The organism is Parapedobacter soli (assembly GCF_025460835.1).
Classification (GTDB): domain Bacteria; phylum Bacteroidota; class Bacteroidia; order Sphingobacteriales; family Sphingobacteriaceae; genus Parapedobacter; species Parapedobacter soli.
Window position 1 is genome coordinate 1 of record NZ_JAMXAY010000001.1, and the last position, 115,343, is coordinate 115,343.

Genomic DNA, 115,343 nt, shown 5'->3' on the forward strand with positions numbered 1-115,343 from the left:
ATTTATTTAATAATCAAAATGTTATAATTTATCAGCAGACCCTAAAATAATCCGCACGTTTGCCGATTATAGCACGGTGCCGGTCGATCTTGCCGTTTCGCCCGATGGGAACACGATAGCCTATACCTTCAACAACCACATCTATACGCTGTTACTTGCGGAAGGCGCCGAGCACAAGCAGGTCACCGATTCCCGTTTCAATGAATGGGATACAGGGTGGAGCCCGGACGGGAAATACCTGGTATTGGGCTTCAGCGACCAAGCGGCCACCAACGATTGCAGCGAACTAAGAATCGTGCCCGCCGATCCTTCGTCGCCGGTGCAATTAGTACCGGGTTACAATAACGAGCCCGTTGACGACCTGCAGCCTACGGCGGCAGGAGGAAAAGTAATACACGGGTGCGCCATAGCGGGAATAAAGTGGTTCCCGGACGGATTTACAGATGGGCATTGATATGGCCAAGAAACCCTAACGCATATTGGGCTATGACACGATAAGCAGTCAACCAATTATGCTACCTGAGCCGTTCGTTCGTCTGCATTTTCGCTAAATCTGCTTTCACAAAAAATTTGTAAGCAATGATGAGCAGCACCCTCCCTAAGCCCGGTTCCGAAAACCATAAGTAAGTCTGTTGTTTGTCAGTCAAATTTCAACGTAAATTCATTGCGTGAGTCATTCTTCCATGCATTGGGCTGCGAGGTAGGCGAAATAGCAAACAGCGGCGAGAACGTTTTCACCTTGACCGTTTGGCCATCGGGGAAGAATTCCAATAGCCGCAACCAACCATCACCGCCATTACCGTTACGATGTCCGCCGCCCATGCTCTGGGCGTCAAAGAGCATTTGATGAACCGTTCGACTGGCACTATTTTTATCAGCGCGGTAACCCTCGCCCGGTACGTGGCCGGCAAGCACCAATTCGATATTGGATGCGGGCTGTACCAGTGTTTTCCATATCTGCTCTCCGCTGTTGGCATTGGGGAGCTTCACTTTCGCCGATTTCTGGATCTGGTTAGCTATGTTGTAAGGTTCCCAGTATATCCAAGAGGGCTCGCCAGAGATATAGTGATCTTTCGCGTTTAAATAGCTATGGGTGATTAGCACCACGCGGTGATCTTTGTATTGTTCCATCGCAACTACCCCCTTTGCCCAGGTAATCACTGTGTCTCTGGGAGCAAATTCGGTAGTTATAAACAAGTAGTCTCTACCATGCAGCCCCTTCATTTCGAGTGCTGAGTTCTCCAGTGTCGGCCGACCCTGTTCGTTGGTGCTGTTCTGTACGAGGAACTTCTGGATTAGATGGTTCCTTTCGGCGGTAAAAAACTCAGCATACCTAGAGGTCCGGTTCCCGTGGCGGTCGATACTGTAGTCGTGGTTTCCAGACGCCGCTATGTAGGGCAGCTTTCCATCCAATATACCAAATGCCCGGGAGGCAGCTTCCCATTGCTGCTGCGTGGTTTGGTTACCATCGTAGTCGTTGGTGATCTTCTCGTTGTTTTGCACCAGATCGCCCACGCAAACCACAAGCTTGATGTTGAGTGTGTCGATGTTTTCGTCAATCCATCGCATCATGAGATCCAAAATGGGCTGGTTACGCCCCCATTTTACGTAATTCTGGATATCGGGTATCATCACCATCGACCAAGAGTCTCTGTGCTCCAGGGCAGGCTTCTGATATTCTTGCTGCGCTATGGCGACGCTTCCAGAAAATAGTACGAATACAACATAGCTAACTATCTTTTTCACACTTATACACTTATTATCATCAAAGCTAAACATCATTTTGATACCACGCCCGTTTCGTCAGATGTCGGTTTGGCCGCTTTGACTTTCACGCCTGACAACATCCTACCTAACTCGACGGGATAATCGGATTCAAGAACCGAGATTCCGGATGCAATCACCTTTTTATAGGCCTCTTCCCGCTCCTCAAGAGTTTCCAGTCTGTCATACGTGGGTGCGGCAGATATAAGACTCCGAATGCCGTACTCACGCATAATCGCAGACATCTCATCTGTCTTTTCTGATATTTCAACGCCTATACAAGCGAGAATCTGTCTTTTCGGGATACCTAGCGCTAAATATGCGTCAAACGCTTCCGGTGCTCTATAAGAGACACCAAACATCCGCCTCGGTTCATCGTTAAAATAAAAAGCTGCATCTTCCGGCGAACGCACCAAGCTGAGTACGTAATTGTTGGCATCATGTTCCCGTATTAAATCCGCGATCATCGGCAAGGGTACGTCCTTTTTATCAAGCATTAATACGGTTTTGCCTCTAGCCCATTCCAGCACCTCCGACAAGGTTGGTATTTTGTGTTCCGTAACTTCCCCCTGCTTATTTTTCAAATTCAATTGCTGCAATTCCGCCCAAGTATAATCGATAACGTTACCGGTGCCATTGGTCGTCCGATCCAATGTGGCATCATGCATTAGGATGACCACGCTATCTTTTGTCAACCTCGGATCTATCTCAAATACGGCCGGCATGTGTTCCAATACATATTCGAATGCCGCAATGGAGTTTTCTGGTAAACCGTTTTCCTGGGTTCCTCTATGCCCCTGCAGGATCGGAGGCGCATCCTCCCGGTAGCTGTAGAAATCATACAAGGCCTCCGTATCAGCAAACGAGAGGTAGTTTTTCCCAGTGTCCTCCGTAGTAGTCGCACAGGAGAGAAAGTAAAACGATATGCAAAGCGTCAATCCGGAATATTTCATATCGAAGTTTATTAAGGTAAATAATTAATGTTTACTAATATGTTTAAACTGCTCTTTGATATCGCTGATGGCTTTCTTTGACACGTAAGTTTTGCCGGATAAAAGCAACTATCGATATCAATGACATCAAAGAGCAGTCGAGTGGTTACCAATTCGGGTTCTGTTCCAGATTGGGGTTGACCAAGATATCGGCATCTGGGATTGGCCACAAATAATCGCGATCAGCGGGAAACTGGCGATTATTCGCTACAACAATATAACCAGCATCGGCCATATAAGCAAGGTCAGCCATACCATTTTCATCAATTTCAGGGATACCTCCGATGGGATAATTTCCTTCTTTCCAATTCTGTATCAGCTTTCGGAAATCGCTTGAAACGGCATTTTCATCACCATTCCATGCAGTAGATCCCGACCATGTGCGATGCAGAAAGTATATGGGACGATTCAAATACTTTTCGGCCACCCGCCACCGGATTAAATCATCGAAACGATGGCCCTCGAAGGCAAGCTCTATATAACGTTCGGTCCGGAGTACCGTACGCATAGCAGCTTGAGTACCAAGCACGACTCTCGGATAGGTAAGCCCTGTCCCTGCGTAAGCCCGCTCACGAACTTTATTTATTGTTGCGTCCAATACTTCCTGCGTACACTGGTCTAATTCAATCATTGCTTCAGCATACATCAATAGCACATCGCCATAACGTAACATGGGATATGTTGTCGGCGCCCCTGCAAACCCATTTTCCATCCACGTGTGGTCAACAAACTTTTTGAAAGTAAGGCCGTTATAAGTGGAGTGTTCACTACGTGCTTTCGAATCCTGGTTACTGACCAATGCACCATCGGATGCACGGTGCACTGTCAGGCGTAATGGAGATGGTGAGTACTCAAAACCGAGCCACTCATAGTCCTCCCATTTATATGTCCCGTCAAGCACACTTTTGGTATATGCTGTGGCAAAGGGAACAACAGTCATAGCTAGACGGGGGTCACGGTTTTCGAAAAAGTCCTTTGGATTATAAAGTGGCGATTCGTCGATAGGTAAACCATCTATACAGGTATAGGCACATACTAGTTCGTAAGAGGGTGACTTCGCTTGGAACCCACCTGCAGTACGGTTGACATAGTTTTGTGGTTCATCAGCAGCCCAATAATATTGTCTCAGCGTAACGTCACCTCGAAAGAAGAAGATCCATTCATCCGACCAAGAAGCTGTAAATAAATCTTGATAATTGTCGTGCAACCGATAGACACCCAAATCCATACAAGCTTTTGCCGCCTGTGCAGCGACCTGATAATCGCCATTGTAAAGCGCTATACGCGCCTTGAATGCAAGGGCTGCACCTTTAGTTGCACGCTGTATACCTGAGTAACTATTCGGCAGACGCTTTGCTGCTTCCTCAAGACATTCGTAACTATACGCTAAAACATCCGATTTGGGAGAGCGCTCAGCCGTATAAGCTTCATTAAGTGTCATGCCGACTTTGTCAAGAATCACATCGCCCCAACGAAATGCTAAAAACCCATAGGCGTAACCTAAATAAAAATAGGCCTCCCCCTCGTATCGTGTAATATCGGCGTCCGATATCCCCATGGCCCGGGCCTTATCCATATTATTAAGAAGCCGTAAGGCACGTGCAATACCTTTATAATAATTTTCCCAAATTGTCGATATTGTCCCGTTCGTAGCCGTTAATGCACCGGTAAAAAAAGGTACTGTGTTAGTCCGGTTTGTTATATCGTCCCCGGCGATCCGATGCATAATGGGAAAGAAATCAGTACGATAAAAGTCGTTCAGCGACATTTCTATTTCCTGTTGTGAGGCGTACCACGTTTCGCTTGAACCTTCCGATAACGGGTTCAAATCAAGGTCGACACACGACGAAATCATAAACGCGGATATGAGGCAGGTAATGAATAATATCTTTTTCATTTGATTGCTTTTCTTAGAATTTAACATTAAGGCCTAAAATGAAAGATGTGGATATGAATTCAGATGTAGGCCCCACTTCAGGATCCCATCCTCTGGGATAATTGCTGACAGCAGGCAAGTCATTCATGCTGAGAAAGAGGCGCAGATTATTGACTCGTACTTTATTCATCAATTCAGAAGGTAACGTATAGCCCAAAGTAATGTTTTTTACACGGAAATACCCACCATTGAAAAGCCAATAGTCCGAACCCACATAGGTATTTGCTGTATTATTATAGGTTAGGCGTGGATACTTGGCCTTGAGGTTCTCTTCCTCAGAATTGTGTTGGCTCCAATAATTGCCTAATATAAGTGAGGGAACTGCTCCCCACTGCTCTTTCAAGGGCTGTATCCAAGACGAGTTAAACAACACCTTTTGTTGTCCTATACCTTGGAATGAAAGGTTGAAATCAAAGGCTTTCCAACCGAGCGAGATATTACCTCCGTAAAGGTATTCCGGCAACGAGTTACCCAACCGCACTTTGTCGTTGGAATTGATCGTTCCGTTCCCGTCGACATCGACATATTTAATATCTCCTGCTTTATCATTTGCTGAAAGAGTAGGGTATTTATTTCCAGCGGCATCGTTAAGGTCGGCACTCGTTTGAAATAAGCCCGCGCTCCGATACATAAACCATTCGTTGTAAAAAGACCCTTCCTCTATGATATAATTACCATTGATAGTACGTCTGTCACCCAAATAGCCCATTCTCGAACGGTAATCGGATAAATTTGCAGAAATGCTGTACCAAAAATCACCTATATTGTCAGACCAACCTAGTTCCAAATCCCAGCCCTTCGTGTGCATATCCCCAGCATTTTGAGAAGGTGCCGAAAACCCCGCATACGATGGAAAGCCTAGGGTAAGCAACATATTAGCAGTCTTTTTGTAATAATAATCACCCGTAACTCTCAGGCGTCTATTGAGAAAGGACAGGTCAAGGCCTGCACCATATGTAGTGCTCGTCTCCCAAGTAATATTCTCAAATGCATAATGAGTTTGGGCGGCTCTTTGCGTCGCTGTTACGGTTTGTGTCGATTTATCATACATGTAACTATTGCCGAATACCATGGCCGCCTGATAAGGAAATTCCGAACCGATACGTTCGTTACCAAGCTGGCCAATAGAACCGCGTATCTTTAAGAAATCCACAACATTATTTTTAAACCAAGATTCTTCCGATACTACCCATCCGGCGGATCCGGAATAGAACGTCCCCCACCGGTACTTTTTCGCGAAGCGGGAGGAACCGTCAGAGCGGATATTACCCTGAAGCATGTATTTATTTTTATAAGAATAAATTATACGGGAAAATACAGATTCATACGCGTTGTGTCCCGCGGCACTCGAGTTATATTGATAATCTTCAGGGCCAATGTTGAGATAGGGATAAGTATCAAGCAGATAGTTATTACGTGAGGCTCCCAGATCTTCCCACTTGTATGCGTATCCTTCGTAACCTGCCATTGCATTGAATGAATGGTCACCCCATTTATTTTGATAATTGCCATAAAGCTGGTACGTAGTACTACTGGTATTATCACGTGCCTCTGAGAGACTGGTCGCCTTATTATGTTCGGCATACGTAGTTGTCCCATTTTCATAAAAAACCGGAACGGCTCGAACAAAGTTTTTACGTTGAGAATAGGAGAATCTTGGTGCGAAAATAGCGGTCAATTTAAGACCTTTCAGCGGGGCGACATTGAGCTGTGCTTTCCCCCCAAGTCTATAGGAATGATCATTATGTTGCCCTCCTTCGTTTAGGCCTGCGAGGTGGTTAGACCCATCTTTAACATCAGCATACCGTCCATCTTCCCAAAAAGCATTGTAATAAGGCGAAATTTGATAAGCCCTGTACATGACATTCAATCCGGTAACTGCTGGGTTTATCGTTTCGGATTTAGAGAAATCAACATCTATATTAGCATCAAGCCAATCATTTATCTTATAGTCGTTGTTCAAACGACCTGAAAAACGTTCGTATGATCGCTTTGCGTAATAACCGTCGCCATCTTGGTAAGTAAAATTAAATTTACTTAGCAGTTTCTCCGTACCTCCGGTTACGCCTATTGAATGCTGTTGATGCGCCGTTGATTTCTTCAGCATCAAATCAACCCAGTCGGTATTGGGGTAGTGCCAGGGGTCTGCGGCATTGTTATCTAGCCAGGAATCGATGGTTTCTAACGAATAGACCGAATAGGGATCTGAAGAACCCGAGTCATTCCACCTTATTTCGTTGGTTACATTCATCCAGTCGATGACGTTGCCATTCGTAGGCTTTGCCGTAGGCCTGTCAAACGCGTACTCTGTGTTGTAGTCGAGCGAAAACTGTTGGCCCTTAGCCCGCTTAGTAGTAATCAAGATGACACCTGCCGCGGCGCGCGATCCGTAAATCGATGCTGACGCCGCATCCTTCAACACGGTCATGGTTTCCACATCGGCGGCAATCACGTCGTTGAGCGATGAAGGAACCCCATCTACAATTACCAACGGATCATTATTTGAAAGTGTCGTGATACCGCGTATACGTACGGTAGCTGCAGCGCCCGGACCGCCTGCTGAACGTGTTACTTGCACGCCGGCTATTTGACCCTGCATAGCAGTAGACAGTTGTTGTACCGAGCGGCTGGCTAAATCGGCTCCCTGTACACTCGAGATTGAGCCGGTAAGGTCGCCCTTGGCCACGGTTCCATAACCTACCACCACAACTTCTTCTAAATCACTGATTACTTCCGTTAATGAAACATTGATTATCGAGCGGCCGTCAATACTTGTTTCAAACGTTTCGAAACCCACAGCAGAAAAAGCAATGCTTTGACCTTTGTCTGTGATTTGGATCCGATACCCACCCCGATCATCGGTTACCGCCACGCGATTAGTCCCCACAATTCGTACCGTTACACCCGCCAGTGGAGCCCCATTTGCATCGGTAACGGTACCCGAAAGTACCTGCTCTTGTATGTCCCTCATGTTTGCGGGCTGTTCAAATATGTATTCATTGGTTTCTTTCTGCTGGAGTGCTATTGTTTTCCCTTTGATATGGTACGTCAATTGCTGTGGCCCCAATAGTTGGTCCAGCACATGCTCCAACGGTTGGTTATCTACATCAATCGATACCAACATCGTCGGTTTGACAAACCGATCGTTATACATGATTCGATAGCCAGTTTGCTTTTTGAGTGTGCTCAAAACATTTGCTAGTGGCTGCTTATCGACCTTCAAAGTGACAGTTTGTGATAGCGAAGCCGCACTCAGATGCAGACACGCCAAAAGCAACAAAAAAGACGTTAATTTCATAATACGCCATGCTTGATTGTACATTTCCGCGGGCAGCAAGGACGCAACCCGTTCGAAAAATCCATAATTTATCATTACGTTTGTATGTTTTTGGATAATGTGAAATAATTGGTTTATAAGACCCGTTTTACGAATTTAATTTGTCCAAACATGTAGGGGAGTGTTGGCAGCACTTCCCTTTGTTTTTACGGACAAGCGAATGGTACTATACTTTTTTCATACACATCTTAATTAAATAGTTATTTACTAAACAAAACTACCTCTTATCTCTCTTAATGGACAATTAGTTGATTACCCATTGCAATCTGTACCCGCACAGCAGAAACGTTCAATAACTCCAGCGCAGCGTTTAATGTCAACTCGCGACCCATTTCGCCAGAAAACGTATCTTGCGGGATGTCTCCCTTATAAACAATTTGTACATCATACCAACGTGCCAATTGGCGCATAACATCTTTGAACGCCGTGCGTCGAAAACAGAAATATCCATCTTTCCATGCGACATAAGGTTGGACATCTACTTCCATGATTTCTGTATTGGTTGGACGAACAACGCTCTGTTGATTTGGTACAAGGGAACTGACCTTTCCAGACGCGGTATTCTGCACCTGGACCTGACCTTTAACAAGGGTAGTCTTTATCACCTCCTCGTCTGCATAAGCGGAAATATTGAATTCCGTTCCCAGCACCGTCAATTCCTGCCCCTCTGCAATTAACTTGAATGGTTGATTGGCTCGTTTAGCAACCGAAAAATACGCCTCTCCGGTAATTTCTACCACCCGTTCTTTTCCCTCGAATACCGACGGATACTTTAACGTTGAGGCAGCATTAAGCCAAACCCGTGTCCCGTCTGATAACGTAACCTGGTAGGTACCACCCTTTGGTGTGGTAAGTTCCAGCCACATTGGACCTTCTTTTCTATCAACAACGACGAGTGGGGTCCTGTCACTATATGTGATTTCATCACTTCCAATAACAACACCGTCCCGACCTTCATCCAGATCGATCATACGCCCATCAGTCAAGGTAAGTGTAGCACGATTCCCTCCCGGTTGGATATCTTGTATGATTACGGTTTCGATTTGTTGACTATCAGTCTGACCCTGATTAACAAACCATATACTTGCTGAAGTAACCAGAAGAACCGCGGCTGCATAAGACATCCAACGGAACATACCTCTCTTCCGACTATCTCTGTTTACATGAACCGGTTTAATCGATTCCATGATGGTGTCTTCAATCCGCTGCAGCCGCCCCGATACTTCCTCATCATACATTGTACGATAATCCAGATAGCCAGTAAAAAAACTCTCTTCATCCGAAATACACTCTAGCAACGCCTTGTTGGCTGGATGCTGTTTAGACCAGCCGTTCAAAAGCTTGCGCTCCGCTTCTGTCAAATTACCAGCGACGTGTTTACGCAATAGGAGTAGGATGTCGTCAAGTTGTTCCATTTACTTATTAAAGACAAAAAAGGAAGGAAAACCTCAAGAAAAAAATAGAAAAACATAGTATCGATGCCCAAGAATGTTCACGAAGCCCCTTTCGAAGGGCTTTTATCGCTGCAGATCGATGAGTAAATACCGAACCAGGCGAAATTTGGAGGGCCTCACAGATCTCCTCGGTCCCCCTGCCTTCAATAACACTCAACCGAAATACCGCTTCTTGTTTCCGTGTCAAATAGGTTAGCTCACGATAAACAGCTTGGTAAAATTCGGCTTTGATAATTTTCACCAACGCCTCTGGCTCACTAACGACAACATGCTCTTCCAAGGGGGTATATTTGATGCGCTGTTGTACGGCCCGGGCATGATTAAGGCTAGCATTACGAATCAAGACATACAAATAGGCCCGGACACTGTTGATGTTATTGAACTGGCGGCGGGCCTCCCACAATTTCAGGAAACCATCGGACACAATCTCATCGGCCGTCTGTGTATCTTTGACAATGCCTTGGGTAACATAAAGCATTTGCCTACTTAGCGATTCGAAAAGCTTTTTGAAAGCCAACACATCACCGCGCTGGAATTTTACGACCACTTCATTTAATAATAGCTCCGTACTCATAGCCCAATACTAAAGATGTTATATTAACGATATCAAAAAATCACGTTAACTTTAATAATTCTTACATTTCGACACGTGTATTCATTAATTTACTTTCTCTCCTGTGTTTGGCCTCGTCGGTTTTACAACCTTCCACAAAATCCACAAGGCTATTGGGTGAAGTAAGGCCATGACGAAAAATATATTTTCGGCTCCGGGCGCATCCAGTGTCTCGCCGACGAAAAAATTAAAAATAACAGCTCCAGCTGCTCCAAACCCCCCTACAATTCCCTGTACACTAGCCACATTATGCACAGGAAAAGTCTCGGCGATAACCACTCCAACCGTAAAAAGCCAACTTACGCAAACAAGCGCCACCACACTGAAAATTGCTATCGTAATCGCGGCATGATTTATAAATGGTGTGAAGGCACAAAATGCCGTAAGGAAAGTAATCCAGGTCAGCATTTTCTTTCTTGCCATCAGGGGGGGTATCCCGTTACGAACGATCTTGTCCGACCACATGGAGGTACCAATTGCACCAAGATCAGCAATAAGAAAGGGAATCCAGCCGAACATACCCACTTGGACGAGCGATAGCCCCGACTCTTCCTGTAAATAGCCCGGTAGCCAAAAAAGGCAGAAGTACCATACCGGATCACTGACAAACCGGATCAAAATGACGCCCCAAAGGCTCCGCCGTGTCCAAAGCTGATTCCAAGAAAATGACACAGCGTCTTTTGAAACAGTACTCTGTAGAGCCTCATCTAATATTTCCTTAGGCGGGTCTTTATATACAAGCTTCCAGAGCACCGCAATGACGAGACCAACAACCCCCATTACCACAAAGGCCATGTGCCAAGAATAATTTATAGCCAGCCATGCCACCAGAGGGGGGGCCAGGATCGCACCAATGGAACCCCCGGCTTGGCAAATACCATTTGCTGTGGCCCTTATTTTCCCCGGGAACCAAATAGTGACGGCCTTCAATTGAGCAGGGAATATAGTCGGCTCTGATACACCCAATAATCCCCGGAAAAAACCAAATTGGCCCACGGTTTTTGAAATCCCACCGCCAATACAAGCAATAGACCAAACGATAATACCCCACCACATGGTTAGCTTCGGGCCGAGCCGATCGACTATCCACCCCGTAAAGGGATAGGATAAGGCATAACATACGGTGAAAATGTTAATGATAATGGCATAACCAGAATCGTCCAGATTGAACTCGGATTTCAACAACGGTTTCAATACAGACACAATTTGCCTGTCGATATAATTGCAAACAATAGCCAAGAAGATAATCGACACAATAATCCAACGTCTGAATTCAGGTTGTGTGAATCTATCATTCAAGCTGTTGCCCGTTGTGGAAAAGAATAACTTTTTCATCCGTACTCGTTTAGTGGGTAGCTAAAAAATATGACTAATTCGAAAGATTAGCTCCATACGCGATTAATATGCTTTGGAGTTTCTCAATATCAACAGCAGCGACGTCAGCTTCCGTCTGCGCACATAATGCAGCTGCGGCACCTGCTGCTTGCCCGAGTCCCATGACAGATGCTTGAACGCGGACCGACGCCGATGATATCCCGTCAGCAGAAAATGCCCGCCCCCCAACTAACAAATTGGGGAAACCTGGCGCGATGAGGCATCGATATGGGACAAATGCTGCATCTTTCAAAAACTCACACCGTTGGTTGCTTGATCCTGCCGAATGTATATCCACCGGATGGCAGCCCCGTGAAATGGTATCCGGAAAGTCCTGTGCTGCAATATACTCTTCGCCGGTAAGTGTATGCATCCCCTGAATACGACGTGTCTCCCGGGTACCCGTCTGCGGTGCGGTCATAACGAGAAACGCATTTTTAAAAGCCGGCACATGGTCCTTTAGGATATCCAAAAAGGTAAATACGTCCTCGCGAAGCAAACACTCAGTTTGGGTTGCTTGACGATTGTCCGCCATGTTGGCGTAGGTGCGGGTCATATTCACCAATACCAGCCCATGGTCAAGCACGCCACAGTACCATGGCCCTCCAAAACGGGGTAATTTCGTATGCTTATCCAGCTCCTCAAGCACTTGCCGCATATTTACATCGTGGTAATTTACCCCCTGCTGGCTATGGCGAAGCATTGGGAGCGAATCGGTATCGACACCTCCGAGCATGAAAATCAGTGTAGCTGGTTGAAGCTCGGACTTCATGGGCTGCATTGGTACACCCGCTTGGTAAGATAAATCTGCGTCGCCTGTACAATCGATAAAATATTTTGCAGCAATCGCTTCGGTACCATTCTTGTTGTCTATGATAACATGGGTTAACCGGTTATTGGATTTCCTGCATCCGGTAAGATAAGAATGAAAATAAAGCGACACTCCCGCTTCCAGTACCATTCGTTGGGCGATGAGCTTGTATTTTTCCGGAGAGAATGTAATATTACCAAGTGGTCTTTCTTCCCTGGCACCGCCGACCTCTGTCAACCTTTCAATAAATTCCCAGGGCAAGCCATCGATTACCCTACGGTCATTATAGTTAAACACGCTGATAGGGGCCACAAGACTCGCTGTGGCCATCCCACCAAGGAATCCGTGTCGCTCGATCAGCGCGGTGCGTGCACCTCCTCGTGCAGCGGCTATGGCTGCGATAAATCCCGAAGGCCCACCACCACAAACCACGACATCGTACTCATCGATTACGGGAATTTCTTTCGTTTGGGTTATCCATTCCCCTCGGGAACTATTTTCCTTCTGCTCATTTATTGATGATATTTTACTCATTATGACGTCTTCAATATAATGCTTGATCTAGAACTCTGGTCTTTTCTCTGGCTCAATAATGAGCACTAATTCATTTGTTTTATTTTTGTTACGTAGAACCTGGGCGATCGATTCGACAGTTTGCTTCTTGCATCGCCTGTGACCTGGATTAACCTTTTAGAGCAATCTGAATATTTAACCGGAACAGGGGCTCCCTACCACTGACCTGACAATTGAGGCGTAACCAGTTCCCGAAATGCTTAACACGTATGAAATGCAGCCCTAGGGTGTTAATCGGATCTGATACGGTTCCCTCACCAACCCAATTAACACCATCGTGCGAAATTTCCACTGCCGCCGTCAATGTGGGATCGGTACCGGCCAACCTTTCGACTGCGATGAAAAAAATACATTCAGTTGCCCAACCTGCCTCGTACGGATCAGTTTGGAAATCTTCCTTAAAATCTTTTTTTACTTCCAGATGGGAAGCGTTAAATAGTTTCATGGTTATGGTAATTGAGCGTTTACGTTTATTCTTGAGATATGACCACGGAATCCACGTAAAGGAACACACGTCTGTTCGTATCTGTTTCCAACCAAATAAGCGGGTTCATTAATCCGTCAATCCGATGGTACGGCTCTACACAATAAATAGGGTGTCCACCCAAATCAAAAGTCTTGTCCTGACATTGCATTTCAACATATTCTCGTTTTTCGGTATCAATCAACAGACGTGCATATTGCCAGTTGATTTTACAATCTGTTTCGTTATAACACAATGACTGACGACCATCCGGCACGTCCTTGAACGCATCATGTCTACCATCCGGATATCGTTTTCCGAACCAGAATGGATCAACACCCTTAATGCACCAATCGCCCTCCGTATCATAAGCCCAGTCTTTATCATCCACCGATGAGGGATATGTGAATTGCCATTTCTTTTGCAGTTTTCCATCCACGGCATTTAGGTATCTAACACCGACGTGATATCGGTTGCCACGCTCTTGCAAATCCCATCCAAAACCGAATGCACGGATAGAACTTTCGTGAAGGCCGGGTAATAGTCCATTCCCATCTACTTTATCCTGTTCAGCCGTGTAAGCAAACCACATCTCAAACTGAAGGTATTTACGTTTCAAGTGATGAAATGAAAGGCGCTTAATCGCATGCCCCATGGAGCCCGGTGCAGGTGGTGCACCATATGGATTAGCGACCGCACGTGTGGAAACCTTTAGGCTGTATTGGCCCGATAGTGCTCCATGAGAGCCGGGATAACGGAAAGTGGCAGTGCTTAACATCACCGGTGGCCACTGATCTTTTACCATAATACTGGGACTTTCCTCGAAATCGGGAGCTTCGCAAAAATTTGGCATGATTTCCATCCAACCGTTGTAACCGGTATTGAAAACATCATGAACCAATACTCGTTTCAGTGGTTGAAACAGAGACAAGAATGTCTTATCCATAATTCTACTGATAATTATTTTTCTATCCTAGGGGTTTACACTGTCCATGTCAACCCCTTTCTTACTCAACACTGGGTCGATACAGCCGCTATCACCGGATGTGTACCATTTACCTACAATCGGAGGCATGCTGGCCTTATGTTCTCAGAAATGCGCCTCTGTCCAATAACTCACCCCGCAATTCCCGTGTATCAACCTCAGCAGGTGTAATACCGTGCTTGACGGCTAGATAAGCAGCTCTGCCCGCAGCTTCCCCCATAGCCATGCATGGCCCCATTACCCGCGAAGAGGCCATTGCCTCATGCGATGCCGATATACATCGGCCGGCCATCAGCAGGTTATTTATTTTTTCCGGAACCAAGCTCCCGTAGGGGATATCATAACAGTCGCCACTCCACTCTAAGGAGAAACCATTTCCGTCAGGCTGGTGGATATCAAGCGGGTAGCTTACCACCGCAACCCCATCTTCAAATTGCCGACGAGATAAAATATCCTCTCTCTGGAGCGTATATTTACCAACAATACGGCGGGTCTCCCGGATACCAATGAATGGTGCTGTTCTGGAGACATAGCAGTTCTCAAAACCGGGGACATAACCGCGGAAATATTTTAATAAATGATCGATTTGCTTACGCGCTTCAAACTCTGCATTCGTTACACTAGCGGCGTCGGTACCATCCGTTCCAAGCACCCTGGTCATATTTACCCAGATTTCGTCTTCACCCAATCCAGTTACAATAACGGTAGTATCAACAGGCAATTCCAATCCATCTCTCTTGGCTTGTCTCATCTGTTCCTGCAGCCCTACGAGAATGAAGTACCTGTTTTCCCGATAATACTCGGCCGGTATAACCGTCGTGTCGTACGTCTCCGGATAGGTGTATACACTATACCTGAGTTTATCGATGTCGACATTTTTCAAGCAAAACTCAAGAGTTGCAGGTTGCATTAATCCTTTGCTGTTTCCTTTTTCGAATCGAGCACCAGCGCGGAACGCAATATCCCCATCACCACTGCAGTCGATGACTACCTTGGCCAAGACTGCCGATCTACCACCCTTATTTTCAATGATCACACCTTTAAGATCTGTACCTTCAACAATCGTATCTACACAAAAGGTATTCAATAGTACGCTGACATTATTCTCACGCATCACGTTGATGGCTGCCAATTTAGCTTCCTCGGGCTCAATAAACGTAATGCTCATATGAAGCGGGCAGCGTTGGATAGCACTTGCTCCGCCCATATTCGCTAATCTATCGACAAACTTTGCGGGAAGGCCTTTTATGATTTGATTACCTTTTTGACCATGGAAGTTCAGAATGGGCAAACCTATGGTGAGGTTGCCTCCTAAGAAACTTTTCCCTTCAATCAAAATGACGGACATCCCACTCTCGGCAGCTGCCTGAGCCGCCATAATACCCGAAGGTCCTCCACCCACAACCAATACGTCTACATGATCTAAGACTCTTGTCTTTCTCTCTGGTTCAATAATAAATTCTGAATTCATTTTCTTATTTTTTAGTTATATAATTAATTTCTTTTGACCCTATTTTCTCTTTAGTGGCTCTTACGTTATACCTATCGCCCCCCAGACTCTTAATCAGGCAGTGATGCACCAGACCATACGATCTGTTGCATAACACCCAATTCATTAGGCCCGTAAATCGGACATCCACCTTCCAGAGTAGCAACAACAGCACTCAGCAAAATCGCTTGCCGAAGGCTCTGGTCCACTGGCTTGCCTGCTAACTTGTGAGCTAAAAAGGCGGCTAAGAATGAATCTCCACAACCTACAGTATCTACTACCTTAACAGAGAGTCCGGGCAATGAAAGAAATTTCTGCCGGGAATAATACACGGCGCCTTTAACTCCCCGTGTGAGGATAATTTCCGACATTTTTGGGTAGGCTCGAAGCAAACCCGCCAACACATCCTCGGTTTGTCCACTCAACCCTCGCCAGCCAGCGATATGGTGAAGTTCCTCATCATTAATCTTCAATAGATGGCATTGTTCCATTAAATCCAAAATCAATCCTTTGTCGAAAAACGGTTGCCGGAGATTGACGTCGAAAACAGCCAATGAGGATAGCGGGAGATACCTAAACAGAGTGTCTCTGGATATTGTATTCCGGGCAGCCAAACTACCGTATACAAACGCGGCTGCACCTTTAATCGCAGCAGCCACTACAGGATCAAATGAAAGGTAGTCCCAAGCCACATTCTCCAAAATCTCATACGTGACCTGCCCATCGGGCAATGGGTTGACCACAACTTGCGACGTAGGGTAGCCCTGTGTCTTGGTTACGAAGGTGGTATCAACACCTAGTGATTGGATGGCTTCCAAAAGGTCTTTGCCTTCTCGGTCACCCCCAACCTGACTGACAATCTGACTATTTACTCCCTTTTTATGCAAATGGTAACAGACATTGAGCGGCGCACCGCCTACCCGACGTCCATTAATCAGATTATCCCAAAGGACTTCACCAAAACAAACAACACTTTTTTTGTTCATTACCTATGCTTACCTAAAACTTGATCTAGTAAATTTCTCATCTTTCCTTCTTTCAATAATGCGACATTGTCGTTATAGCGACCTATGAATAAGGCATTATCTTCCAAGATGCCGAAAATCGCACGGCATTGTAGAAACCGCCGTGCCGATGTCGATTCATCTTCAAAAATGGCCTTCAGTTCATCCCGCTTATTGTCTACTACGCTCTGCATGCCATCCCGCCGGTTAGCACGGTGGAGATAATACCACCAAGCTGCAACCACCAGGGCAGATATAGCCACGTGCGGGTCATCCCGCTTTAAATTCCTATTCACCACCGGAAGCAAAAACTTCGGGATCTTATCGGACGAGCCCGAGATGATCCGATCGGTGGAATCATTGATCATCGCGTTTGAAAAGCGTGAGCGGACCGTCTGGAAATAGGCGGGTAAGTCGACGCCGCCAGCCGGTGGCAACACCGGAATGGCTTCGTGCATCGCATATTGCTCGAATACCGCTGCTATCTGCCGGTCCTCTATAGCCTCATGTATTTTGGTATAGCCCATCGCGTCTCCCAATAGCCCTACCAATGAGTGGCCCGCATTGAGTATACCCAATTTCATGGCTTCGTAGGGACGCACATCATCCACCACCTGAACCCCCACTTCACCCAAAGGGGGGATACCAGCGAGGCCTTTATCTTCTAGCACCCATTGAAAATAATCTTCACTCACCACCAATACCTCATCGCGAATGCCGAAATCCGCCTCGAAACGGTCTCTGTCTGCAGGCGCCGAAACCGGCGTTATCCGGTCGACCATACTGTTCGGGAAAGACACGCTTTCAACTACCCAGCGCTTTAACTCAGGGTCATACCTTTCCAGGAAAGCCAGCAGCGCATGCCGCAGCACCTGGCCGTTTTCCTGAATGTTGTCGCACGACATCAGCACCAAGCCCCCCGCACCCCGTTCCTTGCGCTCGGCCAATCCCCGCGCCAAGTAACCGAATACTGTGATAGGGGCATTCGCTGGATGCAGGTCCTGCTGTACGGCGGCGTTAGACCAGATAAACTGATGGCCTTCGAAATCGATATTATACCCACCTTCCGTAATGGTAAAGCTGATGACTTTCGTGTCTGCATTGGCTATCGCCCGGATGACGGCGACCGGCTCTTCAGGGCCGTATAATACGTTCGTAATGGTATCGATTACCGTAATTTCGTCTTCACCGTCGGCTGGACACATCCGCAGGGCATACAGGTGGTCCTGTTCAGCGAATTGTTGTACAAATGCCTGATCGGATGGCATGAGGCAAACGCCCAGGATGGTCCAGTCGGCATATTGCTGCGGATACCGCTGCCGCAACTGGTACCAAGTATATGCCTGATGTGCCCGGTGGAAAGCGCCGACGCCAATATGGAGGATATGGCTCTTCCCTCCGTCTATTGCCGCTTGCGGGAGCTGCACCGATGCCGGTAACCGGTCTAACGTCTTCCTATCCAATTTCGCCATAGCTATTGTTGTGCCTTTTGAAAAATAACAGCCAAAATGATAATCACGCCTTTAATCAGCTGCTGCATATAAGAGGTGATATCGAGCAGGTTCATGATGTTGCCGATCATTCCTAGTATTAATACGCCGAGGAGGGTATTGAACACGGTACCTTTGCCGCCAAACAAACTGGCCCCACCGATGACCACTGCCGCGATGGCATCCAGCTCTAAACCGACCCCGATATTTGGGGTACCCACACCGGTACGGCCCACCATCATCAACCCCGCTAATGCGGTAAGGAAACCGGAAATGACATAAACAGAAAATTTGACGCGCTCTACCGATATACCCGATAAACGTACGGCCTCTTCATTGGAACCAATGGCGATAATCTGCCTGCCATACACATGATATTTGAGGACAATAAACACAATCACAAACACCAGCGCCAAGAGAATGGCCGATAGCGGTATGCCCAGCACACTACCCGTGCCCAGCTGCAGAATGGCCGACGAATGGGGCCCCACCGTAACGGGCGCTCCTTTAGACAATAGGAACCCAAGGCCCCTCACGATGGTCATCAATGCCAGCGTGGCGATAAAGGCGGCAACACCGCGGTAGGCCACCAGGTAACCCGACACGGCACCGATAACGACTCCCAATAGTAACGACAGCAGCAGCCCCGCACTGAAATACACTTCATAAGAGAGCAGCGCGAAGGCAACCCCCACACACGCTATAATAGAACCAACGGATAAATCGATCCCTCCCGTTAAAATGACCAGGAACATGCCGATGCTGATTAGTCCGATAGGTGCTACCTGGCGCAGTAAGTTGGTCACGTTGGTAATGGTCAAGAACGATTCAGAGGTGAAGCTCGAAACCAGAAGCAAGAGCAGAAATATAATCAGCGTATTATTTTTAAGCAGCCTTTCTTTCATTACATATCGACTTAATTGGCTCCGATGGCCATTCTCAGGATTTTTTCCTCGTTAAACTCAGCCCGGTCGAGTGTCCCTTGAAGCTCTCCGTTTTTCATGACCATGATGCGGTCTGACATGCCCAGCAGCTCTTCCATATCAGACGACACCATCACGATATACATCCCCTGATTTGCTAACTGCTGGATAATGTGATAGATTTCTGAACGTGCTCCCACATCCACACCTCGTGTAGGCTCATCGATTAACAGTACGTTTAGGTTTCGATTCAGCCACTTCGCCAACACGACTTTTTGCTGGTTGCCACCACTAAGCGTAGATAATGGGCTGTGGATATCGCCCACCTTTATACGGAGCCGGTCTACCAACTCCCGAACGACCTGTTCTTCTTTCCGGTGGTTGATGAACCCCCACTGATTGGCAACCTGGCCCAAACTGGCCAGGCTGATATTATCGCGTATGCTTAAACTCAGGATGCCCCCATGCTTTTTACGGTCTTCGGGAACCATACCCCACCCTCCGCGGATGGCCTCCCGTGGCGAGCGATAACTTACCGACCGCTCCTGCCAACGCAGGATAGCCGGTGGCCGATGGGTAACGCCGAATAGACTCTCCAGCACCTCCGTACGCCCCGCACCAACCAGTCCGCCCAAACCCAAGATCTCACCTTTCCTGATGTCAAATGCCATGGGTTGCCGCGAGGTACCGCTGCGTAATTCTTCAATCCCGATCTTTTCATCATCAGGGAACGCATCGGGCTTCTCCGGGTAGAGCTGCGTCAGCTCCCGTCCCACCATTAAGTTCACCAGTTTATCTTTATCGGCAGCAGCGGTCTCCAGGGTTGCCACCGTCTTACCGTCTTTCAATACCGTAATGCGGTCGGTCAGCTCCAACAGCTCGTCCAAATGGTGCGATATATAGATAATGGATACGCCCTGATCCCGGAGCGTATAGAGCAGATTGAACAGCTTCTTCACTTCCTTGGTGCCCAGTACCGCCGACGGTTCATCCAAGATTAACAGCTTCACATCCTGTGATAGTGCTTTGGCAATCTCTACAATTTGCTGCTGGGCAATAGACAACTGCGCTACACGCCTTTTTACATCGATCGCAAAGCCGAGCGAATGGATCAACGCCGAGGCATCGCTATCCATTTTCTTCCGGTTGAGCCATCCCGTTTTTTTACCGCTGCCAAACCAGATGTTTTCAGACACCGTGAGCTCTGGGATAAGCGAGAATTCCTGATAGATAATGCCGATACCGTGCACCTTTGCAAGGTGGGGGTCGTTGTGCTCAATAACTTCGCCATCGATGACGATTTGCCCGCTGTCTGCCTTATGGGCCCCCGAGATCACTTTCATCAGGGTAGACTTGCCTGCACCATTCTCGCCGAGAAGCGCGTGGATTTCGCCGGCACGGACCTCGAGGTTTACCGCTTTAAGCGCTTTGACGCCGCCGAACGACTTACTTATTTCTTTTAAAACCAGCATTTCAAAACAGTGCTTCGGGGTCGTAAAATTCATCCACGTTGTTCCCTGAAATCAATACAGAAGGCGTATAATTGGTTTTCTCGATACCCTCTTCATTGTTGAGGTACTTCACGGCAATTTGCACAACCATCTCTCCCAGTATTTTGGGGCTATTTTGTGCGGTGGCGGCAAACGTTCCGGCTTTGATCAGCTCGTATGCTTCTTTCTGGCCATCAAACCCCAGCACCGTAATCTGCTGCTCTTTCCCCATCTCGCGGATGGTCTTGAGTGCCCCGATGGCCATGGCATCGTTCTCTGCCAGCAACACATTGACATACGGGTGCGCAACCAGGATATCCTCCATGGCTTTCAGTCCGCCATTGTTATTCCATTGCCCCCAGCCATGCGCCACGATTGAGAAGTTGGTTTTGGCTTGCTTGTGCAGCTGGCCATCTGCCAAGCCACGCACAAACCCCAGCCGCTTTTCGCGGCCAACCGGATTCCCCTGGTTGCCGCTGATGATGGCTATCTTCAGCTCGTTACTACTATTTTCAGCCAGCCATAGCCCCAGCTTCTCGCCATTCATCGTGTTGTTTGCCACCACCGACGAGATGTAGGTAGCAGCATCATCGATCATCGAATCGACGATGAATACACGGACACCTTGTTGGACAGCACGATTAACAACCGGTACGGCCGCCTTGGGATCAAGTGGGTTCAATATCAACACATCGATCCCCTTCGAAAGCAGGTCCTCGATCGCCGCCACTTGTTTCGCAACATCCTCTTGCCCATCGGCCATGTAATACTGCATCCCATAATGCTGCACGCTCCGCTTCACGATAGTTTCCAGCGCCACGTAATAAGGCGCTATCATAGAAGGGCCGCAATAGCCGACCTTGATGCCGGACAAATCCGCGGCCGACACATACCGGAGGTCAGTCTTGCCCACGCCCTGGTCGTCATTGCCAGGCCGTTCTTTAGGCAAACAGCCAGCCAGCAACACCAATAGCAGTACGCCTAGCAGCGCCGGATTCCGACGGATATGGCAAATTACGGTATGCATAAATGACTCGTATAGGTTATTTCAGTGTAATCCACGGCGCATTCGCGCTTACCCATTCCGTAACCGCAACGGGGACATCCGAACACAGGTAATCGCTACCTAAAGAAACGCCGAGCAGAAAATCGGCAACGGATCGCCCCGGCCATAGGCTCACCTTAAACCCCTGCTTCTTTGCTTCCTTTACCATAGCACGGGTGGTACCGTCTATGTTACAGCCTACGCGGTCAATATTGAGTTCTTTTGCTTCATCAAGCACCGCCTGGCTCAACGGTTCTCCTTTGATAAACAGTAAATCAACCGAGGGGTATGTGGTCTTCAAATAACGGAGCGGACGCTTATCGAACGAGGTGAGCACATAATTCGATGTGGGCGGCATAGCGGCGTAGACTTTCTTATAAAGCTCGTCGCAATATCCTTCTAGGATTTGCTCATCATACATCGGGTTGTTGGTCTTCATTTCAAACTCAATGTAAACCCACGGTTTATCGCGGAAGAAATCAAGCACCTCATCAAGCGTCGGGATCTCGTTTCCTTTTTTCGTCCGCAGCTGCTTGATCTCCGCCAGCGTCAAATCTTCGATGGCCTCCTCTTTTCCCACGATCCGTTTGAGGTTTGCATCGTGGAAAATAACCAATTGGCCATCTTTGGTACGCCTCACATCGGTTTCATATCCCCGCAGCCCCTTGTTGTAGGTTTCTTGAAAAGCACCGATGGTGTTTTCGTCGTACTCATACGCACCGCCGCGGTGCGCGAATAGTTTTACTTCGGCTTGCTGCGCATAAGCCGTGGTGCCCAGCACTGCAAACAACAAGAGGGCAATTCGAGATTTAATAGTCACTTTCCGGAAATGTTTTATAAAACTCATCATACTTAATTTACATCGATTAATACTTTTAATGTTTTAGCCGGGTTTTCGGCGATAAACTGATAGGCCTCGTTATATGCGTCGAATGGGAATCGTTGCGTTATCAGTGGGGCGAGCTGCAGGTCGCCAGAAACCAACCATTCAATGGCTTGCACATAGTCTTGATGTTTATACATCATGCTGCCTTGCACTGTCAGCTCATGCTCACCGACAAAGCCCATATTCAACCGGGGGTGCTCTTCATAAACGCCTACAATGAGCACCTGTCCGCCTTTTTCTACATGATCCACCAAGTTATGGAGTGCCGGTTCTACACCTACCGCTTCGATACCAACCTGAAACGGCTCATCCCCCAGAATCCGGGATATACCCTGCTGGAAACTTTCTTCCGACAAGTTGATGGTGTCCATTATCCCCAACTTCTCCAGCAACTGCAATCTGAACGGATTGAAATCACTGACGACGACACGCTTCGCACCCCGGATCTTCGCAAACTGCGCGATAAGATTACCAATTGGGCCGGCACCAGCCACAACAACAGTTTTTTCACCGATGTTGTGTACCATCGACGTGGCATGCGCCGCCACCGCAGCCGGTTCTAAGAGCGCAATCTCGTCGAAGCTGACCGTGCCCGGAATAACGTAAGTACGGTCTTCCGGCAACACAAAGTAATCCTGCGCTACGCCGGGTGCCTGGAAACCTTCCACCTTGAGGTTCGCACAGACATTATACCGCCCCGCCTTGCACGGTCCGCAAGTACCGCACACCTGCTGTGGCCTTCCTGTCACCCGGTCTCCCACTTTCACGGTGGTTACTTGGCTGCCCACGGCCACCACTTCGCCACTGTATTCATGCCCCTGGACAACCGGGAGTGGTGTAAAAGGATGTTTGCCATTATATGCATGGATATCTGAGCCGCAGATACCAATTCTCCGGACATGGATTAAAACATCCATAGTGCCTAAGCTGTCTGGCACTTGTTCGTCAGAAAACCGAATATTCTTGGGCTCTGTTAATGTCGCTTGTTTCATATCTCTGGCAATCATCTGTCTATTAGCATTTATAACGTACGTAGTGATGACCTATTGACCACCAAGTCCGAATCGAATTTAATGTGATTGCCCCGCAGACGTTGTTCGCCATCCGTCAGGTAATCTACTGCTAAGCTACTCATGGCCTGCAGTGGTTGCCGCACATAGGTGAGTGGGCACGAAAACAACTTGTAGGCCTCTGCTTCGTCAAAGCAAACGACAGCGATGTCGTCTGGGACCTTCAGATTGAGCTTAACAATTATTGGAAGTGCCGCCATCGCTATTTTGTTGGTAAAAAAACAGATCGCATCCAGTTTGTCACGATTTACAGCCGTGGCCACTACCTCCTCTATTTCTTCATTCAACCGTTCCTCAATAATTTCGTAACTAAACACCGCGCCAGCCGGCAGACTCGCAGAAGCCGTCTCAACGAAGCCGCGCTTCCGTTCTTGGAGGTGATACAGGTTAGTCGATAAGCCTACGGCCCCCAATCGTTTATAACCCTGTGAGAGAAAATGGTCGGCAATACTTTTAGAAGATTTGAAATTATCGAGACCGATGGTGGTGATCTTGTCAAATTGCGGGAACTCCCGGTCGATAAGAACGAACGGGATTTCAATCTCCTGCAGGTAAGGGATGCAATGCTCTGCACCCTCCGGCACGGCCAAAATCAGGCCGTCTACCTGACGCCCGATCAACACATTGAGGATATTCTCAAAACGTTTGGGGTCTTCATAAGCGCTCCCAAATATCAAATTATAACCATGCGTGTTGGCCTCTTCTTCGATATACCTCGCCAAATGCGAATAAAAAAAATTGGATATATCAGCCACGATGAGGCCCATGGTATATGTTTTGCTATTCTTTAGGCTCTTGGCGATTTGATTAGGCCGGTAATTTAGCTTTTCCGCCAGATCCCGGATCCGTTTGGCCGTATCCTCATTGATTCGGTCGGTCATCTTCCCATTGAGCACATACGACACCAAGGCCACGGAAACCCCTAACTCGGTCGCAATACGCTTCATGGAAACTTTCTTTGACATCTTCGCTATAATTGATCACTACAAAGAAAGAAATATTTAATCGATTAAACAAAATATTTTATTTTTATTCTCTCTTGAACTGACTGCACAAAACAAATAGACTCATCTAAATATAATGTTAACAAACTGTAAATGTTTTTGTTATACTACATAATACTAATATATAGATAGCTTCTTATAAGAGGCAAGTATATCGAAAACCAACCCATATCACGTTAAATAGCTCAAAAAAGAACGCTAAAAGACGAAGAATCGTTTAAACGATTAAATTATTGTACTCGTATTAGATGTAAGACACTAGTTGAAGCAGTCCCGCAAAACCGTTACCTTAGTCACCATAAATCACTACGAAATGAATCTTTCCCTACATGGCAGGTACGCACTCGTGGGCGGCGGGTCACAAGGAATAGGCCTGGCCATCGCCCAGGAGCTCGCATTATTAGGTGCTTCCTGTGTGCTCGTGGCCCGCAACGAAAACCGCCTTCAGCAGGCCGTAAGCCAATTGGACACAGCAGTAAACCAACAGCACAGCTATCTAGTGGCCGACTACCAAGACACGGAAAGTACCGAAAGGGCAGTGACCACCTTGGTCGAAAAGCAACCCATCCATATCTTAATCAACAACAGCGGCGGGCCGGCCCCGGGCGATATCACCGATGCCGTTGCCACGCAGTTCATCAAAGCCTTTGAACAGCACCTCGTCGTCAACCAACTGGTTGCCCAGGCGGTACTGCCGGGGATGAAAATGGCGGCTTACGGCCGCATCATCAATGTGGTTTCCACATCGGTACGGATTCCCATAGCCGGACTGGGTGTAAGCAACACCATACGAGGGGCCGTAGCCTCGTGGGCCAAAACGTGGTCCAACGAAGTGGCGCAATACGGCATCACCGTAAACAACATCCTGCCGGGGGCCACCGAAACTGCCCGTCTACATCATCTCATTGAAAAAAGGGCCGCAGCTGCACGCACGGCCGTAAGTGAAATCATCGACGGCATGACCGGTGAAATCCCGGCCCGGCGGTTTGGCAAACCGGAAGAGATTGCAGCCGTGGCCGCATTCCTGGCATCGTCCGCCGCCGCGTACGTCACCGGCGCCAGCATCCCTGTGGATGGCGGGAAAATCGGGGCTATTTAATCACCTCAATACACCACCACCTCGTCGGTAAGCAATAGCGCATTGTGCACATTTGTGGCAACAACACGCACGTACCGTGCCGTCTGCTGGACATCGAAATCGATCGAAAAGGTTTTGACCTCACGGAATCCACTGTCCGTAGCTGCTCCGTTGGTCACCGTACCGGCTTCTCTGAAATTTTTGCCGTTGTCGGAAAAAAGTACCGTCACCTCGCCGGGCAAATAGGCGTTGGCCGCCGGATCGCGCAAGAAGTCAATCGCCACCGAGTTGATTGCCTCCCGGCGCTGGAAATCGATGGTTATATCAACGTTGTTGACAAAACCCTGCCACTGCCCACCGCCGGTATGCTCGCCTCCCTTTTGGCCATTGAGCAGGGTACTGTCTTTTTGCGCGGGATACGATGCATCCCACGCGGTTTGGTACACAATGTTTTTCCCGATTGCCTTATGGATGTCGGCTTTGGCCGTAGCAATGCCCCCCACACGTGCTGAATCTACAAAATAAGCTGCTTTGATGGTAGCCGGCACGGCCAATTCAATAGGCTTGGTGTACAGCGTAGAGCCCGCCACCGGGTCGCTCCCATCTGTGGTATAGTGGATGCCCAACTCGTTTTGCTCCGTCGTCAACGAAACGGTATTGGTCAATGTGTCGGGATTGAAGTCCACATGGATATCAACGGCGTACGACGGCCGGTAATAATTGACGTCCAACTGCTGCAATAGCCGGTAATGTGTTTGCAGCCGCTTATTGAAATCATCCCAATCGCGCCCCACGGGGTCGGACCACACCACCTCAGCGAGCGCGATAGCCCGCGGGAAGGCCATGTACTCCACCTGATCGGTAGTGGGCATGTATTCGGTCCAGATATTCCCTTGCGCACCTAGGATATGCTTCGCCTTGTCGGCAGCGAGCCCCGCAGGTATGGGATTGTAGCCATAAACTGCCTGCAACGGTATGTAACCCCCGATGGCTTCGGGCTCCGTACGCGGATTGCCTTGGTAATGATCGAAATAGAGGTGCGAATTGGGCGTCATTATCACATCATGCCCCGCATTGGCCGCTGCTAAGCCACTTTCTACATTCCGCCAACTCATCACAGTAGCATCTTTCGGCGCCCCGCCATCCAGGATCTCATCCCAGCCGATCAGCCTCCGCCCATTCGCCTGCAAAAAACTATCGATACGTGCTACGGCATAGTTCTGTAAGCCAGCTATACTGTCCACGCCCAATTGCTCCATGCGGGTCCTGCATTTAGCACATGTGCCCCAAGATGTCGTATCAACCTCGTCGCCACCGATATGGATGTATTTCGACGGGAATACAGCCATCACCTCCGTCAATACGTCCTTGAGGAACGTAAACGTTTTTTCATTTCCGATACAGAAAGCACTATGCTGGTAAGGCCGCCCCGTGCATGAAAGCTCGGGATAAACAGCCAGCACTTCTTCGGAGTGGCCGGGCATTTCGATTTCGGGAATGATGGTGATGCCCTTCCGCGCGGCGTAGGCAACCAATTGGCGCGCTTCTGCCTGTGTATAATAACCGCCGCTCGCGTTGGGCTCACCCATGTCGAGGTAACGCCGCCCATTGTGCCACCAATCTTTCCAAGCCGGATGGGTACGCCAAGCAGACCGCTGCGTCAATGCCGGATATTTATTGATTTGCAGCCGCCAACCCGCGCCATCCGTAAGGTGCCAATGGAATGTATTGAACTTGTAAAGCGCCATCAGGTCGATGAACTTTTCTAAAAAAGACACCGGGTAAAAGTGCCGGGAAACATCAAGGTGCAGACCCCGATAGCCAAACCGCGGCTTATCTTCGATAACCATAGCGGGCAATCGCCTCCCATCGGGTTGTGTATAGGCCAGCTGGAGCACCGTCAATATACCGTTGAGCATGGCGGGGGCTTGATGGGCCGTGATAACGATGCCCGATGTATCGACCACCAACCGATAGGCATCGTTGGTGAGCCGGTCTTCCGCCCGCGCCTGCACAAGCCTCACACCTGTTGCGGGTATACGCTTGTGTGACTTGATGCGCTCCACAGCCGTAAATTGGGCGAAGGGATGGTCATACAGCAGCGCAGCTACTTCCATAAAGGGCTCAAACGCGGCAAATGGCGTTGCGGAGGGGAATATATACCCCCCTTCATGCATCTCGACATGATTAGGTTTCGGGATAAGGGATACTTGATTTTGGGCGTAGGCAGGCGCCGCCAATAGCAGCGGTAAAACAAGCAATCCCAGTGAATATGGGGATACTTTTCGAGCCATGCGAATCTGTTTGTTATATATGTATCTGACACAAACTTAGTCAAAACACCCAAATTATCCAATTATCGTTACCTTTGCGTTTCGCGCAATTGTCCATGAAAAGAACCTTGCTCATTTGCTGTATTGTCGCCGCCTTTCTACATGGGTTCGCCCAACATCGGGTGGCTATTCCACAAATCATCAACTATAACAACAATGAGTACCGGGGCGGATTGCAGAATTGGGATATCGCTCAGGATTCACAGGGCATCATGTATTTCGGCAATAACGAAGGGCTCCTCACCTTCAATGGCCGGTATTGGCATATTTTCCCACTGCCCAACTCAACCGTCGTCCGTTCAGTGGCTATCGACAAAAACAACCGCGTATTTGTAGGCGGGCAAGACGAGTTGGGTTACTTTGAAGCCGATTCGATGGGAAGGCTACAATACCACTCCATGGTAGGCCTCATCCCCGAAACAGAACATAAATTCGCAGACGTGTGGAACATCGCCATAAGGGGCGATGAAGTATTCTTTAGAACCAACAACAAGATTTTCCATTACAAAGACGGCCGCATGACGGTAGATAAGGCCGCTACCGAATGGCAGTTTCTCGGCATGGCCGAGGGGGCGCTATATGCACATCTCATGCACCAGGGTATTATGCGGTATGACCAAGGTTTTTGGAAGCCGCTGACCAACCACCCCGACCTCGACGCAACTGTAATAACGGGTATCATGCCTTATAGCCAAGACACCTTATTGGTTACCACGCTGAAAAACGGCCTTTATTACCTCACCCATAATACGCTTATCCGCAAAGAAACACCGCTGGACGATTCGTTTATAGCAGACCGCATTTATTGCGGGTTACCGCTCAATGCAGATTGGTTTGTATTTGGCACCACATCGGCCGGCGTGCTTATTATGGACCGTGCAAACAAGCTGATACAACAATATGTGTATGGTGAGGGGCTTCAGAAAAACAACGTGCGTAAGGTGTTTGTAGACCGTAACCAAAACCTTTGGCTGGCCCTCGATGATGGTATTGACTTCATCGCCGTGAATAGCGCCGTGAAATACATCCAACCCGACAAAACCAACCCTACGAGCAGCTACGCCATCCGGCTTTTTAACGAGCATTTGTATATTGGTACATCCAATGGCCTATACGCGTCGCCCATCGATGGCTCCCAATCAGACCTGAGCCTCTCCAATGCCGATTTTGCTGAAGTGGAAAATACTGACGGGCAGGTATGGGGGCTCAATGAGATAAACAACCGGTTGCTGATGGCCCACGAAGACGGCGCGTTTGAGGTTGTGGGCGAAACGGCCCGCAACATTTACAGCATACCCGGTACCTGGTTGTTCCAACCGCTGTCCCGCGTTTTCCCCTCCGCACACGTCATCGCGGGGACTTACCTCGGCCTGCAACTGCTAACCTTCGGGGATAACCGCAATTTCCTGGATGCCGGACGGGTGGAAGGCCCCTATGAATCCCTGCGGTTTGCCCACTATGACGAAAGCAATAATAGTGTCTGGGCATCACACCCCTACCGGGGCATCTTCAAGTTGCAGCTATCAGAAGACTATACTGCAGTAAGCCAGCAGAAAACCTATACCGAAACGGACGGGCTGCCATCCACACTGTACAACTACCTCTTCCTGATCAAAAATAAAATTACCGTAGCCAGTAAAGACGGTATTTATGAATACGATGCCGAAACAGACACATTCATCCCATCACCGGTATTTTACGAACGATTCCGCGGTATAGAACTCCAATACCTCAAAGAGGATAATGACGGGAATGTATGGTTTATGAGCCACAAAAAATTGGGGGTAGCCGATTTTAGCCAACCCAATGGCGACGAACCATTTACCATTACCTATTTCCCGGAACTCAACGGTAAAGTGCTGGGCGGCTATGAAACCATTTATGCACTAAACGAGGAGAACATTTTCATCGGGGCCAATAAGGGTGCTATACACCTCAATTACAAACGGCACAAAGCAACGGTGAGCCGACCCGACATCCTACTTAGCCAGGTGACCGTGACAGCCGGCGACAAGCAGGAGCAGACACTGTATGGCGGGCACCATACAACTGATATCGCATCACCCGTGGTGGGTTATCAATCCAATTCATTCCAATTTTCGTTTTCTACCACACTGTATGACCAACAAGACAACGTGGAGTTCACCTATATGCTGGAAGGGTTTGATAAGGGGTGGTCTACGTGGAGCAACCGCAGTGAAAAGGAGTACACCAACCTACCTCCCGGGCATTACACGTTTAAGGTGAAATCGAGGAATACCAAGGGAAATGAATCGGCTGTTAACGATTATCACTTTGTGATAACACCACCTTGGTATGCCAACGCGATAAGTTATACCGTGTATGCCATGCTTATCTGCCTGTTGATTTTCCTCTTGTTTAAATGGCAGAAACGGAAGCTGCAGCAAAAGCACGAACGCGAACTGTACCTGAACCAACTGGAGCTTGACCAACGTGAAAAAGAGGTGGTAAGACTGAAAAATGAAAAGCTGGAAGCCGAAATAGATTTCAAAAACAAAGAACTGGCAAACATTACCATGCATTTGGTGCAGCGCGGCGAGGTGCTCGCCAAAATCAAAGAAACCATTCTGTCTGTAGTCAAGAAACACGACTTCAACGACAGTACCATCAACTTCAGGCAACTCATCCGCCTGATCCGCAATGCGGAGCGCACCGATGAGGATTGGGAACAATTCAGCGTACATTTCAACCACGTTAACGAAGGCTTCTTTACTAACCTGAAAGAGCAATACCCCGACCTCACACCCAATGAACTCAAGCTGTGCGCTTTTCTACGGATGAATTTATCTTCCAAGGAAATTGCGCAGCTGATGAACATCACCATAAAGGCGGTCGAAGTGGGCCGCTACCGGTTGCGCAAGAAGCTTCGGCTCGACCCCGAGCAGAACCTTTACGAATTTTTGCTGCGTATGGCCACCAAAACCTAACCTTTACAGGTAGAAATATTCACTATTTTACAATAACTTAATATTCAACTAATTACAAACCAGCTGTAGGGGTATTGTAGCGCTAAAACTACCTGTTTCCGGCTTTTTTTCACCGGCTTGTAGGGGTATTGTAGAATACCGTTATCTAGGTTTTCCTGTTCCAACAGCTAGTTTTGTCTCATGCTTCTGCCGCAGGTAGGCAGGATGTATTGAACCAATTTTTTTAACCCTTAATAATAGCAATTATTATGAAAGAAGGAGTTTTACATGCATTGATGGTGCTGTGTATGTGCTTTTTACCGTTTGCGCTTGCCGCGCAAACACCCCTCCAAGTAACGGGTACGGTGACCGCAGCGGCAGACGGTAGGCCCCTGCCGGGCGTAACCGTAACAGTGCAGGGCGCAAGCACAGCAACGGGTACGGACGATTCCGGCCACTACTCGATTACCGTGCCCGAAGCGGGCGCCACATTGGTATTCACCCAGCTGGGGATGGTCACACAACAACGGGTGGTGACCGCCGCCGGCATCGTCAGCGTGTCTATGGAAGAAGACCTGAGCACACTGGAAGAGGTGGTGGTCATTGGCTACGGCACACAGAAAAAAGCCGTGGTGACCGGGGCAATCACGAGCGTACGGGCAGATGACATCGAAAACCAGGTGGTGGGCCGCATCGAAACCGCACTGCAGGGACGTACATCGGGTGTTACCATCACCAGCAATTCGGGTGCTCCCGGGTCGGCTGCTACCATACGTGTTCGGGGGGTAACCACCCTGAACAACAACACTCCGCTTTATGTAGTAGACGGCGTAGTTGTTGACGCAGGCGGCATCGACTACCTTAACATGTCCGATATCGAATCGATCGACGTGCTGAAAGATGCGGCCTCCGCCGCCATATACGGTACACGTGCCGCCTCGGGCGTTATTCTGGTGACCACCAAAAAAGGCCGTTCAGGCGATATGGTAATCAATTACAACGGATACTACGGCACACAAGAACCCGCAAAAAAGCTGAATCTGCTCAATGCGACCGAATATGCGACCGTCCGCAACGAAGCATCGCTAAACGATGGCGGTGCCATCATCTACACAAACCCCGCCTCCTTGGGCGAAGGCACGGATTGGCAAAGTACCGTATTCGAAAACAATGCCCCCATTCAAAACCACGAGCTGAGTATCAGCGGTGGGGGTGAGAAATCGACTTTCTATACCTCTTTCGGCTATTATGGCCAGGACGGTGTAGTTACTCCCGAGATTTCAAACTACAACCGGTACAACGTACGTATCAATTCAGACCACAAGGTGAACAATTGGCTGCGGTTTGGCGAGAATCTGGGTTACTCGTTCATCAAAAGCCAGGGGTCTTTGAACCCCAATACCGAGTTTGGCGGGCCGCTGAGCTCAGCCATCAACCTCGACCCACTCACCCCGACGATCATCACTGACGAAAGCCTGCTTAACCAACCGCCGTACAGCAACCAACCCGTGGTACGCGATGCGGCGGGCAATCCTTATGGGATATCGCCCAATGTGGCCCAGGAAATGACCAACCCATTAGCCTACGTAGACACACGGCTGGGAAATTACGGCTGGTCGCACAACATCGTCGGCAATGTCTATGCCGAGATAGAACCCATCGAGGGGCTCCGCATACGGTCGACAGTAGGCTCTAAACTCGCCTGGTGGGGCGACGAGAGCTACAACGGCATTTACTACCTCAACGCGGCACAGAACCGATCCACCACCAACTTCAACCGGAGCCGCAACCAGGGGTTCAACTGGAATATCGAAAATACCGTATCATATAGCCGGGAAATTGAGGGCCACAACTTTACGGTATTGCTGGGCCAAGGTGCTTACCTGGAAAACCTCACCAGCGGAATCAATATCAGCTTCAATAACATCGCAGCCAGCAATTTTGATGAGGCAACATTCAACCTAAAAGTACCGACGAGCGACAGGCTAGCCGATGCGTACGACGGGATTACACACAACCTTTCGTCGCTGTTCGGCCGGGTCACCTATGATTACAAAGAGAAGTACCTGTTCACCGGTATCATCCGGCGCGATGGCTCATCCCGCTTCGGTGCCGACCGGAAGTATGGCGTATTCCCCTCGGCATCCGTGGGTTGGGTGCTGACCAACGAAGAATTCTGGACGCCCACAAACGCCCTGAATAACCTTAAAATCAGGGCATCTTACGGCGTAACCGGGAATGACAACATCGGCAACTTCCTTTATGTGCCTACCATCGGGATGGGTGGCGGCCGGAATTATATTTTCGGGGTAGACAACATGTATATCGGCGCAAGCCCTAATGCCCCCGCAAACCCTAGCCTGGGATGGGAAGAAACCAGCCAATTGGATATTGGCTTGGATGCCTCGCTCTTCAGCAACTGGAGCGCGACATTCGACTGGTTCGACAAAAAGACCACCGGTATCCTACGCCCGGTAGCTATACCGGGATACACCGGCCTGGGAACGCCGACGGCAAACCTTGCCGATCTGAAATCGACCGGTGTTGAGTTTGAACTGGGCTACCGGAAAAACATCGGCGACCTCAACCTAGGGATAAACGGTAACATCTCGCATACCACCAATACGGTAACCTTTCTTGGCGAAGACATCGCCTTTATCGAAGACGGGGCGGGCGGCGTGCAGAATTTCGTACACGGCTTGCAACGTACTACCGTAGGCCATTCCTACAACTCATTTTACGGATACCGGATCGCGGGCGTATTCCAAAACCAAGCGGAAATCGATGCTTATGTGGGCCCAGAAGGAACCCGCATACAGCCCGGTGCGGTGCCGGGCGACTTTAAATGGGCCGATCTCGACGGCGATGGCAGCATCACTTCAGAAGACCGGACATTTTTGGGCACCCCCATCCCAACCCTGACGTATGGCTTGACCATCAATGCAGCCTACAAAAATTTCGACCTGCTGGTATTTGGCCAGGGCGCAGCAGGCAATAAGATTTTCCAGGGCCTGCGTCGTCTGGACATTACCAACGCAAACTGGCACAATAAAATCCTAGGCCGATGGGTAGGCGAGGGAAGTACCAACGACCGCCCACGGGTTACACTGGCCGACCCGAACCAGAACTATTCGAAACCATCCGATTTCCACTTGGAAGACGGCTCATACCTGCGTATCAAAACGGTCCAACTGGGATATACCCTCCCCACGGCATTGACCGGGAAAATCGGCCTTCGCAAAGTCCGCGCCTATGTAAGCAGCAACAACCTGTTTACACTGACCAGCTACACCGGCTACGACCCGGAAGTCGGCGGCGGCTCTGACGTATGGGGGATCGACACCGGGGTATATCCCCAAGCGCGCTCATTCCTCTTTGGTTTAAATCTTTCGTTGTAACCCTCAAAATAAGTAAGATCATGAATAAGAATTCTCAATTATATGCAGCTGCTTTAGCAATGACACTGCTTCTTGCCAGCTCCTGTTCCAAAGAGTTCCTCTCGCCCGATCCGAAGGGCACGCTCATGGAAGAGACCTATTACAGCAACCCCGATGAGGCGTTTGCGGGCCTGGTGTCGGTATATGACCCCGTAGGGTGGCAAACCGCCGTTACCTATTTCAATTTCGGCGCCGTAAACGCGGCCTCCGATGACCACGTTGCCGGTGGCGGCGGCCCCAATGACATGGAGACCTGGCAACGCTGGAGCAACTATACGCTCAACGAGTCCATCGGCCCCCAAGAAGACTATTGGGACCGGAATTTCACCGGTGTATCGCGGGCCAATATCTTCATCAAAAAGATCGAAGCCGGCATACCGGGGCTCAGCGAGTCGCTTGCCGCCCGCTACATCGCGGAAGCGAAATTCCTTAGGGGCTACTACTATTTCGATTTGGTACGGTTGTTCCGCAACATCCCCTTCTATACCGAACCGCTGACAACAGACAACATGCGGGAACAAACACAGGTGGCACCTGAAGTAGTATATGCACAAATCGAACAAGACCTGAAAGATGCGATAGCCTCGCTGCCAACTACCGTACCCGGTGCAACGGAAGGTGGACGGGCTACCAAGGGGGCGGCCCAAGCGCTGCTCGGCAAGGTTTATATCTACCAGAAAAAGTGGAGCGACGCCGCTACCCAACTGGCCGAGGTGAACGGCACACCCGGCGGCACCAGCCAATACGGCTACCACCTGCTGGACGACTTCGATGACCTCTTCCGTCCAGATAATAAATTCCATTCCGAATCGATTTTTGAAATTGTGCATTCAGCCGTCGGTGCGCTGGACTGGGGTGCGTGGGGCGTGTTTTATGGCAACGTCGCAACGGTCATGTTCGGCCCGCGCGGCTATAGCGGCCCGTCTTATTATTCGGGATGGAGCTTCTGCCCCATCACGAAAGAGCTGTATGACTTGATGCACAGCGACCCGCGTTTTAAAGCAACGGTAGCCGACGTGGATAGCTTGGAAAAAATCGGTGAGGCACAATACGAAAAAGGATACATGAATACGGGCTGGTTTATCCAGAAATATGCCCCCCTCGCCGAGTTTGCAGCCACCAATGGCGTGCGCGAGCTGAACTATCCGCAAAATTACATCGAGATCCGGCTGGCCGACACATACCTCCTCGAGGCCGAAGCCCTCGTGGAAAGTGGCCAGGGTAGCGGTGCCGGCAGCCGTGCATACCAGCTGCTCAATGCCGTGCGCAACCGGGTAGGCCTCGGCCCCATCGAAGCTACGCTGGACAATATCTTCCTGGAGCGCCGCAAAGAGCTGGCAACCGAAGGCCATCGCTGGTACGACTTGGTAAGGTCTGGCCGCGCGCCCGCAGCATTGGCCGACCGCGGCTTCGTGGCCGGCAAGCACGAGGTGCTGCCCATCCCTTACAACGAACTGCTGAACACCCAGTTGGTACAGCACGAAGCGTATAAGTAGGATAATGAACAACGGACGATAGACATTAATCGAAACAACAATGACAAGGATAATAACTGGGCTCTTGATAGCCACCATTGCCATGTATGGCTGCAAGGAAGAAAGATATAATTTAGGGAATATCCCTACCCCCGATTTCGAAGTGCAGGCCGGCAATGATGCCAACACGCTGGTATTCGTAAACAAAACCCCCGGTAGCTCCATAGCATACTGGGAAACAAGCACCGGACAAAAATTCAAAGGCGACAATGTATCTGCACGGTTCACGTTTGAGGGCCAATACGATGTGACCTTGACAGCCGTAACAGCAGGTGGTACCGCTACCGTAACCAAGCAGGTCTCAATCGCCCAAAGCGACCCGACGGCCTGCAACGCCGACCGCCCGCTGGGGTTCATCGCCGGGTGTACCGAAAAAGTATGGATGCTCAATCCCGAGGCTGGTGCGTATAAAGTAGGCCCCAGTCCTGACAACGGCGAGTGGTGGCAAAATACGGGCGACGACGTAACCAGCCGCGCCTGCGAGTTCAACGATGAGTACACATTTGTATTCAATGCCGAAGGGACGTTTAATTACGACAATAAGGGTGACTTCTACGCCGATGGATACCTTGGCGCGGGCTCCAGCGGCTGCGAACCGAATAGCAACCTCCCCGCAGCCCAACAACCGTGGGCGTCGGGCAACTTTGCGTTCAACGTAGTGGAAAACGGCGGTGTCCGTGGCTTTGGCCAGCTAACGGTGACCGGCGTAGGCGCACACATCGGCCTTCAAAAAGTCCACAACACCGGTGAAACGACATCAGGACCGACTGCAAACTCAATTACCTACGATATCCTGGAAATGACCCAGAACGCAGGTGGGAAAGGATACGACATCTTGAAAGTAGGCGTTGATATTGGTGGTGGAACTTGGTGGACCTTCACCTTGCGTTCCGCAAATTAACTCTATTATGGCCAGCCGACAGCAATGCCGGCTTACCATTTGTCATTTTTTAAATACGTTACATGAACAATTATCGCATGACCAGCTTTTTCTTGATCCCATTGCTACTCGTGGCCTGCGGAAAGGAAACGAGAAAGCCGAATATCCCCGAACCCCACCCCCCACAGCAAAAGGAGTATACCTTTGGTGCGGCAGCCTCATGGGCTGATGAATTTGACTATGAGGGGCTGCCCGACGAAGACAAATGGGGATATGACGTCGGCACCGGAAGCAGCGGCTGGGGCAACAACGAGCTCCAGTACTATACGGAAAAGCGGATTGAAAATGCACGTGTAGGCAACGGTGTGCTGACAATCACGGCCATCAAGGAAGGCCACGAAGGGTCAGCCTATACCTCGGCCCGGTTGGTAAGCCGCGGAAAGGCCGATTTCTTGTATGGCCGCTTCGAGGTACGCGCCAAAGTGCCCCAAGGAGTGGGAACATGGCCCGCAGCTTGGATGCTGCCTACGGATTGGAAATACGGCGGGTGGCCCGCATCCGGCGAAATAGACGTCCTTGAGCATGTGGGGTACGACCAAGACCGGGTACACATCAGTGTGCATACCGAGGCGTACAACCACGTAATAGGCACACAGAAAACGGCCAGCAAAAAAATCGAAAAGGCAACGACCGAATTCCACCTTTATCGGGTAGACTGGACACCGGCATATATACGTGGTTATGTAGATGACGTGCAAATCTTCAACTTCCAGAATGAAGGGAGCGGCTACAAAGCCTGGCCTTTCGACCAAAAGTTCCATTGGTTACTCAACCTGGCCGTAGGCGGCAATTGGGGTGGCGTAGAGGGTGTCGATGAAGCAGCATTCCCAGCAAGGATGGAAGTAGATTACGTACGGGTATATCCGTTGATTGAAAATTGAAGCTTACTACCACGCAAATGACGACTGCCAAACGGATAATAGGCCTGTTGGGTATCTGCGCAACCCTTGCTTGCGGCGGCAGCGAACCGCGTGTACCCAACATCCAGCAACCCGAGCCGGACCCACCCAAAGCACGTATTTCGCTATCGTTCGATAACCTCTCGCGCCTCCGGGCCGACGGGAAGAAAGTGGTGAATACCCAAAACCAAGAAGTGGTATTACGCGCCGTGGGCCTCGGTTACTGGCTGCTACAAGAGGGTTATATGCTTAATCCGCACGACCAAAGCAAAGCGGCCAACCAGTGGCAGATGAAACGGATTTACTATAACGAAGGACTATCGGAAGCCGATGTTGAACATTTTTATGCCGAGTGGCGCGACAACTTTATCACCCGAAAAGATGTCGATTATATCGCCTCATTGGGCTTCAATTCGGTTCGGCTGCCCATGCATTACGATCTGTTTCTCACAAAGGAACAACGGGCGGTAAGACATGAGGTGATCCGCGGACAGATTACGCTTCTCGACTATACCAACACCTTGGCCACATGGTATGATGCGGGCAACTTGTTTGAACGCGACGACCTTGACGGATTTACAATCATCGACCAGCTGCTGGAATGGTGCGAAGCAAATAACCTTTACGTGGTGCTTGATCTCCACGCCGCCCCCGGCGGCCAGGGTACCGATGTGAACATTGCCGATGTGTTTGAGCCCAACCAATTCTGGCTGGGCCAAGATGGCCAAGGGAGATCCATCTACCAGGATATTACCGTAAAGTTGTGGGAGCACATTTCAAAGCGGTATATCGACGACGACCGCATTGCGTGGTACGACCTCATCAATGAGCCGAACAATGTGCCGCGGAACCAGTGGATACGCGATATCCACGATCGAATCGTCAACGCTATCCGTGCCAATGGCGATACCCACCTCATCATGATAGAGGGAAATGGATGGGGTAATAATTACAACGGCCTGCTGCCCGGCGACTTTACCAACAGCCAGAACCTGATATATAGTGCCCACCGGTATTGGATATCGGAGGCGGACGACCGGCAGGCCGACCCCGACCCTAACCAGATAAACCGCATCCTCAACTTGGTCAACTTCAGAGACCGTGTGAATGTACCGGTTTGGGTAGGGGAGACGGGCGAGAATACAAACGACTGGCTCCGCCAGAATATCCGTAAACTGGAAAATGCCGATATCGGATGGTGCCACTGGCCCCTCAAGCGGCACGATACCAACCCCAACGCGGCGCTCATGCGCATACACGGCAACTTCCCTACAGATGGTGCCACCGCTATGGATGTGGTGCTGGAAAGTATAAAGTTTGAGAATTGTATCGTGAATACGGGTGCCGTGGCAGCCGCCGCACCCATACATTATTAACTAACGATGATGGTTTCTGAAGCATTGGAAAAGCTCAATATTCTTTTTTTTGCTGCATTGGCATTGTTATCAACCGGATGCTCACCATCCCGACCGGAGGTGGAAAACTGGCTTACGAACACACGCAATGGGTCGGTATTGTTCGAAAAGCAACTGCCTATACCCTGGGATGCCTCCAACGATGTCGCCACCGTCACCATCGAAATAGATAGCAACCAACGCTACCAAACGATCGATGGCTTTGGCTTCACCCTCACCGGGGGCAGCGCCTATCATCTTATCCGGATGTCGCCCGACGTACGGGCAGCACTGCTCAAAGAGCTTTTCGATACCGAGGGCACCCACATTGGAGTGAGCTACTTACGCGTAAGCATCGGGGCATCAGACCTCAACGTATATCCGTTTTCTTATAATGACCTGCCCCACGGCGAGACCGACCCCGACATGGCGCGGTTTGATCTTGGACCCGACCGCGATGATGTCATCCCTATATTGAAAGAAATACTAGCCATCTATCCTGAGCTGAAGATTATGGGCTCACCATGGTCGCCCCCCAAATGGATGAAGACCAACAACGACACCCGCGGCGGAAGCCTGAGACCCATCTACTACCCGGCATACGCCAAATATTTCGTGCGATATATCGAGGAAATGCAGGCAGAAGGCATCCACATCGATGCGGTGACGGTACAGAACGAACCCCTCCACCCCGGCAACAATCCCAGCCTGCTGATGCTCGCCGACGAAATGGGCGACTTCGTGAAAAACCATTTAGGGCCCGCATTCGAGCAAGCCGGTATCACAACGAAAATCATCATTTATGACCATAATTGCGACCGCCCGGATTATCCAATCAGTATCCTGGATGACCCGGAAGCGAAAAAATACATCACCGGATCGGCGTTTCACCTTTATGGCGGCACCATCGACGCGCTCTCCGCAGTCCATGAGCGGCATCCCGACAAGGAGCTACACTTTACGGAGCAATGGATAGGTGCCCCGGGCGACCTCTCTACCGACATGCCTTACCACATCAAGCATCTTACCATCGGCGCCACGCGCAACTGGAGCAGAACGGTATTGGAGTGGAACCTGGCCAACGGCCCCGACCACCAACCCCATACCGACCGCGGCGGCTGCGACCGTTGCCTCGGCGGCATCACCATTGCAGGCAACAGCGTGACACGTAATCCTGCGTACTACGTGGTAGCCCACGCGGCCAAATTCGTGCGCCCCGGCTCCATACGCATCGCATCCAACGAAGTAGAAGGGCTACCAAATGTGGCATTCCGAACACCGGCGGGCAATACCGCGCTGATTGTATTGAACGAAGGCAATGTGAGCCAAACATTCAGCGTAAAAAATGGCAAAAAACAATTTAATGCAACGCTCCAGCAGGGAGCGGTGGCGACTTACATTTTTTAATACCGTATATACATGCAACAAAAGCTTTTCTTTATACTACCCCTCTTGGCGGCATTCGCATGGATGGCGTGCGACTCTAACCCCCATCCGAAAAATTTCCTTAAAGCCCAGGGCCACCACATCGTCAACGGACAAGGGGATACCGTCATCCTACGCGGCATGGGGCTGGGCGGCTGGATGCTCCAGGAAGGATATATGTTTAAGCTCGGCTTCATCGGGCAGCAATACCGCATCCGCGAGCATATCGAAGATGTGATCGGCACCGCCGAAACGGACCGGTTCTATGCGGAGTGGCTAGCCAACCACACCCGGCGGATAGACATCGACTCGATGGCAGCATGGGGATTTAACTCCATCCGGTTGCCGATGCACTACAACCTCTACACCCTGCCGGTGGAAGAAGAACCCGTGGCCGGCGAGCAAACGTGGTTGGATATCGGCTTTACCATGACCGACAGCCTGCTTGCATGGTGCAAGGCCAATAGCATGTACCTTATCCTCGACCTCCATGCCGCGCCCGGCGGCCAAGGCAACGACCTCAACATTTCGGACCGCGACCCGGCAAAACCTTCATTTTGGGAGAGCGAAGAAAACCGTACTAAGACAATCGCCCTCTGGCGCAAGCTGGCCGAACGTTACGCCCATGAAGAGTGGATAGGGGGGTATGATGTGCTCAATGAAACCAACTGGGGCTTTGAAGACTCCACGGATTTCCGCGGCATCGCCGAAAAAAGCAACGCTCCTCTACGCCAATTCCTCATCGATGTAACCCATGCTATCCGCGAGGTGGATACCAACCACATCATCTTCTTGGAGGGCAACGGCTTCGCCAACAACTACAACGGCATATTTCCCAAATGGGACAGCAACCTCGTGCTGAGCTTCCACAAATACGGCAACCCAAATGTACAAGAGGCTATCCAGCGTTTTCTAGACCTACGCGAGGAACATGATATACCGCTGTGGCTGGGCGAATCAGGCGAAAATTCCAACACTTGGTTTACCGAAGCCATCGAACTGTGCGAAACCAACGGCATCGGTTGGGCATGGTGGCAAAACAAAAAAATGGGCATCAACCAACCGTTGGAAATCAAACAGCCTGAAGGTTATGGAAAGCTACTGGACTATTGGGCAGGGGAAGGCGAGAAGCCTACCACGGCAGATGCGCTGCAAACACTGAATGAATGGCTGGAAAATCTTAAGCTAGAAAACAATATCTTCCACCGCGACGTGGTAGATGCCATGTTCCGCCAAATATATACACGCGACGCGATTCCCTTTGGCGAAAACCGGATTACAGCGGGCACCATCTTACCGGCAGTCGATTTCGATATGGGCCGGCAGGGGGCCGCATATTTCGATACCGACACTGCAAGTTACCACTACACACCGGGCATGAACACACAGGGCAACCGCGGCCGCAGCTACCGCAATGATGGAGTGGATATACAACCCGACTCGACAGGGCACCATATTTTCCATATTAAAGACGGCGAATGGCTGCAATACACCATAAACGTCATAGACGAAGCAATTACCAGTTTGTCGCTATGTGTAGCCAGCAAAACGGGAACCGGGCGCATTACGTTGCTTATCGACGGTCAAGTATTATCCGACCCTATCGCAGTGCCCGCCACCGGTGGCAGCCAGCAATGGGCCTATATACCGATAGACATCCCGGAACTGACAACAGGGAAACATGTATTGCGGGTGCGCGCCGATATTGGAGGTTTCAACTTCAAATCGATTGCGTTTGGGAAGCAGTACTAGTCGATCCTAAGGAAATCGCCGTTCTTGTCAAACTTCAGGTCCATTTTCAGGGCATCACTACCCGGCCGAGTATATCGATATACAGCCTGATACCTTCACCTATCTCATCAAGATGGATGAATTCGTCGGCCATGTGGGAACGAGCCGAGTCACCGGGGCCAAGCTTAAGTGACGGGATATCCAGCAGTGCCTGGTCGCTCGTGGTGGGAGAGCCGTATGTAGTGCGTCCCAATGCCAATCCAGCTTGCACAACGGGGTGGTCTTTGGGTATGGACGATGGCTTGAGCCTCACGGACCTGGGCTTCACTTCGCAGCTTACGTGTTGGCGGATAATATCCAGTACTTCTTCGTTCCTGTAGGCATCGGTAACCCGGATATCCACCACAAACTCGCATGTAGCCGGTACCACGTTGTGCTGTGAGCCGGCATGGATGACGGTGACACTCATCTTAATGGCACCAAACTCTTCAGACTCCTTAGGGAAGCGATAGGTGATAAACCACTCGATATCCTTCAACGCTTTATAAATGGCGTTATCGCCCTCTTCGCGGGCCGCGTGGCCGGCCTTGCCGTGGGCGGTGCAGTCGAGCACCATCAACCCGCGCTCGGCAACTGCCAGCTGCATCAACGTAGGTTCTCCCACAATCGCGAAATCTAGCGGGCCCAAGTCGGGGATTACCAATTCCAAGCCGTTGGTACCCGAAATCTCCTCTTCGGCGGTAGCGGCGATGCAGAAGTTATAACGGAGTCCCTCTTGTGGATAGAAATTCAGGAACGTCGCTATCAGCGACACAAGGCACCCACCGGCATCGTTGCTGCCAAGGCCATACAGCTTACCATCGGCGATATCGGGCGAAAACGGGTTTCGCGTGTATCCGGTATTGGGCTTAACCGTGTCATGGTGGGAGTTGAGCAGGATAGTCGGTTTATTAGCATCGAAAAACTTATTAAAGGCCCACACGTTGTTCATCTTCCGGAACGTGCGTACCCCCCGCTGCTGCAAAAACCGCTCTATCGTATCTGCCGTCTGGTTTTCCTCCTTACTGAACGAGGGGATACGGATGAGATCGCGTAGCAGGTTGGTACTATCCTGTATTAACTTTTCAATCATTATAGAGTCCTCCGGCTTTGCGTGCAGAGAGCTTGATCCCTTTGATGAAGGCCGAGCTGAATCCATTGTGCTCCATCTCATTCAATCCTGCAATGGTACAACCCTTGGGTGAGGTCACTTTGTCGATCTCCCCTTCAGGGTGGCTATTTGTCTGCAGCAGCAGGTCTGCTGCGCCTTTGGCCGTCTGTACTGCCATCTTCAATGCGTCGTGTGCATGGAACCCGATCTCTACACCTCCCTGTGACGCTGCCCGGATACCCCTCAGGAAAAATGCGATGCCGCATGCACACAGTGCTGTTGCCGAAGTCATCAAATCCTCATTGATTGTAACAACGGCACCCACCGTTTCGAAGAGTTTGGTTACACGCTCCAGCTGCTCGTCAGACGCATTGTCAGAGGCGATACACGTCATCGATTGGCCGATAGCGATTGCCGTGTTGGGCATTGCACGGATAACCTGGACGTTATTGCCCAGCTTATTGCGAACATCTGCGCAGGTAACTCCGGAAATAACCGACACCACCAGCTGCCTCTCGGGCGATATGGCCGGTGCGATTTCTTCGAGCACACCTTTTAGCTGCTGTGGCAAAACTGCGAGCACGACCACGTCGGCATCATAGATGGCTAACTTATTGTTATCACTCACGTTGAACCCTTTTGCAGCCTCTTCGCTCAGCGATTTAAGGTTACGCCTCGTCAATGTGATGTTTTCTGCCGGGCAATAAGCCTTGTTAACCAGTCCCCTGGCCAACGAAAGGCCGATGTTGCCACTCCCGATAATTGTTATTTTGTTCATTTTATCTATTGTCTATTGTCTCACGTCTCTTATCTCACGTCTCTTGTCTCACGTCTCTTGTCTCACGTCTCTCTTGTCTATACCAACCGCGTCCCGAAGCGCTGCTCGTGCAGCAATTGGAGGTTGTCGGCGTTACCGATGTACACCTCACGGACCCCTTTCCCGATGGCACCAAAAGCGTTATGCAGCTTGGGTATCATCCCGTCAGCAACCACTCCCTTTGCCACCAGCCCCTCAAATTCCGAAGCCCTTATTTCGGCAATGGCCGAGGAATTGTCATTCACATCACGAAGTACGCCCGGCTTCTCGAAGCAATACACCAATGAGGTATCATAGTGTGACGACAGCGCAACGGCCAACGCCGACGCAATGGTATCCGCATTGGTATTAAGTAACTGCCCCCGCCCGTCGTGGGTAATAGCTGAAAATACCGGAATAAACCCGGCGTTTATCAACGCCGTTATTGTCCCATCATCCACGGATGTAGGTAGGATGTCGCCAACAAAGCCATAATCAATCTCCTTGACAGGGCGTTTCACAGCTTTAATGCTATTGCCATCGGCGCCACTCAAGCCCAATGCATTGCAATCTCGGGCTTGCAATCCGGCGACCACCTGTTTATTGGTTAACCCCGCATAAACCATGGTGACCACACGTAGCATGGCCTCATCAGTGATGCGCCGCCCTGCCACCAGTGTAGCTTCTATACCTAGGTCGGCCGCCATCCGCGTAGCAATCTTTCCGCCACCATGCACAAGCACCTTCCGGCCTCGGAGGGTCGCAAAGCGATCCAGGAAACGGCTCAGACTTTCAGGGTCGTCGATAATATTACCACCAATTTTAATCACCCACAATTTATCCGCCATAGCCATTATCAGTTTTATCTCGTCCGTTAATTTCCTTCAAGCATACGTTTCAACACGGCTTGTGCTGCCCAGACGCGGTTGCCCGCCTCCTGGATCACCAGCGACTGCGGCCCATCCAGTACCTCACTTGCCAGCTCCAGATCACGGCGGACCGGCAGGCAATGCATCACTTTGGCACTATTCGTCACCGCCAACTTTTGATTATCCAGCATCCATTCCCCCTGAACCGGCAAAATCTGTCCATAATTATCATAAGATGACCAGTTTTTCACATACACGAAATCTGCTCCTACCAACGCTTCATCCAACGAATTTATCGTCGCTGCTCCCTTCGTAAACATCTCGGCCAGCGCATAGCCCTCGGGGTGGGCAATGGTAAAATCCACTATGCCTTCGGCTTGGGCCCTACACATCCACTCCGAAAACGAATTGGGAACTGCCTGCGGCAGTGCCTTCACATGGGGGGCCCATGCCAGCACGACCTTCGGCTTCTGTGTACGCTGCCAATGTTCGTGTATGGTAATCAAATCGGCGAAGCTCTGGAGGGGGTGCCGTGTGGCACTTTCCAGGCTGACGACTGGAACACCGCAATGTTTGGTGAACTTGCGGAACAGGTCTTCGCTGTAATCCTCGTCGCGATCCGCCAACTTCGGGAACGACCGTATCCCCAGCACGTCGCAATACTGCCCCATTACCGCCGCAGCCTCACGGATATGTTCTACGGTATTTCCATTCATGGCCACGCCGTCGCGCGTTTCGAGCGCCCAACCATCCTTGTCCATGTTCATCACCATCACATCCATCCCCAACTGCAGGGCCGCCTTTTGGGTGCTTAGGCGGGTGCGTAAACTGGGGTTGAGAAAAACAAGCCCCAACGTCTTGCGCTTACCCAAATGTTCATAGGCAAACGGTGCCCGTTTCAAGGCCAGCGCCTCTGCGAGCATGTCCGACAGGTCAGGTACGTCTGCTACCGAAAAAAATTGTTTCATTCGTCTATTCTAATTTATCTGTCGATGGCTCCAAAGAGCCGGCATCTTCCGCTTTTTTCAATTAAATTCCCTAAGCCGCTCATCCAATGCTTCAAGAAAACGATCTGCGTGACCGCGTGTCATCCCCAACGCCGGGAGCAGCCTAATCACATTCGGTTTCGCTTCGCCTGTGAAGATACGGTTTTTGACCAACAAATCTTTTTTAACGGTATCCAGCTCGGCAGGCAACTCGATTCCAATCATAAGCCCCCTGCCGCGTACCTCTTTTATCTGCTCAAATGCACGGAGTTCGCTGATGAGGTAGTTCCCTACGTCGGCGGCATTCTGCATGAGCTTTTCGACTTCCATCACCTCCAATACCGCCAATGCGGCCGCACAGGCTAGGTGGTTGCCCCCGAAAGTGGTTCCCAGCATACCGAACCATGGTCTGATCTCGGGTGAGATTACTATACCACCTATGGGAAAGCCGTTGCCCATCCCTTTGGCCATGCTGTAAATATCGGCGGAAATCCCGGCATAGTCGTGCGAATAAAACGTTCCCGTCCGGCCATAACCGCACTGCACCGAATCGGCGATAAAAATAGCTCCATACTGGCTTGTCAGTCTGCGGATGCATTGCAGGAACTCCACCGATGCCTCCCGGATTCCCCCGACCCCTTGAATACCTTCGATGATGACAGACGACACCTCGTCGCCATACGCCGCAAACGCTGCCTCCAGCGCTTCCACGTCGTTGAACGGCAGGAACGTAACGTTGTCGGTTTGGTTAACAGGAGCCACTATTTTCGGATTGTCTGTGGCCGCCACAGCCAACGAGGTACGGCCGTGAAAAGCCCCCTTAAACGCGATAACACGCTTACGGCCGTTATAAAACGACGCCAATTTAAGGGCATTCTCATTGGCTTCGGCACCCGAGTTGCACAAAAACAGCTGGTAGTCTGTTTTGCCTGAAATACGCCCAAGCAGATCTGCCAGCTGCCGCTGCAGCAAAATCTCGACGGAATTGGAGTAAAAGCCGATACGATTTAACTGCTCGGAGATGCGCTTCACGTAGTGTTCGTGGGTGTGGCCAATGGAAATAACGGCATGGCCGCCGTACAGGTCGAGGTATTCATTGCCATCCGCATCCCAAACGGTGGAACCCTTGGCCCTCACAATGGGGATGGGGTTGATTGGATATACATCAAAAAGGTTCATATCTATTCAATAAAAGTGTAAAATTATCGATTTCCCCGCTATAGCAGCATAAAAAAACCCGTTCTTTTCAACAAAAAACGGGTTCAACGTATTTGGCAATAATGCTGCCTAGCCTTCTTTCTCTTTATCTTCCGGTGTTTCGTCCGTTTTGCTCGCTTCGTCTGTCGCATCGGCCGCTTCGGTCGCTGCATCCGGCTCTCCTGCCGACTCAGCTTCCACATCAGCGGCAACCTCGGTGTCGGCAGCTTCTGCTGCTACTTCTTCAACCTCGGCCGCTGATTCTTCAGCAGCAGATGGGGTAGCAGCGCCGGCTTTCTTTTTACCGCCGCGTCGTCGGGTAGACTTGCGTTCTTTAGCTTCACCGTCTTTCTTATAGATCTCATTGTAGTCTACCAACTCGATGAAAGCCATTTCTGCATTATCACCCAATCGGTTTTCCAACTTGATGATGCGTGTATAACCGCCCGGACGGGTTGCCACCTTCTCTGAAATCTCACGGAAAAGTATCGTTACTGCTTCTTTATCTTGCAGGTAGCTGAATACCGTGCGGCGCGAATGCGTCGTATCGTTTTTCGACTTGGTGATCAATGGTTCTACGTATTGGCGCAGTGCTTTCGCTTTGGCCAATGTTGTGGTAATCCTTTTGTGCTTAATCAGCGAGGTCGCCATGTTAGACAACATCGCCTTGCGATGACTTGCTGTGCGCCCTAAGTGGTTGAATTTTTTTCCGTGTCTCATTTTCTTTTTAAAATTTGTGCATACCGTCCTTTTTTTGGAACAAGGGTTAACGGACAAAGGAACAAGGACATCATTTCACCTTGCGATCCAATAGTCTTTGTTCTTTTAATCTTTGTTCTTTGTTCCTAAATAAGGGGAATTATGCAACAGGTCGCTATTAATTAAATTTACTCTTCGTCGAGCTTATACTTAGATAAGTTCATTCCGAACGACAAGCCTTTCGATTTGACAAGTTCTTGGATTTCACTCAGAGATTTCTTTCCGAAGTTCCGGAACTTGAGCATATCGGCCACGTCGTAAGTTACCAATTCGGCCAGTGTGCGGATGTCGGCAGCTTTCAAGCAGTTCAATGCCCGCACAGACAGGTCCAAATCAACAAGCTCCGTTTTCAGCACTTTACGCATGTGGAGAATTTCTTCATCCACCACTTTAGTCTCTTCCTTGGCTTGCGATTCCAGCAACATATTCTCGTCGGAGAACAACATGAAGTGTTGGATCAGTATCTTGGCAGCCTCTTTCAAGGCATCCTCAGGGTGGATAGAACCGTCGGTAGAGATATCCAACAGCAGCTTTTCGTAGTCTGTTTTCTGCTCTACCCGATAGTTCTCAATCGTGTACTTGACGTTCTTTATCGGGGTAAAGATTGAATCAACAGCAATTATGCCAACCGGCCCGTCAACCACCTTGTTTTCCTCTGCATTCACATAGCCTCGGCCTTTACCGATATTAAGTTCGAGTTCCAACGTAACCGAACTCTCCATATTGCAGATCACCAAATCCGGATTCAATACGGTAAAGTTGTTTGAGAAGCTCGTAATATCACCGGCAGAAACCTGATCCTGTCCGTTGATTACCATGAAGACCTTTTCATTGTCGCCCATTTCGCCCGTTTTCTTGACGCGGACTTGCTTAAGGTTCAAAATGATTTCGGTAACGTCCTCCACAACACCCTTAATGGTGGAAAACTCATGCGATACACCCGAGAAACGAACCGACGTAATTGCATATCCTTCCAGCGAGGACAGTAGAATACGGCGTAAAGCATTACCGATTGTCACACCGAAACCCGGTTCCAATGGGCGGAATTCAAACGTGCCATCGAAATCTGTCGATTTCTGCATGATAACTTTATCAGGTCTTTGAAATGCTAAAATTGCCATTTATTTACTCTTAATGATTGTTTACAAAAAATGCTATACAACAAACGTAGCACCCCTAAACAGGTCGTGCTGCGCTCGTGTGTTACTTATTTGGAGTACAACTCCACAATTAAGTTTTCCTTGATGTTTTCCGGAATTTCAGTACGATCCGGATAGTTCAGGAATTTTCCAGACAATTCGTTTGCATCCCATTCCAACCAGCTGAACTTGTTGATCTTTCGCCCTGCAACAGCGTCGGTCACCGCTTCAAGTGATTTGGAACGTTCACGTACTGCTACAACATCACCCGGGCGAAGGCTGTATGAGGGGATATTTACCACATCACCATTTACAGTGATATGCTTGTGCCCAACCAGCTGGCGGGCGGCAGCACGTGTAGGAGCAATGCCTAACCGGTAAACGGTATTATCTAAGCGGGCTTCCAGCAATTTGAGGAAAATCTCACCGGTAATACCTTGTTTAGAAGAAGCTTTCGCAAACAAGTTAGCAAACTGACGCTCCAACACACCATAGGTATATTTCGCCTTTTGTTTCTCCAGCAATTGGATAGCGTATTCCGATTGCTTACCTCTACGCCTAGAGGAGCCGTGTTGCCCCGGCGGATAGTTCTTACGTTCTAACGCTTTGTCTGGCCCGAAAATAGGTTCCCTGAATTTACGGGCAATTTTTGACTTTGGTCCTGTATACCTTGCCATATAATGATTGGTTTTAAAGTATCATTCAGCCTCTAGCTGAAGAATCTTAGCTTTAAAAATTTAGTGTATTATACTCTTCTACGTTTGGGGGGGCGGCAGCCGTTGTGGGGCAAAGGTGTGATGTCCCGGATGGCAGTCACCTCAATTCCGGTGTTTTGCAACGTACGGATCGCAGACTCCCTGCCCGCTCCGGGGCCCTTAACGAAAACCTCCACTTTGCGTAATCCCAAATCGTGAGCAACCTTACCACAGTCTGAAGCCGCCTGAGATGCAGCATACGGGGTATTTTTCTTAGACCCCCTAAAGCCCATCTTGCCGGCGCTAGACCAAGAAATGGCTTGCCCTTGGTTGTTCGTAAGCGTAATGATGATATTATTGAAAGTCGCGTTGATATGTGCTTGCCCAACCGGCTCAATGGTAACAACGCGTTTTTTGCTTACTTTTTTACTTTTAGCCATTATATTCGTTCAATTATTATTTTGTAGCCTTTTTCTTGTTTGCAACTGTCTTCCGCTTGCCTTTACGGGTGCGTGAGTTGTTCTTGGTACGCTGACCGCGAACCGGCAGGTGCTTACGGTGACGCAGTCCACGGTAGCAACCGATATCCATCAGCCGCTTGATATTCAACTGGACTTCCGAACGGAGCGCGCCTTCTACTTTAATCTCCTCAGTGATGATACCGCGGATAGCGCCCAGCTGCTCATCGTTCCAATCCTGTACCTTCACATCATAATCGATACCAGCTTTATCTAAAATATGTTGCGCTGTGGAACGACCGATCCCGTAAATATAGGTGAGGCCTATCTCTCCTCTTTTGTTTTTAGGTAAATCTATACCTGCAATCCTTGCCATATAATATGTTAATAATTTACGATTTAGATACCCCTTATCCCTGACGTTGCTTGAACTTAGGGTTCTTCTTGTTGATTACAAAAATTTTACCCTTTCTACGGATAATCTTGCAATCTGCGCTACGCTTCTTTATGGACGCCCTGACTTTCATGATCTTATGTTATTTTATCAGTAGGATATTCCCACTCTATTTATACCGATATGTTATTCTTCCTTTTGTCAAATCATATGGAGACATCTCCAATTTCACCCGGTCGCCAGGTAAAATCTTAATGTAATGCATCCTCATTTTCCCCGAAATATGGGCAATAATTTCATGCCCATTTTCCAATTCCACGCGGAACATGGCGTTGGATAATGCTTCTTTAATGACTCCGTCTTGCTCAATCGAGGCTTGTTTAGCCATATAGTCTTGATTATTATCTAATTATACCCCTGCACAAACAGGGTTGCAAAGATAACCAAAAAAAGTTGAATGTCAATTCTTTTTCCCCAAAACTTCTTCAATATACGCGAACGACGTCAGCACATCGGGCGACCCCTTTTGGATAGCCACCATATGTTCATAATGTGCTGATGGTTTACCATCAACGGTGCTCACTGTCCACCCATCGTCCCAAAACTTCACCTGCGCTCGGCCCAGGTTAATCATTGGCTCGATACAGATCACCAGCCCTTCCTCAAGCTTGCTTCCGGTACCTCGCTTCCCATAGTTGGGGACCTCGGGCTTTTCATGCAACTTGAACCCAACGCCATGCCCTACCAACTCCCTTACAATACCGTATCCGTAATGCGTTACGTGATCTTGCACGGCATAAGCTATATCGCCTACGCGCTTGCCCGACACGGCTTGGGCAATGCCCAGATTGAGAGCCTCAAGGGTTACGCTGAGCAATTTGCTCACCTCCCCAGTCACTTCGCCAACCGCAAACGTGTAGGCTGAGTCGCTGATGTATCCGTTCAAATCCACGCCGCCATCGACAGAAACGATATCCCCATCGCTAAGCTCGTAATCGCTGGGAATACCGTGTACAACCTGATCGTTTACAGATATGCACAGCGAATTCGGAAATCCGTTATAGTTAAGGAATGCCGGGCGTCCACCGTGGTCGTGGATATAATCATGGGCTAGCTTATCTAACGATAAAGTGGTAATACCGGGCCGGATGACCTTGGCGATTTCACCGAGCAACTGCGAAAGTACGGTAGCCGACTTCCGCAGTTGTTCAATGTCTTCAGCAGATTTATAATATACCTTAGACATGTAAAACTAGATGACTGACTGCGTCGTGCCGGTATTTATCGCGGAGGCGCGCCCCTGGATCCGACCGGTTTTCATCAATCCGTCATAATGGCGCATCAACAAATGGCTTTCTATTTGCTGCAGCGTATCCAATACAACCCCAACTAAAATCAGCAACGATGTTCCGCCGTAGAAATGAGCAAATTGATTGTTCACCCCAAACAAGCTAGCTATTGCTGGAAATATAGCCACAATCGCCAAGAACAGTGACCCCGGGAACGTGATCTTTGAAACTACACCATCGATATAGTAGTTGGTGGCCTGTCCCGGCTTAATACCTGGGATAAACCCACCGTTTTTCTTCATGTCTTCCGACATCTGCTGCGGGTTAACCATAATCGCCGTGTAGAAGAATGTGAAGGCTATGATTAAAATGGCGAACACCACGTTGTACGCAACCGATGTATAGTTACTCAGGGATGTTAAAAAGGAAGACTGCAAATCGGGAAAGAACTGCCCAATGCTCATCGGCACAAACATGATAGCTTGTGCGAAGATAATAGGCATGACACCCGCCGCATTAACCTTTAACGGGATATATTGACGCACCCCTCCGTATTGTTTATTACCAACAATTTTCTTGGCATACTGAACGGGTATCTTACGCACGCCCTGCACAATGAGAATCGTAAAAATCACTACAAAGAACAAGGCGACAAACTCGAGCAGTAAAGGAATAGGTCCGCCACCACCGGTACTCATCCGTGAGAACCATTCAGCCGTAAGGCCGCTGGGCAATTGTGCGATGATACCTACCATGATGATCAGCGAAATACCGTTACCGATACCTTTATCAGTAATCTTCTCACCAAGCCACATCACAAACAGCGTACCCGCCGTCAACACGAATGCCGACAATATAGTAAACATTGGGTCGGCAATCATCTTGGCACCCGCATCAATCTGCGTGCGCACGTATGCGATTGATTGCACCAACGTAATAGCCAACGTAAGATAACGGGTAATTTGTGTCATCTTTTTACGGCCACTTTCACCCTCTTTCTGCAGCTTTTGGAAGTAAGGAACAGCTATACCAAGCAACTGAACAACAATGGAAGCCGAGATGTAAGGCATTACACCCAACGCGAAGATAGCCGACCTCGAAAACGATCCGCCCGCAAACATATCCAACAATCCCAATAACCCTTCCTTAGCCTCATGTTGAAGCGCCGCAGGATTAACACCTGGCAATACTATATGACATCCGATACGATAGATCAAGAGAAGTAACAGCGTATTCAGGATACGCGTCCTCAGATCGTCGATCTTCCAAATATTGGTCAAGGTTGTTATTAGCTTCTTCATGAATTAAAGTTTTACAACCGAGCCTCCTGCTGCTTCTATTGCTTGTTGTGCCGTAGCTGAAAATGCATGTGCTTTCACGTCCACCTTTGCGGTCAACTCTCCCCTGCCCAAGATTTTCACCAAATCCTTCTTTGAAACCAGGCCATGCGATGTGAGTGTATCAAAATCAATGGCCGACAGCTTAAACTTATCTGCCAGTTCTTGCAATACATCGAGGTTAACACCTACATACTCTACGCGGTTCCGGTTCTTGAATCCGAATTTCGGCACACGGCGCTGCAATGGCATCTGCCCGCCTTCAAACCCAACCTTTGTGCTGTGGCCCGACCGCGACTGCGCACCCTTGTGGCCGCGCGTTGACGTACCGCCACGACCCGAACCCGGGCCGCGCCCCACGCGTTTACGAGTCTTTACTGATCCTGCTGCTGGCTTTAGATTACTTAAGTCCATTCTTTCAAACTAATATTGTGTTGTACCTTCGCTTTCACTATACAGGTACAACGATTAAACGTATGTTATACCTGTTCTATTGCCACAAGATGATTCACCTTGCGTATCATTCCAACGATCGACGGCGTAGCTTCCACTTCTATGGTGTGGTTGATTTTACGCAACCCCAACGCTTGGATCGTCCGCTTCTGGCGCTCGCTCCGGTCGATGACGCTCTTAATTTGGGTAATTCTGATCTTTGCCATGTGATTATCCGTTAAATACCTTGTTTAAATCAACCCCGCGCTGCTGAGCTACGGTATATGCATCCCGCATTTTCAACAATGCGTCTATCGTTGCCTTAACCACGTTGTGCGGGTTGGATGATCCAAGTGACTTGGCCAATACATCCGTTATCCCGGCACTTTCCAGTACTGCACGCATTGCTCCACCGGCCAATACGCCGGTACCATGCACTGCTGGCTTAATCAACACATTACCGCCTGAATACTTGCCGTGCTGTTCGTGGGGTACCGTACCTTTGATGATGGGCACCTTAATCAGGTTCTTTTTCGCATCATCAATCCCTTTTGTAATGGCTTCGGTAACCTCCTTGGCTTTACCAAGACCGTATCCTACCACACCGTTTTCATCGCCTACAATTACGATGGCCGAAAAACTGAATGTACGGCCACCCTTGGTTACCTTGGCCACCCGCTGGATGCTCACCAAGCGATCCTTCAATTCAATTTCGCTTGACTTTACTCTTTTTATATTGCTCAATGACATGTTCTTGATTAATTAAAAATCCAAACCAGCTTCCCGGGCTCCCTCGGCTAGCGATTTCACACGGCCATGATATAGATACCCATTACGGTCAAAAACTACTTTATTAATCCCGGCTGCTATTGCTCTTTCAGCAACCAGCTTCCCAACCGCTTTGGATTGCTCTATTTTGCTTCCAGGTGAATCGAAATCTTTGCTGTGGGTCGACGCGGACACTAGTGTTGTTCCGGCTTTGTCGTCAATCACTTGAGCATAGATACCTTTATTACTCCGATATACTGACAAGCGTGGGCGCTCGGCCGATCCTGAAACACGTTTCCTGATCCCTTGTTTTATACGTGCCCTACGCGATACTTTATTTCCTGCCATGACGATTACTATTTTTTAGCTGCCGATTTACCTGCTTTCCTGCGCAGTTGCTCACCGGCGAATTTAATACCTTTTCCTTTATATGGCTCCGGTGCACGCAGTGACCGTATCTTGGCTGCAACCTGTCCCAACAACTGCTTGTCGATAGACTCCAGTGTAATGGTTGGGTTCTTTCCCTTTACTGCGGTGGTCGAAACCTTAACTTCCTTCGGTAGGATGAATACCACCTGGTGTGAAAATCCGAGGGTCAAATCGAGCGTGCTCCCCTGAGAGCTAGCACGGTAACCTACACCTACCAACTCTTGGGTGGTGCTGTAACCTTCGGTAACGCCTACGACCATATTGTTCAGCAGTGACCGGTACAAACCATGCAATGCTTTATGACGTTTCTGGTCTGTAGGACGCTTCACCAGTAACTGGCCGTCTTCCTGCGAAACCTTGATATCCGAATCCACCTGTTGCGTCAACTCGCCTTTCGGCCCTTTAACTGTCACCAGGTTCTTGTCAGACACGGTAATCGTCACCCCAGCTGGAATGGCGATCGGTGCTTTTCCTATTCTTGACATGCTGTGTGTTCCTCTCGATTAATATACGTAACATAAAACTTCACCACCGACATTCTGGACGCGAGCCTCCTTGTCTGTCATCACACCTTTAGAGGTAGACAAAATGGCGATTCCCAAGCCGTTCAACACACGTGGCATACTATCCACCCCAGCATACTTCCTCAGTCCGGGCTTACTCACACGTTTCAACGTGCGGATAGCCGATATTTTACTCACGGGATGGTACTTCAGTGCGATTTTGATAGTGCCCTGCAAGTTATCATCCTCGAATTTGTAATTGGTAATGTAACCCTTGTCAAAGAGTACTTTCGTAATCTCCTTCTTGAGGTTCGATGCAGGAATTTCAACAACCCTGTGGTTGGCCTTGATGGCATTCCTTACTCGGGTAAGGTAATCCGCTATTGGATCTGTATTCATTGATGTTATTTGTTATGATAACGGTTTCCGGGTGCCTTCCTGCCAACCGGACCTGCTATCGGTTAAAAAAATTCGTTACCAGGAAGCCTTCTTTACTCCCGGGATCTTTCCAGCTAATGCCATTTCGCGGAATGTTACCCGCGAAATGCCGAACTGCCGCATATAGCCCCTGGGTCTACCGGTCAGCTTGCAGCGATTGTGCAAACGAACAGGCGATGCGTTCTTGGGCAATTTATCAAGCGCGGCATAATCACCGGCTGCCTTCAGCGCGGCACGTTTCTCGGCGTATTTAGCTACCAACTTGGCACGCTTCAGTTCACGTGCCTTGATTCCTTCTTTAGCCATTAGTCGTCGTATTTTGATTTTTGAATGGTAATCCAAATTGCTTCAACAACTCCAATGCTTCAACATCCGTTTTGGCACTGGTTACAAAGGTAATGTCCATACCTTGTATTTTGTTGATCTTATCGATGTCGATTTCGGGGAAAATAATCTGCTCGGTAATACCCAGCGTATAGTTTCCACGGCCATCGAAGCCCTTATCGCTGATGCCACGGAAATCGCGGATACGCGGAAGCGCCACAGCCACCAAACGGTCCAGGAATTCGTACATCTTACTGTCACGTAGGGTTACGCGCACACCAATGGGCATCCCTTTACGCAGTTTGAAGTTAGACACGTCTTTCTTCGAGCGGGTCGCTATAGCCTTTTGGCCGGTAATAAGCGTCATCTCGCCGATGGCGTTGTCGATCAGCTTTTTATCTGCCGTAGCAGCACCTATACCCTGGCTCAGCGCAATCTTCTCCAAACGGGGAACCTGCATGATGCTCTTGTATTGGAATTTATCTTTCAGCGCTGTACGGATTTCATCCTTATACTTTGCTTTTAATCTTGGAATGTAAGCCATTAGTCAATCTCCTCCCCTGATTTTTTTGCTATACGTACAATTTTTTTCTTGCCGTTTACTTCCTTCACCTTACGCCCCACCCGGGTTGGTTTACCTGATTTCGGGTCGATAAGCGCGAGGTTGGAAATATGGATGGCAGCTTCCACTTCAACTATCCCCCCGTTGGGGTTGGCAGCACTTGGCTTGGTATGTTTCTTCACGATATTTACGCCTTCAACAATTGCCCTGTTTTCAGCTACCAATACCTGCAATACCTTTCCTTGCGACCCTCTGGAGTTGCCGGAGATGACCTTTACCAAATCCCCTGTGCGGATTTTCAGTTTATGCGTCGATGTCTTTGTCTGTCCCATGATTATAATACCTCCGGTGCTAATGATACAATTTTCATGAACTGCTTTTCACGCAATTCCCGTGCTACCGGGCCGAAGATACGCGTTCCCCGCGGCTCATCCTGATTATTCAACAATACGGCAGCATTGTCGTCAAACCGGATATAAGATCCATCCTTACGGCGGATTTCCTTCTTTGTGCGGACAACTACTGCTTTGGAAACCGTGCCTTTTTTCACGTTCCCTGATGGCAAAGCACTTTTCACGGTTACAACAACTTTATCACCGATCGATGCATAACGTTTGCCGGTACCGCCCAACACACGGATCACTAATACTTCTTTAGCTCCGCTGTTGTCGGCCACATTGAGTCTTGATTCCTGTTGTACCATGTTACTTAGCCCTCTCTAAAATTTCTACTAATCGCCAATTCTTGGTCTTGCTCAGCGGACGAGTTTCCATGATCAACACCGTATCGCCGATACCGCAGGTGTTTTCCTCGTCATGAGCCTTGAATTTGGTAGTCTTCTTTACGAATTTACCATAGATGGGGTGCTTTACTTTACGCTCAACAGCCACCACGATGGACTTATCCATTTTGTTGCTTACTACCAAGCCGATCCTTGTTTTCCTTAAATTTCTTTCCATTTTCCAATGTCAATTTATGCCTCAGCGGCTGTTTCGCTAGCGTCGTTGGCCGCTTTTTCGGCCTTCTTGCGTTTCGTCAATTCAGTCATCAACCGCGCAATGGTTTTGCGCGTATACTTGATGCGATTGGGATTCTCTATCGCCGAAACAGCGTGTGCAAACTTCAATTTAGTGAGGGCAGCCTTTTCTTCTGCGATTTGGGCTACTAAGTCCTCTGTTGACAATTCTACGATTTCTGAATTTTTCATGTCTATCAATTATAATACTGGATACCTCCATCAGCGAACTCCGCGGTTTGTTCCCCACGGCGGCTTGCCGGTAACGGCGGCAAAACCAAATGCAGGCAGCGCCAGCAGTTTATGTTTATACGTAGTCCCTACGTATCACAAACTTCGTTTGTACGGGCAGCTTCTGTGCGGCAAGTCGTAGTGCTTCTTTGGCTACCTCCAAAGGCACGCCTTCTGCTTCAAACAACATCCGCCCCGGGCGTACCACGGCCACCCAATATTCGGGTGCACCTTTACCCTTACCCATCCGCACCTCCGCAGGTTTTTTGGTAACGGGTTTATCAGGGAAAATACGGATCCATACCTGGCCTTCACGTTTCATATAACGGGTTACCGCAATACGTGCTGCCTCAATCTGGCGACTGGTGATCCAAGCGGGCTCCATTGATTTGATACCGAATGAGCCAAAGGCCAACTCCGCCCCACGGGTGGCGTTGCCTTTCATGCGGCCCTTTTGCATCTTCCTGAACTTTGTTCTTTTTGGCTGTAACATGTTCGTATCTTATAATCTCCCGACTCAGCGGGATTCTTCTTGTTAACTGTTAATTATTATCTTCCGCTACGATGGCCGCCACCACGGTTGCCACCACCACGTTGTTGACCATGGCCTCCACGGCGGTCACCTCCGCGGCGCTCACCGCCACCACGACGGTCCCGGTCGCCACCACGGAAATCTCCACTGCCTTCCCCACGTGGCTTCGCTCCCGAAGTCTGGCCTACGTTGGGCGACAGGTCGCGTTTCCCATACACCTCACCTTTACATATCCACACCTTTACTCCGATTTTACCGTATGTAGTCAGTGCTTCTACCAGTGCATAATCGATGTCTGCACGGAACGTGTGCAACGGGATTCGGCCTTCTTTATATTGTTCGGTACGGGCCATCTCAGCCCCGCCCAAACGGCCGGAGCACATGATCTTGATACCTTCAGCCCCCATACGCATGGTAGAGGCTATGGACGTCTTCATGGCACGGCGGAAAGAAATCCGCGCTTCCAGTTGCTTCGCCACACCTTCAGCTACCAAATGTGCTTCCAACTCAGGCCGCTTGATCTCGAAGATATTGATCTGTACATCCTTTTTCGTCAACTTTTTCAACTCTTCCTTGATTTTGTCGACTTCCTGTCCGCCCTTACCAATAACGATACCAGGGCGTGCGGTATGAATGGTAACCGTGATACGCTTCAACGTACGCTCGATAACCACCTTAGCCACACCGCCTTTGGCGATACGGACCGACAGGTACTTGCGGATTTTCTCATCCTCAACTAATTTATCGGAATAGTTCTTTCCGCCGAACCAATTGGAATCCCAACCTTTGATGATTCCTAATCTGTTACCTATTGGATTTGCTTTTTGTCCCATTACTTGATAAATTAGTTTTGTGCAATGTTGTTCTTGCTATCTACCACAAGCGTAACGTGGTTTGAGCGTTTACGGATACGGTAACCACGACCTTGCGGTGCTGGCCGTAACCTTTTCAATTGCCGACCACCGCCTACGAAGACTTCCTTAACGAACAACTCGCTTTCTTCCACAGATTTATCTTCATTCTTGGTTTCCCAGTTCTTGATCGCTGAAAGCAGCAGCTTCTCTACGCGGATGGCCGCTTCCTTATTGGTATGTTTCAGGATATACAGGGCATTTTCTACCTTTTCGCCACGGATCAGATCCACTACCAGCCGCATTTTACGTGGCGACGTAGGGCAATTCAATAATTTGGCAGTAGAAGCTCCTCCTACCTGAGCCTTTTCCTGCTCTTTGCGCTGTTTGATGATAACAGACTTCTTTAGTTTACGTGTTGCTTCCATTACCTATTATTTTTTCTTTTCTGCGTGGCCCCTGAATGTGCGCGTGGGCGCAAACTCACCAAGCTTATGACCAACCATATTCTCCGTCACATATACGGGGATGAATTTATTGCCGTTGTGTACAGCAAAGGTATGGCCTACAAAATCAGGTGAAATCATTGATCTGCGAGACCAGGTCTTGACCACTGATTTCTTGTTTGTTTCATTCATAGAAAGAACTTTTCTTTCTAAGTTATGGTCGATATAAGGACCTTTTTTAATTGAACGAGCCACTATTTCTTCCTTTTCTCAATGATGTAACGATTCGATGTTTTCTTCAAACTGCGGGTCTTGTAGCCTTTGGCCAGCAAGCCCTTGCGTGAGCGGGGATGTCCACCGGATGCACGGCCTTCACCACCACCCATCGGGTGATCCACAGGGTTCATGGCTACACCGCGTACGCGTGGCCTGCGGCCCAACCACCTTTTCCGCCCGGCTTTACCCAGTACCTCATTTGCTTTCTCAGCATTGGATACGGAGCCGATAGTTGCCAGGCAAGTGGCCAATATCATACGTGTTTCGCCCGAAGGCAGTTTGATAATCGCATATTTGCCATCGCGTGCCGAAAGCTGGGCATACGTACCCGCACTACGCGCAATGGTACCACCTTGGCCAGGGTTCAGCTCGATATTGTGGATGATGGAACCCAATGGAATCGACTGCAGCGGTAACGTGTTGCCGATTTCAGGGGCCACGGAATCGCCGGAAACAATCACCTGCCCCACCTTGAGCCCTTCAGGGGCAATGATGTAACGCTTTTCGCCGTCCACATAATGCAACAGCGCAATGCGTGCGGTACGATTGGGATCGTATTCTATCGTGGCAACTTTTGCGGGGACATCTTTTTTATCGCGTTTAAAATCTATCAGTCGGTATGATTTTTTGTGTCCCCCACCGAGGTAACGCATAGTCATTTTACCGGAGTTGTTTCTCCCGCCCGACTTTTTGATTTTTACAACCAACGACTTCTCAGGTACATTGGTGGTAATATCGGAATAGTCTCCACCTACTCTGAAGCGGGTGCCGGGGGTAACCGGTTTGAATCTTTTAACTGCCATCTCTTATTATATCGTACTGTAAAAGTCAATAGTTTCGCCATCTTTTATCGTGATGATGGCCTTCTTGTATTTCGGGGTCCTCCCGGATACAAACCCTGCCTTGGTATAGCGGTTCTTGGCCTTACCGGCTACCACAATAGTGTTGACAGCCAAAACGGTTACGCCAAACATCTGCTCCACAGCTTGTTTGATTTGTATCTTGTTTGCCTTAGGGTCTACCTTAAATGCATAGCGGTTCAGCTTTTCCGTGAGCAGCGATGCCTTTTCAGTCAATACGGGCTTCTTAATAATTTCCATGTTACTTGGCAAGTGCCTCCTCCAATGTTTTTACAGCATCCGTTGTCAACAAAAGTTTGCCCGCATTCAATACATCGTATGTATTCAATTCATTGGCGGTAATCACCTTTGCTTTCTTAAGGTTCCTGCTTGATAAATAAACGTTGTTGTTTTGAACGGGTAGTACCAATAAGGTCTTCTCGTTGGTCAAGTTCAGGCTGTTCACCAAATTCACGTAGTTCTTGGTTTTGACGCTATCGAAATTGACCTCATCCAATACCACGATGTTATTTTCCTTGGCTTTATAACTCAGCGCCGACTTACGGGCCAACGATTTGAGTTTCTTGTTCAGTTTGAAACTGTAATCGCGGGGTTGCGGACCGAAGATACGGCCACCGCCATTGAATAAAGGAGATTTGATGCTCCCCGCACGGGCACCACCGGTACCTTTTTGCTTATGGAGCTTGCGGGTAGAACCGGCAATCTCATTACGTTGCTTGGATTTATGCGTTCCCTGGCGCTGATTTGCCAGGTATTGCTTCACATCCAAATAAATCGCGTGGTCATTGGGCTCTACGCCGAATACCGACTCAGGAAGCTGCACCTTGGCACCTGTTTCTTTACCTGATATATTTAAAACGTTAACTTCCATCTCCTTATTTATCTACGATTACGTAAGAACCTTTGGCCCCGGGGATGGAACCACTTACCACGAGCAGGTTTTGCTCCTCGTAAACCTTCAACACTTGCAGGTTCTGCACCTTCACACGGTCGCCGCCGGTACGCCCTGCCATCTTCTTGCCCTTGAACACACGAGACGGCCATGATGCGGCACCAAGCGAACCCAACGCACGTTGGCGGTTGTGCTGTCCGTGGGTGGCCCCACCAACACCGCCGAAACCGTGGCGTTTCATTACACCCTGGAAACCTTTTCCTTTTGAAGTACCGACGACATCAATGTACTCGCCCTCTTCAAAAATGGAAACGGTTACCACCTCGCCGAGCTGTTTCTCATCGGGGAAGGTTTTAAATTCTACCAATTTACGCTTGGGCGTCGTTTTCGCTTTGGCGAAATGCCCTTTCAAAGGTGCCGATGTGTTCTTCTCTTTGGCTTCATCAAAAGCGAGTTGAACAGCGGAATAGCCATCCTTTTCTTCCGTGCGTATCTGCGTTACCACGCACGGGCCAGCTTCGATTACGGTACATGGGATATTCTTCCCGTCCGCATCAAAAATGCTGGTCATTCCTACTTTTTTTCCAATAATTCCAGACATGTTTTTATTATTCTATTAACGTCCATCGAAGCAGTAGGGCTTCGTTCAAGACATACCATCCCCTCAAAAGGGACGGCAAAGATAGGAAACTTACAGTAAGTATCAAACAGTTAGTAAATTATTTTTTTATTTTCCATATCTGCGCCCTTTTGTCTGCCCGCACCCCCTCCTATGCTTTGCCTACAGTAGTAATACTTCTCCCCATAGTTTCCCGATGGTCTCCCGTTGAAACGCCGTCTTTAGGCATTTTTGCCGAGGTATGGTGGGATATCATAGGGATATCCCACGGGGAACGCATGGATAGGACATAACGCTTGCTGCAGAGATCGGGCTATGGGGCGCCCCCAAGCAGGGGCTGCCCTTCTAGCAACCTTCTATAACGCATCAGCGCTTCGATATAGTAGTAATCGGCGTAGGTAAGTGGCACATCGATTTCGCTGCCATGTGGTATAGACCCCACACTATGCAGCAGGATGAAACCGCCATTTGTGCCGATTTCCGCTTTATAGGATGGAGATGAGAGGCTTTGAAGGATTTTTTCCGCTTGGGCCAGATAATCATGGCCTTCATCGCCTTTTATTTGGGTGCTGAATTCGATTAATGCCGAAGCCAATATTGATGCCGTCGAGGCATCCCGGTAGGTTTTATATGTTGTCGCATAAGGACTGTCCTCAGGGAGATCAGGCGCATTAAAATCCCAAAAAGGCACCAGGTCGGCGGGCATATTGGGATGGTCCAGGATAAACGACGCAATCTGCTTCGCGAAATCAAGGTACGTCTCATCACCCGTTTCGCGATACATCATTACATAGCCATACAATCCCCAGGCTTGCCCGCGTGCCCAGGCCGACTCATCAAACGCACCTTGGGCTGTTTTTCTACCCACGATACTGCCATCCACTGGATTGTAATCAATCACATGATACGAGCTGTGGTCCGGTCGGTAGTGATTTTTCATCGTCGTGTTGGCGTGCGTCACGGCGATATCACGGTACTTGGGGTCACCGCTCAGCTTGGATACTTGGGTAAGGAACTCCAAGTTCATCATGTTATCGATGATGACCGGGTAGGTCCACCCTTCCCACGAGCGTATGGCTTTGACCGTAGGGTTATACCGGCTAATCAATGACTCCGCACCGGTAAGCAATATTTCTTCATACGCGGCTGTATCACCGGTAAGCCGGAGTGCATTGCCAAAACTGCAATATAGCATGAAGCCCAGATCGTGGGTCCCTTTGTTATACTTTTCTTTCTCAAGGATAGCCAGCTTGTCTTTGGCTAACTGTAGCAATTCCTCATCCCCTGAATATTCATATAGGTATAGCAATGAGCCGGGATAGAAGCCCGATGTCCACCATTCTGTATTCGAAAACACGCTGGTATCGCCTTGGAAAGTCCGAGGCATTCGGTCGGTAGGCACGCTATCAGCCAAAACTTTTATCTGGGCAACGGCATCATCGAGCTGCTCATTGATAAATTCAGGGCTGAGCTGCAAACTATCACTGGGTTCCCTGGATTGACTCTGGCATGCCGAAGCAACCACCGTTACCACCACAAGGGCTAACATAACATATTTTAAAGAAGCGACCATCAGTTTATCACATAATATTGGTTAAGCGACCAAAAGTAGGCTTTTGCAGGCAAATGTGCAAACGTTTACGTCAGCTATCTTCGGCTGATGTCGCTTACGTAGCCACTTCACTGAGCATAATCGGTACGTTTTGTTCAAACGATCGCTGAGCAGCCACCGCAATCATCGCCGCTTTCAGCCCATCATCGCCCCTCACCGGTATCTCAAGGTCATCCCGCACGGCTTTGATGAAAGCCTGCATCTCCGTGAGGTATGATGTGGTATAGCGGTCCATAAAAAAGTGCAGCGGCAGTGATGATTGCGCCCCACCGCTATGGTAATACACATGGTTGTCCGGCTTGTTGTTATCTACCAACGCCATTCCCTCGGAGCCGAAAACTTCCAGCCGTTGGTCATACCCATATACCGCTTGCCGACTATTATCGATCACCGCCATGGAACCGTCTTCAAAGGTCAATGTCACTACGGTCGTATCTATATCGCCTGCAGTTGCCACTGCTCCTCCGGTGAGTGTAGCAGCCGCAGCATATACTTGCACTACCTCTTTACCCGTGATATACCGTGCCATGTCGAAATCATGGATAGCCATGTCCATAAACAGCCCCCCGGAACTTTGCAGATAGGCCAACGATGGTGGTGCCGGGTCGCGGCTGGTTATTTTTACCATATGTACAGTGCCAATTTTCCCTTCACAGACCAGCGAGCGCAACTTCATGAAATTCGCATCAAACCGCCGGTTGAAGCCCAGCATCAGTTTGATGCGACTTTGCTTTACGATGGTCAGCGTCTGCTCGATGCGCGTGAGCGAAAGGTCAAGTGGCTTTTCGCAGAATACATGCTTGCCCATGCGGGCACACCGCTCTACGTAATCGGCATGGGTGTCCGTGGGCGAACAGATAACGACTGCATCAACCCTTGGGTCGTCAATGAGTTTATCGGCCTCCGTGTGCCGCACGTGTGTCGGTAATGCATCATGGCATACATCAGCGACCATCACCACCTCAGCCTCTGGTATTTGCTGGGTGATATTGTTATAGTGTATTTTACCAATCCGGCCAAGGCCGATAATCCCGATTTTCAGTTGCATAAACTGTTTGTTTTAATGGCAATGTATTATAGTCCTAATTGTCTTAAATAAGCTCGATTATTATTGGCACATATTTTTGGTGCCCCCATCCCTGGCAATACATCCTGCTCCACCACAATCCATCCGTTATAGCCATCGGCACCAAGTGTTGCCAATATGGCACCGAAATCTACCACTCCCTTTCCCAATTCACAAAACACGCCCCGCTTCACCGATTCGAAATAATCCCACTCGTTTGCGCCCGATGCCGCACCGACTTGCGCGGCATAATCTTTGAAGTGCACGTGCCAAATACGATTTCCGTACTGATTGACCGCAGCCATGGGATTGCCACCGCCAAAGGCGTAATGCCCCGTATCGAAGCAGAGACCAAGCAGTTGCGGATCGGTCAATGACATCAGGGTGTCGAGTTCTTGGGGCGTTTCCACATAACCGCCACAATGGTGGTGGAATACTGTGCGCATCCCGTATTCTTCTTTCACCGCCTGTGCCACTTGCATTGCGCCTTGGGCGAACGTCTCCCATTGGCGCTCATCCAAACCCATTGCCGGGGTTATACGCCCCGCGTAGGCTGTACGTAAAGGAACCGTCCCATTATCATCGGCAAGCACAATAAAAGCATCCGTATAATCCGCGTCAGCCATCAATCCCGCTACCCGCAGGGCATTCGCCACACCTCTCTGGTGGGCACCCTTTTGTACCAACGGCACCGGTACAAATGCACCCACGAGATCCAACTGGAACCGGCTGACGACCTCCTTGAGCGCAGCGGGCTCCGTGGGCATAAATCCCCAGTCGCCCAATTCGGTTCCCACATAACCGGTTTCCCTGATTTCCCGCAACACCTGCAGATGGTCTGGTGCCTCCGCCTCGAGATCAAATTCCAATGCTCCCCAAGAACAAGGCGCGTTCGCTACTTTTATTCCTTCCATACCGTTAAAATTTTCGTGACCATTCTTTTGGCCACCGCTCGATGACTACCTTGGTCTGTGTGAAAAATTCGATGGCATGTCTTCCTTGACCATGCAGGTCGCCAAAGAAGCTATCGTTCCAACCACTGAAGGGGAATTGTGCCATCGGCGCAGCCACACCGATATTTATGCCGACATTCCCTGCGTTGACCTCGCTACGAAACTTCCGCGCATTGGCACCGCTGCTCGTAAACAAGCACGCCATGTTGCCGTAGTGGTTACGATTGATGAACTCCAGTGCAGCATCGACCGTAGGCAAGTTAATGAGGCTCATCACCGGTCCGAATATCTCGGTCTGTATGATTTCTCCACCCAGCGGCACATTTTCCAATATAGTGGGCTTAATGAAGTTACCCGTTTCAAAACCTTCGATCGCTGCATTCCGGCCGTCCAGCAGCAAATTCGCGCCTTCGTGCACCCCTTGTTCGATAAGCTGTTCGATCCGGGCTTTGCTCTCAGTAGAAATCACCGGCCCCATTTCCACGTCATCCAGTAGGCCATACCCTGTCTTCCTGCTTTTGGCCGCTTCGTACAAGGCGTCCTTCACACGTCCCTGCTCATCGCCTACCACCAAAATATTCGAAGCCGCCAGGCAACGTTGCCCTGCGCACCCGTACACACTATCGGTGACGATTCGGGAGGTTGTATCCAAATCCGCATCTGGAAGGACAACCACCGGATTTTTCGCTCCCCCTTGCGCCTGCACGCGCTTGCCATATTGTGCTCCCTTGGCATAAATATACCGGGCCACACGGGTGGAACCCACAAAACTGATTGCTTTTATCCCCGGATGTTCCAGTATTGCATCTACCGATGCCTTCCCGCCGTGCACCAAATTGACCACACCCGGGGGCAACCCGATTTGGTCGATTAACTGCATTACCTTCTGCATCGTTAGCGGCACCTTTTCCGACGGCTTAATGATAAAGCTGTTGCCGCATGCAATCGCATACGGCAGAAACCAAAAGGCGATCATTCCCGGGAAATTGAACGGTACGATACCCGCACACACACCCACTGGCTGGCGTATGACAAACTCATCAATGCCCCGCGTTATATTTTCCGAGAATTCACTTTGCAACAGCGTCGGTGCGGCACACGCCGTTTCTACATTTTCTATGGCACGCTGCAGTTCGCCAATCGACTCCGCTTTGGTCTTACCGCATTCATTCGTAATGGTCTCTGCCAGTTCGTCCAAATGCTGCTCTAATAATACCTTCAACCGGTACAAGGGTTGCACCCGCTGCATTACGGGCACAGCTGCCCAATCCGCTTGGGCACGCAATGCCGCTTCCACCGCATCCCCCACATCGGCAGCCGTATCGTCTCCGTGCGGCACTCGTCCCATTGGTGCCTGGGTAGCCGGATTTATGATATCGATGGCTTGGCGCTCCCGGCTTGCCTGCCAGTGCCCATTGATGTAATTCTGTAATATTTCCATGAACTATTCCTATTTTAAACATTTCCCAATAAGATGTAAATCACCAGCGTAATAACTACCAGCGTGATTGCAAAAGGCTTGGTATACCGCCACGCCTCCATCGGTACAGCTGTGGTATCCAGCGGAGCAACCGCCGTGGTCTGTGCCGGGTAAAGCCGGGATACCCCGAACATGACGCCCATATTCAGCAAAAACTCGATTCCCCAGATATGTATGAAGTGAATATCCACCTTTAAGATGAATGTGCACAACACGTAAAAAATTAACCCGGTAAACAGGGCCGCTTTGGCCCCGGCAGCCGAAATACGCTTGAAAAAAAAACCGCCGATCATGATGGACGCGATAGGGATAAAAAAGATACCGTTCAGTTCCTGCAGCAATTGGAACAGCCCCTCGGGTGCATTAGCCACAAAAGGTGCCGCCACGATAGAAGTTATGGCGAGTAAGGTCGCCACCATCCGCCCCATAGTCACCAGCTTCTTTTCCGGTGCCCCTGTTCTGATCATCCGCTTATATACATCGATACTGAAAATGGTCGACGCACTGTTGAGCACCGCATTGAACGTACTGAGTACGGCACCCATGATTACCGCAGCAAAAAGCCCCAAGAGCGGCATCGGCAGGATTCTTTTGACCAACTCGGGGTATACCATGTCTTGATTGTCATAAAAGGCATCGCTGAAATAATAATAACCGATTACACCGGGCAAGACAATAATGAAAGGAACGAGGATCTTCAGCAGGCCGGTATATAATAGCCCTTTTTGCGCTTCCTTAAGATTTTTCGCACCCAGCACCCGCTGAACAATCGTTTGATTCATGCACCAGAAGTATAGCTGGTTAATCACTAGTCCGGTGAAAAGCGTACTGAATGGCATCACCGAATCTTCTGTGCCGATAACGTTGAATTTTTCTGGACTGTGTTCGAAAACGCGGGCCAAACCGTTCAGTGGATTCCCATCACCGATATAGATGAGTGCCAAAACAGGTATCAGCAAGCCACCGAAAAGCAATCCATAACCGTAAATAACGTCCGAAACAGAAACTGCTTTCAGGCCGCCAATGATGGCATAGGCAGCACCGATACATCCCACCACCACCACCGTAATCCAAAGGCCGGTCTCTCGGCTCACACCCAATACTTCCGAAATATTGAAAATACTTTCCAGGTTGATGGCCCCCGTGTATAAAACAATCGGCAATAGGGTCACGGCAAAAGAAACCAATAAAAACAGTGCAATCAACGAACGAGTGCCCTTGTCGAATCGCCTTTCCAAGTATTCCGGTATGGTGGTAAGCCCCATCCGCAAGTACTTAGGCACAAAATACACCGCCGCTGCGATAAGCGCCAAGGCGGAGGTCACCTCCCAAGCGATGATGATAAATCCGTTTTTATAGGCCGAACCGTTCATACCGACCAGGTGTTCAGTCGAGATGTTCGTCATAATCATGGAGGCGGCGATTACCGGCCCCGTCAGGCTCCGACCCCCAAGGAAATAGCCATCTTGCGTACTCAGGTTGTCCTTACGCATGCGGAGCCAAGCATAGATACCCACAAATAGGGTAAACCCTACGAAACTAATAATGGCAATTAGGGACGATGAAGATTCAAACATAAGCAACGGTTATGGCTAGTGTACACACATTTTATAAATGACGGCGTTGTTTTTCCTTTTGGCTCACGGACTGCTCGTAGGCTTGCTGTACGCCGGCAGTCCCGGATACCGCAGCGAGCGGTACTTCCCACCATGCGTGGCCATAACCAGCCATCTTCCGCTCGGGTCCGGTTTCTACATAGACCACGGTGGTCGTTCCGTTAGCCTTAGCCTGTTCCAGCGCCTTGCCAAAGGAAGCCGCGTCAGATGCACGGATGACCGTAGCACCCAGACTTTCTGCATTCTTGGCAAGGTCTACCGGCAGCAGCTGGCCATCCAACTGCCCCGACCCTTCGTCTCGTGCCCTATATTGGGTGCCGAAACCTTCGGTACCCAGCGATCTGGACAAGCCACCGATGCTCGCGAATCCGTGGTTATTGATTAGGATGATGGTGAGCTTGTAGTCTTCCTGTATGGAGGTCACGATTTCCGACGACATCATCAGGTAGCTTCCATCGCCTACCATCACATACACCTCGCGCCCACGATCGGCCATCTTGACCCCTAGTCCACCGGCAATTTCATATCCCATACACGAGTACCCGTATTCGAGATGGAAGCCCTTGGGGTCGCGTGTGCGCCAAAGCTTATGCAAATCGCCGGGCAGGCTGCCGGCAGCACATACCACCACATCTTTGGGTGCCGCAAAATCATTGACCAAGCCGATAACCTCCGCTTGCGAGAGTCGTTGGTCGCTTTCCGGCTCATAAGCCAATGCTACTTTTTCATCCCAGCTGTGATTATAGGCCGCTACCCGGTCTCGGTAGGCCGTGTCCACGCTGTAGTCGGCCAAGCGGTCTGTTAATGCCTCCAGCGTGGCACGCGCATCGCCGGTGAGGGCCAAGCCCGCTTGTTTGTGGGCGTCAAACTCTGCAACATTGATATTGATAAAGCACACATCTGAGCTTTGAAAGGCCGTTTTGGACGCGGTGGTAAAATCACTGTACCGCGTACCGATACCAATCACCAAATCCGCCTCTCCGCTAACCGCATTCGCCCCTTCCGTGCCCGTTGCCCCCATGGCGCCTAACTGATGGGGGTCATTATAAGGCAGGGACCCTTTGCCGGCAAAAGTCTCTGCAACGGGAATACCAGTGGCGTGTACGAACGCACGGAGCGCATCGGTGGCTTCTCCATAGATTACCCCGCCACCGGCCACGATCATTGGCCTCTTGGCCGCACGGATCCGTGCAACAGCTCGTTGTATCAATTCTGCGTCAGGTAAGGGTCGTGGGATATACCACACCCTTCTTTCGAACAATTCGTTGGGAAAATCATAGGCCTCTGCCTGCACGTCTTGCGGTAAACAAAGAGTCACTGCACCTGTCTCCGCTGGTGACACCAATACCCGCATTGCCTGCATCAACGAAGCGATTAGCTGCTCGGGCCGGTTAATGCGGTCCCAAAACCGGGATACGGGCCGGAAACAATCGTTGACCGAGACATCTGCCGATGCCGTAAATTCGAGTTGCTGCAACACAGGGTCCACATGCCGGCTAGCAAAAATATCGCCCGGAAGCAATAATACCGGAAGCCGGTTGATGGTGGCCGCTGCAGCAGCCGTCAGCATATTGGTCGCCCCCGGACCAATGGACGAGGTGCAAGCAAATGTAGACAGGCGGTTTCTCATACGGCTATAGGCCGCGGCGGTATGGACCATGGCCTGCTCATTGCGTGATTGGTAATAGGTGAATGCAGGGTAGTCAAATAGCGCTTGGCCTATTCCACCCACGTTGCCATGTCCGAATATACCGAAACAACCGGCAAAGAATTTATGTTGCACACCATCCCGTTCCACGTATTGCTGGTCGAGAAATCGGATAAGTGCTTGGGAAGTAGTCAACCTCATGTTAAAATCCTCCATGTTTTTCGATGAATACCATTGACTCGTCCAGTGTAGGCATGAAATTGGCGCAACCAGGTTGCAGTACCACCTGTGCTCCACTCGCGTTACCCATGCGGCACGACTTGTACAGGTCCCACCCGTTAAGGTAGCCGTAAATAAACCCGGAAGCAAACGCATCACCTGCTCCTAAGATGTTTAGCGGCACCACCGGAAATCCGGGTACATCTATCTTATTCCCTTTGTTATCATATACGGTTGCACCTGTTGCACCTCGTTTCACCACTAATACTTCCACACCCAACGCCAAAACCCCCTCAATCGCTTTATCGATATCGCCTTTGACGGTAGGAGCAGAAATCTGCTGGTGTTCAATCGTCACCTGCGAGGCATCCTCCAACATCGCTGCCAAGAGCTCTTCCTCGGTACCGATTGCCACCTGGATATTGGGGAGCAACGCCCGTACCATTACGCCAAACGATCGGATGTCTGCCCATTGGTCTGCCCGGAAATCAATGTCGAGCAGGGTGGTCACGCCGTGTGCTTTAGCACGTTCAGCCGCATGGAAGACTGCGCTGCGGCTCGGCTCGATATTCAATGCCGTGCCTGACAGTTCAATCAGCCGCACACTCGCCATGTCTATAGCATTCACATGATCGATGGTAATCTGCGAATCTGCCGCATTGTTGCGGTAAAATACAAGTGGAAAGGTATCTGGCGGCTGTATGCCCAGCAACACGGCACTGCTCCGCGCGCCGGCTATGCGGGGAATAAAGGCCGTTTCCACCTTTTCCTTTTCCAGAAAATTTAAAATGAAGTCGCCTACTTTGTCGTCGCCCACACCCGTAAGGAGTGCCGCTCGGAGTCCCAACCGGCTGCAACCGGTGGCAATATTCAACGGAGATCCCCCAACGAAGGCATCAAACCCTTTAATGGCTATAAACTCAGCCCCGATGTTCTGCGAATAGAGGTCTATTGATGAACGCCCCACCGTGAGCACGTCATATGCTTTTAATTTGCCATCCATTATCCATTCATTTTTGCGGTTACCATTGGAATCCGCTCATCCCTACCCTTCCACGTACCGAATATCCACTCATGGTCCGGATCGGGTGTGTTGGCCAGCGATTGATCCGAGCCCGCTAGGAAGTTGAGGTAATATACATCATAGCCATGGCCGGCTACCACTGGATGGTAACCTTTAGGTACCAGCACTACGTCGTTATGCCGGGCTAAGGCGATTTCATTTAGGCTGCCATCGCCGGTGTATATCTGCTGGATGGCATACCCCTGGGGTTTACTGATTTTATAGAAATACGTCTCTTCCAACCGAGCCTCCACTAACTGTCCATTTTCATCAACAATACGCTCATCGTGCTTATGGGCTGGGTATGAGCTCCAGTTGCCCGATGGGGTGTAGACCTCAACAGCGACTAATCGGTGGCAGGGAAATCCTGGCCCCAGCAAATCGTTGATTTGTCGGGTGGCGTTATCACCACCGCGTATTTCTATCTGTACGTCTTGGGGCTGCTTTAATACTGGCGAAAAATCACGGTCTGTCTCGCACCACCCATAGGCGATGTCCAACACATCACTTTCGGCAACGAATTCGAAGGACGTATGGCGCGGCAGGTAAAGCGAATGGGCCATGCCCGAAAAAACATCCTTCCTTCCGTTAAGGGTCTGCCAGCTTCCTTTATCCGTATTCACTCGATAATTACCCCCTAACAAGATGATGGCATACTCGTTGTCTCCGGTATCATCCTGCCACACCTCACCCCGCTGCATCGTCCTTGCAGCAAAATTGAGGTATTGCCACCCAGCGTCTTCCCGGCTGATGTGTTGGTAAACCGAGGTGGCATCATCCGGTTTGGCCAAAAGCCCGCATTGTTGATCCTGTTTCATTTCAATGAATTCTTTTATTAAGTCAGTAACGGCCGCGCTTATTTGAGGAAAGCTACTGCTTTTCCCGCGGCCCCTAATTTTTCAAATTTTTCGACGCACAGTTTTTCCAACGCTTCAACATACATCCTACCTGGCACAATCGGATCAAATTGTTCGGGGTGAGCCGCAAAGAATTCACGATGCACCCTTGTCCAAAGCACCCGCAGATCAGTAGCGACGTTTACCTTGCAGATGCCATAGGCCGTAGCCCGCAGAAGCTCCTCGTCTGACACGCCACGTGCGCCCCGATGCATTTGCCCCCCGGCCGCATTAATCCGGGCCAGTTCATCTGGATCTACCGATGACCCGCCATGCAAAACCAGTGGGAAGCCGGGTAATTGCTGTTGGATGGCATGTAAGATATCGAAACGAATCCCTTGATCGCCAGAAAACTTGTAAGCCCCGTGACTGGTCCCTACGGCTACCGCCAAGCTATCACACCCTGTACTTTTCACAAAATAAGCAGCATCCTCCGGTCGGGTATATTTTGATTCGGATTCCGAGACCTGTAGATGATCTTCAATTCCGCTCAACACCCCCAATTCGGCTTCAACAAACACGTTTTTTTGTGTGCCATCGAAACCACTTCACGTGTGCGGCTAATGTTCTGCTTCAATGGATCATGCGACGCATCGATCATCAGGGAACCGTATTGCCCGCTGCCAAGAGCGTTAGCGATATGCGCTTCATTACCGTGGTCTAAATGGAGCGTAAACACCACATCGGGATACACCCGAGCCGCCGATGTGATCATCGCTGTTAATACCTCGGGCGTAGCGTAATCGCGAGCGACTGGCGTGGTTTGGATAATGACCGGTGACCGACTCGTGTCGGCGGCCCGGAACACCGCCAAGACTTGCTCCATGGTAAAGACATTAATCGCCGCAACAGCATATTTGCCATAGCATTCTTTAAATAGGGTATGTGGCGATATCATCATCTAGCTTCAGACCGTTGGTTCTACAATACAACGACAATTTAGATGGACAGTCAAGATGAAAAGACGCAAAGGTTTGCGTTACATCTTCACTGGTTGTTAGGGCACAAATAATATGCTATCCGGCAAAACACGTTCGGAAATTAATCGGCTTGCATATCCCACTTCAAGCACTTCACCCATATAATCCTCAAAATACGCCAGTTCAAAATCGTGATACCCTGCTTCGAGTGCTACCTTACCATCCTTTCGCCGGGCGTTATGCGAGCCATCATTATCAACAACCAGATGCCCGCCAATCGAGAGTTGAGAACCGTCGTCAGAATACGTGTAAAACCGATAGACTCCTCGACTTGGAATTTTAATCAATCCCTTAAACACAATAGCAAAGGAGTCCCTAGCGGTAGCAACGTCAAGCGAAAGATGTTCTGTAGTACCGACGTGGACCAGTTTGGCGTTTCGTGAGGTATCAGCCAATTGCTTCAGTCGCCCACCTTCGTAATATCGGTAACGGAGCCCTTGGCTTGGATTGTTGACGGGCTTAGGGAGGAGGTAATTCATCGCGTCTTCTTCATCGGCCGAAAGGCCCGATGGATAATAATAAACAAGTTCCTTCACGCTTGGTGTACGAACCCAAGTATCAAAGCGGCGCTCCCCTTCGTACAATTTAATGATTCGGCCACCGCGCTGCAAATCGCCATATGCGTCGATGCCCGTTGTCCGCCCAAAGGCCAACGCAATGTCATAACGCATGCCGATATAATCATTATTGTGATCGTGCCCCACAAACGCTCCCATGACGTCCTGCATCTCGAGAAAAGAGGCGAATAACCCAGAATTGATATCCGACGAGGCAACGCCTTCATTGGCCGTACCAAACGTGTTTTCTTTCTGATGAATTTCCTCGAATTCTTTAATCGGTATATGAAAAAAAGCCAAGGCCGGCAAAGGGCCATTCCTATTTTCCGCTGTATATCGGTTGCTTTGCTCGCGATACCAAGCCAACTGGTCGAAATGCACCCAATCATAATGGCCATATTTGTGGGCCGACGGCCGATTATGCGTATCCAAACAATAAAGCAGCGCCCTCACTTCGTCGGCCCCACTCGCAAATATGGGAAGCACATAATTTCCACTACCACTGATGGTCGGACCCGCCTCACCGACGAAGTAAGCGGCACCACTCAACGCCTCGAAGACCTCCGACCGGGTCATTCCTGCCTCGTCATCGTGGTTGCCCAAGGTCAATGCCCAAGGCATTTTTGCCTCTTCAAAAATCTTCGCTATAGACTCCCATCCTTCCGCGGCTGGAGGGGCGGTTACCACATCTCCGGTAACAATAGCCAAATCCGGCTGCTCTGCCGCTAGTATATGTAAGATCACTTCCTTTGTACGGGCACTATTCGGCGAAGCGTCTTCCCAGTGCAAATCTGTGAACTGCGCAATTTTGAAATGGCCATCGCTGTTAAATCGAAGCTTGATAGCTCCACTATTTCCGTTATCACCCTGTTTGCAGCCGAAAGCAAGCAAAACGAGTAAGATTGCAGCTGAAAATATACTCTTCATAATGGTATACAATTAAAGTGCTAAAGCCTGCTTGATTTTATGAAAGATCGCCGTATTTGGATAAACACCCTTGAAATCGTCTGACCCCGGCCCATAGGCGAAAACCGGCAGCATCAACGGCGTATGATCATCCGTCATGTATAAGGCCGTGATTTCGCCCTCCGCCCAATTTCCGTCAATCAATGTCAATCCACCCGTTTCGTGGTCACCAGTCACAATCACCAATGTCTGGCCGTCTTCATCAGCAAATTTCAATGCCTCGGCAACAGCCAGATCGAAACTCAACGTTTCCATAATGGATCCAGGTAACGAATTGGCATGGCCAGCGTAGTCAATCTTTGCCGCTTCCACCATCAGGAAGAAACCCTTTTCACTCGTCCCATCCAAGCGAAGAATGGCCGATTGTGTTGCCTCAGCCAAAAGCCTGATGTTTTTTTCTGACACAGCTTTCCCAAATCGGTCATCGATGCAAATGGTTTTTTCGGCGTAGTTAGGCAACTCCCCTAAATCGGTCACGAGCTGATATTGTGCATTTAACTCATTCCAAAGATCCCTGCCATCATTACGGTGGCTGAACACACGCCTACCGCTCCCAATAAGCAGATCCAATTTTCCGTCCATCAGGTACGCGGTCAAGGCATCGCTATCGTCCCGCTCAGCCGCGTGTCCGTAAAAGGCGGCAGGTGTCGCATCAGCCACATTACCTGCGGTGACCACACCGCAAACCATTCCAGCGTCATTCGCATAGTCCGTAATTGATGGGTTAATCTGGCCCACGGAATCTACACTGATGTGGCGATTTTTCGTTTTTTTACCGGTAGCCAATGCACTACCTCCCGCGGCTGAATCAGTGGTGTATGCATCCAAGGCGCTGGTTTCCTGCAGGCCAATGGTGGGGATGAGCAGTGTACTCAACGTCCTATTAAATGCATAGGCTGCCTGCAATTGCGCCAACCCCATGCCGTCGCCAATCAATAAAATAACGTTTCTGATACGTTCATTACTTCCGTCTACTGCACCAAGGGGTATATATACGGGAATAGCGGCCGACAACGTCATTTCCTTCCCGTCAAATCCTCTGAAACCACGTGTTGTGACATCCAATCTTTCTGCGCGCGTGATTTCACCGCCCTGTAAAGGCCGTTGCTGGCTGAATGTTTTCCTGTCAAAATTGGAAAAGAACGCAGCACAACGCTCAATCTCATCCGTATTGATGATATCCACACCCATTTTGTATAACGTATTCCAAGCAGTTATACCATCAGGTGTGCCCCAAAACCGGATTTTCTTGCCAAGTCCATGGGCCTGGTCAATCGCTTTAGCGACCTGTTTGCCCTCCTTGTCTGTCAATGCTCCTTTCCCGTTCCACTTCGCATAACTGGAAAACGGCGCGCTAATGAACGCCACACGTTCCAACTGGCTCTCGGTATAGTGAACGTTAAGCCGCCCGTCAAACCAGATGTAGCGCGGGAAATCAGCAAACGCTAAGGGATCCGGCATAGCACCGGAAATCACTACAGTGACCGCATAGGGGTTTACGGTCTCATCAAACACGTCCGGATATTTTGCGAGGAGATCGACCACTGGCTGTAAGGTTTCCGTAGCAGGCGTTTTCAGATCGATTAGGAGGACGCACCTATCCGATGACGCAGCCCATGCCCGCCCTCCATTTGAGGTGAACACGTCTACAATGGGTTTGATGTACAATGCCTCCAAAGTCCGATGAGGTTGTAACTCCCCACGGTCATGGCCGACCAATACCGCTCCATCCACTGCAAATACGTCGGCTTCGATGGTATAGACCTGTTGCGAGTATGCCTGATAAAACGGCACTCGCTGGTGATAGTCATTGTGTGCATGGATCAAAACGCGATCCTGCTGGGCAGCTACTTGGAGTATTGCCCAGCAGGATACGAATATCCATGCTAATAAGCATCTCATAGACATCAATATCCGTTATTTTGCTTCAGGTTCTCACTCGTAGCAATTTCCCTTACCGGGATCGGAAATACATGGTGTATTGACGGATTGAACCGCCTTGCTGGCCATACTTCTACCTCTTCCAACGACGCAATTGTGCCGTTTGCCAAATTCACTTTGAAACCATGCAACGGCTGCGCATAGGTTGTCTGCGCATCTCCCCAACGAACAAGGTCAAGGTGGCGCCATACCCCCCATTCAAAAGCAAACTCTACGCGTCGTTCATTCTTTAGCTGTGCTTTGGTTGCCTGGCTATTACGTCCCAAACCTGCCCGCTCACGGATATCGTCTATCAATTCTTTAGCTACGGGATCGCCTTCCCCATTTTTCCAGATGAGTGCTTCTGCCTTGATCAGCAAGATTTCGGCGTACCGCATTAACGATATGTTGAGATCGGTGGTCATGTTGTTACCATCAGGGTTAACTGTTTTTCCGATAGCATCAGCGTCACGGAATGGCGCGAGGTATTTACGCAGCGTCATCCCCGTTGGGCTCGACGTGGACGCAGGATTGACCTGCCAAATGATATCGTTGCCGATAAACGACACGTGATCGCCAGGAGCCACAATCGTTGCTGCTCTCCGCTCATCACCTTCCTCAAACGCATTATAAAGCTCAAGTGTAGGCTGGAAATACCCCCATGTGTTATAATAGCCAAACCCTCCGTTCTGGAAGGATATGCCCGGCCATTTCGAGCCATCGATTTCATTGCTCGTCACACTGTATATGTATTCTGTACTCCAATTGTTTTCGATTTCAAACACATCTGCATAGCTGTCCAGCAACCGGTGCTTCTGCGAGTTGATTACCTTGTCGGCGTACGAAATCGCCACATCGTAAAATGAGGCATCAAATTGGGCGGCATACAGCGCTGCCCTAGCTGCAAAGCCCCACGCTGCGGTTTTATGCACCAATCCCCAATCGCTTGTAGGGATGTCATCGAAATAAGGCAGGTATTCCGAGGCGCGCTCCATATCGTTGATGACCATCCGGTAATTTTCAAGCACAGAGGCTGGCCGTGGCACATCGATTTCTTCGGTTGGGGTATCCTCTGTCACGATGGGTATTCCCCCATTGGGACCATCATCCCCATACCAGGGAGCAAGCCACAGGTAAGCAAACGCACGCCAAAAAAAGGCATTACCTAGGACGATATTTTTTGTAGCATCAGAAATACTTGTAGCATTAGGTATTTCTGCAATAATCCGATTCGCGTAGTTAATGGTTTGGTACATACGGGGCCAATTGTCCCGCACATCTCTTGACATCGAACCATTATCTATAAAATTCTTGATATTGGCCGCTTCGGCCTGCGTGCGACCTGTCACCATATCGTCGCTGGCATTTTCATACCAAAAGAAACCACGGCCCATTGTTCCCTCACGGTACTGCCATTCGTAAAGAGCGTAGACCGTTTGCATGGCCTGCTCATCGGATACGCTACCCAAGTCCGAAGGTTGTCCATAAGGTTCGAATTCCAAAAAGTCATTGCAAGACGTAAACACCAATACGAGGGCAAACGTCATTATTAAAATCTTCTTCATCTTTAAAACAGCTAATTGCTTCTTAAAACGAAACGTTGATACCTAAACTGAACATGCGCGATACGGGAAACCTACCCCCATCGATTCCGAGGTTACCTACCTCGGGGTCAAACGCCGAATAATCCGTGAGCGTTAACACGTTTTCAGCATTGGCATACACCCGTATGCTGGTTTGCCCTGTCCCACCAATCCGGCCCACCAAGCTGCTTGGCAGTGTATAAGCGAGGTTTACATTCTTCAACCTCAGGTAATCCGCCTTTTCCAAGAAGTACGACGACACCTTCGAATAGTTGCCGTTCGGGTCATCGATGAACGACAATCTAGGGATACCGGAATTCGGATTATATTCGAAGGATTGCAGGATATCCGTGGTCATGTTCCAACCCTTCAACCCCGACGAAGACATTGCTCTCACACCGTTGAACACATTGACGCCAGAAACACCTTGCCAAAACATACTCAGGCTGAACCCTTTCCAAGTGGTACCAAGGGTAAAACCATAGGAGAAATCCGGGTAATCATAAGCGCCCATATATTGCCGGTCGCCATCGTTGATAATCCCATCATTATTGTGATCCACGAACCGGATATCCCCCGGTTTTGCTGACGGTTGAATCAGCGAAGTCTCGCCGGTTTCTGGATTCATCCACGTATAATTGTTGATCTCTTCTTGGGTCTGGAAAATCCCATTGGCCTCAATCAGGTAATACGAGTACCAGGGCTGCCCCACGGTTGATTGCAGTGGTTGCATGGAATTCACGCCTTCACTATGGGCAATCAGCGTACGTTTGCCGATATTCAGCACCTTATTTTTCACGGTTCCTAAATTACCGCGTACATCCACATGCCAATCGCCGAACTGTTGTTTATAAGCCAATGAAAATTCAAACCCTGTATTCTCAACCTGCCCGATATTCGTCTCCGGAGGTGAAGCTACACCCGCTACGGACGGTACTGGCAAGCTTTCAATCAGGTCCTTCGTCTTCTTGCTGAAATAATCCGCTGTCAGATTCAGTTTGTTATTGAAGAATCCCAAGTCCACACCTAAGTTGGCCTGTTCGGTGCGCTCCCACTTCAGGTTGGGGTTGGGAATGGTGCCTTGATACAAGCCAAACATCCACCTGTTCGTATTTTCACCCAAGAATACCCCTACGTCACCCAACGAATATGGCGGTGCGTAGATAAATCGGCGAACCGAACGAACATTGCCCACTTGCCCCCAACTAGCGCGGACTTTGAGGAAGCTCACCGCATCGCTCTGCGGCATGAACGGTTCTGAGGTCACCTTCCAGGCCACAGAAGCCGCTGGAAAGACATCGGCGTTGTCACTGGGGTTCAGCTTAGACGATGCATCCCTTCGGATACTTCCCGTGAGGAAGTAACGGTCGTCGTAAGAATACGAGACGCGGGCAAGCTGAGACATGATAGATTCTTCCCATATCAGTTCCTCCGGCCTATCCGAACTCCAATCCGCAGCGTTTTCAAATACGACGTAATGCGGATATTCGAACTGGTAGCCGCGCGTATATACTTTATGGCTTCGCTCAGTCGAGTAATTCATGGTAAATGCACCAAGGGCAGACAGGTAGTGTTTCCCGTTGAATGTTTTCGAATAAGAGAGGATATTCTCCCAGTTCCAGTTTTTATCGAACAACGACCTTATGCTACGGAAGTTCTCGTCGATTGTCCTTCCTGGTGCTGTAAATCGACCCGTAAAGCTTTCACCACGGAAATTTGAGGTATTGTAGGAAAAGTCAGACTTGAATTCCAATCCATTGATTGGCTTTATAATCAGCGAGGAAAGTGAAAACACACGATTTGTTGGATTATGTTGCCGGGTATTCAACAATTGGCTCACGGGGTTTAACAAATCCGCTTCTACGCTGAAACCTTCAGCCAGCGCCCAACGCGGAACGGTCCCACTCGGCAGTTGGTTTCCCAAATCATCGTATTCGTACATTTCATTGAAACGTGGGTAAGCCATAGCGGAGAATACCGCACCTGTATGACCCGAGCCGATCTCACTTTGTCCATTGCTGTATCCGTAAAGCAAACTTTGGTTCAGGCTTACCCAGTTATTGAATTTAAAACCTAAGTTCAACCGGGCTGTAAGGTTCTTATTCCACGTATTCAATAGGGTGCCATCTACGTCATCGTAAGCCAATGATGCCAGCGCATTCAACGATTCACTACCCCCGCTGATGGTAACGTCATAATGCTGCATCCTACCCGACCGGAAAATCTCATCCACCCAATCCGTCCGGGTTACATTTCCATATGGAAACTGATCCGGGTCATAGGTCGCTGGGACACTACGGCCAGCCGCAGCAGAGGCATCCTTCCACACCCGATTGAAATCTTCCGCTGTTAGCACCTCGGGTGTCCGCCACGCTTGCTGCACACCGTTCCAAGCGTTTGCATCCACACGTAGCGTTCCCGCCCTAGCCTTCTTCGTCGTGATCACGATTACCCCACCGGAACCGGCATATGCTCCGTATATTGCAGATGAGGCGGCATCTTTCAGCACCGTCACTGTTTCAATGTCTGCCGGGTTAAATGGTGCATTGGGAACACCGTCTACGACATACAGTACGCCATCGCCCGCCCGGTTTCCACGGCCGCGGATACTGATGTTATCCGTAGCCCGAGGATCACCGCTTTGTTGCACGCGCACACCCGGCATTTCGCCCTGAATGATGTTGCCCAATGATGCTGGCCGACCTTTGAACCGATCATCCACGCTGACAGACGATACGGCCACCGAAAGGTCCTGCTTACGATTTGAACCGTAACCAATAGCCACGACCTCATCCAGCATATTAGCATCTCCTCCCAATTGGATGTTAATGGTCAACCGTCCATCCACATGCTCCTCCAATGAGGGGAACCCCACATAGGAGAAAACCAATATCGCATTGGCTCCCACATCAATGGAATACTCCCCCTCTTCATCCGTTACTGTCGACCTGTTCGAATGTTTTTCGGCAACGGTTACACCCGCCAGCGGCTCACCTGAGTTCTGTTCGGTGACTTTGCCGACTATCTTCTCTTGGGCATACGCCCTACCGCCCAAAGCGACGAGAACAACCAGCAAACAAAAGTTAAGATAATAGATTTTTCTCATATCGATAATTTGTTGATAACTAATATTAGCTTTTCACGGCACAAGTATATTCACTGCCTTCTAACTTTTCATTAATTCTGTGTTATGCTTCTCTTGGCATTAGATTAAAACAGTCTAATAAAAATTCTTTGAAACCGGTACCTTTACACATGCATATTAAATCTATAATTGTCGAAACAAACTAATCGCTTTTTAATCGATAAATCAAGGGGTTGGGGCTTTATCACCACGCAAAGGTTTGCGTAACAGGAAAGACGCACATAATTTGGTTATCTAGAATATCTTCACGAACTTAGGGAAGTCGCAATTAGCGGCACTAATTGTAAATCCTTATGCAACAGACCCGGCAAACGACTATCGTCGATATCGCGAACCAATTGGGGGTCTCTCCCTCCACCGTGTCACGTGCGCTGCATGACCATCCCTCTATCAGTGCCAAGACCAAACGTAACGTGGTACGACTCGCCGAGAAGTATAGCTACCAGCCCAATCTTTTGGCACTAAGCCTCTTGAATAAGCGGTCGGGCGTCATCGGGATTCTCGTCCCCGAAATCACCAGCTATTTCTTTGCAACCGTAATAAGCGGCGTACAAGACATGGTCTCATCTGCGGGTTACAAGCTATTGATTTGCCAATCGGGTGAATCTTTCGAAGAAGAGGAGAAACTACTGCAAGATATGGCCCTATCTCGTGTAGACGGCGTGTTGATCTCACCCACTTTCCGCACAAACTCATTCCAACATTTTGAGCGGCTCAAAAAAACCGGTATCCCCTTGGTCATTTTTGACAGGGACTGCCCCGGCTTCGAGGCAGACAAGGTATTGGTCGATAGTTACGACGGTGCTTATCAGGCTGTGGAATACCTCATCAAAACCGGCTGCAAACGAATAGCCCACATTGCCGGCCCCATCGCCATCCCCACATTCAAACAGCGGCTCGACGGCTACCTTAATGCACATTACGACAACAATATCCCTATCCGGTCCGAATTAATTGTTTACAGTAATGGTTTCTCCTCAGATGATGGTGTGGAAGCAGCCACACAATTGTTGGACCGACATGAAAAAATCGACGCGATATTTGCCGTCAATGATGCGGTCTCCATCGGCACCACCCACGTGCTACGGGAAAATGGATACCGCGTGCCCGACGACATTTCCCTTGTCGGGTTTGACGATGAATCTTACGCACAGTATTACTTCCCTTCGCTATCTACGGTTTGGCAGCCTGTTTATGAATTGGGGATGTTGTCGGCCAAGATACTGCTCGATCGGTTTGCCAACCGGGGACAGCTGCAGTCCTATCGATATGAAGTGTTGAAGCCCGAGTTGGTCATCCGAGAATCATCGCGCATCATTGCAGAATCTACGTCGTCATACGCCTTACCAAATCGACCGGGCACACCACTGGTTCACCAGGCATAATAACAGCCGTCTGGTTCCCGGCAGGCCCCTGCAGGGCACCAATCAGTGTTTGTGCTACCTTATCGGCCACCGCGCTCGGATACTGCTCGATCGACGTGATAGGTGGCGAGATAATAGCTGTCCTCGGATCGTTGGAATAACCAATGATTTTCAAATCTTCCGGGATACGGATACCCCGCTCGCGCGCAAACTCTACAATAGCAATAGCCGTGGTATCATTCGCCGCGAATATCCCATCGGGCTGTTCGGCATCTTCAAATATCCGACGCAGGCTACTCCACGCATTTTCAGCGGTCAACTCCTGATGATAGACCCACTTACCCCTCAGCGTAACGCCCTCCTTAGCCAATGCATCTACGAATCCTTGTGTCCGCTCCCGATAGATACTACAGGTAAGTGGGCCACTGACATAGGCTATCCGCCGGCAGCCAGCCTGCATCAGGTGATTGCCAGCCAACAATCCGCCCCGATAGTCGTCGCCCTTCACAATGTAGGCGCCGCTATCGGCCTCCGCCGGTACGCGGTCGTAAAATACCACCGGGATACCCTGTCGGATAAACCCAGCGAAATGGGCCGTATCTTCCGTATACAGGGCAAGCGACACCACAAGCGCGTCCACCCGGGCCGAATACAGGGTGTTCGCCAGCTCCTCCTCTAGGTTCACCGAGTCGTTTGATTGGCAGATCATCAGGTTATATCCTGCAGCCTGTAACTGCTGCTGCAGAGAGGTGATAAAGAAAGAATGGAAATACATGGATATCCGGGGAACGATCAGCCCGATGATATTGGAGCGTCGATTACGCAGCGACGAAGCCATGCTGTTATGCCTATACCCCATTTCCTGGGCCATCGCTTTTACCCGCTTCCGAGTCGCCTCACTGATGCGTGGGTTGTTATTCAGTGCCCTGGAAACGGTAGCTGGGGATATACCTAATGCTTTTGCAATGTCTACTATGCTATTTTCTGATCTCGGTTTCTTCGGTGTCATTCTCTATAATCAGCTTGCGGTCAAAGCAACGTTATTTTGCTGGAAAAAGCAAATTTAAACCATCAGGTCAATTAAAGATTTTTATCTGCAAAATCAGTATACCGTTCCCAGTCGTAAATATTGATATCGTGCTTGCCGGGACGATTATGGTAGCCCAGTGGGCCAACCACCCTGACCTCGCCTACAGCCGGCGGCTCAGCCTCCTGGAGAGCTGGCTGCTTATACAAGCGGTACACCGGCCCGGCGTGGTACAACGATAGGTATTCACCCTTCGGGTCGGCCCACAGGTCTTCCGAGGCGCTCGCCACGTACAACGGCCGCGGGGCGATAAGGCTGAGCAACTCATGGAAATCTACCGGCAATTGGCTCTCTTTGCCGTCGAACTGCTTGAAATTCCCGCTGAACCAGTGCGGGAAGGACCGGTTGAGGTCGGCAATGCGCTCACCATACTCCCGCCGCGCGATGGCTGCACCGTCTTCACCCGAATTGTTGGAAACGGCCATGGCAAATCGCTGGTCTTGCGCAGCGGCCCAAAGTGCGGTCTTGCCGAGCCGCGAGTGGCCGACTACCGCCACCCGCTTGCTGTCCACATCACCATCCGTTTCCACGTAATCCATCATCTTGGAGAGCGACCATGCCCAGATACCGATGGCACCCCAGCTGCTGTTATCACGTTGTACACCCGTTTGCCCGGCAAACCAGCGGTGGAAACTATCGTCCATCGAGTCGATGTCAGGCCGGTCGAGCTGCAGGTCGCCATAGTAGGCGGTGACTACCCCGTAGCCACGCGAAAGGATGTATTCAATGGGCCACCGCGATGCATAAAATCCACGGCTCTGCTCATTGGCATATCCTTCCGGGAAACCGGGTTGCTTGGCAAAACGGGTCCACCGTGTAATGATGCGGATACCGGGATCGGTCGAAACGGCCTGGTTGCCGCCATAATTGAGCCCCATGAATACGGGTGCCGCACCGGTCCGGCTATTTGGCAGGTAGATGAGCACATGGATGGGACGCGACTTGTCGGCGGAGAGGTAAATGGCCACCTCCTTGCGGGTAGCCAAACCATCGAGTGCCCCCTTATCCACGGCAATCACCTCATACGTGGCGGCATCGCCACCCAATGTATGGCCGTATACGTGCTGGGCAAACAGCGACAGGATTTCGGGCCGCCGTTGTTTCTCCCATTGGGAGACCCGCTTGATGGCCTTCCCACGTTCGGTCACCAGCGGATTGGGCAAAGTATATGCGGGTACTTTGGCCTCATCGTAATTGGGTTGTGCCAACACCATGGCACTGATGGCTACGAAGAGCAGGATAATGACGAATCTCATGGTTCAACGATGTTAGTTCGCCAAATATAAGCTTTTGCGGCGAATGAGGAATTACCTATCGGCCACCACCTTATAGGTAGGGTCTTCGGCCATCGTAACCACGATGACGCCTTCGGCTTTCTTCAGTTTATTGCGGCAGTCGGGACTCAGGTGTTTCAATACCACGGTTTTATTGAGGGCCGAATACCGGGCGGTGATCTTGTTGAGCGCATCAATAGCACTCATATCGGCTACGCGGCTTTCCCTGAAATCGATGACCACATCGTGCGGGTCGTTTTCGACATCGAACTTTTCGAGGAAAGCGGCCACCGAACCGAAAAACAGCGGCCCGTAAATCTCGTATACCTTGGCGCCGGTGGCATCGATGTGTTTGCGCGCACGGATACGCTTGGCATTGTCCCACGCGAACACCAACGCCGCCACAATGACCCCCACCAGCACCGCCAGGGCCAGGTTGTGCAGCACAATAGTGATGACGGCCACCAGCATGCCCACGAAGATGTCGGATTTGGGCATTTTGTTGATGATGCGCAGCGATACCCACTCAAACGTGCCGATGGCTACCATGATCATAACGCCCACCAGCGCCGCCATGGGAATGCGCTCGATGACCGGCGCGCCCACCAGAATGATAACCAGTATGGTAAGGGCGCCCACAATTGCGGCCAGCCGGGCGCGCGAACCGGCATTGAGGTTGACCAGCGTTTGCGCCACCATAGCACAGCCGCCCATGCCGCCGAAAAACCCGTTGACCACGTTGGCCGTACCCTGTGCCAGGGCCTCCCGGTTGGCGCTGCCGCGCGAATTGGTAATCTCATCGACCATGGAGAGGGTGAGCAGCGACTCCACCAGCCCCACACCGGCCATGACCAGCGCGAAGGGGAAGATGATTTGCAGGGTTTCCAGGGTAAATGGCACCATGGGGATGTGGAACGCGGGAAAACCGCCCTCGATGCTGGCAATATCGCCCACGGTTTTGGTTTCGATGCCGAAGCCGAGTACGAGGCCGAAAATGACGAGGATGGCTATGAGCGAGGCTGGGATGGCTTTGGTGAGGCGCGGCACAACCAGCACGATACCGATGGTGAGCAGCGTAAGCCCACCCATAACATACAGCGGCGTACCCGACAGCCACGTGGTGATGCCGCCGTCGGTCACCTTGAACTGCTCGATCTGTGCCATAAAGATGATAACGGCAAGGCCATTGAGAAACCCGTACATGACGGGCTGCGGGATGAGTCGCACGAATTTACCGAGGCGGAATATGCCAACCAGAAACTGAAACAGCCCCGCGAGGGCGACGGCGGCAAACAGGTATTCGACACCGTGGGCTTTGCTGAGCGCGATGAGCACCACAATGGTGGCGCCGGCACCGCCCGACACCATGCCCGGCCGGCCACCGAGAATGGCCGTGACCAGGCCCATCAGGAACGCGGCATACAGGCCAGTGAGCGGCGATAGCCCGGCCAGGATGGCAAACGAAAGCGACTCAGGAATCATGGTCATGGCCACGGTGAGCCCCGCCAGGATCTCTGTTTTGTAGTTGACCTTTTGGGTGAAATCAAAAATGCGGAGGTATGCTTTCATGCTGACACGTTAAGCGCGCAAAGGTAACGAAAAACCGGCACCCCATATCGGGATACCGGTAACTCCGGTCGGATTCCTGATGATGGAACGATCGAGGTCCTATTTGATTTTCTTCAGCTGGTAGTGATAAGTGGTTCCGTCGGGATGACCGACGACATCGAAACACTGGACACGAAAGGGACCGCTCTCGTTGAATGTCATCTCTGTTTGGAAGTCAGGCGACGCCATCGTCGCTACCAGCGGCTAGAATAGCGACTTCCAGTTAACACCTTCTGCGACATTCGTTGTTATTTCTTTCACCCGACACCATGATAAATTACGACACCACTATTATAGGCACAGGCCAGGCAGGCACTAAAATTGACATTAGTCTCACTGTCAACGGACAGGCACAACACGTTATGGTGGATGTTTTATTTAGAAATTCAATTATGGACACAATGAAAAAAATCGGGATCATGGGCGTTTCCATTTTGACAATCGTGGGTTGTTCGGGGACTTCCCAAACGGGTGGCACCAACCAGCCGCAGCTTGGCATGAGAACAGTGAAAACCATCGAACAGAATGGCAAGCAATTTAAGGACCTCAACAAGAACGGCCAACTCGACCCCTATGAAGACTGGAGGCTCTCGTCCCGTGAGCGGAGCCAAGACCTGTTACAGCGGATGACGCTGGAAGAGAAAGCAGGCATGATGCTGATCGCTGATATGATGATGACCAATGAGGTATCCATTATGGCGCCACAGGTGCAGCAGACCGGGCCGATTACGGCGGAGTTCAATGAAAACGATGTGGTAGTAGACAAAAACCAGTTCACAGGCGAGCCCCTGCCACACCCGGTCATGAATACCATAGGTACCACAAAGGGAATTTTAGAACACAAACTGCGGCATTTCATCTGGCGCACCACATCGGCCCCCGCAGATACCATGGCCAAATGGGCCAATAAGGTGCAGGCCCTAGCAGAGGACGACAACCTGGGTATCCCAGTTTTATTTGCACCCAACCCACGCAACCACATCACGGGTGGCTCCCTGGGGGCCACCGGATCTACTTCTGTAGGCTTCTCAATGTGGCCCTCCGAGATCGGGCTGGCAGCAATGCGGGATGCGGACATGATACGGAAATTCGGCGATATGGCCCGTCAGGAATGGGTGTCGGTAGGCATCCGAAAAGGTTACATGTATATGGCAGACCTGGCCACGGAGCCAAGGTGGCAACGGATTGAAGGGACTTTTGGTGAAGACCCCGAACTAGCGGCCCAAAGCATCGAAGCAATCGTGTTGGGCTTTCAGGGAGATACATTGAATCCCTCGTCAGTTGCCCTCACCACCAAGCATTTCCCCGGCGGCGGGGCAACCTATAAAGGCTTTGACCCCCATTATACCTATGGCCGTAATGCCGTTTTCCCGGCCGGCCAGTTTGAAAACAACCTGTTACCTTTCAAAGCGGCAATCAAAGCAGGCACATCGTCTATCATGCCTTACTACTCCCTGCCCAAGGGCACCGGATATGAGGAGGTGGCCTATGCCTACAACAAGGGGATACTACGCGACCTGCTGAGGGATGAGCTCGGCTTCAAAGGGATCATCAATTCGGATACCGGGCCTATCGAGTCGATGCCCTGGGGTGTGGACGACCTCGGCATCGAGCAGCGCTACCTGAAAGCGCTGGATGCAGGCACGAATATGTTTGCCGGAAATGCCGATCCGAGCCAATTAATCGGCGTGCTGGAAAGACACCCGGAGGTGATGCCTCTCGTTGACGAATCTGTATTATTGCTCTTGACGGAGCTCTTCAAACTGGGTTTATTTGAAAACCCCTATGTGGATGAGGAGACAGCAGCATTGACCGTGGGCAAAGAAGAATTTGCAAAAGCGGGTGAAGAGGCACAGCGGAAATCTGTCGTCCTACTGCGCAATACCGATAAAAAGCTACCACTAGCCAAAGAAACAAAAGTCTTTTTCATAGACTATGGCAGCAATCGCATCCCCACGGCAGCGGATGCGTATAACGGAGTGTATGAATGGCTTACGTTTGTGGATACGCCCGAAGCGGCGGATGTGATTTTACTGTGGGTCAAACCTTCCATACGGCCGCTATTCCCTGCCGACGACTCGCCCCTGCGGGTTAACCTATCCTCGTGCGGAATTGATGTGGACTATGTAAATGGACTCACCGCTAATAAACCCACCATCTTGGCGATCAACTATTCCAACCCGTTTGTCATCGATGAGGTGTTCAACCCACAAACCCAAGATCGCTTCATAGGCGTATTGGCCACCTTCGGCATCCAGCCCGAAGCGCTGCTGGATGTGGTAGCAGGCAGGTTCAACCCGACGGGCAAGATGCCTTTTACAACCCCCATCAGCGAAGCGGCAGTGGAAAACAATAAGGAAGACCTCCCTGGCTATGCCGAAGGGGCAGACTATGCACTCTTTAAATTCGACGAGGGTTTAGGGTATTGACTTAACACCGTATTGGCAGGCCCGCCAAAAGATGGCGGGACCCGCTATACGGCATACAAACACATGATCCTTGAGACAGCCAAATGGCCGCTATGATTGAAATTTACCAGAATAGTTTTGTAAAATTTAGTGCTTCAGCTCAAACGAGCCGTAATATACGCATAAGTTTTGAAATAACAACCCTATGCCAACATATTTTTGCCCGCCGCCACCTCCTATCCCCTTGCGGGCCTAGAAGATTGCCACGTAAAGGGAATACAAGGAGGTGACGATAATAAGTATACCGACCGCTAGGAAGAGTGTCTTCTTGGTTACCTTTTTGGTAATAAGGGCACCTAAGGGCGCCGCCAACGCTCCCCCAAGGATAAGGCCGAGGATAATCTGCCAACTATGGATACCGGTAAAGTAAATCAATACACCCGCGGTAAAATAGGTTACAAAAAATTCAGCCGTATTGACCGTACCGATGATGGTGCTGGGCGTGTTCCCTTTACGGATAAGGTTGGAGGTAACGATAGGCCCCCATCCACCGCCACCAATAGCATCCAGAAAGCCGCCAAAAGCTGCCAACAAGGGTGCTCCCTTGGTATTTTCTTTGGTCTTGAGGTTCTTTTTGAAAGCCTTCCGCAAAATCAGCACACCCAACACGAGCAGGTAGCCATGGATATACGGCTTGATGATGTCGCCATGGATGACAGAACCCAGCAGGAATGCACCAAGGGAAGCGAAAATAACCCCAGGGATAACCAGCTTGAAAAACAAGGCCTTGTTGAAGTTGCCAAACCGGATGTGCGATAGCCCCGAAACACCGGTAGTGAAGATTTCGGCCGTGTGGACAGCCGCTGATGCCAGCCTGGGAGACAGCCCATAACTAAGCAGTACAGCACTCGATGTAGCTCCGTACGCCATACCCAGGGCACCATCCACCATCTGTGCCACAAAACCGGCCAGCATAAACCAGAAAAAGGTTTCGTCAAAAACCAGATCGCTTGTGCTGGCATAAGGTAAGTACCTTATCAACACAATGGCCACCAACACCAGCTTCATCAACACTATCCAAATAGAGATATGCCGGGTAGTGATTCGTCTCATTCGTCGAATCGAATATGCTTGCACCCTAGCGAATGGGCTCATATACGTGTATTTATAGGTGTATTCATATCCTGTCCCCGTGGCCATCCATACAAACTCCTAGCCTGCAGACCACTGTATTCCCCGGCAAATATAAAAACACAACACAATTTCTACCTAATAAGTAGATTTTTATTTTGAAAAAAAATCTGCAGCCTGCATGCCGAAGCCACCGTAAGAAAGGGTAAAACGGATATGGCAGTGTATCGGATTATTGCTCAAACAACACCAAACCCTCATCGAGGGGTTCATTGCTCAGCGTAAATGCTACGTGCCGATGGATGGCATCCTCCACCTTGGGAGCCAGCTGCTCCAAGTATTCCGCATTGAGCCGGGGCCCTACGATCGTGACTTCGATGATACCCGTATCACGCCCTTCAGCATAATCACCGGTAAGAACCACCTGGTCCACCTCACCCATGCGTTGCAACACCGTTTCCACAATGCGGTCTAACCCCAAGTATTTATGCACGATATCCTGCAGGGAACCAAATAGCGGGTGCTGGGTATTTGCCCGGTACGAGACACGGTTGCGCTGGGCCTCCTTTTTGAGGTAGCCTGCGTCCGACAGGTTGTTGAGCTCGCGGCGGATGGCGTTGGTGGATTCGTTGAACTCATCGGCCAGCCCGCGCATGTGACCCCGGTTGGCGGCATTGATGAAAAACTTCACCAGTAGTCGCAAACGGGTTTTGGAGGTAATGAGCGAATCGAGCATATTTGTCTGTAAACCGAGCAACAAAAGTACTCTTTTTTTTGAAAGCCGACGTGCGGTCCGCTAGCAGGCCTCCCTGAACGTACAAGTGCAATAACATAGAAACGAAATCAAAATCGTAATTTTGTAGTTATGATACGTACCTGCATTTTATTTTTCACCTTGTTGGCCACCCACGTGGCTTGGGCACAAAAGACTCCAGATGTATTGAAAACCGAATTTACAGCGGAGGCCCTGCAGCAACCGCTCTTGCTGCCCGATGGCAAACAAACGACCGCCGGCGAGGTGCTCGGCACTTATAAAGGCCAAACGGTAATGCTTTACATCTGGGCAGCGTGGTGCCCCGACTGCCTCAGGGGCTTCCCCGAACTGAAGGCCTTCCAGGCGGCAAACCCGGAGGTTCCAGTGGTGTATTTCTCGCGTGACCGGACGGAGAAGCAATGGAAGGACGCCATCGGGAAGTTTGACTTACAAGGCGACCATTACTGGTTTGGAAGCGATGCGAAGAACGGCTTTACAGCGGCGATAGACCTCAACTGGATACCCCGCTACATGATCATTGACCCCAATGGAGGCATAGCCCATTATTATGCAATACATGCCGATGATCCCGCATTGCAGCAGGCGGTGGACAAGCTGAAGCAGTAATTTTGCAGATAAAAGCGGTTTCGTTACTTTTGCAGCCGTAACACATTAAACGCCGTTTGCAGCGGTATCAATGACATGAAAAAATACCACACGTTGCTGTACTATTGCTACAGCCACATTGACCACGCGGAAGAATTTGCCGCAGACCACCTCCAATTTTGCAAATCATTGGGTTTGGTTGGCCGCATCATCGTGGCCGACGAAGGGCTAAACGGAACCGTGTCTGGCACACCGGAAGCGTGCCAGACATATATGGATGCTGTGCACGCTGACCCGCGCTTCGCGGAAACCGACTTCAAGATTGACGAGGTCGCCGAACCATCTTTCATCAAAATGCACTGCCGCTATAAGCCCGAGATCGTACATTCTGGGCTGCGCGACCCCAAGATTATCGATCCCACCAAGGAAACGGGCAAGCACCTGGAGCCGCATGAGTTTATGGAAATGAAAGACCGCGACGACGTGGTGGTTCTTGATGTGCGGTCGAACTATGAACATAATGTGGGCCGCTTCAAAAACGCGGTAACGCTGGATATCGAAAACTTCAGGGAGTTCCCAGACAAGATCGAGGAGCTAGCTGCCTATAAAGACAAGAAGATATTAACCTACTGCACGGGTGGCATCAAGTGCGAAAAAGCATCAGCCTTATTACTCAAGAGCGGTTTTAAAGATGTATACCAGCTGCACGGCGGCATCATCAAATACGGTAAGGAAACGGGCGGAAAAGATTTCGAAGGGAAGTGTTACGTGTTTGACAACCGGGTAACGGTAGATGTAAATCACGTAAACCCAACCGAGGTGGCCACCTGCCATAATTGCGGCGTGACCTCCAGCCGGATGATCAATTGCGCAAACCCAGAGTGCAACGAACACTTCACTCAATGCGAGGCCTGCGGCTGGAAAATGGAAGGCTGCTGCTCAGACACCTGCATGGACCATCCGCGCAAGCGGCCATACGATGGCACGGGGTACTATGTAAAGGTGCCACAACCGGTGAATCTCGAGAAGATAAGACGCCGCAACCACTTGACGCCCGCCCGGAATTCACCTCCCGCATAGCTGACTGACTTAGTTGCCTTGGTTTCGGACGGCTATAGCCTTAGTTATCTGGTAAGTTGGCCCACTCATCGCAATATATATTTGTCACCAAGCCAACTATCTGAAATGTCGGCTTAGGAAGCCCGAAAAACGGCAAAGATCCCCTGCCAGCTTAAATAACATAAATTAACAACAACATCCCAAGCAATTTCGCTAGTTTTGACGATGCTTGTGCGGAGATTGTCGCTCATCCTTATGCTGGCCGGCATCGCGACCCTGGCCCATGCGCAGACTTTCCGGGTCACCGGACAGGTAGGCGATGAACGCGGCGAACCGGTACCCTTTGCCAGCATATACCTGAAAGGAGCAGCGGGTACAGGCACCTCGGCAAACGGTGAGGGTAGTTTCAAAATGGACCTCCCCAAAGGTAGCTATGAGCTGGTGGTACGATCCGTAGGCTATAAACAAGCCGCCAAACCTGTTCACATTGATGGCGACAAACATATACAGGTTACCCTGCTAACCGAATCATACCTACTGGATGAAGTGGTGATTGGCAACGGTGAAGACCCAGCCTATGCTATTATCCGGCAGGCCATCCGCCAACGCAAGAAGCACCTCCGTGAAGCCACCCCATATACCGCCAAGGTATACATCAAAGGAGTGCAACGGCTGCTACAGGCACCCAAAAGATTCCTTGGTGTGGATATCGACCAAATCGGCCGCGAAATCGGACTGGATTCAAACCGAACAGGTATCGTATACCTTTCCGAATCCGAATCACGGATTATGGTGGAGCCGCCCGGCAATTTCCGCGAAGAAATGATCAGCTCGAAGTTTTCCGGAAACAACCGGGCTTTCAGCTTTAATCGGGCGGCCGATTTGAAACTCAATTTCTATGAAAATATCCAGCCCATTATCGATGGGTTGAGCCCACGGCCGTTTGTTTCACCCATCGCCGATAATGCACTTGGATACTACCGGTACCGCCTATTGGGCACTACTGAAGAGAATGATCTTACCATCCATAAAATCGAAGTAGTGCCGCGCCGCAAAGGCGAGCCCCTCTACCAAGGCGACATTTATATCATCGATGACCTATGGCGGATATATGGCGTAAACCTACAGCTTACCAAGGCTGCGGGCATCAACATCCTGGATACATTGGATATCCGACAGGAATTTATCCCCATAAACAGCAGCCAATGGCAGCCGTCGAGCATCCGCTTCGATTTTGTAGGTGGCCTGCTCGGCTTCCGCATAGGCGGCTATTTCGCGGCGATATACACCGAATACGCAACCGCGCCAGCTATCAAGAAAGATGCATTCAACGAAGTGCTGCGGATTGGCGAAGGGGTGAACAAACGTGATTCGGCCTATTGGGCAGCACACCGCCCGCTGCCGCTTACCAAAGAGGAACAGCTGGATTACATTCGCAAAGACAGCCTACAGCGCCGCCGTGAGTCCAAGCCATACCTCGACTCACTCGACCGTATCTCCAACCGGCTGAAACCACAGCGCCTGCTTACGGGATATACCTATCGCAACCGGGCTAACCGATCGTTCCTCACCTTCGATGGGCTGGCAACGTCGCTGCTTTTCAACAGCGTGGAAGGGCTGGCGCTCAATTACGGCGTACGGTACTCCCGCCAAGTCGACACCACACGTAACCGAAACTTTACCGTATATGGCAATATACGGTACGGATTCATAAATAAACGGTTCAATGGTTATGCCGGAACCGCCTTCCCGCTGGGAAAAAGCAAACTCCACCTTTATGGCGGAAGCAACGTACAGGATTTGAACAACAGGGGCTCGCTGCCTACGCTCTTCAACACGCTCAGCACCACCCTTTTCGGCCAAAACTATCTGAAATGGTACGAGCGGACCTTCGGTGGCACAGAATGGCGCTATACGCTACCCGCAAACATACACTTAACAGCCTCCGCCGTATGGGAAAACCGGCTGTCGCTGCCCAATAATACCAATTATACATTCTGGGAACAGAACAAACAGCACCTCACTTCCAACAATCCGCTCAGCCCCGACGAGGACACCCCCCTATTTGCAGAAAACCAAGCTTTCAAGGTATCATTGGGCATGAGTTACGACTTCGGAATAAAATACGAAACTTATCCGCATAGGCGGGTGTATCTGCCATCGCGCTGGCCTACCCTGTCCGTGTCTTACACCAAGGGGCTGCCACAGGTGATGGGAAGCGATGTAGATTATGATTTGCTGGCCATCGGGCTGCATAAAACGGACATGGGGCTGGGGCTATACGGACATCTTTCTTTTGATGTTCAGGTAGGCACATTCTTCAACGATAAGTCACTATATTATACCGACTATCGCCATTTAAAAGGCACGCGAACCCTCATCAGCGACCAGCGATTAGCTACCTTCCTATTGTTAGACTACTACCAGCATAGTACGGCAGGGAGCTTTCTGGAAGCACACGCGGAGTACAACCTCGCCACACTACTTACGGGCAAGGTGCCACTACTCCGAAAGCTCAAGCTACAGGAAATCATTGGCCTGCATTACCTGCATACACCAAACATGAAACACTATGGCGAGATCCATGCCGGGCTCGAATGGCAGCGCCTCCGGCTAAGCTACTCCCGGTCTTTCGGAAATCAAACCGGTCAAAGCGGGAAAGAGGCAATCCGGATCGGGTTACGGCTGTTTTAACACACATAAGTACTTTTTCAACTCATTGCCAACCCCACGCTACGTAGTTGATGTTTTTGGATACTTCAAGGTACTTCCGCTCATAGTAGGTTTTTATACTGAGCACGTCATCCACTAGGTCCGAATGGTATAAATCAGCCGTATGGGTATGGATGGAAGCATCCAAGCTGGCCAGCTGCTCCAGCGTATAAGCATATAGCCCATCGTTATCCGTTTTGAGGTGCATGATCCCTGCAGGCTCCATTATCTGGCGGTATCTTGATAAAAACGCGGGGTGGGTGAGCCGCTTTTTCTCACGGCTTCGTTGTGGCTGGGGGTCGGGAAAGGTAATCCATATCTCCGATACCTCGCCCGGGGCAAAATACTCCAGGATGGTCTCGATCTGTATGCGCAGGAAAGCAACATTGGCTATCCCTTCTTCCAATGCGGTTTTCGCCCCACGCCAAATGCGGTTACCCTTGTAGTCTACACCAATGAAATTGCGCTGGGGGAAGAGCTTGGCCAAATTGACGCTATACTCGCCCTTTCCGCAGGCCAGTTCCAGTACGACGGGCCTATTGTTGCCGAAATGGTCGGCGGCCCACCTGCCCCGCATCGGTTTGCCCGCATCGAGTTGCAATACGTTGGCAAATGTATCGATCTCGCGGAATTTGCGTAACTTGTCTTTTCCCATGGCACACAATTAATTGCGCGCAAACTTAATTAAGTTAACGAAATAAGGCAATTTTTTCGGCACCAACATTACGCCGCACAGGCAAAAATAGAAATAGTCGTATCTTTGCACAACACGCTATCCGGACTATGGAGAAAAAAGCAAAGATATACATTGCGGGCCACCGTGGGATGGTGGGGTCGGCTATCCACCGGAAACTGCAGGCCCTGGGGTATGATAACCTGCTGCTGCGAACCTCCGGTGAACTGGACCTACGCAACCAACAGGCGGTGGCAGATTTTTTCGCTGCCGAACAACCCGAGTATGTATTCCTGGCAGCTGCTAAGGTGGGTGGTATATGGGCAAACAACACCCTCCGTGCCGACTTCCTCTACGAAAACCTGGCGATACAAAACAACGTGATACACCAAGCATACGTACAGGGTGTGAAAAAACTGATGTTCCTCGGGTCGAGCTGCATCTACCCGAAGCTAGCGCCACAGCCCATCAAAGAGGAGTATCTCCTCACAGGCCTGTTAGAACCTACCAACGAACCCTATGCCATTGCAAAAATAGCGGGCATCAAACTGTGCGAAGCCTATCACGATCAATACGGCTGTAATTTCATATCAGTGATGCCCACCAACCTATATGGATACCGCGACAACTACCACCCCGAGCACTCGCATGTATTGCCGGCATTGATACGGCGGTTCCACGAGGCCAAGACAGCCAATCAACCGGTAGTAACGGTTTGGGGCAGCGGCACCCCAAGGCGCGAATTCCTGTTTGCAGATGATTTGGCCGATGCCTGTGTGTTTTTGATGGAGAATTACGACAACCCGTCACTGATAAATATCGGCATGGGAGAGGACCTTTCCATCAAGGAGCTGGCCATGCTGGTCAAATCTGTGGTAGGCTATGAAGGCGAGTTGGTGTTTGACCGATCGAAGCCCGACGGCACACCGCGGAAGCTGATGGACGTAAGTAAATTACACAAGTTGGGTTGGCGCCACACCACACCGCTGGAGGCAGGTATCAGGATGGTTTACGACGACTTTGTAGCTAACTGCGCTAATCAGTAGGTTTCGCTATCCGGCGGAATGCCATAGTCGTTGTGGCGCGGCCGCTTGCGGCGCTTGGCCGCCGGCCGGATAAAGTCGGCCACTTTACTGATGACGCCGGCCACGGTATCTTTATTGAGTGCACCGGCCGCCTGCTGGGAAAGTAGCGTAACCAACGCCCGCTTGAGGAAACCAGCCTTCCGCAAAAAAAAGCGGTTGAGAACCACCGGCAGCCCGATACGCAACCCCCGGCTCAGCCAGTCTTCATCTTTATGTTTCTCAAAAAGCCCTTTGGCGATACCGGCACCGGGCACCCAGGTGGCGAGCGACTTGACAAAGCGCACCGGTGCAGCCACTTTTTCACTCAAAAGCCGGTACTGATCGGAGAGATAGCTCTCTTGTTCCTTGGCAAGCGTATTGAGGCGGGCTATTTCGAGCCGCAGATCTCCTAGATTCTTAATCTTGCTTTCCTTCCTCATCGTCTTCGTCTATTTCGTCATTCCATTTTTGCAGAAAACGCTTGATGGAAAGGTTCATGAAAAAACGTTCCAACGGCTGTTCAAAAGCCGATACAACAACAATCAGCAACAAAAATATCCCGCCAGTAACCAAGAACCCCAGCGCAGAGCTCCCTAATAGTTCACTCAGGAAAAACCCCAGAGCCAAACTCAGATAGAAAACCACGAATAACAAGAGTATCCCTTTAAGTCCATCGGTGGCCAAGCTCGCAACCAAGCGGGAAGAGCGCTCGACAAACTTCAACTTAGCCAGTTTGATCCGTGTATCGATATACTCTTTGCTTTTTCGAAATGTCCCGTTTATTGAAAATTTTTTTTCCTCCATCTGGTTTTGGCCAAGGGTCTATGTTTACCGGTAAATGCCTCCTTTTACCGAGGGCATTTTCCGAATGCTATGCCATACTATGGCTTAGGGCGGAGCCCCTTTCTATATTCAGGCGTGTTCTTCCAGGGCTTCCTCCACCGCGCCTTCATGTTTGTTGACTTTGGTTTTCACGGCGGCAACAATCTTCTCCTTGAAGTCATTAAGGTGGTCCAACTGCTCAGCGGTACGCTCTTTCAGGGCATCGCCAAGATCCTTGAGAGAGTCGTTTAATTTCTCACGGGTTTCGGAGCCTTTGTCTGGCGCAAACAAAATACCCAATGCGGCGCCCGCGGCCAAACCTGTCAACAATGCTGCTACCACTTTTGCGTTATCATTCATAATTACTGTATTTTTATATATTGAACAATCTACGATTAACCACAGGGCCCAGCCCTATGCAGTCCTGTTAAATATACAAACAAATACACAAATCGTTTGCCAAAAACCAAAAAAATGAAAGGAAAAGGGATTTTGAAGCATGAGCGGATACCCACAACGGGGTATTTTAGTTATAGCCGGCCCATCAGTTGTGAATATGGCATAAATATTGCACCGTACTTCCGCGACGTAGCATCGTAGTATCTATGATAATTTAGCTATCTTTGCCGCGTTGCGTTTGGACGAACACGCTAATCTATATGGTAGAGATCTACTTATTGTTTTTTTCATTCCTGTTCGCTTGCATCATCACCCTCTATGCGGTGCCATCATTAATTAAGCTGGCATACAAAAAGCGCCTGTTTGATGACCCTGCACTTGAAGAAAGGAAAATCCACAGATACCGCACACCCAACCTGGGTGGCATAGCAGTGCTCACCTCATTTGCGTTTACAGCGTGCCTGTGCATACCGGGCAATATCTTGCCTTACGCCAACTATATCTTTGCATCGGGGTTACTGATTTTCTCCGTGGGTCTCAAAGACGACCTCGCCGCGCTAAACCCCTACAAGAAATTCCTCGGCCAAACCATAACCGCGCTGATTGTGGTTTATTTTGCTGATATCCGACTTACCAGCTTTTACGGTGTGTTCGGCATCTATGATATCCACCCCGTGGTGAGCTATCCGTTTACAAGCCTGCTCATCGTATTCATCATCAATGCATTCAACCTCATTGACGGCATCAACGGCTTATTGGGCAGCGTGAGCATCATCGTAACGCTTACTTTCGGCTATATTTTCTTCCGGATGGAAGAGTATGGCTTGGCCATATTGGCTTTCAGCATGGCTGGCTCAGTGCTGGGGTTTCTCCGGTACAACTTGGGCAAGGCACGCATATTTATGGGCGATGCAGGAGCGTACACCATCGGCTTCATCGTTTCCGTACTAGCTATCCAGTTTATCGAACTGAATAAACCGAGTGAAGCAACAGCATTGGTCGATTCGTTCAGCCGGGCGGTCCCCGCAGTAGCGATAGCAGTCCTGATCATCCCGATTTTCGATACGCTGCGCGTGATCGTGATCCGTTTGGCACAGGGAAAATCGCCTTTCATGGCCGACCGCAATCACCTGCACCACCGATTGCTCGATACCGGCATGAACCACACACAGGCAACCCTGGTGCTTTCAGCATTCAACATCCTGATGATCGGAACAGCCCTGTCTTTCCAGTTCATCGGCACGGTGGAACTCCTCATCCTGATCGGCCTAGCAGCACTGCTGATGAACACCATGCTGTGGCTCTATGACGTGCGCCAGGTAATCGTACGCTCGCAGTCGCTTGTGGCGGAAGACAACAACGAACCATACCCGCTTCGCGACCATGCCCGCGAAGTGGCCGAAGAAGCCCTGCAGCAATACGAGGAGAAACAGCACCAGAACTAACCGGGATTTGTGCGTTTCGTATAGACATTTTATAAGCTTCCCAAACATATTCATCCATCTTTAAACCGGCAGCGAAGGGATCGGGAAAGACTTGCTTTTTGAGCAAACTTTCCCTAAGTTAGCGGAAATTGCTTCCGCCTATGCTGATTAAAACCTATGGAAGTGCCGTTTACGGCATTGAAGCTACAACAATAACCATCGAAGTGAACATCACCGGTGGCACTCGCTATTATATCGTAGGATTGCCCGATAATGCGGTAAAGGAAAGCCTGCAACGGGTAGAAAGTGCCCTGACGGCAGCCGGGAAACGTATGCCACGGCAGAAGATCGTGGTTAACCTGGCACCAGCCGACATCCGAAAGGAAGGCTCTGCTTATGACCTGGCCATTGCCATGGGTATCTTGGCAGCATCCAATCAACTGGAAACTCCGGCACTGGCCGACTTTCTGATGCTCGGCGAGCTATCGCTCGACGGCGGCATACAACCAATCAAAGGTGTACTGCCAATTGCGCTGCAAGCCGCTCGCGACGGCTTCAAGGGGCTCATCCTCCCCCATGCCAATGCGCGTGAAGCCGCCGCCGTGACCGGCCTGCGGGTATATGGTGTCCGCCACATCAGGGAGGCTATCGACTTCATGGAAGGAAAGCAGCCGTTACATAGTGAGGCTATCGACATCGATAAGGCTTTCCTCGATCAGATAGATAATTACGATACTGATTTTGCCGATGTGCAAGGACAGGAAAACATCAAGCGCGCCCTGGAGATTGCCGCCGCCGGCGGCCATAATGTGCTGCTGATCGGCCCTCCCGGATCGGGCAAAACCATGCTGGCCAAACGCCTGCCTACCATCCTGCCACCCCTGAGCCTGGACGAGTCGCTGGAGACAACCAAAATCCACTCGGTGGCGGGCACACTCGGCGCCACCGCATCACTGATGACCACACGCCCCTTCCGTGCGCCGCATCATACCATCAGTGATGTCGCTTTGGTGGGTGGCGGGGCAAACCCCAAACCCGGAGAGATCTCTTTGGCCCACAACGGGGTGCTGTTTCTGGATGAACTGCCCGAGTTTAAGCGGTCCGTGCTGGAAGTGATGCGCCAACCGCTGGAGTCGCGCCAAATCACCATATCACGTGCCCGGTTTTCGGTAGACTATCCGGCAAGCTTCATCCTTGTGGCCGCCATGAATCCGTGTCCATGCGGCTTCCATAACCACCCACAGAAAACCTGCGTATGCCCCCCTGGCACGGTGCAGAAATACCTCCACAAAATATCGGGGCCATTGCTAGACCGTATCGACCTGCATGTGGAAGTAACACCGGTAGAGTTCCAAGCGCTGGCATCGCAGCACACCTCCGAGCCAAGCAGCGCTATACGGCGTCGCGTGATGGCGGCCCGTGGCCAGCAGGCCCGGCGGTTTGAGAACGAACCAGCCATCCACTGCAATGCGCAAATGAACTCCCGGCAGGTCCGCGGGTGGTGCCGGATCGACGAAAATGGTCAAGCGCTACTGAAAACAGCGATGGAACGGCTCGGCCTCTCGGCCAGGGCGTACGACCGTATCCTGCGGGTATCACGCACCATCGCTGACATGGAGGCGTGTGCCGACATCCGGCCCGAGCATGTGGCCGAAGCCATCCAGTTCCGCAGCCTCGACCGCGAAAATTGGGCAGAGTAACTAATTGGTTAGCCGCGTCTCAAACAGCTTCAATATACGCTTATACTCATCGGTCCAACTGCTGGGTTCTACAAAACCGTGGTCTTCTACCGGATAGACGGCCAACTCCCAATTGTCTTTACCTAACTCGATAAGCCGCTGGCTGAGCCGTACGATATCCTGGAAGTGAACATTCACATCAACCATGCCATGGCACATGAGCAAGTGACCCCGCAGGCCCTCGGCGAAGTAAATGGGCGACGAGCGGCGATAGGCTATGGGGTCTGTAACAGGCTCATTGAGGATATTCGATGTGTACCCATGGTTATAATGTGCCCAGTCGGTGACGGAACGCAGTGCCGCACCAGCGGCAAAAATGCTGGGTTCATTAAATAGAGCCATCAGTGTGATGAAGCCTCCGTAGGAGCCACCATAGATACCGATATTCTTAGCGTTGACGCCATATTTCTCAACCAATAGCCGGGCACCGTCAACTTGGTCACTAAGATCCTTGCCACCCATGTGGCGGTAAATGCCGGTACGGTGGTCGCGACCATAACCGGAGCTGCCTGTATAGTCGATATCAAGCACCGTATAACCGAGATCGGCCAACAAGTTATGGAATAGGTACTCCCTGAAATATTGGCTCCACCAGTAATGCACATTCTGCAGATAGCCGGCACCATGTACGAAAATAACAGCTGGCCTGCCTGGCTTAGGGTTGGCTGGCTGGTATAGCCGGGCGTATATTTCATCACCATGGCGGTTGTTGAAGGTAATAACCTCCGGCTCACGCCAAGGGTATGATTTAAACTCTTCAGTAAGCGACTCGGTAACCTGAACCGTCTCGGCGCCGGGCTTATTCTCCTGCAGGTATAGTTCCCAAGGCTTATTGCTATAGGAATACCGGATGGCTAGCCATTTCTCATCGGGCGACAGCAGGGCCTCGTTGCCGCCGTCTGTGGCGGTAAGCTGTACGGGAGTGCCTCCGGCAGCGGGCAGCCGATAGTAGTGGGTGATGCCGGGGTGTTGGATATTAGCAGTGAAGTAAAACTGCTTGCGGTCGGCCGACAGCTGGAGGTCGCTCACCTCCCAGTTGCCATCGGTAAGCTGCTCCGTCGTACCAGTATGCACATTGGCGCGGTACAGGTGGGAGTACCCGGAGGCTTCACTTTGAAAATAGATAGACTCATCATCTATCCATCCCAGGATGCCACCACCCCACGCCCCCCCGATTCCGGGGCCGGCAATCCACGCCTCATCGCGCTGGCGGTCTATTAAGTGTAGGCTACCCGTAGCGGCATCCAGCCGCATGATCCACCGGTCTTTGTGGTCGGCCGCCGTCACAGTAACTACCGCATCGGTGCCGGCATCGTTCCATACCAGCCTGCCTATGGTTACAAGGCGGTCCTGCGGATCGGCCAGTAACTTCGCTTTCGCCTCGGGGTAGTCATCCCAGAAATCAGGCAGGTCCCGAAGCCCGGGAATGGCCGCAGTGCCTACCTGGTACACCGTGTCGCGCTGGCGATCGTAGAGGTAAGTTTCGGAGGTAGGCAAGGGATTGCCCACTTTTGTCCGGGCAGGGATATCTTCTGTATAGCCCGATCCGGTAACGTAATTGGGCACAATGGTGCTGGTATTGTTTTCTGCACGTTTGGTAAGGCGGTAGCTGATGTAGCGGCCATCCGGGCTGACCTGCTGCATGGACAGCATCGCACTGCCCACGTTGATACGCTTCGGATGTCCTTGGGGCTCATTGGCCCGCTGGCGGGCCTCCCGTAGGGAATCGCGGTATTGACGCGTCTGCAACACCTCGAAAAGGCCCAGCTGGTCATGCTCCAGCCACGCGTTCTGCTCAGTTTCCGGCTTGCGTTGCCCGTTGCGCGGGCCACCATCGCCGCGCGCTTCGCTCACAAAGTTGCTCAGTTGTGTCCACTCACCACCATCAAGTGACACCGAAAACAGATTGTCGCCCTGTTGGAAGAAAACACGTGTGCCATCGTGGTTGAAACGAGGGTTGCTCTCCCGCTGGACGGTGTTGGCCAGCCGCATCTCAACACCAGACTTGACCTCACGTACATAGAGGTCGCCGCCGCGCTCAAAGACCACTCGCTTTCGATCGGGACTGTATGTATATTGACGGACCACCATCAGGCGGGCAGCGTCATCAACCCGCTGGGGAGCGGGAGCCCCAGGCGTGATACGGTATAACGACGACTCTTCTTCTGCTTCGGGATTCCAATTGAAATACAACACCCCATCGGCACCCCAAAAGGCACCATCGGGGGATGTCCCGATCCATTTCGGGTCGCGCATGATGTAATCGACCGTTAGCGTAGATTGCTGCGCATAAGACAGCTGCAAGCCGATGAAGGCGAGAGAAAGTAGTATCTTGTACATGGCCTTTGATTCGCGTGTTAACAATCAACAGCTAATGTACTTACTTTTTGCCATACCATGGCGTAACAATTTGGAAACCCTCCGCCTACCAGAATATGGTATAGATCGCTACCAACAGGCCAACGATGATGACGGTGCCGACAAGGAAGCCGGGGTGTACCTTGAACATACCGCGATCTACTTCCAGCCCTTTCGGTACCACCCCACGCCTGTTTTCGATGATGCTGATAAGCCACATCCCCAAAACACAGAACACGAATACAATACCCATACGGTCCAGGAACGGAATCTCATAGACACCAGCCGTATTGGGCACGGCGAAGCCAATGGTATAAAGCGACGAAAGGTCGACCCACTCGGGCAGGAATTTTAAGATGACCGATAAGGCAAACCCGCCAATGGTGGCAAACAACGCCGCATTGGAAGTAGCTTTCTTCCAGAAAAAGCCAAGGATGAACATCGCAAAGATACCCGGCGACACGAAACCGGTATACTCCTGGATATACTGGAACCCGCCTTTTTCGATACCCAAATGGGGTGCGATGATGACAGCCAGGATCATGGTGACGATGATGGTAACCTTACCGGTATTGACCAGCTTGCGCTCACTGGCTTCCTTGTTGAATATCTTCTTATAGATATCCAGCGAAAAGATGGTGGCAATACTATTGGACTTGCCGGCCAGCGAGGCTACCACAGCAGCGGTAAGCGCAGCGAACGCGAGCCCCTTCAGCCCAACAGGTAGCAGGTTAAGCAAAACCGGATAAGCCCTATCGGAACGCACGACACCGGCTTCGAGCATCTCTTGCTGGAAGAACCCTTCTTGATAAAGCACGTAAGCCGCAATACCAGGCAGAACCACGATAACAGGCATCAGCATTTTGAGGAACGCGGCAAACATAATACCGTTACGGGCCGTCTTGAGGTCCGCCCCCAATGCCCGCTGGGTGATGTATTGGTTACACCCCCAGTAATTCAGGTTAACGATCCACATACCCCCTATCAGCACCGATAGGCCTGGGAGGCTGATGTAATGTTCTTGCGTTTTGTCAAAAATCATGTCGAAATGCGACGGTGCATTCTGATGCAACAGGCCGAGACCATTGAGTACACCACTGCTGCCGAAATGGTCGGCAACCATATTCAACGCGAGGTATGTGGTGGCGAGCCCGCCGAGTATAAGCACCAGCACCTGGATTACGTCGGTGTAGCCGATTACCTTCATACCCCCCAACGTAATGAAAATGGCGAAAATGGCAATACCATACATACACACCGTGAAATTGATGCCCGATATGGCCGATACGGCCAAAGCCCCTAAGAAAAGGATAGACGTGAGGTTGACGACGATATACAGCAGTAGCCAAAACACGGCCATGATGGTACTTACCGTACCATTATACCGCTGGTTGAGGAACTGCGGCATGGTATAAATCTTATTTTTAAGGTATACCGGGATGAAAAATACCGCTACGATAATCAACGTGGCCGCGGCAAGCCACTCATAGGCGGCAATGGCCAACCCCAATTTAAAGCCATCACCGCTCATACCGATAAACTGTTCGGCCGAAATATTGGAGGCAATCAGCGATGCTCCGATAGCCCACCAAGTGAGCGACCCCTCAGCAAGGAAATAATCCTTGGTACTGGTTTCCTTAGACTTCTTGCGGTAATAAATCCAAAGGCCATATCCCGCAATGATAACGAAATAACAGAGAAAGACGATATAATCTGAAGTTGCTAAGGTTTTCATTATGCTTCCTATACAAATAAGTCTATAAACAGGGCTAATGTAAATATTAATCACATAAAATCAATATTGTTAACCATTTTTTGGCATTATATCGCACCAAACAAAGCACAAGAGGCTGATTTTGAAATCATTAAAAGGTGTTAAAAAAACACTAAGCACCGTTACGAAAACTGCCCGATAAAATAGGATATAATATTCGGGTAGAGTAAGATGGTGAACAATAGCCCGAAGACAGCCCCGTAAAAATGTGCGTCGTGGTTGATACCGTCGCGCGCGTTCTTAGACGCCCATACGCAATACCCCAAATAGAGGAAGGCAAACAGCCAAGCCGGCATGGGAATAACAAAGAAGATACCGAGCATCGTTTTGGGTTGGAACAGGATGAAGCTGAACAATACGGCACTGATTGCACCCGACGCCCCAAGGCTGTAATAATTAGGGTTTTCGCGCTCCTTAAACACGGTACGCACATCACTCAGTACAAGGCCGAGGATATAAAGCAAGGCAAAATGGATATGCCCCCATGGACTCAGGCTAACAAATATGGATTCAAGGGCGAAGCCGAAGAAGTAAAACGTAAGCATGTTGAACAGCAGGTGTGTCCAATCGCGGTGGATAAGGCCACTGGTTAAAAGTGTATATACGTGGCGCCCGCGGCTGACACTATAGGGATGGAGCATAAACCTACCGAATAGATGGTGGTTTGAAAACGTGTAGATACTGGTAACGATGGTAATGGCAAATATGATGCTGGCCACCGGCGTCTGGATCAGATATTCTTTCATCCTATTGGGTTCAGCTGCCGAAAGTAAGAAAAAAAAACGGCCGTCAAAACAAATCCAACTGCTTTCCGCCCCTCGGCATAAACAAGTCGAGCCGTAATTCAGGGAGATTACGGTTGCCCAGGTACCGGGCGACACTGAGCTTGAACAGCTGCCGGATGCTTCCGGCTTCGTGTCCTTCGCCGCGCATGCGGGTACCCCATCGGCTGTCGCTGAGCTTGCCGCCATGGCAGGCGGCAATGCCGTGGAGCACTTTTTCAGCCCGGTCGGGGTATGCTTTATGCACCCAGTCGGTAAACAGCTCGCCAATGGCACCATTGAGCCGAACGATGGTATACCCGGCGGCAAGCGCACCGTGGTGGGCTGCAGCCTCAATAACACGAGGCACCTCATCGCTGTTCAGACCCGGGATGATGGGGGCACACATCACCATCACAGGAATACCTGCATCACTAAGCCTCCGCATAACATGGAGACGGCCTTTGGCGGTAACGGTACGCGGCTCCATCTTCTGCCGCAGCGATTCATCCAGCGAGTTGAGCGAGATGGCCACATGTACCAACCCAAAGCGGGCTAGCTCAGACAGGATATCGAGGTCGCGGAGGATGAGGTTGTTTTTGCTGATGATAGATACGGGGTGGCGGTAGCGCAGCAGCACCCCCAGGATAGCGCGGGTGATGCCAAGTTTACGCTCCACGGGTTGGTAACAGTCGGTATTGCCGGACAGCATGATGGGCTGGGGTTTATAGCCACGGGCATCGAACTGGCGCTCCAGTAAGGCAGCGGCATTGCGCTTCACGATGATTTTCCGCTCAAAATCGAGACCCGCGCTATAGCCCCAATATTCGTGCGCATTGCGGGCATAGCAGTAGATGCAGCCATGCTCACAACCCTGGTAAGGATTCACCGAATAACCCATACGGAGGTCCGGACTGTCGTTTAAACTGACTATTTTCTTTGGGTATTCTTCAATGAACTGGGTGTTGGAGTTGTCAAGGAATTCCTCATCCAACCCCTCGATGTGCTCGGCAACATACCGTTGCGCGGAAAACCTATTATGTGTATTGACCTGGGCACCCCTACCCTTGAAGTATTCGGGGTTCTGTATCATATCCATCCTACAAATATACTAAATATATTAGTAAAAATAGACGCCAACTGACCCTGACTGTTAAATATTTGTTAAAGATGCCCTAATGTTCGGAAATGGCTAATGGAACCCTTATCTTTGCAGTATCATAATTAGGTTTATAATTGGTTAGTTTAAAAGGTTTCCATTCTCCCCGTTTGGAAACCTTTTTTCATTAAACTTTATCTCCATCTTTCTGTTTAATTCGCTTTCCCCAGCAACAGTCTCCCTTGGGAGCCCCAGCCGCCCACGAATGCATCGGCTACACCATCGCCACTGAGGTCGCCGATGGTGATGTTCCAGTTCCTGCCCACCACCGATGGGGGAATGACCTCGTCCGTAGCATCCGTAAAATATCCTTTCCCATCATTGCGGTAAGCACGCAGCGGCTCCTCTGAAAATCCCGGTACGGCCACCGCACTCAGCAATAAGTCGGTATGGCCATCGTGGTCGAAGTCGACCTCACGTGCCGAATAGGTGGAGAATTTATAAACAGGGATCCGGTCGGCCGTCTCATCGGTAAAACGTGCGTGGCCATCATTGATGAGAATGCGGGCCTGCGGATTCTTATCCCACTTACCCGCATTGCTCGTGATGTTGGCAAACACGATATCCAGGTCGCCATCGCCATCGACGTCGAAAACCAATACCTCGCGTGTCTCAAGGGGTTCGGGCAACTGGAGTTGGTCCGGGTACTCGGCAAACCGCCCGGTGCCATCGTTGAGCAGCAAGCGGTTGGGTGGCACCTCATTGCCTACCACCATATCAAGATGGCCATCGCCATTGAGGTCGGCCAGTTTGATACTTTGCGTGGCATCATTCACCTGAGGCAGGTTTGTTGCCGTTCGGTCTACGAAATATCCCGGGCGATCGGGGTCATTTATCCAAAGGAAGTTTTGACCTTCGCTGCCCGAATTACCCACCACGATGTCTGGTCTCCCATCGCCATCCACATCGCCCACATCCAGCCCGTTGCCCTCACTCATACCGAGCAAGCGGTCGCTTACATCACGGAAAGTGCCATCGCCGTTGCCCAGGTAGTACTCATGGGTCTGGTCGTCTTCCGCCACAAAAATTACGTCGACATGCCCGTCGCCATCAAAGTCAACCGCCCGCACATGCTCGGTGTCGTGCTTGGCCGCTTTGAAAACCCCGCGTTGCCACGTCAGCCTACCGCTACCGTCATTGATATACAAGCGGTTCTCATCGAGTTCCAACGCTGCGATAACATCCAGGTCACCGTCGCCATCCACGTCGGCAAAGGCCACTTCCAAGATATGGGCTTCGGGATCCCGCGGTACGTGGGTATCGGTCACATCGAGGAAATAGTCCGTTTCCAATTCGACAGGGATCGTGGATGCGCACGACCAGGCGGCGCTACCAAGGGCTAACAATGCCATTATTTTCTTCATCATCGGGTTCATAAGCTCTTTGTTTTAAACATATTCTTGGATTAATCCGATCTATTCACCCGGCCCGGCTCGCGCAAGTTTTTACCGGCCACGCCCGTAAGCGCATCGCCCATATCCGCACGTGCCTTTTCGGCCAATCGTAGCATTGCTGCCACCACCCGGGGGCGGGAGGCCGCCAGATTAGTGGTTTCACCGATATCATTGCTGAGGTGGTACAGTTCGGGCTGTTCAATCCTGGCCATCTCGTACTTGATGGGTATGCCATCGTCACGGTAAGGCTGGCCGGGCTTGATGGTGCGGTACGCGTGTGGTAAATATAGCTTCCATTCACCCATGATTACCGCTTGCAGCTCGTTGCGGTTGTAATAAATGTAGTATGCCTCATGCGGTGATTTGGCCCCCTCAGCCACCTGCATGAGCTGCCAGATGTCGAGCCCATCGATAGGCCGCCGTGGAAGCTCTGCCCCTGTTATCCATGCAATGGTGGGCAGTATGTCGATGGTCATGGCAGGCGCTGCCTGTATCCCGCCGGCCGGCAGCTGGCCGGGCCAGCGCATGATGCACGGTACCCTGACACCTCCTTCCCACGAGGTACCTTTACCCTCGCGCAGGGGCAGGGCCTCTCCGCTGTGTCCTCCGTAAGAAAGCCATGGCCCGTTATCCGAAGCGAAGATCACAACCGTGCGATCATCGATGCCATATTGCTGGAGGGCTTGCAGTACCTGGCCTACAGACCAATCGATTTCCATGATAACATCGCCGTACAACCCCCTTTCGGATTTGCCCTTGAACTTATCGGAAACGGCCAAAGGTACGTGGGGCATACTGTGGGCGAGGTACAGGAAAAATGGCTTGTCGTTGTTCCGTTTGATGAAATCGACCGCCCGCTCAGTATACCGGGTGGTGAGGAGGTCCTGGTCTTCGACTGTTTCAATGACCCGCTCATTTTCATACAATGGCAGCGGCGGATAATAGTTCTTGGTTTCGGGATGGTACGGCCACATGTCGTTGGAATATGGCAGGCCGAAGAACTCGTCAAACCCTTGCCGTGTGGGGAGGAAGGGTGCGTGGTGGCCAAGGTGCCATTTGCCGATGGCAGCGGTATGGTAACCCAATGGCTTCAACACCTCAGCAATGGTCATCTCGTCCGGGTTGAGGCCGTGTTTGGCGCTGTGGTCAAGCGCGCCGTGGATACCCACCCTATTGGGATAACAGCCGGTGAGCAACGCTGCCCGCGAAGCGGAGCAGACAGCCTGTGCCGCGTGGAAATTGGTAAACCGCACCCCTTCTGCAGCCATCCGGTCGAGGTTGGGTGTCTGGATATCGGGAGAGCCGAACACCCCCACATCTTGGTAACCCTGGTCGTCTGTAAAGATGATAATGACATTGGGCTTCTCTTGCACAGGCACCGCCTGGGCACCAACAACAACAACAGGAAGCAAACAATACACGAACAACGGCAGGCAACGCATGGAAGGTATAGTCATGTAACGTTGTTTTTAAAGGGACATTAATTGGGATACCATAGCTAAGGTACATATTATTCCACAATAAAATTCATTATCTTTGGAAAAAGGAGGTGTCGTATGCTGGTAATCCCACGCTTACATCCGTATGCATTCCATGACCTGTGTCGCCGTGGGGGTGCAAAAGGCGGTTTGTATGTCCTGCTCTTCTTCTCAGGGTTTATACTAACCGCACAGGAGCGCGAATCGGACAAAAAAATCGTGGTAGACAGTCTCCCGGTACCCAGCGAACCGAACCAGCTATTCTACCTGCAACGCGACCCGGATGCCAATACGGTGGTCTACCAGCTCAACACAGTCGACGGTAAAGTCGATGCCGGCAAGCCGGTGAATGTCTTCTGGATCCGCTATGCGGAAGGTGGTATGCGCAAAGACCTGAATTTCGTGCAACGCACGATGGCTTACGGAATTACCCACAAAACGCTGGGCAATGGCGATTTCGAGCTGCAGCTAGCTGCTTATAAGAAGCATCCGCTGCGTCTGGCCTATTGCGGAAAAATGGAAACTTACCGCGTATATACATCAATCAAAGGCCGGGAAGCAGTATTGGACCGCATCTTCGTGCGCATCGACGGCGGTAGCATATTCAGTCCAAACATTACTTATTTTGAATTAATAGGCCGCGACACAGCTACCGGCAAACCCGTAAGCGAACGGATAAAACCCGATCAATAGATGATGGTGAATTTAAAGTCCAACGGCTTGAAGTGCTGAATCAGCTCGTCGATAAGCCTATCGCCATACCGGACGTATAGCGGACCCACATTTTCCGACCGCTCCTGCAGTTCGCCGCCAGGGAAGAGCTTCTCCTTGATACGCTCGATCTGGATCAACGCATCCTCATGGTTGCGCTTGTCAGCCCGCAGTAATTTTTTCTCCAGATTTTTGACAGCCTTTTTCAATCGCGCTTTCACCGCATCGGTACTGGGGCCTAAACTCGGGTCGATTTTATGGGCACGGAGCCGTAGCTTACTAAAGATGGCATTAAATTCCATCCACTCATCGTTGAGCGTAAGCCGGTGTTTGGTATGGCGGCGTACATATTCCTTCTTCAGTTCCTCGGTATCCTTGAAAATACTTCTGAATGTGAGGTTGAGCCGGAGTACTTTGACAGACATGTTGTCGTCGGTTATCATTGCAGAATTGCGTGGCACCAGAATTGGAAAATCCACACCGTAGTGCTGGAAGCATGATTTCAGCTGCAACCAATAGGCAATTTCTGCTCCCCCTCCGATGTAGGCTAGGTTTGGCAATATCACCTCCTGGTAAAGTGGGCGCATGACGACGTTGGGGCTGAAACGCTCGGGATGATGCTGGATTTCCGCCTTCAGCTCATCTTCGGAAAAAGAAATCCCTTGATTAAGCACCTCATACCGTCCGTTTTCAAGTTTCACAATGCGTTCACGAAACGAATCGTTGAGGTAAAAAAAGTTAATCTCCCTGGCATGCACCTGGCTGGAAAATCCCGCCCGCTCCAGGGCGTTCGATGTTTGCTCGATAGCGCTATGACTGTGGCCGCCAATGATATCCTGCTCGATGAATGCCGAAAACCGTTGTTTAAGCGATGCGTCATCCGCATCGATGACAACAAGGCCATGCGAACCGAACAGGCCATTCACCAAATACCTGGTGGCATCGGCTAAGTTTTCGTGCCGCAGGTATGCCGATTCGACCAGTTCGGCCAGTTTGGACGAGTTGTCCGACAAGCCGAGGATACGTTGGTATTCACGTACCGTATCTCCCATTCCTGCTGTTTTCATCCGCCCGGTTGCCCCTCCTGCGGGGGCATCCCATACGATTTTCTTGCCGTGCAGCCGGGCATGGTTGATTTCGGCAAAATCGTGGTCCTCGGTAGCCATCCAATACACGGGCACGAAGTTGTACTCGGGGAATGCCGCTTTCAGGTCACGCGAAAGGCGTATGGCACTAGCGATCTTAAAAATAAAATACAACGGACCAGTGAAGATGTTGAGTTGGTGGCCGGTAGTGATGGTAAAGGTACGCTCGCTTGATAACGCCTCGATATTGGTGGCAACGGCAGACTGTTTCTGCAATGCTTCACCGTATTGGCGCCGCAATACGTGTACCAGTACTTCCCGGTCGGTTTTACCTGCTTTGGCTTGCAGCTGCTTTGCAAAGCCCTCGATATCGGGCCTGTTACCCGCAAATGGTGCCAGAGAAGCGGCGTTATCCAGATAGTCCAACAGGGTCTTCGAAAAGCTATTGGTATCTTTATAATCTATATAGGTTGCCTTCATCAGTAAACAAAGATAGGCGTTGCAGGCTAAAACCGTGCGTGATAACGATTATTTGACAATCGTTCCATAGAGGTCGAAATCTTCGGCCCGCTCTACGCGTATGTTGGCGAAGTGGCCGAGTGTGAGGTAGTTTTGCGCGGCAGGGATAAGCACCTCGTTGTCTACCTCGGGCGAGTCGTATTCCGTACGCCCCACAAAGTAGTCGCCCTCCACCTTATCTACCAGTACCCTGAACATCTTGCCTACCTTCTGCTGATTGATATCGAAAGAAATACCCTGTTGGATTTCCATGATCTGCTCCATACGGGCGGCTTTGGTTTCTTCAGGAACATCATCTACCAAACTGTAGGCATGGGTGTTTTCTTCGTGCGAATAGGTAAAGCAACCGAGCCGATCGAATCGCGTGTCGGCCACCCATTGCTGGAGTTCGTCGAAATCGTGCTCGGTCTCGCCGGGGTATCCACAGATGAGCGTGGTACGCAGGGCGATGTCTGGCACACGGTCGCGGATAGCTTGCACCAGATCGATGGTCTTTTGCTTGGTGATGCCCCGCCGCATGGATTTAAGCATACGGTCGCTGATGTGCTGCAGTGGCATGTCAAGGTAATTGCAGATATTGGCTCGCTCGCTCATAGCGTCGAGCACGTCCATCGGGAAACCGGAGGGGTAGGCATATTGCAACCGTATCCATTCGATGCCGTCTACGTCAGACAACCGGCGCAAGAGGTCGGCAAGGTTGCGCTTGCCATACAGGTCGAGCCCGTAATAGGTGAGGTCCTGTGCGATGAGGATGAGCTCCTTGGTACCGTTCCTGGCGAGCTGCCGGGCCTCTTTCACCAATGCATCCATCGGTTTGGATACGTGTTTACCGCGCATCAACGGAATGGCACAGAACGAACAGGGGCGGTTACAGCCCTCGGCTATCTTAAAATAAGCGAAATGCGACGGCGTGGTAAGCAGGCGTTCGCCTACCAGTTCGTGTTTATAGTCGGCACCAACGGCACCCAGCAGCTCCTGCAGGTCGTGGGTTCCGAAATAGGCGTCTACATTGGGGATTTCGCTTTGCAGCTCTGGCTTGTAGCGTTCTGATAAGCATCCGGTTACGATGACCTTACCAATTTTACCTTCATCTTTGAGCGCGCTATACTGGAGAATGGTATCGATGGATTCCTGCTTGGCGTTGTCGATGAACCCACAGGTATTTATCACGACGATATCGTCGGCCCGCACATCGGCCGACTCGTGCACCACCGGCATGTCATTGCCACGCAATTGGCCCATCAGCACCTCGCTATCGTGTATGTTTTTGGAGCAGCCCAGTGTCACCACGTTTACACGCGGCTTACGGGTAGTGCCTGCTTCCTTCTTTATTTTTGTGTTCATCTGGAAATATGTTTTTAGCAGACTCCGGTAACCGGTGCTTCCGTCGCACCGATTACTTAAACAGGGAGTCGACAAACTCTTTTTTATTGAACAGCTGGAGGTCGTCCATTTTCTCGCCCACACCGATGTATTTGACCGGTATCTTGAATTGGTCGGATATGCCGATTACCACGCCGCCCTTTGCGGTACCATCGAGTTTGGTAAGGGCCAATGCGTTGACATCGGTGGCTTGGGTAAACTGTTTGCACTGCTCTATTGCGTTCTGCCCGGTAGAAGCGTCGAG

Annotated in this window: 103 protein-coding genes and 1 pseudogene (1 of these 104 running past the window's edge); 19 read left to right on the forward strand and 85 right to left on the reverse strand. The window is 50.3% G+C overall.

Annotated elements, in window-relative coordinates:
* Positions 1-76 precede the first annotated feature (76 nt).
* Complete coding sequence (locus tag NGM62_RS00005) at positions 77-454, forward strand: TolB family protein (protein ID WP_262244930.1); 378 nt, start codon at positions 77-79, stop codon at positions 452-454.
* Positions 455-639: 185 nt separating this feature from the next.
* Here the strand turns inward: NGM62_RS00005 and NGM62_RS00010 are convergent, their stop codons facing one another.
* The 19 genes from NGM62_RS00010 to NGM62_RS00100 all read right to left on the reverse strand — a co-directional run bounded on the left by NGM62_RS00010 (position 640) and on the right by NGM62_RS00100 (position 24,646).
* Positions 640-1,746: a metallophosphoesterase gene (locus tag NGM62_RS00010; RefSeq protein ID WP_262244932.1), complete on the reverse strand. Its 1,107-nt coding sequence runs from the start codon at positions 1,744-1,746 to the stop codon at positions 640-642.
* Between the two features lie 32 nt (positions 1,747-1,778).
* On the reverse strand, positions 1,779-2,717 hold the full coding sequence (locus NGM62_RS00015) for a glycerophosphodiester phosphodiesterase family protein (RefSeq protein ID WP_262244934.1): 939 nt from the start codon (positions 2,715-2,717) through the stop codon (positions 1,779-1,781).
* Positions 2,718-2,862: 145 nt separating this feature from the next.
* Positions 2,863-4,653, reverse strand: coding sequence for a RagB/SusD family nutrient uptake outer membrane protein (locus NGM62_RS00020; protein WP_262244936.1), 1,791 nt, complete (start codon positions 4,651-4,653; stop codon positions 2,863-2,865).
* A gap of 13 nt (positions 4,654-4,666) precedes the next feature.
* Complete coding sequence (locus NGM62_RS00025; protein ID WP_262244937.1) at positions 4,667-7,882, reverse strand: TonB-dependent receptor; 3,216 nt, start codon at positions 7,880-7,882, stop codon at positions 4,667-4,669.
* A gap of 380 nt (positions 7,883-8,262) precedes the next feature.
* A complete protein-coding gene (locus NGM62_RS00030; protein ID WP_262244938.1) occupies positions 8,263-9,444 on the reverse strand; it encodes a FecR family protein in 1,182 nt (393 codons plus the stop codon).
* A gap of 7 nt (positions 9,445-9,451) precedes the next feature.
* On the reverse strand, positions 9,452-10,057 hold the full coding sequence (locus NGM62_RS00035; protein ID WP_262244940.1) for an RNA polymerase sigma factor: 606 nt from the start codon (positions 10,055-10,057) through the stop codon (positions 9,452-9,454).
* Positions 10,058-10,141: 84 nt separating this feature from the next.
* Positions 10,142-11,431, reverse strand: coding sequence for an MFS transporter (locus tag NGM62_RS00040; protein WP_262244941.1), 1,290 nt, complete (start codon positions 11,429-11,431; stop codon positions 10,142-10,144).
* A gap of 34 nt (positions 11,432-11,465) precedes the next feature.
* On the reverse strand, positions 11,466-12,815 hold the full coding sequence (locus tag NGM62_RS00045; protein ID WP_262244942.1) for an FAD-dependent oxidoreductase: 1,350 nt from the start codon (positions 12,813-12,815) through the stop codon (positions 11,466-11,468).
* Between the two features lie 148 nt (positions 12,816-12,963).
* Entirely contained in the window at positions 12,964-13,299 is a 336-nt protein-coding gene (locus tag NGM62_RS00050; protein WP_262244943.1) for a hypothetical protein, read from the reverse strand.
* 25 nt (positions 13,300-13,324) lie between these two features.
* Positions 13,325-14,263: a DUF6772 family protein gene (locus NGM62_RS00055; RefSeq protein ID WP_262244945.1), complete on the reverse strand. Its 939-nt coding sequence runs from the start codon at positions 14,261-14,263 to the stop codon at positions 13,325-13,327.
* A 136-nt stretch (positions 14,264-14,399) separates the two neighbouring features.
* A complete protein-coding gene (locus NGM62_RS00060; protein ID WP_390936002.1) occupies positions 14,400-15,704 on the reverse strand; it encodes an FAD-dependent oxidoreductase in 1,305 nt (434 codons plus the stop codon).
* 158 nt (positions 15,705-15,862) lie between these two features.
* Positions 15,863-16,777, reverse strand: a complete 915-nt coding sequence (locus NGM62_RS00065) for a carbohydrate kinase family protein (RefSeq protein ID WP_262244947.1) — start codon at positions 16,775-16,777, stop codon at positions 15,863-15,865.
* Positions 16,777-18,267 carry a mannitol dehydrogenase family protein gene (locus tag NGM62_RS00070; protein ID WP_262244949.1) on the reverse strand — a complete coding sequence of 497 codons (1,491 nt, stop codon included), beginning with the start codon at positions 18,265-18,267 and terminating at the stop codon, positions 16,777-16,779. Before NGM62_RS00070 ends, NGM62_RS00065 begins: the two co-directional genes overlap by 1 nt.
* Positions 18,268-18,269: 2 nt before the next feature.
* Positions 18,270-19,190, reverse strand: a complete 921-nt coding sequence (locus tag NGM62_RS00075; RefSeq protein WP_262244951.1) for an ABC transporter permease — start codon at positions 19,188-19,190, stop codon at positions 18,270-18,272.
* Positions 19,191-19,201: 11 nt separating this feature from the next.
* Positions 19,202-20,680, reverse strand: a complete 1,479-nt coding sequence (locus NGM62_RS00080; RefSeq protein WP_262244953.1) for a sugar ABC transporter ATP-binding protein — start codon at positions 20,678-20,680, stop codon at positions 19,202-19,204.
* Between the two features lies 1 nt (position 20,681).
* On the reverse strand, positions 20,682-21,725 hold the full coding sequence (locus NGM62_RS00085) for a substrate-binding domain-containing protein (protein ID WP_262244955.1): 1,044 nt from the start codon (positions 21,723-21,725) through the stop codon (positions 20,682-20,684).
* Positions 21,726-21,741: 16 nt separating this feature from the next.
* Complete coding sequence (locus NGM62_RS00090) at positions 21,742-22,563, reverse strand: glycerophosphodiester phosphodiesterase (protein WP_262244956.1); 822 nt, start codon at positions 22,561-22,563, stop codon at positions 21,742-21,744.
* Between the two features lie 32 nt (positions 22,564-22,595).
* Positions 22,596-23,636 carry a zinc-dependent alcohol dehydrogenase gene (locus NGM62_RS00095; RefSeq protein ID WP_262244958.1) on the reverse strand — a complete coding sequence of 347 codons (1,041 nt, stop codon included), beginning with the start codon at positions 23,634-23,636 and terminating at the stop codon, positions 22,596-22,598.
* Between the two features lie 14 nt (positions 23,637-23,650).
* A complete protein-coding gene (locus tag NGM62_RS00100; RefSeq protein ID WP_262244959.1) occupies positions 23,651-24,646 on the reverse strand; it encodes a LacI family DNA-binding transcriptional regulator in 996 nt (331 codons plus the stop codon).
* 370 nt (positions 24,647-25,016) lie between these two features.
* Between NGM62_RS00100 and NGM62_RS00105 the strand changes: the two genes are divergently transcribed.
* On the forward strand, positions 25,017-25,802 hold the full coding sequence (locus NGM62_RS00105) for an SDR family oxidoreductase (RefSeq protein WP_262244961.1): 786 nt from the start codon (positions 25,017-25,019) through the stop codon (positions 25,800-25,802).
* A gap of 5 nt (positions 25,803-25,807) precedes the next feature.
* Here NGM62_RS00105 and NGM62_RS00110 read toward each other — a convergent pair whose 3' ends face one another.
* Positions 25,808-28,075, reverse strand: coding sequence for a glycoside hydrolase family 20 protein (locus NGM62_RS00110; RefSeq protein ID WP_262244962.1), 2,268 nt, complete (start codon positions 28,073-28,075; stop codon positions 25,808-25,810).
* A gap of 95 nt (positions 28,076-28,170) precedes the next feature.
* Here NGM62_RS00110 and NGM62_RS00115 point away from each other — a divergent pair, with 95 nt between their 5' ends.
* The 8 genes from NGM62_RS00115 (at position 28,171) to NGM62_RS00150 (ending at position 42,423) form a co-directional block, all read left to right on the forward strand.
* A complete protein-coding gene (locus NGM62_RS00115; protein WP_262244964.1) occupies positions 28,171-31,062 on the forward strand; it encodes a triple tyrosine motif-containing protein in 2,892 nt (963 codons plus the stop codon).
* A 248-nt stretch (positions 31,063-31,310) separates the two neighbouring features.
* Positions 31,311-34,439, forward strand: coding sequence for a SusC/RagA family TonB-linked outer membrane protein (locus NGM62_RS00120; RefSeq protein WP_262244965.1), 3,129 nt, complete (start codon positions 31,311-31,313; stop codon positions 34,437-34,439).
* Between the two features lie 20 nt (positions 34,440-34,459).
* The gene (locus NGM62_RS00125) at positions 34,460-35,974 is read left to right on the forward strand and encodes a RagB/SusD family nutrient uptake outer membrane protein (protein ID WP_262244966.1); all 1,515 of its coding nucleotides are present in this window, start codon (positions 34,460-34,462) and stop codon (positions 35,972-35,974) included.
* Between the two features lie 40 nt (positions 35,975-36,014).
* Positions 36,015-36,914 (forward strand): hypothetical protein, encoded by a 900-nt coding sequence (locus tag NGM62_RS00130; RefSeq protein ID WP_262244968.1) that lies wholly within the window; start codon positions 36,015-36,017, stop codon positions 36,912-36,914.
* Between the two features lie 62 nt (positions 36,915-36,976).
* Positions 36,977-37,834 carry a glycoside hydrolase family 16 protein gene (locus NGM62_RS00135; RefSeq protein ID WP_262244971.1) on the forward strand — a complete coding sequence of 286 codons (858 nt, stop codon included), beginning with the start codon at positions 36,977-36,979 and terminating at the stop codon, positions 37,832-37,834.
* A 17-nt stretch (positions 37,835-37,851) separates the two neighbouring features.
* Positions 37,852-39,228: a glycoside hydrolase family 5 protein gene (locus tag NGM62_RS00140; RefSeq protein WP_262244973.1), complete on the forward strand. Its 1,377-nt coding sequence runs from the start codon at positions 37,852-37,854 to the stop codon at positions 39,226-39,228.
* A gap of 6 nt (positions 39,229-39,234) precedes the next feature.
* Complete coding sequence (locus tag NGM62_RS00145; protein ID WP_262244974.1) at positions 39,235-40,653, forward strand: glycoside hydrolase family 30 protein; 1,419 nt, start codon at positions 39,235-39,237, stop codon at positions 40,651-40,653.
* 12 nt (positions 40,654-40,665) lie between these two features.
* A complete protein-coding gene (locus tag NGM62_RS00150) occupies positions 40,666-42,423 on the forward strand; it encodes a cellulase family glycosylhydrolase (protein WP_262244975.1) in 1,758 nt (585 codons plus the stop codon).
* Between the two features lie 46 nt (positions 42,424-42,469).
* Here NGM62_RS00150 and NGM62_RS00155 read toward each other — a convergent pair whose 3' ends face one another.
* From NGM62_RS00155 to NGM62_RS00390, 47 genes and pseudogenes are all read right to left on the reverse strand, one after another.
* Complete coding sequence (locus tag NGM62_RS00155; RefSeq protein ID WP_262244976.1) at positions 42,470-43,534, reverse strand: M20 family metallo-hydrolase; 1,065 nt, start codon at positions 43,532-43,534, stop codon at positions 42,470-42,472.
* A complete protein-coding gene (gene proC, locus NGM62_RS00160; RefSeq protein ID WP_262244978.1) occupies positions 43,527-44,330 on the reverse strand; it encodes a pyrroline-5-carboxylate reductase in 804 nt (267 codons plus the stop codon). The genes NGM62_RS00155 and proC overlap by 8 nt, the downstream gene beginning before the upstream one ends.
* 77 nt (positions 44,331-44,407) lie before the next feature.
* The gene (gene argB / locus NGM62_RS00165) at positions 44,408-45,196 is read right to left on the reverse strand and encodes an acetylglutamate kinase (protein WP_262244980.1); all 789 of its coding nucleotides are present in this window, start codon (positions 45,194-45,196) and stop codon (positions 44,408-44,410) included.
* A gap of 26 nt (positions 45,197-45,222) precedes the next feature.
* Positions 45,223-46,185, reverse strand: coding sequence for an acetylornithine carbamoyltransferase (locus NGM62_RS00170; RefSeq protein ID WP_262244982.1), 963 nt, complete (start codon positions 46,183-46,185; stop codon positions 45,223-45,225).
* Positions 46,186-46,242: 57 nt separating this feature from the next.
* Positions 46,243-47,382 (reverse strand): aspartate aminotransferase family protein, encoded by a 1,140-nt coding sequence (locus NGM62_RS00175; protein ID WP_262244984.1) that lies wholly within the window; start codon positions 47,380-47,382, stop codon positions 46,243-46,245.
* 108 nt (positions 47,383-47,490) lie between these two features.
* Positions 47,491-48,120, reverse strand: coding sequence for a 50S ribosomal protein L17 (rplQ, locus tag NGM62_RS00180; RefSeq protein ID WP_262244986.1), 630 nt, complete (start codon positions 48,118-48,120; stop codon positions 47,491-47,493).
* A gap of 167 nt (positions 48,121-48,287) precedes the next feature.
* Positions 48,288-49,280, reverse strand: coding sequence for a DNA-directed RNA polymerase subunit alpha (locus NGM62_RS00185; RefSeq protein WP_262244989.1), 993 nt, complete (start codon positions 49,278-49,280; stop codon positions 48,288-48,290).
* Positions 49,281-49,366: 86 nt separating this feature from the next.
* Complete coding sequence (gene rpsD, locus NGM62_RS00190) at positions 49,367-49,975, reverse strand: 30S ribosomal protein S4 (protein WP_262244990.1); 609 nt, start codon at positions 49,973-49,975, stop codon at positions 49,367-49,369.
* A 68-nt stretch (positions 49,976-50,043) separates the two neighbouring features.
* Positions 50,044-50,433 carry a 30S ribosomal protein S11 gene (rpsK, locus tag NGM62_RS00195; protein ID WP_262244992.1) on the reverse strand — a complete coding sequence of 130 codons (390 nt, stop codon included), beginning with the start codon at positions 50,431-50,433 and terminating at the stop codon, positions 50,044-50,046.
* Positions 50,434-50,449: 16 nt separating this feature from the next.
* On the reverse strand, positions 50,450-50,827 hold the full coding sequence (rpsM, locus tag NGM62_RS00200; RefSeq protein WP_262244994.1) for a 30S ribosomal protein S13: 378 nt from the start codon (positions 50,825-50,827) through the stop codon (positions 50,450-50,452).
* A gap of 34 nt (positions 50,828-50,861) precedes the next feature.
* Entirely contained in the window at positions 50,862-50,978 is a 117-nt protein-coding gene (ykgO, locus tag NGM62_RS00205; RefSeq protein WP_262244996.1) for a type B 50S ribosomal protein L36, read from the reverse strand.
* Between the two features lie 36 nt (positions 50,979-51,014).
* Positions 51,015-51,233, reverse strand: coding sequence for a translation initiation factor IF-1 (gene infA, locus NGM62_RS00210; RefSeq protein WP_013665023.1), 219 nt, complete (start codon positions 51,231-51,233; stop codon positions 51,015-51,017).
* 72 nt (positions 51,234-51,305) lie between these two features.
* A complete protein-coding gene (map, locus tag NGM62_RS00215; RefSeq protein WP_262244999.1) occupies positions 51,306-52,091 on the reverse strand; it encodes a type I methionyl aminopeptidase in 786 nt (261 codons plus the stop codon).
* Positions 52,092-52,097: 6 nt separating this feature from the next.
* Entirely contained in the window at positions 52,098-53,435 is a 1,338-nt protein-coding gene (secY, locus tag NGM62_RS00220; protein WP_262245000.1) for a preprotein translocase subunit SecY, read from the reverse strand.
* Positions 53,436-53,438: 3 nt separating this feature from the next.
* Complete coding sequence (gene rplO, locus NGM62_RS00225; protein ID WP_262245001.1) at positions 53,439-53,885, reverse strand: 50S ribosomal protein L15; 447 nt, start codon at positions 53,883-53,885, stop codon at positions 53,439-53,441.
* 65 nt (positions 53,886-53,950) lie between these two features.
* Positions 53,951-54,130 carry a 50S ribosomal protein L30 gene (gene rpmD / locus NGM62_RS00230; RefSeq protein ID WP_262245002.1) on the reverse strand — a complete coding sequence of 60 codons (180 nt, stop codon included), beginning with the start codon at positions 54,128-54,130 and terminating at the stop codon, positions 53,951-53,953.
* Positions 54,131-54,134: 4 nt separating this feature from the next.
* A complete protein-coding gene (gene rpsE / locus NGM62_RS00235) occupies positions 54,135-54,653 on the reverse strand; it encodes a 30S ribosomal protein S5 (RefSeq protein WP_262245004.1) in 519 nt (172 codons plus the stop codon).
* A gap of 12 nt (positions 54,654-54,665) precedes the next feature.
* Complete coding sequence (gene rplR / locus NGM62_RS00240; protein WP_262245006.1) at positions 54,666-55,019, reverse strand: 50S ribosomal protein L18; 354 nt, start codon at positions 55,017-55,019, stop codon at positions 54,666-54,668.
* 8 nt (positions 55,020-55,027) lie between these two features.
* Positions 55,028-55,585 (reverse strand): 50S ribosomal protein L6, encoded by a 558-nt coding sequence (rplF, locus tag NGM62_RS00245; protein WP_262245009.1) that lies wholly within the window; start codon positions 55,583-55,585, stop codon positions 55,028-55,030.
* An 18-nt stretch (positions 55,586-55,603) separates the two neighbouring features.
* Positions 55,604-56,002, reverse strand: coding sequence for a 30S ribosomal protein S8 (gene rpsH, locus NGM62_RS00250; protein ID WP_262245011.1), 399 nt, complete (start codon positions 56,000-56,002; stop codon positions 55,604-55,606).
* Between the two features lie 75 nt (positions 56,003-56,077).
* Entirely contained in the window at positions 56,078-56,347 is a 270-nt protein-coding gene (gene rpsN, locus NGM62_RS00255) for a 30S ribosomal protein S14 (protein WP_262245012.1), read from the reverse strand.
* A complete protein-coding gene (gene rplE / locus NGM62_RS00260) occupies positions 56,340-56,909 on the reverse strand; it encodes a 50S ribosomal protein L5 (RefSeq protein ID WP_315975838.1) in 570 nt (189 codons plus the stop codon). The genes rpsN and rplE overlap by 8 nt, the downstream gene beginning before the upstream one ends.
* Positions 56,909-57,259 carry a 50S ribosomal protein L24 gene (gene rplX / locus NGM62_RS00265; RefSeq protein WP_315975839.1) on the reverse strand — a complete coding sequence of 117 codons (351 nt, stop codon included), beginning with the start codon at positions 57,257-57,259 and terminating at the stop codon, positions 56,909-56,911. Before rplX ends, rplE begins: the two co-directional genes overlap by 1 nt.
* 2 nt (positions 57,260-57,261) lie before the next feature.
* A complete protein-coding gene (gene rplN, locus NGM62_RS00270) occupies positions 57,262-57,630 on the reverse strand; it encodes a 50S ribosomal protein L14 (protein WP_262245014.1) in 369 nt (122 codons plus the stop codon).
* Between the two features lies 1 nt (position 57,631).
* A complete protein-coding gene (gene rpsQ, locus NGM62_RS00275) occupies positions 57,632-57,886 on the reverse strand; it encodes a 30S ribosomal protein S17 (protein ID WP_130143043.1) in 255 nt (84 codons plus the stop codon).
* 14 nt (positions 57,887-57,900) lie between these two features.
* On the reverse strand, positions 57,901-58,134 hold the full coding sequence (gene rpmC, locus NGM62_RS00280) for a 50S ribosomal protein L29 (protein ID WP_262245017.1): 234 nt from the start codon (positions 58,132-58,134) through the stop codon (positions 57,901-57,903).
* Positions 58,135-58,249: 115 nt separating this feature from the next.
* Positions 58,250-58,666, reverse strand: coding sequence for a 50S ribosomal protein L16 (gene rplP, locus NGM62_RS00285; RefSeq protein WP_262245019.1), 417 nt, complete (start codon positions 58,664-58,666; stop codon positions 58,250-58,252).
* A gap of 56 nt (positions 58,667-58,722) precedes the next feature.
* Positions 58,723-59,538 carry a 30S ribosomal protein S3 gene (gene rpsC / locus NGM62_RS00290; protein ID WP_262245021.1) on the reverse strand — a complete coding sequence of 272 codons (816 nt, stop codon included), beginning with the start codon at positions 59,536-59,538 and terminating at the stop codon, positions 58,723-58,725.
* An 11-nt stretch (positions 59,539-59,549) separates the two neighbouring features.
* Entirely contained in the window at positions 59,550-59,984 is a 435-nt protein-coding gene (gene rplV, locus NGM62_RS00295) for a 50S ribosomal protein L22 (RefSeq protein WP_262245022.1), read from the reverse strand.
* Between the two features lie 6 nt (positions 59,985-59,990).
* Entirely contained in the window at positions 59,991-60,257 is a 267-nt protein-coding gene (gene rpsS / locus NGM62_RS00300; protein ID WP_013665004.1) for a 30S ribosomal protein S19, read from the reverse strand.
* Positions 60,257-61,081, reverse strand: coding sequence for a 50S ribosomal protein L2 (rplB, locus tag NGM62_RS00305; RefSeq protein WP_262245023.1), 825 nt, complete (start codon positions 61,079-61,081; stop codon positions 60,257-60,259). The genes rpsS and rplB overlap by 1 nt, the downstream gene beginning before the upstream one ends.
* A 6-nt stretch (positions 61,082-61,087) precedes the next feature.
* Positions 61,088-61,378: a 50S ribosomal protein L23 gene (rplW, locus tag NGM62_RS00310; RefSeq protein WP_262245026.1), complete on the reverse strand. Its 291-nt coding sequence runs from the start codon at positions 61,376-61,378 to the stop codon at positions 61,088-61,090.
* A gap of 1 nt (position 61,379) precedes the next feature.
* Positions 61,380-62,009 carry a 50S ribosomal protein L4 gene (gene rplD / locus NGM62_RS00315; protein WP_262245027.1) on the reverse strand — a complete coding sequence of 210 codons (630 nt, stop codon included), beginning with the start codon at positions 62,007-62,009 and terminating at the stop codon, positions 61,380-61,382.
* A gap of 4 nt (positions 62,010-62,013) precedes the next feature.
* Positions 62,014-62,631: a 50S ribosomal protein L3 gene (gene rplC / locus NGM62_RS00320; protein WP_262245029.1), complete on the reverse strand. Its 618-nt coding sequence runs from the start codon at positions 62,629-62,631 to the stop codon at positions 62,014-62,016.
* 331 nt (positions 62,632-62,962) lie between these two features.
* Positions 62,963-64,198: a glycoside hydrolase family 88 protein gene (locus NGM62_RS00325; protein ID WP_262245030.1), complete on the reverse strand. Its 1,236-nt coding sequence runs from the start codon at positions 64,196-64,198 to the stop codon at positions 62,963-62,965.
* A 118-nt stretch (positions 64,199-64,316) separates the two neighbouring features.
* Complete coding sequence (gene iolG, locus NGM62_RS00330; protein WP_262245031.1) at positions 64,317-65,309, reverse strand: inositol 2-dehydrogenase; 993 nt, start codon at positions 65,307-65,309, stop codon at positions 64,317-64,319.
* 26 nt (positions 65,310-65,335) lie between these two features.
* Complete coding sequence (locus tag NGM62_RS00335; RefSeq protein WP_262245033.1) at positions 65,336-66,241, reverse strand: TIM barrel protein; 906 nt, start codon at positions 66,239-66,241, stop codon at positions 65,336-65,338.
* A gap of 4 nt (positions 66,242-66,245) precedes the next feature.
* Positions 66,246-67,721: a CoA-acylating methylmalonate-semialdehyde dehydrogenase gene (locus NGM62_RS00340; protein ID WP_262245035.1), complete on the reverse strand. Its 1,476-nt coding sequence runs from the start codon at positions 67,719-67,721 to the stop codon at positions 66,246-66,248.
* 14 nt (positions 67,722-67,735) lie between these two features.
* Positions 67,736-69,337, reverse strand: a complete 1,602-nt coding sequence (locus tag NGM62_RS00345) for a solute:sodium symporter family transporter (protein WP_262245037.1) — start codon at positions 69,335-69,337, stop codon at positions 67,736-67,738.
* Between the two features lie 31 nt (positions 69,338-69,368).
* Positions 69,369-71,225: a 3D-(3,5/4)-trihydroxycyclohexane-1,2-dione acylhydrolase (decyclizing) gene (gene iolD / locus NGM62_RS00350; protein ID WP_262245038.1), complete on the reverse strand. Its 1,857-nt coding sequence runs from the start codon at positions 71,223-71,225 to the stop codon at positions 69,369-69,371.
* 1 nt (position 71,226) lies between these two features.
* The gene (gene iolC / locus NGM62_RS00355; RefSeq protein WP_262245040.1) at positions 71,227-72,246 is read right to left on the reverse strand and encodes a 5-dehydro-2-deoxygluconokinase; all 1,020 of its coding nucleotides are present in this window, start codon (positions 72,244-72,246) and stop codon (positions 71,227-71,229) included.
* The gene (iolB, locus tag NGM62_RS00360; RefSeq protein WP_262245042.1) at positions 72,246-73,124 is read right to left on the reverse strand and encodes a 5-deoxy-glucuronate isomerase; all 879 of its coding nucleotides are present in this window, start codon (positions 73,122-73,124) and stop codon (positions 72,246-72,248) included. The genes iolC and iolB overlap by 1 nt, the downstream gene beginning before the upstream one ends.
* A 38-nt stretch (positions 73,125-73,162) precedes the next feature.
* Positions 73,163-74,103, reverse strand: a pseudogene (locus tag NGM62_RS22135) (class II fructose-bisphosphate aldolase).
* 96 nt (positions 74,104-74,199) lie between these two features.
* Complete coding sequence (locus NGM62_RS00375; RefSeq protein ID WP_262245049.1) at positions 74,200-75,666, reverse strand: metallophosphoesterase; 1,467 nt, start codon at positions 75,664-75,666, stop codon at positions 74,200-74,202.
* A 12-nt stretch (positions 75,667-75,678) separates the two neighbouring features.
* Positions 75,679-77,607 (reverse strand): alkaline phosphatase, encoded by a 1,929-nt coding sequence (locus NGM62_RS00380; protein ID WP_262245051.1) that lies wholly within the window; start codon positions 77,605-77,607, stop codon positions 75,679-75,681.
* A gap of 5 nt (positions 77,608-77,612) precedes the next feature.
* Positions 77,613-79,190, reverse strand: a complete 1,578-nt coding sequence (locus tag NGM62_RS00385) for a RagB/SusD family nutrient uptake outer membrane protein (RefSeq protein WP_262245053.1) — start codon at positions 79,188-79,190, stop codon at positions 77,613-77,615.
* A 22-nt stretch (positions 79,191-79,212) separates the two neighbouring features.
* Positions 79,213-82,314, reverse strand: a complete 3,102-nt coding sequence (locus NGM62_RS00390; RefSeq protein WP_262245054.1) for a SusC/RagA family TonB-linked outer membrane protein — start codon at positions 82,312-82,314, stop codon at positions 79,213-79,215.
* 332 nt (positions 82,315-82,646) lie between these two features.
* Here NGM62_RS00390 and NGM62_RS00395 point away from each other — a divergent pair, with 332 nt between their 5' ends.
* Positions 82,647-83,738 (forward strand): LacI family DNA-binding transcriptional regulator, encoded by a 1,092-nt coding sequence (locus NGM62_RS00395; protein ID WP_262245056.1) that lies wholly within the window; start codon positions 82,647-82,649, stop codon positions 83,736-83,738.
* On the opposite strand, the gene NGM62_RS00400 is transcribed toward NGM62_RS00395, so the two are convergent.
* The 3 genes from NGM62_RS00400 to NGM62_RS00410 form a co-directional block, all read right to left on the reverse strand.
* Positions 83,680-84,726 (reverse strand): LacI family DNA-binding transcriptional regulator, encoded by a 1,047-nt coding sequence (locus NGM62_RS00400; protein WP_262245057.1) that lies wholly within the window; start codon positions 84,724-84,726, stop codon positions 83,680-83,682. The two genes, NGM62_RS00395 and NGM62_RS00400, sit on opposite strands and share 59 nt — an antisense overlap.
* A gap of 71 nt (positions 84,727-84,797) precedes the next feature.
* On the reverse strand, positions 84,798-86,060 hold the full coding sequence (locus NGM62_RS00405) for an alpha/beta hydrolase family protein (protein ID WP_262245058.1): 1,263 nt from the start codon (positions 86,058-86,060) through the stop codon (positions 84,798-84,800).
* A gap of 51 nt (positions 86,061-86,111) precedes the next feature.
* Positions 86,112-87,647 carry a SulP family inorganic anion transporter gene (locus NGM62_RS00410; protein WP_262245059.1) on the reverse strand — a complete coding sequence of 512 codons (1,536 nt, stop codon included), beginning with the start codon at positions 87,645-87,647 and terminating at the stop codon, positions 86,112-86,114.
* Positions 87,648-88,078: 431 nt separating this feature from the next.
* Here NGM62_RS00410 and NGM62_RS00415 point away from each other — a divergent pair, with 431 nt between their 5' ends.
* Positions 88,079-90,115: a glycoside hydrolase family 3 protein gene (locus NGM62_RS00415; protein ID WP_262245061.1), complete on the forward strand. Its 2,037-nt coding sequence runs from the start codon at positions 88,079-88,081 to the stop codon at positions 90,113-90,115.
* Between the two features lie 231 nt (positions 90,116-90,346).
* Here NGM62_RS00415 and NGM62_RS00420 read toward each other — a convergent pair whose 3' ends face one another.
* Both NGM62_RS00420 and NGM62_RS00425 read right to left on the reverse strand, forming a co-directional pair.
* A complete protein-coding gene (locus tag NGM62_RS00420; RefSeq protein ID WP_262245062.1) occupies positions 90,347-91,207 on the reverse strand; it encodes a sulfite exporter TauE/SafE family protein in 861 nt (286 codons plus the stop codon).
* Positions 91,208-91,457: 250 nt separating this feature from the next.
* Positions 91,458-91,961, reverse strand: coding sequence for an ArsR family transcriptional regulator (locus tag NGM62_RS00425; protein WP_262245063.1), 504 nt, complete (start codon positions 91,959-91,961; stop codon positions 91,458-91,460).
* A gap of 129 nt (positions 91,962-92,090) precedes the next feature.
* On the opposite strand from NGM62_RS00425, the gene NGM62_RS00430 reads away from it, so the two are divergent.
* The 3 genes from NGM62_RS00430 (at position 92,091) to NGM62_RS00440 (ending at position 96,338) form a co-directional block, all read left to right on the forward strand.
* Entirely contained in the window at positions 92,091-92,606 is a 516-nt protein-coding gene (locus NGM62_RS00430; protein ID WP_262245065.1) for a TlpA family protein disulfide reductase, read from the forward strand.
* Positions 92,607-92,681: 75 nt separating this feature from the next.
* A complete protein-coding gene (gene trhO, locus NGM62_RS00435; RefSeq protein WP_262245066.1) occupies positions 92,682-93,665 on the forward strand; it encodes an oxygen-dependent tRNA uridine(34) hydroxylase TrhO in 984 nt (327 codons plus the stop codon).
* Positions 93,666-93,869: 204 nt separating this feature from the next.
* Complete coding sequence (locus NGM62_RS00440; protein WP_262245067.1) at positions 93,870-96,338, forward strand: DUF5686 and carboxypeptidase regulatory-like domain-containing protein; 2,469 nt, start codon at positions 93,870-93,872, stop codon at positions 96,336-96,338.
* Between the two features lie 22 nt (positions 96,339-96,360).
* Here the strand turns inward: NGM62_RS00440 and trmB are convergent, their stop codons facing one another.
* Entirely contained in the window at positions 96,361-97,011 is a 651-nt protein-coding gene (gene trmB, locus NGM62_RS00445) for a tRNA (guanosine(46)-N7)-methyltransferase TrmB (RefSeq protein WP_262245068.1), read from the reverse strand.
* Positions 97,012-97,139: 128 nt separating this feature from the next.
* Here trmB and NGM62_RS00450 point away from each other — a divergent pair, with 128 nt between their 5' ends.
* Positions 97,140-98,075 (forward strand): GDP-L-fucose synthase family protein, encoded by a 936-nt coding sequence (locus tag NGM62_RS00450; RefSeq protein ID WP_262245070.1) that lies wholly within the window; start codon positions 97,140-97,142, stop codon positions 98,073-98,075.
* Here NGM62_RS00450 and NGM62_RS00455 read toward each other — a convergent pair.
* From NGM62_RS00455 to NGM62_RS00465, 3 genes are all read right to left on the reverse strand, one after another.
* Complete coding sequence (locus NGM62_RS00455; RefSeq protein ID WP_262245072.1) at positions 98,069-98,533, reverse strand: hypothetical protein; 465 nt, start codon at positions 98,531-98,533, stop codon at positions 98,069-98,071. The genes NGM62_RS00450 and NGM62_RS00455 overlap by 7 nt on opposite strands.
* The gene (locus NGM62_RS00460; RefSeq protein ID WP_262245074.1) at positions 98,511-98,897 is read right to left on the reverse strand and encodes a phage holin family protein; all 387 of its coding nucleotides are present in this window, start codon (positions 98,895-98,897) and stop codon (positions 98,511-98,513) included. Before NGM62_RS00460 ends, NGM62_RS00455 begins: the two co-directional genes overlap by 23 nt.
* 108 nt (positions 98,898-99,005) lie before the next feature.
* Entirely contained in the window at positions 99,006-99,275 is a 270-nt protein-coding gene (locus NGM62_RS00465; RefSeq protein WP_262245075.1) for a YtxH domain-containing protein, read from the reverse strand.
* A 299-nt stretch (positions 99,276-99,574) separates the two neighbouring features.
* Here NGM62_RS00465 and NGM62_RS00470 point away from each other — a divergent pair, with 299 nt between their 5' ends.
* Together NGM62_RS00470 and NGM62_RS00475 are read left to right on the forward strand one after the other, a co-directional pair.
* The gene (locus NGM62_RS00470; protein ID WP_262245077.1) at positions 99,575-100,759 is read left to right on the forward strand and encodes an MraY family glycosyltransferase; all 1,185 of its coding nucleotides are present in this window, start codon (positions 99,575-99,577) and stop codon (positions 100,757-100,759) included.
* 140 nt (positions 100,760-100,899) lie between these two features.
* The gene (locus NGM62_RS00475; RefSeq protein WP_262245078.1) at positions 100,900-102,438 is read left to right on the forward strand and encodes a YifB family Mg chelatase-like AAA ATPase; all 1,539 of its coding nucleotides are present in this window, start codon (positions 100,900-100,902) and stop codon (positions 102,436-102,438) included.
* Here NGM62_RS00475 and NGM62_RS00480 read toward each other — a convergent pair whose 3' ends face one another.
* The 6 genes from NGM62_RS00480 to NGM62_RS00505 form a co-directional block, all read right to left on the reverse strand.
* Complete coding sequence (locus tag NGM62_RS00480) at positions 102,439-104,817, reverse strand: S9 family peptidase (protein ID WP_262245080.1); 2,379 nt, start codon at positions 104,815-104,817, stop codon at positions 102,439-102,441. It lies immediately after the preceding gene.
* 85 nt (positions 104,818-104,902) lie between these two features.
* Positions 104,903-106,570 (reverse strand): sodium/sugar symporter, encoded by a 1,668-nt coding sequence (locus NGM62_RS00485; protein WP_262245081.1) that lies wholly within the window; start codon positions 106,568-106,570, stop codon positions 104,903-104,905.
* A 161-nt stretch (positions 106,571-106,731) separates the two neighbouring features.
* Complete coding sequence (locus NGM62_RS00490) at positions 106,732-107,355, reverse strand: rhomboid family intramembrane serine protease (RefSeq protein WP_262245082.1); 624 nt, start codon at positions 107,353-107,355, stop codon at positions 106,732-106,734.
* A 43-nt stretch (positions 107,356-107,398) separates the two neighbouring features.
* Complete coding sequence (locus NGM62_RS00495; protein ID WP_262245084.1) at positions 107,399-108,469, reverse strand: PA0069 family radical SAM protein; 1,071 nt, start codon at positions 108,467-108,469, stop codon at positions 107,399-107,401.
* Positions 108,470-108,681: 212 nt separating this feature from the next.
* Positions 108,682-109,896 (reverse strand): FG-GAP repeat domain-containing protein, encoded by a 1,215-nt coding sequence (locus NGM62_RS00500; protein WP_262245086.1) that lies wholly within the window; start codon positions 109,894-109,896, stop codon positions 108,682-108,684.
* Between the two features lie 38 nt (positions 109,897-109,934).
* The gene (locus tag NGM62_RS00505) at positions 109,935-111,380 is read right to left on the reverse strand and encodes a sulfatase family protein (RefSeq protein ID WP_262245088.1); all 1,446 of its coding nucleotides are present in this window, start codon (positions 111,378-111,380) and stop codon (positions 109,935-109,937) included.
* 99 nt (positions 111,381-111,479) lie between these two features.
* Between NGM62_RS00505 and NGM62_RS00510 the strand changes: the two genes are divergently transcribed.
* On the forward strand, positions 111,480-112,094 hold the full coding sequence (locus tag NGM62_RS00510) for a DUF4833 domain-containing protein (protein ID WP_262245090.1): 615 nt from the start codon (positions 111,480-111,482) through the stop codon (positions 112,092-112,094).
* Here NGM62_RS00510 and bshC read toward each other — a convergent pair.
* The 3 genes in view from bshC to ftsY are tightly spaced (at most 52 nt apart) and all read right to left on the reverse strand, a layout consistent with a single transcriptional unit that may run on beyond the window.
* A complete protein-coding gene (gene bshC / locus NGM62_RS00515; RefSeq protein ID WP_262245092.1) occupies positions 112,088-113,677 on the reverse strand; it encodes a bacillithiol biosynthesis cysteine-adding enzyme BshC in 1,590 nt (529 codons plus the stop codon). The genes NGM62_RS00510 and bshC overlap by 7 nt on opposite strands.
* Positions 113,678-113,725: 48 nt before the next feature.
* Positions 113,726-115,060, reverse strand: a complete 1,335-nt coding sequence (gene rimO, locus NGM62_RS00520; protein WP_262245094.1) for a 30S ribosomal protein S12 methylthiotransferase RimO — start codon at positions 115,058-115,060, stop codon at positions 113,726-113,728.
* A gap of 52 nt (positions 115,061-115,112) precedes the next feature.
* Positions 115,113-115,343: the final stretch of a signal recognition particle-docking protein FtsY gene (gene ftsY / locus NGM62_RS00525; protein WP_262245096.1), read on the reverse strand. The gene runs 732 nt beyond the window's last position; only the last 231 of its 963 coding nucleotides appear in the window; the start codon falls outside the window, past its right edge — the gene reads right to left on this strand; its stop codon occupies positions 115,113-115,115.

What these genes read in the sequence shown, in the direction of transcription:
- NGM62_RS00015 (WP_262244934.1), bottom strand. Translation starts at nt 2,717, where the DNA reads ATGAAATATTCCGGATTGACGCTTTGCATATCGTTTTACTTTCTCTCC.
- NGM62_RS00020 (WP_262244936.1), bottom strand. Translation starts at nt 4,653, where the DNA reads ATGAAAAAGATATTATTCATTACCTGCCTCATATCCGCGTTTATGATT.
- NGM62_RS00030 (WP_262244938.1), bottom strand. Translation starts at nt 9,444, where the DNA reads ATGGAACAACTTGACGACATCCTACTCCTATTGCGTAAACACGTCGCT.
- NGM62_RS00035 (WP_262244940.1), bottom strand. Translation starts at nt 10,057, where the DNA reads ATGAGTACGGAGCTATTATTAAATGAAGTGGTCGTAAAATTCCAGCGC.
- NGM62_RS00040 (WP_262244941.1), bottom strand. Translation starts at nt 11,431, where the DNA reads ATGAAAAAGTTATTCTTTTCCACAACGGGCAACAGCTTGAATGATAGA.
- NGM62_RS00045 (WP_262244942.1), bottom strand. Translation starts at nt 12,815, where the DNA reads ATGAGTAAAATATCATCAATAAATGAGCAGAAGGAAAATAGTTCCCGA.
- NGM62_RS00050 (WP_262244943.1), bottom strand. Translation starts at nt 13,299, where the DNA reads ATGAAACTATTTAACGCTTCCCATCTGGAAGTAAAAAAAGATTTTAAG.
- NGM62_RS00055 (WP_262244945.1), bottom strand. Translation starts at nt 14,263, where the DNA reads ATGGATAAGACATTCTTGTCTCTGTTTCAACCACTGAAACGAGTATTG.
- NGM62_RS00065 (WP_262244947.1), bottom strand. Translation starts at nt 16,777, where the DNA reads ATGAACAAAAAAAGTGTTGTTTGTTTTGGTGAAGTCCTTTGGGATAAT.
- NGM62_RS00070 (WP_262244949.1), bottom strand. Translation starts at nt 18,267, where the DNA reads ATGGCGAAATTGGATAGGAAGACGTTAGACCGGTTACCGGCATCGGTG.
- NGM62_RS00075 (WP_262244951.1), bottom strand. Translation starts at nt 19,190, where the DNA reads ATGAAAGAAAGGCTGCTTAAAAATAATACGCTGATTATATTTCTGCTC.
- NGM62_RS00080 (WP_262244953.1), bottom strand. Translation starts at nt 20,680, where the DNA reads ATGCTGGTTTTAAAAGAAATAAGTAAGTCGTTCGGCGGCGTCAAAGCG.
- NGM62_RS00085 (WP_262244955.1), bottom strand. Translation starts at nt 21,725, where the DNA reads ATGCATACCGTAATTTGCCATATCCGTCGGAATCCGGCGCTGCTAGGC.
- NGM62_RS00095 (WP_262244958.1), bottom strand. Translation starts at nt 23,636, where the DNA reads ATGATTGCCAGAGATATGAAACAAGCGACATTAACAGAGCCCAAGAAT.
- NGM62_RS00100 (WP_262244959.1), bottom strand. Translation starts at nt 24,646, where the DNA reads ATGAAGCGTATTGCGACCGAGTTAGGGGTTTCCGTGGCCTTGGTGTCG.
- NGM62_RS00105 (WP_262244961.1), top strand. Translation starts at nt 25,017, where the DNA reads ATGAATCTTTCCCTACATGGCAGGTACGCACTCGTGGGCGGCGGGTCA.
- NGM62_RS00110 (WP_262244962.1), bottom strand. Translation starts at nt 28,075, where the DNA reads ATGGCTCGAAAAGTATCCCCATATTCACTGGGATTGCTTGTTTTACCG.
- NGM62_RS00115 (WP_262244964.1), top strand. Translation starts at nt 28,171, where the DNA reads ATGAAAAGAACCTTGCTCATTTGCTGTATTGTCGCCGCCTTTCTACAT.
- NGM62_RS00120 (WP_262244965.1), top strand. Translation starts at nt 31,311, where the DNA reads ATGAAAGAAGGAGTTTTACATGCATTGATGGTGCTGTGTATGTGCTTT.
- NGM62_RS00125 (WP_262244966.1), top strand. Translation starts at nt 34,460, where the DNA reads ATGAATAAGAATTCTCAATTATATGCAGCTGCTTTAGCAATGACACTG.
- NGM62_RS00130 (WP_262244968.1), top strand. Translation starts at nt 36,015, where the DNA reads ATGACAAGGATAATAACTGGGCTCTTGATAGCCACCATTGCCATGTAT.
- NGM62_RS00135 (WP_262244971.1), top strand. Translation starts at nt 36,977, where the DNA reads ATGAACAATTATCGCATGACCAGCTTTTTCTTGATCCCATTGCTACTC.
- NGM62_RS00140 (WP_262244973.1), top strand. Translation starts at nt 37,852, where the DNA reads ATGACGACTGCCAAACGGATAATAGGCCTGTTGGGTATCTGCGCAACC.
- NGM62_RS00145 (WP_262244974.1), top strand. Translation starts at nt 39,235, where the DNA reads ATGATGGTTTCTGAAGCATTGGAAAAGCTCAATATTCTTTTTTTTGCT.
- NGM62_RS00150 (WP_262244975.1), top strand. Translation starts at nt 40,666, where the DNA reads ATGCAACAAAAGCTTTTCTTTATACTACCCCTCTTGGCGGCATTCGCA.
- NGM62_RS00155 (WP_262244976.1), bottom strand. Translation starts at nt 43,534, where the DNA reads ATGATTGAAAAGTTAATACAGGATAGTACCAACCTGCTACGCGATCTC.
- proC (WP_262244978.1), bottom strand. Translation starts at nt 44,330, where the DNA reads ATGAACAAAATAACAATTATCGGGAGTGGCAACATCGGCCTTTCGTTG.
- argB (WP_262244980.1), bottom strand. Translation starts at nt 45,196, where the DNA reads ATGGCGGATAAATTGTGGGTGATTAAAATTGGTGGTAATATTATCGAC.
- NGM62_RS00170 (WP_262244982.1), bottom strand. Translation starts at nt 46,185, where the DNA reads ATGAAACAATTTTTTTCGGTAGCAGACGTACCTGACCTGTCGGACATG.
- NGM62_RS00175 (WP_262244984.1), bottom strand. Translation starts at nt 47,382, where the DNA reads ATGAACCTTTTTGATGTATATCCAATCAACCCCATCCCCATTGTGAGG.
- rplQ (WP_262244986.1), bottom strand. Translation starts at nt 48,120, where the DNA reads ATGAGACACGGAAAAAAATTCAACCACTTAGGGCGCACAGCAAGTCAT.
- NGM62_RS00185 (WP_262244989.1), bottom strand. Translation starts at nt 49,280, where the DNA reads ATGGCAATTTTAGCATTTCAAAGACCTGATAAAGTTATCATGCAGAAA.
- rpsD (WP_262244990.1), bottom strand. Translation starts at nt 49,975, where the DNA reads ATGGCAAGGTATACAGGACCAAAGTCAAAAATTGCCCGTAAATTCAGG.
- rpsK (WP_262244992.1), bottom strand. Translation starts at nt 50,433, where the DNA reads ATGGCTAAAAGTAAAAAAGTAAGCAAAAAACGCGTTGTTACCATTGAG.
- rpsM (WP_262244994.1), bottom strand. Translation starts at nt 50,827, where the DNA reads ATGGCAAGGATTGCAGGTATAGATTTACCTAAAAACAAAAGAGGAGAG.
- ykgO (WP_262244996.1), bottom strand. Translation starts at nt 50,978, where the DNA reads ATGAAAGTCAGGGCGTCCATAAAGAAGCGTAGCGCAGATTGCAAGATT.
- infA (WP_013665023.1), bottom strand. Translation starts at nt 51,233, where the DNA reads ATGGCTAAACAAGCCTCGATTGAGCAAGACGGAGTCATTAAAGAAGCA.
- map (WP_262244999.1), bottom strand. Translation starts at nt 52,091, where the DNA reads ATGTCTAAGGTATATTATAAATCTGCTGAAGACATTGAACAACTGCGG.
- secY (WP_262245000.1), bottom strand. Translation starts at nt 53,435, where the DNA reads ATGAAGAAGCTAATAACAACCTTGACCAATATTTGGAAGATCGACGAT.
- rplO (WP_262245001.1), bottom strand. Translation starts at nt 53,885, where the DNA reads ATGGACTTAAGTAATCTAAAGCCAGCAGCAGGATCAGTAAAGACTCGT.
- rpmD (WP_262245002.1), bottom strand. Translation starts at nt 54,130, where the DNA reads ATGGCAAAGATCAGAATTACCCAAATTAAGAGCGTCATCGACCGGAGC.
- rpsE (WP_262245004.1), bottom strand. Translation starts at nt 54,653, where the DNA reads ATGTCATTGAGCAATATAAAAAGAGTAAAGTCAAGCGAAATTGAATTG.
- rplR (WP_262245006.1), bottom strand. Translation starts at nt 55,019, where the DNA reads ATGGCAGGAAATAAAGTATCGCGTAGGGCACGTATAAAACAAGGGATC.
- rplF (WP_262245009.1), bottom strand. Translation starts at nt 55,585, where the DNA reads ATGTCAAGAATAGGAAAAGCACCGATCGCCATTCCAGCTGGGGTGACG.
- rpsH (WP_262245011.1), bottom strand. Translation starts at nt 56,002, where the DNA reads ATGAATACAGATCCAATAGCGGATTACCTTACCCGAGTAAGGAATGCC.
- rpsN (WP_262245012.1), bottom strand. Translation starts at nt 56,347, where the DNA reads ATGGCTAAAGAAGGAATCAAGGCACGTGAACTGAAGCGTGCCAAGTTG.
- rplE (WP_315975838.1), bottom strand. Translation starts at nt 56,909, where the DNA reads ATGGCTTACATTCCAAGATTAAAAGCAAAGTATAAGGATGAAATCCGT.
- rplX (WP_315975839.1), bottom strand. Translation starts at nt 57,259, where the DNA reads ATGGGACAGACAAAGACATCGACGCATAAACTGAAAATCCGCACAGGG.
- rplN (WP_262245014.1), bottom strand. Translation starts at nt 57,630, where the DNA reads ATGGTACAACAGGAATCAAGACTCAATGTGGCCGACAACAGCGGAGCT.
- rpsQ (WP_130143043.1), bottom strand. Translation starts at nt 57,886, where the DNA reads ATGGAAAGAAATTTAAGGAAAACAAGGATCGGCTTGGTAGTAAGCAAC.
- rpmC (WP_262245017.1), bottom strand. Translation starts at nt 58,134, where the DNA reads ATGAAAAATTCAGAAATCGTAGAATTGTCAACAGAGGACTTAGTAGCC.
- rplP (WP_262245019.1), bottom strand. Translation starts at nt 58,666, where the DNA reads ATGTTACAGCCAAAAAGAACAAAGTTCAGGAAGATGCAAAAGGGCCGC.
- rpsC (WP_262245021.1), bottom strand. Translation starts at nt 59,538, where the DNA reads ATGGGACAAAAAGCAAATCCAATAGGTAACAGATTAGGAATCATCAAA.
- rplV (WP_262245022.1), bottom strand. Translation starts at nt 59,984, where the DNA reads ATGGAAGCAACACGTAAACTAAAGAAGTCTGTTATCATCAAACAGCGC.
- rplB (WP_262245023.1), bottom strand. Translation starts at nt 61,081, where the DNA reads ATGGCAGTTAAAAGATTCAAACCGGTTACCCCCGGCACCCGCTTCAGA.
- rplW (WP_262245026.1), bottom strand. Translation starts at nt 61,378, where the DNA reads ATGGAAATTATTAAGAAGCCCGTATTGACTGAAAAGGCATCGCTGCTC.
- rplD (WP_262245027.1), bottom strand. Translation starts at nt 62,009, where the DNA reads ATGGAAGTTAACGTTTTAAATATATCAGGTAAAGAAACAGGTGCCAAG.
- rplC (WP_262245029.1), bottom strand. Translation starts at nt 62,631, where the DNA reads ATGTCTGGAATTATTGGAAAAAAAGTAGGAATGACCAGCATTTTTGAT.
- NGM62_RS00325 (WP_262245030.1), bottom strand. Translation starts at nt 64,198, where the DNA reads ATGTTAGCCCTTGTGGTGGTAACGGTGGTTGCTTCGGCATGCCAGAGT.
- iolG (WP_262245031.1), bottom strand. Translation starts at nt 65,309, where the DNA reads ATGCAACTGAAAATCGGGATTATCGGCCTTGGCCGGATTGGTAAAATA.
- NGM62_RS00335 (WP_262245033.1), bottom strand. Translation starts at nt 66,241, where the DNA reads ATGGAAGGAATAAAAGTAGCGAACGCGCCTTGTTCTTGGGGAGCATTG.
- NGM62_RS00340 (WP_262245035.1), bottom strand. Translation starts at nt 67,721, where the DNA reads ATGGAAATATTACAGAATTACATCAATGGGCACTGGCAGGCAAGCCGG.
- NGM62_RS00345 (WP_262245037.1), bottom strand. Translation starts at nt 69,337, where the DNA reads ATGTTTGAATCTTCATCGTCCCTAATTGCCATTATTAGTTTCGTAGGG.
- iolD (WP_262245038.1), bottom strand. Translation starts at nt 71,225, where the DNA reads ATGAGGTTGACTACTTCCCAAGCACTTATCCGATTTCTCGACCAGCAA.
- iolC (WP_262245040.1), bottom strand. Translation starts at nt 72,246, where the DNA reads ATGGATGGCAAATTAAAAGCATATGACGTGCTCACGGTGGGGCGTTCA.
- iolB (WP_262245042.1), bottom strand. Translation starts at nt 73,124, where the DNA reads ATGAAACAGGATCAACAATGCGGGCTTTTGGCCAAACCGGATGATGCC.
- NGM62_RS00375 (WP_262245049.1), bottom strand. Translation starts at nt 75,666, where the DNA reads ATGAAGAGTATATTTTCAGCTGCAATCTTACTCGTTTTGCTTGCTTTC.
- NGM62_RS00380 (WP_262245051.1), bottom strand. Translation starts at nt 77,607, where the DNA reads ATGAGATGCTTATTAGCATGGATATTCGTATCCTGCTGGGCAATACTC.
- NGM62_RS00385 (WP_262245053.1), bottom strand. Translation starts at nt 79,190, where the DNA reads ATGAAGAAGATTTTAATAATGACGTTTGCCCTCGTATTGGTGTTTACG.
- NGM62_RS00390 (WP_262245054.1), bottom strand. Translation starts at nt 82,314, where the DNA reads ATGAGAAAAATCTATTATCTTAACTTTTGTTTGCTGGTTGTTCTCGTC.
- NGM62_RS00395 (WP_262245056.1), top strand. Translation starts at nt 82,647, where the DNA reads ATGCAACAGACCCGGCAAACGACTATCGTCGATATCGCGAACCAATTG.
- NGM62_RS00400 (WP_262245057.1), bottom strand. Translation starts at nt 84,726, where the DNA reads ATGACACCGAAGAAACCGAGATCAGAAAATAGCATAGTAGACATTGCA.
- NGM62_RS00405 (WP_262245058.1), bottom strand. Translation starts at nt 86,060, where the DNA reads ATGAGATTCGTCATTATCCTGCTCTTCGTAGCCATCAGTGCCATGGTG.
- NGM62_RS00410 (WP_262245059.1), bottom strand. Translation starts at nt 87,647, where the DNA reads ATGAAAGCATACCTCCGCATTTTTGATTTCACCCAAAAGGTCAACTAC.
- NGM62_RS00415 (WP_262245061.1), top strand. Translation starts at nt 88,079, where the DNA reads ATGGACACAATGAAAAAAATCGGGATCATGGGCGTTTCCATTTTGACA.
- NGM62_RS00420 (WP_262245062.1), bottom strand. Translation starts at nt 91,207, where the DNA reads ATGAGACGAATCACTACCCGGCATATCTCTATTTGGATAGTGTTGATG.
- NGM62_RS00425 (WP_262245063.1), bottom strand. Translation starts at nt 91,961, where the DNA reads ATGCTCGATTCGCTCATTACCTCCAAAACCCGTTTGCGACTACTGGTG.
- NGM62_RS00430 (WP_262245065.1), top strand. Translation starts at nt 92,091, where the DNA reads ATGATACGTACCTGCATTTTATTTTTCACCTTGTTGGCCACCCACGTG.
- trhO (WP_262245066.1), top strand. Translation starts at nt 92,682, where the DNA reads ATGAAAAAATACCACACGTTGCTGTACTATTGCTACAGCCACATTGAC.
- NGM62_RS00440 (WP_262245067.1), top strand. Translation starts at nt 93,870, where the DNA reads ATGCTTGTGCGGAGATTGTCGCTCATCCTTATGCTGGCCGGCATCGCG.
- trmB (WP_262245068.1), bottom strand. Translation starts at nt 97,011, where the DNA reads ATGGGAAAAGACAAGTTACGCAAATTCCGCGAGATCGATACATTTGCC.
- NGM62_RS00450 (WP_262245070.1), top strand. Translation starts at nt 97,140, where the DNA reads ATGGAGAAAAAAGCAAAGATATACATTGCGGGCCACCGTGGGATGGTG.
- NGM62_RS00455 (WP_262245072.1), bottom strand. Translation starts at nt 98,533, where the DNA reads ATGAGGAAGGAAAGCAAGATTAAGAATCTAGGAGATCTGCGGCTCGAA.
- NGM62_RS00460 (WP_262245074.1), bottom strand. Translation starts at nt 98,897, where the DNA reads ATGGAGGAAAAAAAATTTTCAATAAACGGGACATTTCGAAAAAGCAAA.
- NGM62_RS00465 (WP_262245075.1), bottom strand. Translation starts at nt 99,275, where the DNA reads ATGAATGATAACGCAAAAGTGGTAGCAGCATTGTTGACAGGTTTGGCC.
- NGM62_RS00470 (WP_262245077.1), top strand. Translation starts at nt 99,575, where the DNA reads ATGGTAGAGATCTACTTATTGTTTTTTTCATTCCTGTTCGCTTGCATC.
- NGM62_RS00475 (WP_262245078.1), top strand. Translation starts at nt 100,900, where the DNA reads ATGCTGATTAAAACCTATGGAAGTGCCGTTTACGGCATTGAAGCTACA.
- NGM62_RS00480 (WP_262245080.1), bottom strand. Translation starts at nt 104,817, where the DNA reads ATGTACAAGATACTACTTTCTCTCGCCTTCATCGGCTTGCAGCTGTCT.
- NGM62_RS00485 (WP_262245081.1), bottom strand. Translation starts at nt 106,570, where the DNA reads ATGAAAACCTTAGCAACTTCAGATTATATCGTCTTTCTCTGTTATTTC.
- NGM62_RS00490 (WP_262245082.1), bottom strand. Translation starts at nt 107,355, where the DNA reads ATGAAAGAATATCTGATCCAGACGCCGGTGGCCAGCATCATATTTGCC.
- NGM62_RS00495 (WP_262245084.1), bottom strand. Translation starts at nt 108,469, where the DNA reads ATGGATATGATACAGAACCCCGAATACTTCAAGGGTAGGGGTGCCCAG.
- NGM62_RS00500 (WP_262245086.1), bottom strand. Translation starts at nt 109,896, where the DNA reads ATGATGAAGAAAATAATGGCATTGTTAGCCCTTGGTAGCGCCGCCTGG.
- NGM62_RS00505 (WP_262245088.1), bottom strand. Translation starts at nt 111,380, where the DNA reads ATGACTATACCTTCCATGCGTTGCCTGCCGTTGTTCGTGTATTGTTTG.
- NGM62_RS00510 (WP_262245090.1), top strand. Translation starts at nt 111,480, where the DNA reads ATGCTGGTAATCCCACGCTTACATCCGTATGCATTCCATGACCTGTGT.
- bshC (WP_262245092.1), bottom strand. Translation starts at nt 113,677, where the DNA reads ATGAAGGCAACCTATATAGATTATAAAGATACCAATAGCTTTTCGAAG.
- rimO (WP_262245094.1), bottom strand. Translation starts at nt 115,060, where the DNA reads ATGAACACAAAAATAAAGAAGGAAGCAGGCACTACCCGTAAGCCGCGT.